The sequence below is a fragment of the Pandoraea pnomenusa genome (assembly GCF_040391475.1).
GTDB classification, from domain to species: domain Bacteria; phylum Pseudomonadota; class Gammaproteobacteria; order Burkholderiales; family Burkholderiaceae; genus Pandoraea; species Pandoraea pnomenusa_C.
The window spans coordinates 1-115,343 of sequence record NZ_JBEBXS010000004.1 but is presented as its reverse complement, the minus strand read 5'-3'; the positions used below and the strand labels follow the sequence as shown (position 1 = coordinate 115,343).

The following is a 115,343-nucleotide window of genomic DNA, read 5'->3' as shown; positions in this document are numbered from 1 at the left end:
AATTTGTGCCTGATCGTGGGTATGCGGGTCCGGAGAATCGGGCAAGTTATCTCGACGGGCGTATGCTGTGCCTTATTGCGGCCGGGAGGCGTTCCCGCCGTTCCCGTCGTTCCCGCCGTTCCGAAGTGAGGACACTTTCATGCATCTGGTCAGGATTCCGCCTCGCGAGGCACTCGAGCGCGATTTTGCCGACGATCCGTCGCAGTCCGCGCGCTTCGAGCTGGTCCGACTGCTCGAAGCGGCCACGCACGGGTTGGAGGGTACGGCGCCCACGGCGGTGGATGGGCTGTTCGTGCATCGCATTTCGCATCCGGGCGGCCCGAAGCCGGCGCTGCAGCAACCGGCGTTCGCGGTTATCGCGCAGGGGGAGAAGCGTCTGCGGATCGGCGACGAGGATTACGCGTACGATCCGATGCACTACATGGTGTCGTCGGTGCACTTGCCCGTGCTGGCGCAGGTGTCGGGGGCAAGCGAGCAGACGCCGTACCTCGGCATGCGGCTCAATCTGGCGGCGGAAGACGTCACCTCGCTCATTGGCGACGAGCACCTGCCGCCGCCGGCCCCTGCGGCCAGCGGACGGGGGTTGTACGTCAACCGGCTGGATGCGGCGTTGCTCGATGCCGTGCTGCGTCTGCTGCGACTTTTGACGTCGCCGCGCGACATTCCGATACTTGCGCCGATGATCAAGCGGGAGATCGTGTACCGCCTGCTGATGAACGGGCAGGGCGTGTTGTTGCGGCAGATGGCGCTTCAGGACAGCCAGATGAATCGCATCGCCCGTGCGGTGCGCTGGTTGCGCGAGCATTATGTGCAGCCGCTGCGCGTGGAGGCGCTGGCGCAGGAGGTGCACATGAGCGTGTCGTCGCTGCATCACCACTTCAAGCTGGTGACGGCGATGAGCCCGGTGCAGTATCAGAAGCAGTTGCGATTGCAGGAGGCGCGGCGGCTGATCTTCGCGGCGGACATCGCCGTCGCGGCCGCGGCGCAGGCAGTGGGATACGAGAGCGCATCGCAATTCAGCCGCGAATATGCCCGCGTGTTCGGCGACGCGCCGTTGCGCGACAAACGTCGTTGGTTACAGGAGGGTGATGTGGGAGGCGCGCGGGGCTGACGACATTCCACCGATATGACCTTCGGTCTCAATCTGCCAACCGTTCCAGCATTTCCTGCGTCACGCGCTGCTGAGCGGCCTTGTCGTAGTCGGCCCACGGATCTTGCTTCAGGGCGGTGAGATGCTCGACCGCGTTGCGTACGTTCCAGGCATCGGCGCTTCGTAAATCGGACAATGCCTCCCAGTCCAGCGGCATCGATACCCCCATCCCTTCCCGGGCGCGCGCGGAGTACGCGCACACGGTCGTCGCGCCCCGGTAGTTGCGCAGATAGTCGACGAAGCACTTCCCCACGCGATGCTTCGCGCCCATCGTCGCCGTGAAGCGATCCGGGAACACGCGCGCCATGTGCTGGGCCACGGATTGCGCAAATCCCTTCGCGACTTCCCAAGTGTGACGCCGCGCCAATGGTGTCACCACATGCAGTCCCTTGCCGCCGCTCGTCTTCACGAATGCCATGAGCCCGAGGGCTTCCAACAGCCCCCGAATCAACTGAGCAGCCTCTGCGATGTGCGCAAAATCCACGCCTTTGCCAGGGTCGAGGTCGAAGATCACGCGATCCGGACGCTCGATCAGATCACTGCGGGCGTTCCACGTGTGGAACTCCACCGATCCCATTTGCACCGCGCCAACGAGCCCTTTCGCGTTGTCGATCTGCATGAGCGGTTCATGATCCGGATCGAGCGACGCATCGAGCACGCGCACGTTCGGCATGGACTTCGCCGCGTGCTTCTGAAAGAACATCTCGCCGCCAATTCCCTCCGGCGCACGCAGCACCGCTACGGGACGCCTGGCCAGATGCGCAAGCATCCACGGACTCACGGCGAAGTAATACGCCGCGAGCTCGGCTTTCGTGACCCCGGAGTGGGTATCCATCACCCGATCGCCGTGTGTGATCTTCACCGGCAGGGTCGCAGCCGCTCCTTTTGATTGCGCATTGCGGGGCATCGACGATATCTCCCTGTGGGTGTTGATGGCAGCGCGACGCACTTCGCGCCGAATGTCTTTCGCCGGCTTGTCGCCGCGCATCGCCAGAAACGAGGCCTGCCGAACATGGCCGTCGCGAGTCCATTCGGCGAAGCGCACTTCGGCCACGTGCGTTGGCTTGAGCCAATGCACGCGTGCTCGGCCGCCCGGCCGCGGCGCGGGGGAGAGTGGGGCGTTTGGCGTTTCGACGGCATCGAGTTGTTTTTTGAGGGCAAGCAGCGCACGTGTGTCGAAGCCGGTGCCGACCTTGCCTGCATAACGCAGTGTCTTGCCGTCGTCATCGTAGTAGCCGAGCAGCAGGGCGCCGAAGCCTTGCCGTGTGCCGGACGGCTCCGTATAGCCGAGCACCACGAATTCCTGACGTTGCGAACACTTGAGCTTGCGCCACGCATCGCTGCGTCCGGTGACGTAGGGCGAATCGTCACGCTTGACCATGATGCCTTCGAGGCCCGCTTCGCACGCGCCGTGCCAAAGCGATTCCAGATCGCCGCTCACGGGCCGGAGCACGCGTACCGCATCGGTTTCGGGTTCCTGGAAGAGCGCCGACAGTTCCGCCTGACGCGCGTGCAAGGGTTCGCGGCACAGATCGCGCCCGTTGTACCACGGCAGGTCGAAGACGTAGATGACGATGGCGTCCTGCGCGTTTTCGTCGAAGGCGCGTTGCAGCGCCTGAAAATCCGGTAGGCCGTGCTCGTTGGTCACGACCGCCTCGCCGTCGAGCCATGCATTGGGCAGGCCGCGCTTGCGCAACGCTTCGACTGCCGGCCGAAAGCGATGCGTCCAGTCTTGCCCCGAGCGCGTGAACACGCGAATGTCGTCGCCGTCGATACGAATGAGCACCCGATAGCCGTCGAGCTTGATTTCCGCATGCCATCCGTCGGAGGGCGGTGCCGCGTCGACCAGCGTGGCGAGCATCGGGCCGAGTTCGGCAGGTGGTTTGACGGACGACTTCTTCGCGGAGGCCGTGCGCTTTCCTGCCGTCGCGTGTCGGCTGTCGTCGCGGCGATGAATCAGCAACCACTGTGGCTGACGTGCGGGCTTGTCCGTGCGGACGAGCGTCCAATGCCCTTGCAGGCGCTCGCCGTGCAATGTGAACGACAGCTTGCCGCTGGCGTAGTCGCGCCGCGCGTCGCCGTCGGGCGTCCACGTGCCGCTGTCCCAGATGTCGACGTGACCGGCCCCGTAGTTGCCTGCCGGAATATCTCCTGCGAAATCGGCGTAGGCCAATGGATGATCTTCGACCTGAACGGCCAGGCGCGGGCGGCTGACGTCGGGGCTCGGCTGCTTGGGCAATGCCCAAGACTTCAACGTGCCGTCCAGCTCCAGTCGGAAGTCGTAATGCAGATGGCTCGCGTCATGGCGCTGGATGACATATCGCAGGCCTTGGCCAGACGCAGCGTGCTTGCCGCGTGGCTCCGGCGTTGCCGAGAAATTGCGTTTCGCAGCGTAATTGGCCAACGGGTCGCGCGATTGCCCGGGCTTTGCACTGCGTGGCGCGCCGTTTGTGGCTTTCCCGACTCTCGGCATGGTTGTCCTCACCCGGCCTTGGTGCGTTTGGACGGCGCCTTCTTCGTTCCAGCCTTTTTCGCCGCCGTCTTCTTTGTCGCGGCTTTCCTGACGGGTTTGTCCTTGGCGGATTTCGCAGAACTGCCGGATGCACCCGCCCTGGTCGTCTTCTTGCTGCGGGCCGGCTTCGTCTCAACGTCCTGCGCCTCGATCGTTACCGTCTCACGTTTGCCCTTCGTCCCGAGACTTTGCCGGAGCAATGCCATCAGATCGGCGGTGCCGCCCGTGTTCGACAACTTTGGCGCACTCGCCTCGATCTGCGCGACTTCACGCGTTTGTCCCGAGGCGATCTTGCGATCGATGAGCGCCTTCAGGTCGTCCTGGAACGTATCGTGATAGTCCTGCGGGCGCCACGGACCCGACATCTCGTCGATCAGCCGGACCGCCATGTCCAGCTCCCGGTCGCCGGGCGCGGCGAGCTTGCCGAGCTTGTCCCTGGTCAGCCCCACTTCGGCGGGGTCGCGCATCTCGTCGTGCCATCGCAGCGTGTCGAGCACGAGCGCGTCCCCCGCCGGCGCGAGCACGGCAAGATGCGCCCGCGTATGCATCACCACTCGCGCGATGCCGAGCTTTCCCGCCTTGATGAGTGCCGCATGCAGCAATGCGTAAGCCTTCGCGCCGCCGCGCTCAGGCACGAGGTAGTACGGGGTGTCGAGATACATGAAAGACATATCCGTGGCGTTGACGAACGCGAGGATGTCGACCGTCTGCGTAGCGGCAGGGTTCGCGGCGCGGATTTCGTCATCGCTGAGCACGACGTAATTTCCCTTCTCGTACTCATACCCATGCACGATCTGGTCGCGCGGCACTTCCTTGCCGTTTTCCTTGTTGACACGCTTGTACCCGACCGGCGACATGGTGCGCTTGTCGAGCCAGTCGAGATCGAGCGTATGGGTGGACGACGCCGGAAACAACGTGACGGGCACGTTGACCAGTCCGAAGCTGATGGCACCTTTCCAGATTGCGCGAGCCATAAGGTCTTCCTGTGCGAAGTTGGCATACGTCATGCTGCAATGGTTGCATCGTGCGGCAATGCACCGTGTGGCGCGACGCGATGCGCGATCCGTGCACCCAGTCCGGCGATTCCGCGCCTCTCGCATCCAGGTCGCTAGCATAGGAGGCATATTGATGCGATCCGGCATGTCCTGCGCCAGTTCCCGCACATTGATTTTCTCAATGCCTCCTTCGGGCCTGTAAGGATTCCTTGATGAAACAAAGCCGACGCCTGCCTATCCCACTGAAATACGCCCTTGGGCGAACCGCGAAAAGCACAAAGGGAGGATAACGATGGCGATGATCGTGGCAGGACGCTTCACCACGTTCGATCAGGCGAACCTGGTGGCGACACGCTTGTACGACCGGGCGTTCCGGCCTGCGGACGTGTCCGTCTTCTTTCTGAATCCGACCGGGCAGCACGCGAAATTCCCGATCGGCGGAGATGTGGACGCCGATGCGGCGGCACGTCCGGCGGGCAGGGGGGCGGCGCAGGGCGTGATCGCGGGCGCGGCATTCGGGCTGGCGCTGGGCGCACTGCTGTTCGTGTTCGCCTGGCGCTTCTGGCTGGTACCGGTGGTCGGCATGATGGGCGGCGCGTATCTCGGTGCGTTTTTCGGCGCATTGCGACGCATGCGAGGCCGGGAGCGCGTGTCGGCGCAGCAGGCCCGCATGCGCGACGCCGGGGTGATGCTGGCCACCCATGTCAGTGAAACCACGGCGGACGCCGCGATCGCGGTATTGCGCGACGCCGGTGCGGAAGCCATCGAACAAGCGAATGGTGTCTGGGAAAACGGAGAATGGCGCGACTTCGATCCACGAGAGCGCATGCACCCTGTCGACGCTCAGGAAGGCACCGCCGAGCCGACCATCGGCGTGGCCGCCAACGACAGACCGCGACAGGCCCCCCGATCCGCCGAACCGCCCAGCGTCCGGCCTGACGATGCTGACGATGCCAAGGCCGACCCGACGCGCGCTGGCCCCCGGCGTACCGATTGGCTATAGAATCATCGACGTCACCCGTTGAACCGTGCGACTACAGGAGGTTCTCCATGCTGTCGATCCACACCGGTTTCGTCGTTTGTCCGACCTGCAAGGCCCGCTTCGCCGTGGCGGCGAGCGAGCCGAGCGTTCAGGCGCTACATGACTACCTTCATTCGGATGCCGAAGTGAAGTGCCCGACCTGCGAGACGGTCTTCACGACCGGCAGCGCCAGGAGCAGCATCGAATTCGAACCCGTCAACGATGGTGTGACACTTTCGGCATCGCCGGAGCGCAGCATCGACGGGTTGGACAATCACTGACAGCGGATCACAGCGGCGTCATGACCGGTTCGCCCGCGAGATAGCGTCGCGTGTTCTCCATGAACATGGCCAGCGTTGCGGCTTCGGCTTCCGGCGAACGTCCGGCCACGTGCGGGCTGAGCACCACGTTCTGCAAGTCGATGAGTGCAGCGGGCGGCGACGGCTCGCCTTCGTAGACATCCAGCCCGGCACCGGCGATGGTGCCATTGCGCAAGGCGTCCGCCAGTGCGGCCGTGTCGACGATGCTGCCGCGTCCGAGATTGACGAGGAAGCCGTGCGCGCCAAGCGCGCGCAGCACCTGCGCATTCACGAGATGATGCGACTCCGGGCCACCGGGCGCGGTTACCACCAGATAGTCGGCCCATTCGGCCAGTGCCAGCGCGCTGTCGAAGTACTGATAATGCGCGGGCACATCGTTGCGACGATTCCGGTTGCGATAACCGATCTGCATGTCGAAGCCCTCGCCGCGCTTGGCGAACTGGCGTCCGACGGCGCCCAGCCCCACGATCCCCAGCTTCTTGCCCGACACACCGGGCTGCATCGGCAGCGCATCGCGCCACACGCCCTTGCGGCACGCCGCGTCGTACTCCGGAATGCGCCGCACGGCGGCGAGCAGCAATGCGAAACCCTGGTCGGCCACCGTCGGCGCGTTGGCACCGGCGCCGTTGACCGCCACGATGTTGCGCGCGCGCATGGCGGCCACATCGAGGTTCTCGTAACCGGCACCCAGGGCGCTGACGAATTCCACGTTCGGCAGATGCGACAGCTCGGCGGCATTCAACCCGCGTGCCCCGTTGGTGAGCACGAAGCGCGCACGCCCGCCCTCGGCGCCCCAGCCCTCCGGCGTCGGGTGATGACTCGGGCGGTAGATCACGTCGAAACGGGATTGCAGTTCAACCAACTGCTCGGGATGCATCGGAATAACGACCAGCAAGGGGGGCAGCGACACCTTCAATCTCCGTGAGGGCAATGTGGATTGGCGGCGACGGGCGTCGTCGTGTGCGACACCTTGCGTTCACCGTCACCCGACACTTTAGCCCTATCTACCGCCCCCTGCCTCGCACGACGCGACAGCCAACCGGGTTCCATCCGACAACGCGAAAAAAAAGAAGCGGGCGCCGTCGCGTGTTGCGACGGGCACCCGCTTGGGGAGAAAGTGTTTCGGTTTACGTCGTTATGTTTGGCGAAACAGTTACGCCGTGGCTTCGACTGCCAGCGCAGCCTGACGGTGACGCAGGCGACCCAGCGTGAGCATCGTCAGCCCTGCGAGCACCGCCGGCACGCCGATGGCGGCGAAGAGGGCGGGCATCGACCAGCCCATCGCGAGCATCGACGCCCCGCCGACCGAGCCGACCACCGAGCCGAGACGGCCCACGCCGTTGGCCCAGCTCACGCCGGTGGCGCGGCAGTCCGTCGGATAGAAGTTGGCCGACAGCGCGTTCGCACCGACCTGACCGCCCGACACGCAGAACCCGGCCCAGAACACGGCGACCGAAGCCAGCACCGGCGAACTCGCCAGCGGACCCACGGCAGCCACGCAGACGCCTGCCAGCACATAAGCCGCCGACAGCACGTAATGCGGATTGAAGCGGTCCATCAGCCAGCCGAGCACGATGGCACCCAGCGTGCCGCCGACCTGGAACATCGCCGTGACGATGGCCGCATTGCGCAGCGTCAGGCCGTTGGTGCGCAACAGCGTCGGCAGCCAGCTCGAGAGCAGGTAGATCACGAGCAGGCTCATGAAGAACGTGACCCAGAAGAGCAGCGTGCCGCGCAGCAGTTCGGGCTTGAACAGATGGCCGACCGGCGACGTCGTCGACGGCTTCGACGCGATGTTGAACGTCGCGCCGCGCAGGTCCTCTTGCGGGGCGATGCGTTGTAGCGAAGCGGCCACGCGCTCGGGCGACTTGCCTGCCATCACGAGGAAGCGCACCGATTCGGGCAGCGCGCGAATCAGGACGGCGCCGAGCACGATCGGCATGATGCCGCCGGCGATCAGTACCGAGCGCCAGCCGAAGGTCTCGATCAGGCCGGCCGACGCCAGACCGCCGAGCGCCGAGCCGAGCGTGAAGCCGCAGAACATCGTCGTCACGAGGAAAGAACGGCGCGAGTCGGGACAGTATTCCGATGTCAGCGTGATGGCGTTGGGCATGGCGCCGCCGAGACCGAGGCCCGTGAGAAAGCGCAGTGCGATCAGGTGCCAGAGGTCCATCGACCACGCCGAGACGAGGCTCGCCACGCCAAAGAACAGCACGGAGAAGATGAGGATGGTCTTGCGGCCGAACTTGTCGGCGAGCGGGCCGAACACGAAGGCGCCGGCCATGAGGCCGGCCAGGCCCGCGCCGAACAGCGGTGCGAGGTGCGCGGGCGTGAGCGACCATTCGGCACGAATGGCGGGGGCGATGAAGCCGATGGCCGCCGTATCGAAGCCGTCGATGGCCACGATCAGGAAGCACAGCACGACGATCATCATCTGGAACGGCGAAATGCGGTGCCGGTCGATGAACGCCGTCACGTTGATGGGGGTGGCTGGCATGGTTGTCTCCTCGAAGGTGCCAGAAGCGATGCAGGCCGATGGGCCGGCCTCGCCGAATGCGTTGCAGTGATTGTTGTTATGGGTACGGCTTGCCACCGGTCGCAATGCGACGCGATAGGGGGTGGCGCGACATCGTCGAGGACATCGCGCCACGGAACTGCGGGACTACGTTAGGGGTATGGCGGTACTGGGGACTGCGGTGAAACGATCAGGCATCAGGCGCCGTTCAGCCACGGCGTCTGCGACAGGCAGTTCTCGGCACGCCAGCCGTGCAGCCATTGCAGCGCGTCGTAGAACTGCGTCTGCGTGCGGCCCTGCCACAGCGAATTGCGCACCCAGCGATCCACGCCCTTGGCGTGATATACGCGGCCCATGTCGCGCGCGCCATACAGCACGCGAGCGGTGCGCGGAATACGGGCGTACTCGTAGCGACGGAAGGCATCGACGAAATCGCCGTTCGCTGCGGCATAAGCGGCGCCGAGCGTGACTGCGTCTTCGAGTGCCTGGCAGGCGCCTTGCGCGATGTATTGCGTCATCGGGTGTGCGGCGTCGCCGAGAATCGTGGCGCGTCCGAAGCTCCACTGCTCGACCGGGTCGCGGTCGGCGGTGGCCCAGCGGCGCCACGAGGTCGGGCGGTCGAGCATCTGGTGCGGCAGCGCATCGATGCCCTCGAAGTACGACAGCACTTCCTCCTTGCTGCCGTCGCGCACGCCCCAGACTTCCTGCTCGCGGCTGTGGAACGTGACCACGAGGTTGTATTGCTTGCCGCCGCGCAGCGGGTAGTGCACGAGGTGGCAGTTCGGTCCGGCCCAGACCACCGGCGCGTTGACCTGCAAGTCCTTGGGCATGTTCTCGACATCGACCACGGCGCGATAGACGACGTGCCCGGTCACGCGCGGTTCGTCGCCGATCAGCGCGGCGCGCACGGCCGACTTCACGCCATCGCAGCCGATCACGGCGTCGGCCGTGTGGCGCTCGCCGTGCTGGTCGACGACCGTCACGCCGTTGTCGTCCTGTTCCAGCGTGACGACACGCGTCGCCGTGCGGAACTGGATCAGCGGATTGCGTTGCACCGCTTCGAGAATCGACAGATGGATGTCGGCGCGGTGAATCACGGCGTACGGATTGCCGAAGCGTTCGCGATACGGGGTGCCGACGTCGACTTCCGCGATCACGCTGCGATCGATGGCGTCACGCAGCGTGATGTGGTCGGTGAACACCGAACGGCCGCGAGCGGCCTCGCCCACGCCGAGGGCGTCGAGCGCGGCGAACGCGTTGGCGGCGAGCTGAATGCCCGCACCGATTTCGCCGATGGTCTCGGCCTGCTCGAGCAGTTCGATGTGCACGCCCTGATTGGCGAGCGCAAGCGCGGCCGAGAGACCGCCGATGCCACCGCCGACGACGAGGGCCTTGGGTTGATGGGTTTGATTCATGGTTGTCTCCTGCGGCCCTTCCAGCCGTTGCGAACGTCGATCAGGCCGAGAAATCCGGCTGACGGTTGGGGGCCGCCGCGAGGAATGCCGGGTGCGTCTGCGCATGGTCGAACACCGCCATCGCGCGCGGATAGGCCGACATGTCACAGCCCATGCGCTGGGCGTTCGCGATCTGCGGAATCAGGCACACGTCGGCCAGCGTCGGCGTATCGCCGAAGCACCACTGACCGTGACCGTACTTGACCAGCAAGCGCTCCACGCCCGCCATGCCTTCGTCGATCCAGTGGCGATACCACGTGTCCTTCTGCTCTGCCGAGAGGCCCATCGGGCCTTGCAGATACTTCAGGATGCGCAGGTTGTTCACCGGATGGATGTCGCAACTGATGAGCATCGAGAGCTCGAGCACGCGTGCGCGGGCCCCGAGCGACTCCGGCACCAGGCGCGCTTGGGGATACTTCGCGTCGAGGTAGTCGAGAATCGCGAGCGACTGCCCGAGCGACATGTCGCCGTCGACCAGCGCCGGCACCGTTGCCGACGGGTTGACCTCGTCGACATACGGGTCGGCGCGATGCTCGCCCACACGGATGTTCACCGCAATGGTGTCGAACGACAGCCCCTTGAGCGCGAGCGCAATGCGCACGCGATACGACGTCGAGCTGTTGAAGAAGCTGTAGAGCTGCATGACCTTGCCTTACACCACGCGAACGGTGATCTCGCCGAGGCCTTCGACGGCCGTGACCATCGTCTCGCCGGCCTTGACCGGACCCACGCCTTCGGGCGTGCCGGTGTAGATCAGATCGCCCGGTTCGAGACGGAAGAACTGCGACAGATACGAGACGGTTTCCGCGACCGACCAGATCAGGTGCGTGATATCGCTCTTCTGCTTTTGCACGCCGTCGACCGTCAGCGAAATGCCGGCCTTCTCGATATGACCGACGCTCGAGACCGGGTGGATCGGGCCGATCGGTGCCGAGGCGTCGAAGGCCTTGCCGATTTCCCACGGACGGCCCATCTCACGCATCTTCATCTGCAGGTCGCGGCGCGTCATGTCCAGGCCCACTGCGTAGCCCCAGACGTGTTCGAGTGCCTGGTCGAGCGGAATGTCGGCACCGGCCTTGCCGATGACGGCGACCAGCTCGGCTTCATAGTGATAGTTGCTCGTCTGTGCCGGGTACTTCAGTTCCAGCGTGTCGCCGTAGGCTACCGGAATCACGGCATCGGATGGCTTGCAGAAGAAGAACGGCGGTTCGCGATCCGGATCGAAGCCCATTTCACGGGCGTGTGCGGCGTAGTTGCGGCCCACGCAGTACACGCGGCGCACGGCGAACTGGTCGTTGCTGCCGACAACGGGAATGGCGACGGTGGCGGGCGGAGCGAAGACAAAGGACATGGTGTTTGACTCGACGAATTTAAGAGAAGTCGGTGACGGCACGCGCCGCGCCAAAGGGGCGAGGCGCGCGACGCCGATGAATCGGGTTGAGGCGGGTTGAGGCGGGTTGACGGAGGCGCTCAGGTGCGCGATTCGCGCAGCAGGTTCAGCGCGGCGAGTACCGGGCGGTCGGAGTAGCTGAACAGCACGGCATCTTCGAGCGCGGCGAGTTGCACCGGTGCCCACGACGGCACGACAAAGTGGTCGCGCGGCTCGAACTGGAACACGTCGTCGCCGATGCGCACGGTGCCGCGGCCTTCCACCACCGAGAAGACGGTGGCGTCGGTGCTGCGGTAGGTCTTGCCCTGGAAGCCGGCGGGCAAGTACTGCATGAACGTCGCCATCGTCGGCATCGGCCAGCCGCCGGTCGCCGGATTGACGTAACGCAGCTTGATGCCGTCCCACGGATCGAGTTCGCCGTTGCGGTACAGCGTGTCGAGCGCTTCACGCGAGCGGGCGTACGGGTAGCTGAAGATCGGCGACGTAGGATCGCTCACCTTGTGGTGTACCGGCAGCATGTTGTAGCCGTAGCGCGCGAAGCTGTCGCCTTCGGGGCGCTGCACAGGTTGTTGCGATTCGGGGTAGTTCTCGGCGAAGCCCGCATCGAAGTACTGCACCAGCGGAATGTCGAGGCCGTCGAGCCACACGACCGGCTCGCCGTCGGCGGGGTTGCCGTGATCGTGCCAGGTCCACGAGGGCGTGATGATGAAGTCGCCCGGGTGCATGGTGGTGCGCTCGCCGTTGACGGCAGTCCAGGCGCCACGGCCTTCCACGATGAAACGCAGGGCCGATTGCGTGTGGCGGTGACTCGGCGCGATCTCGCCCGGCAGAATCAGTTGCAGCCCGGCGTAGAGCGAACCCGTGATGCTCGACGAGCCCGGGGTGCCCGGGTTCTGCAGAATCAGCACACGGCGCACGGCCTCTTCGGCGCTGATCACGCCACCGGCTTCCATCACCAGCGGACGCACTTCGTTGTATTTCCAGATGGCGGGCACCACGCGCGGGCGGGGCTGCGGGGGCACGAGGCTGTGCAGCGACTCCCACAGCGGGGCCATGTGGTTGCGGCCGATGTGTTCGTAATAGGCAGCGCGTTCGGCGCTGGGGGCGCGTTCGGACATGCGTGTCTCCGTGTCGGTAGGGGGCCCGGTGGACCGGCGCCCGACGCGCTTCGTACCGCGCTCGAGACCGGTTTTCGGGTCTATGGATAGCGTTATACTCGGCGAGACATAATCTTTGAAATGAATAAATCATCGGATCCATACGAAAAATCGTATGGCTTTGGCGATTTTGTGGGCGCCTTCCGGGCGCCCCGGAGACTGCGCATGGACTGGACCCATCGCCTGCGTCTGCGCAACCTGCAGATGCTCCTGACCCTTGCGGAGACTGGCAACATGAGCCAATCCGCGACGTTGCTCAACACGACGCAGCCTGGTTTGTCGAAGTGGCTCAAGGACCTGGAGGACGATATCGGGCTACCGCTTTTCGAGCGCCAGGCGCGCGGATTGCGTCCGACCGTGTACGGGGAATCCCTGATCCAGCACGCCCGTCGCATCGAGGCGCAGCTCGATACGGCGCGAGACGATCTCGACGCCATGCGCGAAGGCGGCAGCGGGCTGGTGGCGATCGGCACGTCGGGGGCGTCGTCGGCGGACACCGTGCCGCTCGCGGTGCTGTTGCTCCTGCAGCGCATGCCGCGTGCGCAGGCGCGCGTGATCGAGAACACGATGGACCGGCTGATGAATCAGTTGGCGCACAGCGAGATCGATATCGTGGTGGGACGCTCCGCACCCGAATTGCAGGATCGCAACGTGCGCGCGGAGGCGCTTTATCTGGAGCCGCTGCACTTCGTCGCCCGGGCGAGGCATCCGGTGTTTTCGCTTGCGGAGGTGCAGTGGCCCGACATCCAGCGCTACCGCTGGGTCGTGTGGCCACGCGGCACGCCGATTCGCAACGCGCTGGAGGCGGCGCTCGCCGAAGCCGGTTATCCGCTGCCGAACGACACCGTCGAGTCGAATTCCACGATCCTCAACCTCACCCTGCTCAACAACAGCGACATGATCGGGTTGGCGTCGCACCGCACGGCGAGTCGCTTGCAGGCGCTCGGCGCACTGCGCATCGTGCCGCTACGTCTGGCTGGCTTCGGTGCGATCTCGATGTACTGGCGCGACGACGGCGCGAATCGCGCGGCCGTCGCGGCGGCGCTTGAATGCCTGCGCAGCGCGGCCACGCGCTCGACCGGCGACGCCGTGGCGGGTGTCGGGGGGGAGGGGTAAGGCAGTGACGGGCGCATCGAGTCCGTCCTCCACGGGCGGCCGTTTGCTAAACTTGCCGCCTGTCGAAGTCACTCTCTCGGGGCGTCAATGATTGGCCGCATCTCCGGCACGTTGCTGGAAAAGAATCCGCCCCACATCCTGGTCGATTGCCAGGGTGTGGGCTATGAAATCTCGGTGCCGATGAGCACATTCTTCAACCTGCCGAACATCGGTGAGCGCGTGACGCTGCTCACGCAGTTCATCGTGCGCGAAGACGCCCAGCTGCTGTTCGGCTTCGGCTCGCCCGACGAGCGCAACACGTTCCGCGAACTGCTCAAGATTTCCGGCGTTGGCGCGCGCACGGCGCTGGCGATTCTCTCGGGCATGAGCGTGGCGGATATCGCGCAGGCTGTCACCCTGCAAGAGTCGGGACGCCTGACCAAGATCCCCGGCATCGGCAAGAAGACGGCCGAGCGCCTGCTGCTCGAACTCAAGGGCAAGCTCGGCGCGCAGTTGGGGACCGTGGCCGGTGCCGCAGCGCCGCACGATCACAAGAGCGATGTCGTCAACGCGCTGCTGGCGCTGGGGTATTCGGACAAGGAAGCCCTCGCCGCGGTCAAGACCGTGCCCGAAGGCACGAGCGTTTCCGACGGCATCAAGCACGCGCTCAAGTCGCTTTCCAAGGCCTGAGCGCGTCAGACAGCGAATCCGGATAGCGACGCCACGACGATCGGGTGAGGACACGGCATGCAACTACGATGGCTGGAAGACTTCGTCGAACTTGCACGCACGCGCAGCTTCACGCGCGCGGCGGAGAATCGCTTCGTCACGCACCCCGCCTTCGGGCGGCGCATTCGTGCGCTGGAAGAGTGGGTCGGCACGCGGCTCGTCGAGCGCAGCAAGCCGCTCGAACTGACGGCGGCCGGTACGGTGTTTCTCGATGCCGCGACCAACGCGCTCGACATCCTTCATGGCGCCCGCACGCAGCTGCAGGACGCCGCGCCCACGCTGGAAAACAATCTGAAGATCGCCACCGGCCGCACGCTGGCCGCGACGTTCTTTCCCGATTGGTACGATCAGATGGTCTCGCGCATCGGCTTCTTCACCGCAACGCTGTCGACCAGCGGCGCGGAAGAAGCCATTCTGCGTCTGGCGGCAGGTGAGGTCGATCTGCTGATCGTGTATTCGAGCGCGCACACCCGATTGCTGATCGACCAGGAGCGATTCGACTGGCTGAGTGTGGCGCGAGAAGTGCTGGTGCCCGTCAGCGCGCTCGACGCCAAGGGGCGCGCCAGGTATCGCCTCTCGGGCGGCCCTGCGCCGATCCCCTGGCTCGCGTTCACCCGTACGCTGACGTTGCGCGCCGTGCTGGCTCGCCATCTCGCGGAGATGCCGAATCGTCCGACGCTCAAGCCCGTGTATCAGGCCGACTCCTACGAGGCCATTCTGGCGATGGCGCGCCGTGGCACTGGCATCGCGTGGCTGCCGCAGCGTCTGGTGGCCGACGATGTTTCGCGCGGCACACTGGCCATCGTCGGCGGCAAGGACTGGCAGATCGGGTTCGACATCGCGCTCTACCGGCGGCGTCACCAGCCGCACCATGTGCTCGACGCCATCTGGCAGAGCGCGCGTCAGGCGGCGGGCGACGACGCCTGAATCCCTTGCGACCTCTCGCGACTCGCGTCGATTACTTCGGTGCGTGCCGCTGCATCATGATCCCGATGCCTTGCTTCACGTACTCGAGCAGCGGCGCATCGATCATCGACCCCGCCGTCAATTCCGGTTCGACGCGATACGCTTCGCGAATCTTCGCGTGCGTGACGGGATCGTCTCCCGCGTAGGAGCGGAAGTACGTCATCCACTGCTGAATCAGTCCCTGCACGGCGGGCGCGTCGGGCGGCGTGCCCGCTTCGCATTGTTCGCGCAGTGCGCCGATGAGCGCCGGCCATTCGTCGTTGTACTTCAGGATGTTCGCCGCCATGAAGCGGTACTCGGCATCGTCGAGGTACTTGCGCATGATGCGCAGCTTCGACTGCACGGCGGCTTCCTTCAGATATTGCATCAGGTCTTCAGTGATGCCGGTCTGCGTGCGGAGCGTCGGCTCGCTGTTATGCATGGTGATGAGCTTGGCGAGCAGACGCGCGTCGCCGGCCGTATCGCGCTGGATCATCGCCATCCAGCGGCGCGACACCGCCTGCGCCGCCTCGCCCGTCGACGGCTCGCCGCGCGTCATCAGTGCGCGCACTTCAGCCACGATGGCCGGCCAGTCGGATTCGTGTGCCTGCTTGTTCTGATAGAGGGGAAAGCGGGCGAGTTCTTCCGGCGTGAAGTATTTGTCGTACATGTTCATGAGCTCCAGCGTTGTCAACCATTCGGCCAGTTCCGGGGCTTCGCCCGAGGCGAGCTGCGATTGCAGCCGCACGAGGCGCTCGCGCAGACGGCCCGCGTCGTCGATCTGCTGCGTGAGCATGTCGATCTGGCGCGCAATCAGCGCGTCTAGCGGGACGTCCCGGTTTGCCAGCCATTGACCGATGTCGGAGAGCGACATGCCGAAGCGTCGCAACGCCTGAATCTGATGCAGACGGGCGATGTCGCTGCGATCGTAGAGCCGATATCCGGCATCGGAGCGCGCCGAAGGCGTGAGCAACCCGAGCGTGTCGTAGTGGTGAAGCGTGCGCACCGTCAGGCCGCTACGTCTGGCTAATTCACCGACTTTGAGGTGCATCGGAACTCCCTTGATCTTCTGGCGTGTGACAAGGCTGAAGCCTCACGCAACGTGAGGGTCAAGCGATTTTAAGCGACGACGTCGCTCGCGCTTGAAACCTGACGCGCAGATGCGGGGAGGAGGTGACTTGGGAGGAAGCGAGGCCGTCGCGCGCACACGACAGTGTGTGCGCGCGAGGTAAAGCGGGAGACGCGATGTCCGGCCGGTGACGGGGGGTGTCGGGCACCCCGTCCGGCCGTTGCGATCAGTGTTCGTGATGCAGGTACTTCGCCTGACGCGGCAGTCGCAGGCTCACCAGGAACGCCACCACCATCATGGCCGTGACATACCAGTAGAACGTCGGCTCCATGCCGGCCTTCTTCAGCCCGAGCGCGACATATTCGGCCGAGCCGCCGAAGATCGCGTTGGCGACGGCGTAGGCCAGGCCGACGCCCAGTGCGCGCACTTCGATCGGGAACATCTCGGCCTTCACGATACCGCTGATCGACGTGTAGAAGCTCACGATGGCGAGCGCCACACAGATCAGGACGAACGCGGCGGTCGGGCTCTGCACGGTCTTGAGCGTGGTCAGGATAGGTACCGTGGCAATCGCGCCGAGCGCACCGAACAGCAGCATGTTGTTGCGGCGGCCGATCTTGTCCGAGAGCATGCCGAAAATCGGCTGCATGCACATGTAGACGAAGAGGCAGGCCGTCATGATGTAGCTGGCGGTCTTGATCGGCATGCCCGCAGTGTTCACCAGATACTTCTGCATGTACGTGGTGAACGTGTAGAAGATCAGCGAACCGCCGGCCGTGTAGCCGAGCACCGTGAAGAACGCGGCCTTGTGGTGACGGAACAGACCCGCGAGCGTACCGGCTTCGCTGTTGTTGCGGCTCGCGCTCGTCGACGTTTCATGCAGCGTGCGACGCAGCAGCAGCGCGACGATGGCGGTGATCGCACCGACCACGAACGGAATGCGCCAGCCCCAGGCCTTGAGTTCGGCTTCGGAGAGCAGTTGCTGGAGGATCACGACGACCAACACGGCGAGCAACTGGCCGCCGATGAGCGTGACGTACTGGAACGACGAGAAGAAGCCGCGACGGCCCTTGAGCGCCACTTCACTCATGTACGTGGCGGTCGTGCCGTATTCACCACCGACCGACAGACCTTGCAGCAGACGCGCCAGCAACAGCAGCGCCGGCGCCCAGTTACCGATGGCGGCGTGCGTGGGCAGTGCCGCGATCAGCAGCGAGCCGAAGCACATCATCATCACCGAGATGACCATCGAGTTCTTGCGGCCGTTGCGGTCGGCGATGCGACCGAAGATCCAGCCGCCGATGGGGCGCATCAGGAAGCCGGCGGCGAACACGCCGGCGGTGTTGAGCAACTGCGCCGTGGGGTCCGAGCTGGGGAAGAACGCGGGCGCGAAATAGATCGCGCAGAACGCATAGATGTAAAAGTCGAACCACTCGACGAGGTTCCCTGACGAGGCCGCGACAATCGCGAAAACGCGCTTGCGGACTTCTTCGGGGGTGGGCGGCGTGTCGATTCCGGCGTTGGTGGTAGCTGTGTCTCTCATTTCTACTGACGATCGGGGGATCGCATTGATAACTACGTTTGCAACATGACGCAACGGCGATGACCGTCGCGTCGCGGGGGCGGGGCCACTATAGCGGTTCGGCACGGGGGCAGACAATGCCTGTGCACCGGTTTGATTATTGTGAATATAGCAACAATCATCGGTATTGTTGCGTTGCAGCATGGTGATGATGCCCGTCCGGCGGACGTTTGCCTTGGCGATGCAGCGATCTAGCCGATGAGACTGGCGCCGCTCAAATCGAGAAAAAAATTTCGCGATGGCTGGCCCGGCGTCTGAACGGAACGCCCATGGGTGAGGTGTCGCATGCATTTCTGGGGGATATTCATAAGCTTTTCGATAAGAAATGCTTAGTGGCGAGTTCGGCTGCCCGTAGGATGAAAGACCGCTTTTTTCCTATGGCGCTCGCGAGCGCGCGACGCGCCAATCCCCGAAGTCATGCAAGGCGATACGTTATTGATCAAGTCGGGCGGCGCGGCTGCGCTGACCGAATGGCAGCACCATTTCGCGAGGCTCTTGCCCGGCTTGCGCGTGTACGGCTGGGACGACCCGTTTGTCGACGCGCGCAGTGTGAAGTATGCGCTGGTCTATCAGCCCGATCACGGACGGCTCGCGCATTACCCGCGCTTGCGTCTCATTCTGAGTGCGGCGGCGGGCGTCGACCATATCCTCGCGGACCCGACATTGCCGGTGGGCATACCGATCGTGCGCATGGTGACCGATGAAACGCGAGAGCGCATGAGCGATTTCGTGACGCTCTCGGCGCTGGCGATCGTACGTGATCTGCCGTCACTGGTTGTCGCGCAGCGTGAGGGACGGTGGGCGAACGAACTGACCGGGCGTCTCGCGCGCGATACGCGGGTCAGCGTGCTGGGGTTGGGGGAGTTGGGGCGAGCCGTGGCTGCGCGTCTGCAAGCCAATGGCTTTCAGGTGAGTGGTTGGACGCGTACACCGAAGCCACTCCCGAACCTGCGCGTCTTTGCGGGCGCAGCGCAGCTCGACGCACTGCTTGCCGAGACCGATATCCTCGTCAATCTATTGCCCGACACGCTCGCCACGCGCGGCATTCTCGGGCGCGGGTTGTTTGCGCGTCTGCCGCCGGGCGCGAGTCTCATCCAGGTCGGGCGCGGTGCGCATCTCGACACCCAGGCCATGCTCGATGCGCTCGACAGCGGTCGTTTGCGTTCGGCTGTCGTGGACGTGTTCGATATCGAACCGCTACCGCCCGAAAGTGCGTTGCGACGACATCCGAGAGTGCTCGTCACGCCGCACATCGCGTCGACGGTGTCGTATGCGGCGCGGGCGCGTCAGGTGGTCAGCGTGCTGGATGCGCATCGGCGGGGCGAAGCGCTGCCGTTCGTCTACGACGCCGTGCGCGGGTACTGACGCTTGGTCTGCGTTACCACGCGACATCGCGCGGCGTCATGCCGTGTCATGCCATATCAGGCAGCGCGGGAATCGCTGTCGTCCCCTTCGACAAACAGGAGCGCGACGTGAAACGCGTCGGCGGCGCTCACGAGCAGGGAACCGTCGTCACGTATCGTCCACGGCACACCGTTTTCGCGTAGCGTGGCTTGCGTCTGGTCGAGCGAGCGGGTGCGCAGGACAAGCGCGACGCCGCGCTCGCTGCCGTCCGAAGTCGCCTCGACGGCGCCGAACTGTTGCTCGGCTTGCGTCGGCGTGACGAAATGCACGCGTGCAACGCCCGCTTGGAACGAAAGGCCCGATGTACCGGCCGTGTCCAGAACGCCGGGGCCGAACATCCGGTCGTAGAGCGCGGCGGTGACGGCAGGGTCGGGCGAGGCGATGACGTACCCGACGATGTCGATCACGCCGTTCGGATGATCGCGCCATTCGTCGCGCCAGACATGTTCCGGCGTGAAGTGATGGCAGAAGAAGGTCCGGCCGTTGCGCACCAGTTCATTGGACAGACGCATCGTGCGAAAGCGCGCGTTCTGCGTGGTGCCGTCGGGCAGCGTGACGGGACGGAAGAACTCGGCGGGTGCTTCGGCACCGATGTCGCGCGCCCGGAGGTGGGCGAAGAGGGCGTCGATGTCGGACGTTTTGAACGCGAGACCTGTCAGGCCGAGCGGGGCTTGCATGACGTCCGGGCGAACGGTCGATTTCCCTGCCTCGAAGCCGAGGAGTTCGAGGTAATTCTCCCCGAAGATCGCCAGATGGTTGCTGCTGCCGAGCGAGTGGTGGCCGCGTTCGGTGAGCGAGAAGCCCAGCCGTTGATAGGTAATCACCGAAGCTTCGAGTTCGCCTTTGACATTGATGACGGCGTGATCGAGCACCGGGGCGGAAGTGGATTTCATGCGTGCTTTCCAGAGGATTCGAGACAACTCACGAGCGGATCGGAAAACGCCGTGACCTTCGGCGCCGGATCTCGACGGGAAGCATAGATCAGATAGCGCTCGACTTGTTAGGCAACTGAGGTCGAGGCTTCAATCTGGAGACAATTCGGAGGCCATGCGGGCGAGGATGGGCCACCGCTTCGTGTGTCGCGACTGTGCGGTCGCGAGCGTACAGGACACCAAACGCTGTCGTGCCCCTTTCAAAACCGCCGTTTCACATAAACCGTCGCCCCGATATCGTGTTGCCCGAGCAACGGCACGCGCGCGGTGGCTGACACGGTCCATGAGTCGGTCTTCAGGGAGAGGCCACGCTTTGGATCCGAGCCGAGTTTGTCGTCCATGTTGTTCCATTGAACGAACGACAGTGTGGGCGACGTCGACGGTCCGATAAACAGGTAACGCGGTTTCGATTCCGCAACCGCCGCGCTGCCCGATGGGCCGACCCAGTCCGCCCGATGGTTATCGCTCGGCGCCACGGCACTGTTCACCGCCTCGATCCGGGTATAGAGCAGCGTGTTGTCGTTGGCGAAGTCCGTCACGTCGACGCGGTCGGTCCGGGATACGGCTTCCGAACCTTCGCGGCCGAACGGATACACCGTCACAGGCACCGGCGGGACGACCGCGACGGAGACCGGCGCGGGGGGCGGGGGCACATGGATAGGGAGGGGCGCCGGGCCCACGTTGGCCAACATCATCTGTTCGGATGATGTTCCGTTGGCGCCATCAGCAATCGCCGCGCTGCACAGCGTGGCGACACAAGCGCCGATCATCCATTTGTTCAGGCACGTCATGGACATGCCTCCCGTGAAGGAATGGCAACGCTACGGCTGGCCCCACTTTGACCTCGCACCGCGCGCTTAGTCCGCATCGCCCGCTTCGTATTACGAAACGAACGGCCTGGACGAACCGTCTTGAGCGATTTCCACGCGTCTCGTGCACTTAGGAAGTTTAGTCAGACATTTGCGTCTCGCCACCCCAATTTGCACCGACAGTTTCCCGTGCCTACCCGTCGCGCCCCGCAGAAGCCCGTCGGATATGACTCAACGGACGTGGTCCTTCAGGCGCCTTCGGGTTTATCCCGACGCGCTTGTGCGGCGCAGCCAAGGAAAACGCCGCGCACGAGTCACGTGCGCGGCGCGGGACGGACGTGACTGCCGATCAGGTCCTGGCGGTATCGTGCAGCGTGGCCATGTCGATGACAAAGCGGTAATGGACATCGCCCGCGACGGTCCGGTCGTAGGCTTCGTTCACGTCTTTCATGGCGACCATCTCAATGTCGCAGACGATGTTGTGCCGACCGCAGAAGTCGAGCATCTCCTGCGTCTCGGCGATGCCACCAATCAGCGAGCCGGCCATGCTGCGTCGCTTGAAGATGAAGGGCACGCCATTGGTGTGGGTCAACGGCTCGACGGCCCCGACAATCACCATCGTGCCGTCGCGCTTGAGCAGATTCATGTACGGATCGGTGTCATGCCCCACGGGAATTGTGTTGAGCAGGAAATCGAACGTGCCCGCCGCCTTCTCCATTGCCGCTGCGTCCTTGGAAATCAATACCTCGTCCGCGCCGAGTGCCTTTGCGTGTGTGCCTTTCTCCGGCGACGTCGTGACCATGACGACATGCGCGCCCATCGCGTGGGCGAACTTCACCCCCATGTGCCCGAGGCCGCCCAGTCCGATGACGCCGACGTTTTGACCGGGACTGACCTTCCAGTGACGCAACGGCGAGTAGGTGGTGATCCCCGCGCAAAGTAATGGCGCTGCGGCCGCGGGATCGAGATTCTCGGGAATGCGCAGCACGAAGTGCTGATCGACCGTGATCCGGTCCGCATACCCGCCCAACGTGAATTCATGCGGCGTGCCGCCGATCTTGTCTTCGCTGTCGTAGGTCGCGGTGAATCCATTCTCGCAATACTGTTCCAGACCGTCGTAGCACGACGCGCAGTGGCGGCAGCTATCGACCATGCATCCGACACCGACGAGATCGCCCGCCTTGTACTTCGTGACCTTGCCGCCGACTGCCGATACACGACCGACGATTTCGTGGCCCGGCACAAACGGGTAATGTGTACCGCCCCATTCCTCACGCGCCGTGTGAATGTCGGAGTGACAGATGCCGCAGTAGAGAATTTCGATCACGACATCCTCCGGCCGGGGCTCGCGCCGCTCGAACGGGAACGGGGCGAGTTTGTTGCTGGGGGATGTCGTGGCGTAACCGAATGCCTTCATGGCAGTGCTCCTGGAAAGATAGGGGGCAATCGAGAGATCACTGGGCAATGCGAGATTGCCGGGAAGCCGGCAAGCGTTGACTCGCGGAGTCGGGCGCGCCGGATAAGGGGAGTCTGAAGGGGCTTGATGAAAGATTATGCGCTTATCGCCGGCGGTCTGCTTTTGACCAAAATGGGGTATCGAAAGCGGTGAAATCAGGCGGCGACCTCGTCGAACTCCTAAACTTTTCTCGAATTCGGCCGATAACGTGAGGCAGTCCTCAATTCCCACGGAAAAATCGAGCCATGTTTCTCATCAGAACGATTGTTGGCGGGGCATTCATCGCATCGTTGAGTGCCTGTACGGGGCCGAGTCCCGTGCCGGTCGCCCGAGCCATGGTCTATTACGACCGCGCCGCGTTTGTCGAAACGCTGAAACACGACATGCCTGCGGTCACGGGCGATGTCGTCCAGCACGGCCGTTGCGAGGTCTTCGTCACGACACCGGAAAACAATGTCGGATCGCAAAAGCCCTGCGTCTTCGCATTGACGCGCGATACGGTCTACGTCGCGTCATGGAATGCCTTCGGCACGAAGTACGAAAACCTCATGACGATCCCGCTCAAAGGCGTCGATCAGGTGGCTTATACGGCGTTTGGCGGTATGCGTCAGGTGCAGTTGACGGAGAAGAAGCGTCTGCTTGGTCTTGCCGTCTTCAACGACGAAGCGACCGCCAATCCTGAGAAAGAGACGAAGCAGGCATTCGAATCCATCAAGGATGCGGGCGTCCCGGAGGGGAAGTCGATCCGCGGTGTCATTTTCTCGAACGCCCTCTATTACTCGACGTACTCGCCGATCTACATCAACACCCGAAAATAATCGACGGTGCCGGCCTGATCCTGCGTCATCGCTCGCAGGGTCCGTCGGTGTGCCGCGTGGTGCCTCATGAAAACGAACAGATATTTTGGATGGACCGCCGTTTGCGCACTGGCGCTCGCGGTGACGGGATGTGCCAATGTGCCATCGTCGCCGGAGACGCTGGCCCGATTTTCCGGGTCTTACGAGGTGGTGGCGCAGGCGGGGCCGAAGGCATTCGAGTTCACGCAGATCGACTTGCGATTCAATCGCGACAACAGCGGCATCGCATCGGCAAACGTGAGGCTGACGAACGGCGAGACTTCGGTCGATTACGTTTATCTGAACTGCGGATATCCCGGCGATCGTATTGCCAATAACTTCAGCGCCAGTGAAAAGCCCGGCGACAGCGAGGTCATTCGCTGTCAGCAATCGGTGCCGCGTGGGCCGGTGCTGTTCATGGCAAGAGCCGTCGACGGTCGTCCGCTCAAGTTCATCGGGTATAGCGGTGGCATGATTTCGGCGATGTTGGCGAAAACGGTGGTGTCGGAGACCGGTTGGAAGATCGGACTCAGCTGGGGCCCGGACACCCATAGCGGCTATGCCGTGCGACGCAAACCCGAAAGCTCTGCCGATACCACCGGCGCCTTGCGCACGGTCGAGTAGGCCTCGAGCGGGCCTCGGGTGGGCCTTTAACGGGGCTCCGACATCTCTGCCGGTTTCTTGCGGTAAAACCGGACGGGCGACGCCTTCGCCGGCGCCGGCGTCGTGCATTGGGACGTCGAGCAGCTTGAGCACCCGCTGGCGCATCCCGATGTCGGGGCGCTTTCATTGCGCCAGCGTTGCGGGATCGGGACACCGCATCGCGCCAGCACGTTCAGACACCACCGCGTCACCGCGCGGGTCGGACGTGGCAGCACATGCCGCAGCACGGCCAGCGCGCTCGCGGCGACGATCGCGCCGACGACGACATATTGCGCGGTGTGTGTCATGGCAGACGTCTCCCTATCTCAAAGCAGCCACATCGCCAGGCGATACGTGACGAACGACACGGCGTAAGCCAGGCCGAACATGTAGCCGAACGAGATCAGCACATAGCGCCAGGACCGGGTCTCGCGGCGGATCACCGCGAGCGTGGACATGCATTGCGGTGCAAAGGCGAACCAGGCGAGCAGGGAGAGCGCTGTCGCGACGGAGAAATTCGACGACAACGCACTCGCCAGTCCAGCCGCGTCATCCGCGCCACCCGCCACGGCATAGACCGTTGCCAATGCCGTCACGGCAGTCTCGCGTGCGGCGAACGCCGGGACCAGTGAAATGCTGATCTGCCAGTTGAAGCCCAGCGGCGCGAAGATCACACCGAGCGCACGACCGATATAGCCCGCAAACGAGTAGTCGATGGCAGGCCCCGTTGCGCCCGCAGGTGCCGACGGGAACGTCGAGATGAACCACATGAGCACCGTGAGCGCGAGAATCACGCCGGTGAGCCGGCGCACGAAAATCCAGCCGCGTTCCCAGAGGCCCAGTGCGAGGTTGCGCGCCTTCGGCATGCGATACGACGGCAACTCCATGAGCAATGGCGGCTGGGAGCGCGTACCGCGAATGCGCTTCGAGACCCAGCCGACGGCCATCGCGCCCAGAATCCCGGCGGCGTACATCGCGAACAGCACGAGCCCCGGCAACTTGAAAATCCCCAGCACCGGACGATCCGGAATGAAGGCGCCGATCAGCAGCGCATACACCGGCAGACGCGCCGAGCACGTCATGAGCGGTGCGACGAGAATCGTCGTCAGGCGTTGACGCGGATCGGCAATGCTGCGCGTGCCCATGATGCCGGGAATCGCGCATGCGAAGCTCGAGAGCAGCGGGATAAAGGAGCGTCCGGTCAGGCCGACCTTGACCATCATGCGGTCGAGCAGGAACGCGGCGCGCGGCAGATAGCCCGATTCCTCCAGCACGAGGATGAAGAAGAACAGCACCAGAATTTCGGGCAGGAACCCCAGCACGGTTCCCAGACCGCCGAACAGGCCGTCGACGATCAGGCTTCGCAGTGGGCCATCAGGCAGCCATTCGCCGGCTTGCCCGCCGAGCCAGCCGAAACCGTCGCCGATGGCGTCGGTCATCGGCTTGCCGATGAAGTACACGGCCTGAAAGATGAGGAACATCACGATGCACAGCACGACCATGCCCAGGATCGGATGCAGCGCAATCCGGTCGAGACGCTCGTCGAGGCCATCGGCGGTCGCGGGCAGGCTGACCGAGGCAGCCATGACGTTTCGCACCTCGGCATGGAGATCGCGTCCCGCCAGGTCGAATCCGCGGCCGTTGGCGCCGCTGTGCGCGTGTCCGGCGGGTGAGTCGCCATCGAGCGTTTCGATGAGCGCACGCACGCCATTGCGCGCAATCGCCACCGTCTCGATCACGGGAACGCCCAGCTCGCGCGACAGTGCCGCGACATCGATCTCGATGCCCCGGCGGCGCGCGGCGTCCATCATGTTCAGCGCCAGTACGGTGGGGCGTCCCAGCGAAAGGACTTCGAGCACGAACCGCAGGTGAAGGCGCAGGTTCGTCGCGTCCACCACGCAGACGATCAGTTCGGGCTCCGGTTCGCCCGCGTAGCGGCCGTGGAGCACGTCGTGCGTGACCTTCTCGTCAAGACTGGTGGCGGACAGGCTGTAGGTGCCGGGCAGGTCGAGTACGCGAATCGTCTTGCCGGTCGGCGAGACGAAGGCGCCTTCCTTGCGCTCGACAGTGACACCGGCGTAGTTCGCGACCTTCTGGCGAGCACCGGTCAACCGATTGAAGAGTGCCGTCTTGCCGCAATTCGGGTTGCCGACGAGGGCGATGCGCAGCGTCGTGGATGCCATCGGATTCACCCTTGCCGTACCTGAACGCGTTCGGCTTCGTCGCGCCGCAGCGCGAAGCGGGTGGCCCCCACCTGAACGACCATCGGGTTGCCGCCCCAGGGCGCGAGCGCCACGACCCGCACGGGTTCGCCCGCCACGAAACCCAGTTCGCGCAAACGATGGGCGATCGCATCGGGCTGCGCGCGATCGTCGACAGACACCACGGTGGCGGTGCTGCCCTTCTTCAAGGCCGACAACTGCATGGGAGGTCTAAAACAAGAACAATAATGATTCTCAGTATACGTGGGGTGCGGACGTTTGCCGAATGACCACGGGCTTCGCAAGGGTTCACCCGCGTGCCGTGCGGGACAGGAGGTCCGTCCGAACGGGGCAGTGACGGTGTCATGGTGCCGGGCGCTGCGTCCTTATGTCGCACCGGGCCGGCCGTCGGCGCTGCGGTGCCCGGGCGTTCCCGGCAGCGGCAGTCACCGCCGCCGCGACGGCGTCGGTTGGCTCAACTGCCTGCCAGGGCTTTCGGCACCACATATCGGGTGCCGTCGTAGTCGAGGGTGACGTTCGCGGCCTTCGACGTGATGTCCTTGCTCGCACAGTCGTTGCGCGTCGGTTTGTTGGTGGTCGTCGTGGTTTTCGCGCTGACGATCAGCCTTGCGTAGCCGTCTTTCCCGGCGGCGCCCACGGAGACGGCACGCGATGTGTCGTCGAAGCTGCCGGCACAATTGCCGTCCCATTCTCCGCCGCCCGCCTGCGTGACGAGGTTGTCGAGCACCTTGCGCAGTTTCGTGCCATCGAGCACGTAGAGGCCGAGCGTCGTTTGCGAGAACGGGTTCACGCGCGACGAGCCCTCGAACGTGGTGCGTACACCGAACGCCAGCACCTGCGGCGTGAGGCGCCATGGAGCGGTATCGAGCGCGAGGCCGCGCAGCATGATGGCGTCGGACGTGATGGCCGATTTTTCGAAGCGATGCACGAGGATCTTGCCGCTCTGGCTGTCGGCGACGAGCACTTCCACGTCGTAGACCTTGTCGTCGTCGGTGCCGCCAGCTTGCCTCATCGGCAGGATGGCCAGTGTCTGCGCCGGATTCGCCGGCCAGACCTTGCAGGCCGCGAATTCCGCGTCGACGGTTCGCCCGGGCTGCAGCGCCTTCGTCCACTCGTTGAAACGATCCTTGCAATCGGCATGGGCGAGCAGCGGCAGGCAAAGCAGGGAGGCGGCGATGAGATGGCGCATGGGTTTCGGATGAGCGGCAGGTGGCATGCGCCACTCCGGTGCGGATGGCGCGGGTGCGGCCATTCTACCGGCGGTTGGCCGTCTCGCCCGGTGCGAATCACCCGCTCGGACGGCAACGAGAAATACACCGCAATGCCCAGCGCCTCGCCGCTTATTTCGGCCGGGCCTTGCCCACCGCTCTGCGAATCATGACGGCAAGATACTTCGCCGCGGTGGAGCGTGGCGACCCACGGCGCCACAATAGGCCAGGCGAGCGCATTGGAGTAGGATCCTCCAACGGAATGAACTTGATTCCTTCGCTCGAAGTGTTGGCGCTTTGACCGACGATCGCAGCGATATCGCTGTTCCGCACAATTTCAATCATCGCGGCAATCGAATTGAGTTCCGCGATAACAAGCGGCGAGGCGCCAGACGTGGTGAAGCAATCGTCGAGCAGCTGCCGCGTGGAGAAATGTGAGGGTAGGAGTACCAGCCGCATGCCGTGAAGTTCGACCATGCGAACACGCCGCCGGCCGGCCATGGGATGATTAGGCCCAACGACGAGCATCAACTCTTCTGCATAGAGTTGTTCGAACCATAGATCATGCGATACGTCCGGGAGATATGAGATACCGATGTCCAGTTCGCCCTTGCGCAAACGCTCCAGAATCTCGGCGGCCGGTAGTTCCTCAACCACAACCCGCACCAACGGATATCGCATTAGAAAAGCGGATACGCATTGAGGGACCAATCTCAGATTGAAGCTTTGCGTCGTTCCGACCCGCACTTCCCCCTCAACCGTTTCCTGTCCGCCGCGCATCGCCCGTACAGCCAGGTCAACTTGCTGCAACACGGGCGCTACATGTCGCAGTAGCGTCTCGCCTGCCTCGGTAATCGTCACCCGCTTTCCATTGCGATTGAACAATGGATGGCCCAACTCCTCTTCAAGTTGCCTAATTTGATGCGACAGCGTCGATTGCGTCACGTGCACGCGTTCGGCGGCTTTGGTGAAGTTGAGCGTCTCGGCGACCGCCTCAAAGTAGCGGAGGTGGCGAAGCTCCATGGGACTCGTGCTCAAAGGAAATGGGGGTCGATAGTTGCATAGATTCCATCGGTAGACAATTCCGGCAGACCATAAATCGACGGCCCGATTGAATCGCTTTGCCGAGCATCGCTTGAGGATCCGATGCCTGTCAATCGAGACCACCGCGACTCAGCGAGTACTGCAATGCGGGGCGAAACGAATTTTGCCTGCGGCGCAGGCCGGCAATCGCTCAATTTCCACTGAATAATCGACCGTGTCGATGCAAACCATCGACAGACCAATATGTACGGCCTTCTCGTTGAAGGGTAAGCTGAATCAATAGGTAAGCTGACGCTTCGATCAGTCGGTGCCGACGCCGCGACAATCAAACGATGCGCAGCAATAGCCGGTGCCCTGTTGATCGGGTCCGGCCAAACACAACAAATACCCGCAAGGAGACAACGCAATGAGCCTGGAGAACTGGACGCCCAACGACATCGATCTCGAATGTGCGGCCAAGGTCGCGGAGCAACGGCGTAGTGCCAACCGCGTCAAGATGTTGCATCACCATGCATTTCGATGCCGCGATGCCGCCCAGACGCGCGATTTCTATGAGGGTTTGCTGGGCATGCCGCTGGTTGCTGCTTGTATTGAACCTATCGATCCGCTCACCAACAAGGCCGATCCGTACATGCATCTCTACTTCGAGCTCGCTGACGGTAGCGCGCTCGCGTTTTTCGATTACCCATCGCATTTCCAAGACGGGGACTTCGAAGACGTGGATCAGTTCGGCCACCATATCGCGATGGAGGTCAGTGGCGGTGAACCGACCCTGGATTCATACAAGCAGCGACTGAATGCCGCGGGCCATGATGTGCTGGAAATCGATCACGGGTACTGCAAGTCCCTCTACTTCTACGACCCCAATGGTTTGCGCGTGGAGTTTGCAGCCAACGTGCCCATCACCGAGCGCTTCTTCGCGGACAAATATCAATCGGTGAATGCAGATCTGGACGCCTGGAGCGCGTTGAAGAAGAAGCACTATCACCATGGTTGAGCATACGGCCGTATCGAAGCAAAGCTCGGTAAGCTGGGCGCTGGGCCGGGTTGAGTCATCGGACGGCTGTCCGATCGCCTACGGCACGACAGGCAATGCCAATGGTATTCCGGTGGTGTTTCTGCATGGCTTCGGACTTGATCATCGAATCTGGGAAACCGCGCTGAGCGGCGACTTGCTGCGCGAGTTTCGGGTGTTGGCAATCGATCTGCGCGGCCATGGCGCGTCCGGGCGCCCAGCGACGAGCGCCGCATATGCCGACGGCCGTCTGTGGGCGGACGATCTCGGCGCGGTCGTCGCGCGCGAAGGCGTGAGCCGGTTTGCCGCCGTCGCCTGGTCGTTCGGTGGTCGGATGCTTCTCGATTACGTCGAACACAAGGGTGCTGACCGCATCTTCGCGGCAAACTTGATCTGTGCGGCCAGTCTTTCCGATCCAACGCTGCTAGGTAGCGACCATGGTGTGCTTGCCGAGCTTTGTTCGGTATCCGGGCCTGTGGCACAGCAAGCGGCCGAAAGGTTTCTGCGCGACGTGCTCAGGCTGCGTAGTGGCGACGCGGCCTACCATGCCGCCCACGACGCGCTTTCTTCCGTTAGCGCTGAGCAAAGACAGTGGCTACGGCAGCGCCCGCTTCAATATGATGCTCTGATCGACGACCTTCGCATCCCGGTGCTAGTGAGCCATGGCATGTGCGACAGCGTAGTGCTCCCGGATCATGCACTTCGGCTGAGGAAGCGTTTGCGCAATGTCAGTGTGTCCCGCTATGACGGCGAAGGACATGCGCCATTTCTAGGAGATCCTGCTCGATTCGCACGGGAACTCTCTGCGTTCATACGCCGGCACAAGGATAGTGCACGAGCGACGGATTTGACGCCTTCCTCCGCTGTGAGCGACGGATAAAAGACCGCCTTCGTCTCACCAATTCCAATGTAAATAAAACGAACTGCGGAGCGAAAGCTCGACAGCGGGTAGAGGAGACTTTTGCTGTGAAAAAGATAGAACAAAGCAAACATTTCGCGGGCAAAGCGGTGTTGATAACTACGGTCTGGATAGCGGGGACCATGGGCTCAGCATACGCTCAAGATGGCGTTAGCATCTCGGGGATACTTGACACCGGCCTGCGTTACGTAAGCCATGTGGGCACGCCGAGTGGAAACCCGGGTGTCCTGCAGGCAGCCAGCGGGCAAATCATTCCGTCGTCTTTTCAGTTCAAAGGGACTGAGTCGCTTGGCGGCGCCACGCAAGCCATCTTCCTGTTGCGCGCGCCTTTCCTCGTCAACACGGGGCAGTCGAACGGGCGGGCATTCAACATTTCATATGTAGGTTTGCAGAACGATAAAGCGGGCGCGTTCACGCTGGGGCGACAGGTAGATCTCGGTGCGGATTTTTTCGGAACCATTGCCGCCATGAATGTCTGGTCTGGCATGTCGGGCGCTCACATTGGCGATGCAGACAATCTGTACGCGTCGACCAAGATCAGCAACATGGTCAAATTCAAGAGTGCGTCGTTTGGCGGCTTTTCCGCGGGAGCCACCTACGCATTCAGCCAGACGGCCGGCGCCGCCGATTTGAATCGGCTGTGGAGTGTGGGGGCAAAGTATGCGAGCGGTCCGTTGCAAGTTGCGACGACGTATACGGTGCTCGATTCCCCAGGCGCCACCGCGAACGGGGCGGTAGGCTCGACCGGTGTTGGCGTCAACAATGACTATTCGGGCCTGTTCCGCGCCAGTGCCCGAGGCGCTTCCGTCCAGAAGCAAGAGATTCTTGTCGCGGGCGGCAAATACGATTTCGGTTCTGCGGCAGTCGCCGCCATATATTCGAACGTTCGGTTTCGCTATTTGGATGCCACGAGCACGACGCTCGACAACTATGACGTGAGCGCAACATATCAGCTGAGTGTGCCACTCATGCTCGGGTTGGGATACACGCGAACCTATGCGAGAGATTCACAGACCGCAATCTACAACCAGTTCAACGCCGGACTGACCTACTCCCTGTCGAAACGCACGCTGATCTACCTGCAAGGCATCGCGCAGATCGCGTCGCGCCAAAGCAATGCGCAGATATTCGGAGCACCGACGTCGGGCGACAACCATCAATACATGGGAATTGGCGGTATCGAGCATTTCTTCTGACATCGCGTCGACAACCGGTATTCGATCCGAATTTTCGGCCGAACAGGCCGAGCCCGGTGGTGTTAGCCATCTACCATTAGAGAACGAGGGAAATATGAAGGGGACGAGTGTTGATTTGGGGCGGCTGATGTTGTTGGCGAAGCATACGTCGTGCGTTTTGATGGGGCTTGCGGCGGCATTCGGGGGCGGGCTCGCGTACGCGACACCGCCTGCCACAGCGCCGGCTGCGGGTACGGAACTCATTCTGTTGGGAACGCAAGGCGGCCCGCCGCCAAGTCCCACGCGTTCACAGCCGTCAGACTTGTTGATGGTCAACGGGCGAGGCTATCTGATAGATGTCGGCGACGGGACGTTACGCCAATTGAGCAAGGCGGGTGTGCCGTACCGGAGCATCGATCATATTTTCATCACGCACAATCATGATGACCACAATGCGGGGCTGGGACCGCTATTGGGGGTTGCGTGGACGATGGGAAAAGTCGCACCTACGGAAGTGATTGGACCCCGTGGAACCGCGAAACTGGTGTCTGGCTTGATCGAGGCGTTCAGCGCGAACGAGGACATCCGCATGGCGGAGATGGGAAAGTTTTACAAGGGGGGCTTGGAAGACCTCGTGCATGTGAAGGAAATTGCCGCCGGGTCGCGTATTTATGAGGACGAGAATGTCAAAGTGGATGCGATCCAAAACTGCCATTTCCATTTTCCGGCTGACAGCAAGCTTTCATCGAAAGATCTGAGCTTCGCCTACCGTTTTACTACCGCGCAAAAAACCATCGTTATCAGTGGCGATACGGGGCCGTGTCCGCAGTTGGTCGATTTTGCGCGCGGGGCCGATATCCTCGTACACGAGGTGATTAGCGTAAAGCTGATGGAGCCGTTGCTGCGCTCTGTGAGCGGCGGTTCGGAGGAGCGGCTCCAAGGCATTTTGCGCCACATGCAGGAAGATCACTCAACGCCGGAAGAGGTCGGAAAACTTGCGGCGAAGGCCAATGTCGGAATGGTAGTGCTGACACATCTCGGACCGGGCAATCCGGAAGATCCGGACGAGGCCTACTCCGCGGGCGTAAGAAAATTCTACAAAGGCAAGGTGGTGGTCGGGCGCGATCTGATGCGATTCTGACGCGACGACTCCCCGAGTCGAGTTGACTGTTTAGTTGACTGGAGCGCCGATGGCCGGATGGCTCTGTACAGAGCCATCGCGCAGGTATCGGGGCTTCGGACGGCGGGCATCTCCTTGCATGCTTCTTCTCTGAAGATTATGGACATCTGAGCGGCGGCCATCCACTGCGTTTCGAGACGGGCGGCCCCGCGACGCCAGGCGGCGACGCCCACGAGTTTGAAGGCACTCACGATTGCCGAAGAAGCCATTGTCCGCAGGCCCCTCTTGCATCAGATCGACTTGGCACGGCGATAACGCTGCGCATTCGCCAGCTTCACGTCGCTCAAGCGATATGAGCGCGGCGTGATGTCGCCTGGCGGGCGGATTGACGTTCCGTTCCGGACTTGCGAATACGACTCCCGCTTTGTACCGAAAGCCAATCGCTCACATAAAAACTCAGCTTGAACTATCGGAATAGCTCTCATGAAAATCGGTAAGGAAACAGTACCCAAGACCAGCATTTCGACATCCAACCCCGACACCATCATTGTTCGGGGGAAAGACCTGTCACTCGAGCTCATTGGCAAGATTTCATTCACGGATTATTTCCACCTCCTTGTCACCGGGAAGCAGGCTACGCCTGCGGCGACCGCCGTCTTGAACGCGACGCTGGTCGCAATTGCCGAACACGGTCTCGTGCCGAGTGTCCAGGCTAGCCGTATGACGCTGGCCGCAGCACCCGACGCGCTTCAAGGCGCGGTTGCCGCCGGCATTCTCGGCTGTGGCTCGGTGATTCTGGGAGCTTCGGAGACTGCGGGGCGCCTCTTCGTCGAAGTTCAGGAGCGTGCTGGCGAAAGCGCCGACTTCCTGACTGCCGCAAAGCAACTCGTCCAGGAATACCGCGCACAGAAGAAGGCCATTCCAGGTTATGGACATCCGCTTCACAAGAGCCGCGATGCTCGCGTCGACGCGCTGTTCAAGGTCGCGCGGGAGGCTGACGTCGACCTCACGTATATCCGTATCGCCGAGGCCATAGAACATGCCATTCCGGAGGTCGCAGGAAAAAACCTGATGCTGAATGTCTCTGCGGCCATTCCTGCTGTTCTGCTCGGCATTGGTTTCCCGCTCAAGGCGCTCAAAGGCGTCCCCATTCTCGCGCGGACCGCGGGGCTGATCGGTCATCTAACGGAGGAGTTGGACAGATCGATCGGCTTTGCACTTTCCTACCAGGCGACTCGCGAAGTTGTGTACGACGGCGAAGCTCCGGAGGGTTTCGTTTCCGGCGGCCAATGAGACTTGCATAAGTGCCGACGTGGCCACCATTCAACCTGCTTTGAGTACGCGGTGATGACGTTGGCACGTCGTTGTGCGCTGCGTGGTCGAGCTTTTTCGTCATGCGATTGCCGCCTGGCAAACGCGTCGATCAGATAGCGCGCCAGACCCGAATCGGGGGTGCTCATTGGTGCACGTCGCAATAAATGGCGATGCCGAAGTCTGAGGCATCGAAACAAGTTAAATTCGGAGTGAAAATTATGGCAAAGGTTTTGGACGGTATTCGGGTTCTCGAGCAAGGTACCTTCATTACCGGACCGGCGGCAGGAATGTTGCTCGGCGATCTCGGTGCCGATGTCGTCAAGATCGAGCAGCCCGAGACCGGAGATCCTTTCCGGGCATTCAAAGGTGGCCTCTACAGCCCGCACTACCAGACATACAACCGCAACAAGCGCAGCGTGACGCTGAATACCAAGAACGAACAGGATCTCGAGGTCTTTGACGAGTTGGTGCGCAATGCGGATGTCTATATTCAAAACTTTCGTCCGGGCGCTGCGGAGCGGTTGCATGCCGGCGCGCAGCGGCTCCAGACGATCAATCCGCGCCTGATCTACTGCTCGATTAGCGGCTTCGGCGCGACGGGACCCGCGGCGGGCCGGCCCGCGTATGACTCGGTGGCACAAGCCGCGAGCGGCTTCCTCGGATTGTTGATCAACCCGGAAAATCCCCGAGTGGTTGGGCCCGCTATCGCTGATTCACTGACGGGATTCTATGCTGCCTATGGCATTCTGGGCGCCTTGCACGAGCGAAACATCACCGGCGTTGGCCGTAAAGTGGAAGTGTCCATGCTTGAAGCTATGACGCACTTCAACCTCGATGCCTTTACGCATTACTACGCGGCCGGCGAGGTGATGGGGCCCTATTCACGCCCCAGCGTGTCGCAGTCATATGTCATGAAATGTTCGGACGGGAAGTGGCTCGCCCTTCATATGTCCTCCCCCGAGAAGTTCTGGCAGGGCCTCGCCGAGGCTATCGAGCGTCCGACCCTGTTCCAGGACGCGCGCTTTTCTGACAGATCGGGCCGCATTGTTCATCAAACGGAACTCATCAAGATTTTGTCGGGAATTTTCGCTACGCGCCCGCGTGGCGATTGGTGTGCACGACTCGAAGGTCACGACGTGCCGCACGCACCGATGTATGACGCGAGTGAAGCGCTTGAGGATCCGCAGGCCAAACACCTGGAAATCTTGGTCAGCACCGAGCACAAGACCATGGGGGAATTCCGCACGGTTCGGCCGCCGGTCTCCTTCGACGGCGAGCGCTCGACGCATGTCGTCGCACCACCGACGCTTGGCGAACATAACGACGAGGTGCTCGGTCCCATTCGTGCACGTTTGCAAACCAAAGCGCCGGATGCCACCTGATCGTGCGACTCAGGTGCGGAAACCAGCATCTTGACCGAGGAGTACCCGGATGGGACGTACACTCTACGACAAAATCTTCGACGCGCACCTGGTGCGCTCAGATTCGGACGGCACGGCGTTGCTGTACATCGACAGGCATCTCATCAATGAGGTGACGAGTCCTCAAGCATTTGAATCGCTTCGGCTTGAGCAGCGTGTCCTGTGGCGCCCGCAATCCAACTTGGCGGTGGCGGATCACAATGTTCCGACGACCGGCCGGTCGGAGGGCATCGTTGACCCCACCTCGAAGATTCAGGTGGAAACGCTGGCCGGCAATTGCGCCGCCACATCTGTACGTCACTTTGGCATGACGGATGCAAGACAGGGCATTGTTCACGTGGTCGCGCCGGAAACCGGCGCGACCCTGCCTGGGATGACCATCGTCTGTGGAGACTCGCACACGAGTACGCACGGTGCATTGGGCGCTTTGGCATTTGGTATTGGCACGTCCGAAATCGAGCACGTGCTCGCCACGCAGACCTTATTGACTCGGCGTAGCAAAAGCATGCGCGTCACGTTGACGGGAAGTCTGCCACCTGGCTGCAGTGCAAAAGACGTCGCGCTGTATTTCATCGCGATCATCGGGACGGCGGGTGCGACCGGATACGCAATCGAGTTCGCCGGACCTGTGGTCATGTCGTTCTCGATGGAGGCGCGAATGACGCTGTGCAATATGTCGATAGAGGCGGGTGCTCGTGCTGGTCTCATCGCGGTAGACCAGACGACTCTCGATTATTGCCGTGGTAGAGAGTTTGCACCCCAAGGTGCCACTTGGTCGCAAGCTTGCGACGAGTGGCGATCGCTGTATTCCGATGCGGGCGCGGTTTTCGACAGGGAAGTCACCGTCGACGTCTCAAACCTGTCGCCTCGTGTGAGTTGGGGCACCTCACCGGAAATGGTCGTGGGCGTAGACGGCGTTGTACCGGACCCTCATGAAGTAGAGGATGCGTCGCGTCGTGATGGGTATCTGCGGGCGCTTGAGTATATGGGACTGGCACCCGGGACTCAAATGACCGACATTGCGCTGGACAAGGTGTTCATCGGGTCGTGTACGAATGGGCGTCTCGAGGACTTACGGGAAGCTGCGTCGGTCGTACTGAAGAGCGGTGGCCGCGTTGCCGGGAATGTTACCCAAGCCCTGGTCGTCCCCGGTTCAACGGAGGTCAAGTGGCAGGCGGAGCTCGAAGGCTTGGACCGAGTGTTTCGTGACGCCGGGTTTGAGTGGCGGGATGCGGGATGCTCAATGTGTTTGGGCATGAATCCGGACCGTCTTGAGCCCGGAGAGCGCGTTGCATCAACGTCGAACCGCAACTTCGAGGGACGTCAGGGGGCGGGAGGGCGTTCCCATCTGGTGAGCCCGGCGATGGCCGCGGCGGCGGCCATTGCTGGCCACTTCGTGGACATTCGTCTGTTCTACGCTTCATAAGAGGTTGAAATCGATGCAGTCATTTTCGCGTCACGTCGGGCTGGCGGTGCCGTTGGATCGAGACAATGTCGATACAGATGCCATCATGCCGAAGCAGTTCATGAAGGCGATTGCCCGGACGGGATTTGGGCCGTACGTATTTGATGAATGGCGATTCAAGGACCCGGGTTATTTCGGGAAACCGCCTGAAACACGCGTTCCGAATCCCGAATGCCCCTTGAATTTCCCTCGCTACAAGGGGGCTTCAATTCTGGTCGCCGGCCGGAATTTCGGCTGTGGCAGTTCGCGCGAACACGCGCCGTGGGCGTTGCAGCAGGCCGGGTTCCGTGTGCTGATTGCCAAAAGCTTTGGCGATATCTTTCTGAATAACTGCTACAAGATTGGCCTGTTGCCGGTTGCCCTGCCGGAGGCCGACGTCACCGCACTTCTCTCGACGGTGGCGTCTTCGCCTGGCTGCAAATTGACGGTCGACTTGCCGAGTCAAACGGTCATCGGAGCGAGTGGCGAGACGCTGAAATTTGAAACCGAGGAGACGCAGAAGGCTCGTCTGCTAACGGGTGCCGATGAGGTCGCGATCACGCTGCAGCGTTCGGATGAGGTTGCGCAGTTCGAAACTCGTCACCTGAAAGCACGGCCGTGGATTTAACCATTTAGTCGCCGCTTGAATTCCTCGCGGACGTCTGTGTTGACGCTTCCTGTCAAATGTTGGCTTCTTCTGCAAGGCGCGGAGGGCCCCTGACAACAAGCAAATTTGACCCGCTCGTAGCGTCCAGGCGCACCGTGCGGGTTTCTTTACGTTTATTGGGCCGGCAGGCACGGAATCCTGTTACGAAGTTGATTGTTCCGTGAGGGAATTCATTGTTTTGCATCAGGCCCGCGCCCCGAAATCCCCAATCAGCACTTTTGCGTGCCGAAACGGCACGGAGGCGACTTTTCTGCCGCCTACACTCCGCTTCCTGAGACTGGCAGGTGGTCCGACGGCGTGTCTCGCGCCGACATCGAGACCGCCACACATTTATCTCCAACGCCAGCGATCCAGAGGAGCAGGGCATGACAAGCAACACCAAACCCCACAATCCGTGGCGCGAGATCTGCGCCGCGAGTATCGGCAACGCACTCGAGTTCTACGATCTGCTGATCTATGGCTACTTCGCCATCGTGATCGGCCAGCTGTTCTTCCCCTCGCATGACGCCACCACGTCGCTGCTGCTCTCCGTGGGCACGTTCGGGATCTCGTTCGTCACGCGTCCGCTCGGTTCGATCATTCTCGGCAGCTACGCCGACCGCGCCGGCCGCAAGGCGTCGCTGACCGTGTCCATCGCCCTGATGATGCTGGGCACGGCCATGATCGCGTTTGCACCGACCTACGCACAGATCGGTATCTTCTCGCCGCTGATCATCATCGTCGCCCGCATGCTGCAAGGCTTCTCGACGGGCGGTGAATTCGGTGCCGCCACGGCCTTCATGGTCGAACATGCCGACGCGAAACGTCGCGGCTTCTTCGCCAGCTGGCAGATGTCGACCCAGGGTCTCGCGACGGTGCTCGCCGCCGGCGTGTCGGCCCTGTTGAGCATGCTGCTTACCGCCGACCAACTGAGTGCCTGGGGCTGGCGTATCGCCTTCGCTGTCGGTCTGCTGATCGGCCCGGTCGGTCTGTACATCCGCCGCAACATCGACGAGACGGCCGACTTCAAGAAGCTCGGCGAGAAGCAGCGCGAGAAGTCGCCGCTGCGCGAAGTCTTCGGTCGCGATCGCGCCAACATGCTGCTCGGCGCCGGTGTCGTGGCCGCCGCCACGGCGTTCAACTACGTCCACAAGCTGTACATGCCGACGTACGCCGTGAAGCAACTGCACATTCCCGCCACGTCGTCGTTCATCGGCGCGGTCGTGACCGGCGTGATGCTGATGATCGCCGCACCGGTCGTCGGACACATGTCCGACCGCTTCGGCCGCATCCGCGTGATGCTGTGGGCGCTGATCCTCGTGGGCATTACGACCTACCCGCTGTTCGTGCTGCTCAACAAGTACCCGACATTCCAGACGCTGCTCATGGTGCAGGCGCTCGTGGGGCTGCTCATCGCCGTGAGTCTCGCGCCGCTGCCGGCATTGCTGGCCGACATCTTCCCGACGAGCACGCGCGGCACCGGCCTGGCGCTGTCGTACAACTTCTCGGTGACGCTGTTCGGCGGCTTCGCCCCGCTGATCGTGACCTGGCTGATCGACGCCACGCAAAACAAGCTCGCCCCGAGCTTCTACGTGATGGCGACGGCGGTGCTGAGTATTACGGCCGTGATCTCGCTGGGCCGCCGCGTGCGCGCCGGCAAGATCGCCGGCGTGACGCACGGCACCTCGCGCACCTCGAAGGCCTGAGTGTGGCGGGACGGTCCTGCACCGTCCATCGCGCACCGCCCCCTTCAACGATGTACTGATTTCAGCCGCAACGACGACGTCCGCCGTTCCCCTACGGCGACGTCGTCATCTTTTTCGGCACCCCCTGCGGAGCATTACCCATGACCACGCTCGAAGCGATCCGCGCCGCCCTGCCGGCGTACCCCATCGAAGTTTCGTTCCCCGACATCACCCGCTGGCGCGAAGGCAACACGGGCATCGACTACCTGCACACGTTCGACAGCGGCAAGCCCGGCAAGCACGTGATGATTCTCGCGCTCACGCACGGCAATGAAGTCAGCGGCGCCATCGCCGTCGACACCTTGCTCGCGTCGGGCCTGCGCCCCGTGACGGGACGTCTGTCGCTGGGCTTCGGCAACGTCGGCGCCTATGAACAGTTCAACGCCGAGAACGCCGACGCCACGCGCTTCCTCGACGAAGACATGAACCGTGTGTGGACGGCGTCGACGCTCGACGGCGAACGTCAGAGCCGCGAGCTCACGCGTGCGCGCGCCATGCGTCCGTTCATCGATACCGTCGACCTGCTGCTCGATATTCACTCGATGCACGAAGCATCGGCCCCGCTGATGATGACCGGTCCGCTGGAAAAGGCGATTGCCCTGGCCGCCGAACTCGGCACGCCGGAGCACGTGATCATCGACAAGGGCCACGCGAACGGCACGCGCATGCGCGACTACGGTGGCTTCGGCGATGCCGCCAGCCCGAAGAACGCACTGCTCATCGAAACGGGGCAGCATTTCGCCAAGAGCGCACGCGATGTGGCACTCGACAGCGCCGCGCGCTTCCTGCTGCACGCCGGTGTGGTCGCACAGGCCGAGGTCGCACCGTTCCTGACGCAACCCGCGCCCGTGCGCCAGAAGTTCGTGGAGATTACGCAGCCGGTCGTGGCGCGCTCGATGGACTTCCGCTTCTCGCAGCCGTTCACCGGTCTGGAAGTCATCGAGAAGGCCGGCACCGAAATCGCGCGCGACGGCGACGAGATCATCGTCACGCCTTACGACAACTGCGTGATCGTGCAGCCGTCGATGCGTCACCTCGGGGTGAACGTCACGATGATGCGACTCGGGCGCCTGCTCGATCGCTGATCGCGAAAGCGCAACGGATGGCATCGGCAGCGCCGGTGTCATCGGTCGACCGCATGAAAACGGGCCGGGGATCTTGCGATCTCACGGCCCGTTGGCATTGGTGCGGACGATGTCAGAACGAGCCGACCAGCGACCCGACGACAATGACCGCGACGAGCGCGATCAGCGCACTCACGATGCTCGTCATGACGATATCGAGATAGCTCTCGCGGTGCGTGCTGCCACACACGGCAAGTAACGTGACGACCGCGCCGTTGTGGGGCAGGCTGTCGAGCGTGCCCGATGCGATGACCGCCACGCGATGCATGAGCGCAGGGTCGATGCCGTGCTGCGCGGCAAGGCTGACATAGGCCGGTCCGAGGGCGTCGAGCGCGATGGTCAGTCCGCCGGACGCCGAGCCGGTGATGGCCGCGAGCAGGTTGGCCGAGAGCGCGAGCGACACGAGCGGACCACCGTCGATGGACAACACCCAGTCGCGCACCAGTTCGAAGCCGGGCATGGCGGCGATCACGCCGCCGTACCCGACGAGACTTGCCGTCGCCAGAATCGGCAGCACGGAGGCGTTCGCCCCGGCGTCCATCGTTTTGCGCAAGGCGGGCAGACGCCGCCATTGCAGCGCGATGAGTACGGCGATGGCGCTGCCGAGCGCCACGCACACGCCCCAAACCCCCGCCACGCTCTGCAACGTGATGCCGCCCCATCTCGGTTCGGCAAGGTAGCTGGCGTCCATGCGCGGGAAGACGATTACGTTCATGACGAAGTTGACGCCGATCACGACGAGCAACGGCAGCGCGGCGGTGACGATGCCGGGCAGGGCGTCGTTTCGGTGGCCCTGCTCGATTTCCGCCGGATCGAATTCGCGTGCCACGCTGGCACGCTCGCGCACGACCGTAGGATCGGCCGTCTTGTCCCAGACCTCCTGCTCGGCATAGCCGTGCCCCGCGCGACGCGCCTGCGCTTCTCGCCACGACAGCCACCACAACCCGGCGCCGAGCATGATCGCGGATGCCATCAGCCCCAGACCGGGCGCCGCGAAGGGTGTCGTGCCGAAGAAGGGCATCGGGATGGCGTTCTGGATCGCCGGGGTGCCGGGCATGGCGGACATCGTGAAGGTCGACGTGCCGAGCGCGATTGCGGCGGGCATCAGGCGCACCGGAATGTCGGCTTCGCGAAAGAGGGCATGTGCCATCGGCGCGAGCACGAAGAACGCCACGAAGAGGCTCACCCCGCCGTAGGTGACGAGCGCACCGCCGAGCACCACCGCGAACATCGCGCGTCGCGCGCCCAGCTTGTCGGTGAGAAAGGCCGCAATGGCACGCACGGCCCCGCTGTCTTCCATCAGCTTGCCGAACAGGGCGCCGAGCAGGAACAGCGGGAAGAACTGTGCGACGAAACGCGACGCGTTCTGCATGAAGGTTTGCGTCCAGTGCGCCAGCACCGGCTCACCCGAGAGGGCGGCGGCGAGCATCGCGGCAGCCGGTGCGAGGAGCAGTACGCTCCAGCCCCGATAGGCCAGCCAGACGAGCAGCGCGAGACCGATCAGAATGCCGGCGAGCTCCATTCAGATCGTCTCCCGAAGCGCGCTCAGATCGAACGACGATTGCTGACCGAGGTCGGCGCCGTGGTCCTGCAGGAAGTGCTCGGCGCAGCGGCGGCCTTCGTCGCGAAGCATCACCAGAAAATCCCACTCCGCCGAAAGCTTCGACGAGTAGCCGAGCGTGGTCATCATGTCGCTCGCGATGCGATGCATGCGCATCTGTGCCCAGCGTCTGCCCTCGTCGTTTCCGGCATCCACCACTTCGCGCAGTACCGCGATCATGCGCAGTTCCTTGAGGAGGGTGGCGTTGAACGAGACCTCGTTCACGCGGTTGAGGATCTCGCGCGCCGAGCGTGGCACGTCGGTGCGCTCGACCGGATTGACCTGCACGAGAATCGTGTCGCACGAGGCTGTTTCGCGCACGAGCGGCGTGATGGTCGGGTTGCCCGCGTAGCCGCCGTCCCAATAGGGCTCGCCGTCGATTTCGACGGCGCGGTAGAGCATGGGCAGGCAGGCGGACGCGAGCAGCACGTCGGCGGTCATTTCCGCGTTGCGAAACACGCGTCCGCGCCCGGTACGCACGTTGGTCGCCGTGATGAAGAGCTGGATCGGGCAGGCGGCGATGCCGTCGAAATCGATGTGATCGGCGAGCAGGCGGCGCAGCGGGTTGAACTCGAGCGGCGCGAGGTCATATGGCGAAACCACGCGTGCGGCCAGATCGAAAAACATGAAGAACGGTGAGTTGTCGAGTGACCATCGGCCGAGCACGATGTCGAGCGGCGTGCGGCGCAGCGGGCTGAAGCGACCGGCGTGGGCGACGTCGCGCCAGAACTGCTCCAAGGCGCTGCGGGCGCCGTCCGGACCGCCGCGACCGTAGCCGGTGGCCAGTACGGCGGCATTCATGGCGCCGGCCGAGGTGCCGGAAATGCCTTCGATATGAAATGGCGCGCCGCTGGAGATGGCTTCAAGCAGCCGGTCGAGCACGCCCCAGGTGAAGGCGCCGTGTGCCCCGCCGCCCTGCAAGGCAAGGTCGACGGGTAAGGCGCCAGGGGCGGACTGGCTGGTCGTGGCGCGAGCGCCGGATGCCGACCGGGTGGCGGCGCTGGCGCGTTGGGGGCGTTGAGTGCGTGGCATGATCCCTCGGCGATGCGGCACTGCACCGGAGGGCGCTGGCCACGGGGTTCGTTACGAGAGTACGGTTGCAGGCGGTACGCAGTTTGCGCTGCAACATAACCACTGTCTCAGATTCGGATGAAATCGGCAACCTCGCCGCCGTCATGCGCGGATTCGTCGCACCGCTGGGGTTCCCCGGCCGTGTCGGCTGCGTCGGTAGTGTCTGTGTCGGTCGCCCGGGCGGGCTTTCCGCGGCGAAGACTCAACTGGGCGAGCACGTCGGCATGCTGGTTGCCCCATCGATAAAGCATCTCGATGGGCTCGATGAACAGTTCGCCCAGCGGCGTGAGCGTGTATTCCACCTTGGGCGGCACGACCGGATAGACCTCACGGTGAATCAAGCCGTCGCGCTCAAGCTCGCGAAGCGTCTGCGTGAGCATCTTCTTCGAGATGCCGGGCAGGCGGCGCTGTAATTCGCCAGTGCGCGTGGTGCCGCACTGCAGGGCGTACAGCACCATGCTCGTCCACTTCACGCTGAAGAGTTCGAGCACGCGTCGCGGCACGCAGGTTTCTTCGAAGACGAAGGGTTCGCGCTTGCTCATGGTAACCAAATGGTGACTATCTAACTAAAGGGTGCCTACTGGGGATTCTGGCCCTTCGTCACTATACTTTGTGGCGGTAGTGCGCGTCATCCGGTTGTCGGGTTTTGTCGGCCGATCGGCTCAGACACTGGCGCGTGCAGGTCAATGGAGAACCCCATGAGCAGTTTGTCGAAGACAGCCATCTCGATGCTGGATCTGGTGCCGGTGCGCGCCGGCGGCACGGTGGCCGAAGCCCTGAAGCAATCCACGGAACTGGCACAGCATGTCGAGCGCCTCGGTTTTACGCGCTTCTGGCTGGCCGAACACCACAACATGGATGGCATCGCGAGTTCCGCGACCGCGCTGCTGATCGGCCATATTGCGGACAAGACGTCGCGCATTCGCGTGGGCTCGGGCGGCGTGATGCTCCCGAACCACCCGCCGCTCGTGGTCGCCGAGAACTTCGGCACGCTCGCGGCGTTGTATCCGGGGCGTATCGATCTGGGACTGGGCCGTGCGCCGGGGGCCGATCAGGCGACGATGCGCGCGTTGCGGCGCGATCGCCTGTCGAACGGCGACGACTTCCCGGAGCAGGTCGCTGAGCTGCGCGCCTTGCTTGCCCCTGCGCAGCCCGGGCAGCGGTTGGTCGCCACGCCGGGGGCCGGGAGCGACATTCCCGTCTGGTTGCTCGGTTCGTCGTTGTTCTCTGCGCAACTCGCTGCGCACCTTGGCTTGCCGTACGCATTCGCTTCGCACTTCGCCCCGCGTTTCCTGTTCGACGCGATTCGGTTGTACCGCGATCTGTTCCGTCCGTCCGCAGTACTCGACAAACCTTATGTGATGGTCGGGGCGCCCGTCGTGGCCGCGCCGACCGACGAGGAAGCACGGTTCCTCGCGACGTCGTCGCAGCAGAAGATTCTCGCGCTCATGCGCGGGCAGAGCCTGAAGCTCCAACCGCCTGTGGACGACATGGACGCGCGCTGGGATCCGGCCGAGCAGCACTCGGTGGAGGCGTTCCTCGGCGTGGCGGTCGTGGGTGGGCCCGAGCGCGTGAAGGCGGGGTTGTCAGATCTCGTCGAGCGCACGCAGGCCGACGAGTTGATGCTCGTGACCGATGTCTACGACCCGGCGTTGCGCCTGCGGTCGTGCGACATCGTCGCGGCGGTTTGCAAGGACTGAGGACATCAATCTGTGACGAGACAGCCGCGCGGCTGCCTCGTCATGTGGGTGTCGTCGGTGAACGTCAGCGAAAGCGGCCGACGGAGAACGGAGAAAGGTCGATGGCAGGGCGCCCGCCCGACACCAGAGTCGCGATCGTTCGTCCGGTCGATGCGGCGGCGGTGAGGCCGACGTGGCCATGGCCGAACGCATAGAAGGCGTTCGGAACCTTCGACGCCGCACCCAGCACCGGCAGCGAATCGGGCGTACTGGGGCGGAAGCCTTGCCAGCGTGCGCCGTCGACCGATTGCGTCGGCTTCGTGCCCTGTACCGCGCGAGGAAACATCTTGTGCAACTGGCCGAGCAACAGGTCGGCGCGTCGCCAGTTCGGCGGCGCTTGCAGGCCTGCCAGTTCGACGGTGCCGGCGCCACGCAGTCGACCGTTCATCGGTGTGGCGAACAGTTTGCCCTCGGCCCACATCACTGGACGGGAAGGCATTTCGTCCGGTGACGGAATCTCCACGTGATAGCCGCGTTCCGTATCGAAGACGATGCTGTCGCCCAACTGACGCACGAACGGTGCCGACCATGCGCCGGCGGCGACCACTACCGCGCTTGCGGCTTCGCGTCCCTTTTCCGTGTGAACGGCCACGGCCTGTGCACCATTCGTTTCGATGGCGGTGGCGGCAGCGTCGACCACCCGGCCGCCGCGCGCGACGACCTGTTCGGTCAGGCGAGCCAGTAGCGCGCCAGGGTCCAGCGTATGCCCCGTCTCGCTGATGTAGCGTGCGCCGACGAAATCGTGCGAGAGCGTCGGTTCGAATTCGCGCAGGGCCTGCGCGTCCAGCGTTTCGATGTCGACGCCATTCTCGCGACGCAGCGCCATGCCGCCTTCGTCGCCCGTCATGCCATCCTGGCTGGAATACGCAATGAGATAGCCGCGACGCGTTACGAGATCGTTGGCGTTTGCGTCGTCGAGCAACGGCTGATAGGCGTCGAGCGCGGGGCCCAGCAGCGCGCGCAACGCACGTGCCTGCGCCTTGACGCGCCCGGGCTGACTGGCCGCCACGAAACGGGTCAACCAAGGCACCATGCGCGGCAGATACGACCAACGCAAGACCAGCGGTCCGTCCGGTTGCATCAGCCAGCCCGGCACCTGCCACAACACGCCGGGCATGGCGATGGGCACGACCGACGAACCGTTGATGCAGCCCGCGTTACCCAGCGACGCTGCCTGACGCGCCGACTGCCTGTCGACGATGACCACGGCGTGCCCGGCACGCTGAAGATACGCGGCGGTACACACGCCGACCAAACCGCCCCCGATGACGACGACGGGATGCGAATCGCTCATGAAACCGTCCTGCTGAAAATGCGAAAGCGCCTAGTGTACTGCGTTGCAGGCGCCGCACTGAACGGCTTCAAAATTCGCAAATTCGTTCAGATCATCTCCAGCGGGCGTTTGCGCGACGGTGATTCGAAGTGATGATCGAGCATCGCGAGTTCGTCGGCCGTCAGATCGATATCGTGCGCGGCGCGGTTGGCGCGCACGTGGGCTTCCGTACTTGCCTTGGGGATCGCAATCACGCCCGGACGGCTCAAGACCCAGGCCAGCGCAACCTGCAGCGGTTCGACGTTGCGCGCGCGGGCGATGTCGCCAAGCACGCCGTTCGTCGGCAGCCGCCCCTGCTCGATGGGGGAATACGCCATCATCGGCAAACCGCGCGCCACCAGCCACGGGGCGAGGTCGTACTCGGGACCCCGGCGAGAGAGGTTGTACAGCACCTGATCGGTTGCGCACGCGTCGCCGCCCGGTGCATCGAACAATTCCTCCATGTCATCGGTATCGAGGTTGCTCACGCCCCAATGCCGGATCTTGCCCGCTTCGCGCAGGGCTTCGAAACCCGCGATGGTCTCCTCGAACGGTTCGCCGCCGCGCCAGTGCAGCAGGTAGAGATCGAGCCGGTCGGTGCGCAGCCGCTCGAGACTGCGCTCGCAAGCGGCGATCACACCGCGTCGCGACGCGTTGTGCGGATAGACCTTGCTGACGAGGAATACCTGATCTCGAAGGCCGTCCAGGGCTTCGCCAACCAGGCGCTCGGTCGCGCCTTCGCCGTACATCTCAGCCGTATCGACGAGCGACATGCCGAGCGACACGCCCAGGCGTAACGCGGCAATTTCATCGCGGCGGCGCTCCGGCTTCTCGCCCATCATCCAGGTGCCCTGACCGAGCACAGGCACAGTGTCACCTTGCGGGAAAGCAATAGTTCGCATGATGTGTCCTCCTGAGTCTTTGTCTTTATTATCGGCCCGCATGTCGAGCGCTGACCAGTGTGGTGAGGGCTTCGCGCAACACTTCGCGGTGCCGTCCTATCTTTTGGGACGGATTCGTCCTATCCGTCCATCGGACATCTCCGCTATTGCATTCGTGCGTGCGCTCTCTCGGATAGTTCACAAACCTTCGACGGCATCGCCGCGATAGGCTGATCTCACCGATGCGCAGGGCGAATGTTGCTCCGCAGCGAGACGGCGCGGTGATGCCTTCCGTCTTGTGCATCGGTTTCGCGGCGACGTTGCGCCGCGCCACCGAGGAACCCGTAACAAATGTGACAATTTGCGACCTTTTCGCGTAACGGTACGAAGGCCATAATGGGAAACCCCCCGATAGAAGAGGAGTCCCCCCGAAATGGACAACGCGATCAAATTCCGTTCCCCCGGCCCTTCGCTCTCGCCTTCCGGGCGCTACGCGCCGCCGGCGATCTTCTTTCACTGGGCCGTGGCGCTATTGATCGTGATCGCGTATGCGGCCGTCATCACCAAAGGCTATCTGCCCAAGGGAAGTGCGCCCCGGGCGTTATCGATGACGATTCACGAATGGGCGGGCATTGCCGCGCTGGTGCTGGCCGTGCCGCGGTTGCTGTGGCGGTTGATCAAGGGCTCGCCGGGGGCATTGCCGGGGCAGGGATGGTTCGTGCGCACGTCGTCCGCGTTGGTGCACCTGCTGCTTTACGTGTTCATGTTTGCGCAGCCGGTGTTGGGGTATCTCACACTCAACGCGGGCGGACACGTACTCACGATTCCGGGACTGGATATCGCCTTGCCGCAGTTCATCGGTCAGAACGACGATCTGCGTCGCTCGATCAAGGATATTCACGAGACGATCGGCAATGCGTTCTACTGGGTGATCGGCCTGCACGCGCTGGCGGCGCTGTGGCATCACTACTTCCGTCGCGACGACACCTTGCGCCGGATGCTGTAACCCACGACCGGTGAGACGGCCGTGGGTCACACGATGCGTCTGATGGGAATCAGAATGCGAATCGAACCCCGGCGAAAACGCTGCGGCCATCGCCCGGGTAGAACACCGCAGTATTGGCCGTGCGTGCATCGGTCACGGTGCTGAAGTCCGTCACGTAGCGCTTGTTCGTCAGGTTTCGGGCATCGACGTAGAAGGTCACGCCACGTTGCACGACGTATGACGCCTGCAAGCCAAGCAGCGTGTAGCCGGGTACGCGCATCGTGTTGGCGTAGTCGACCCAGGCGCCCGTCGGTACCCAGTCAAGCGAAGCGGCGATCTGGAAGCGATCCGTCAAGGCGTAGCCGAGGGTCGTGCGCAACACGTTCGTGGGGACACCGGCAATGCGGTTGTTGCCGTACTGCGGGTCGTCGCGGAAGCGGAAGTCGCTGTAGTTCCAGATCTGCGACAGCGTAATGCGATCGCCGGTGGCCACCACGTTCCTGAACAGATCGACCGAAGCGCCGACTTCGAGCCCCTGGAGCACGGTCTTGTTCGCGTTGAAGGTCGCGGCCGGGATATCGGGCGACGTCGTGTATTGCAGCAACTGGTCGCGCACGAGCGAGCGGTACGCGGTGATATCCCACGCCACGCGATCGAGCTTGCCGCGCGTACCCGCCTCGATCGTCCACGCGTGCTGCGACGCGAGCGGCACGAAGCGCGAGGTCGCGCCAAACGTCTGCGACAGATCGGTGAAGTCGGGCACGTCGGCGCTGCGCGTCACATCGATGAAGGCCTGCACGTCCTTGCGCGGCTCCCACAGCAGGCCGATCTTCGGATTGACGCCGGAGTAGGCGGCGCTCGTCGAACGGTAGTTGGGGTCGCCTGCGAGGCCGCCGTAGTCGATGTACTGGCGAACGTCGCGATAGGCCTTTGCGCCGATCATGAGGCCCAGCGTCGGCAGGAAGAACAAACGGTTCTCGAAGTACGCCTCGTAGTTGTAGGCGCTTTGACGGGCGTCGAGCGTTTGCGCGCCGCGGTTACCGTTCACGTTGATGTATTGCTCTGCGCGCGTGTTGCCGCCGAAGAACCGGGCGCCGACGATCAGGTCGTTGCGCATGCCTGCGAGGGTCAGGTTGGCGGTGTAGCGGGGGGCGACGCCGTAAGTCCAGCCGTCCTGATCGATGACCTGGAAGATCGGGTGATACAGGCTCTTGTGGATGACCCACGAGGCGATATCGAGCTGACCGGTATCGAAGCGGATGGTGGTCAGGTTGCCGAGACGCTCGGTGCGTGTGTTGCGCGCCTGATCTCCGGAGACCGCAGATGCCGCCGCCTTCGTCGGGTTGTTCAGCGCGTCGAACAGCGACAGTGAGCCCGGCAGCTTCTGGTCGACGATATATGCGCCGAAGAAGAAGCGCGTTTCCACGCGCGGCGAAAACTTGTAACCGAGGTTGGCGTTGATCTGTGCGTAGTTACCTTTGTCGTGATCGCGGAAGCCGTCGGCGCGATTGAGTGTCACGGTCGCGAGCGCGTCAAGCGGGCCGAAGATGCGCGACATCTGTCCGCTGGCGCGCACTGTGCCGAAACTGCCGCCTTCAATGCGGAACTGATTGGGCGCCTCGGCGGTGTAAGCCGTGGGGGTCACAAAATTCAATGCGCCGCCCAGCGTGGTCGAGCCGTACGCGAGGCCATTGCCGCCCTTGTAGACCTCGGTCGAGCGCAAGCCGAGCGGATCGATCTGGTAATAGTCGCCGCTGCCGTCCGCCGAATTGGTCGGTATGCCGTCCTGAAGCAAGTCGAGGCCGCGCACGTGATAGCCGCGCGCGATGCCCGAGCCGCGAATCGATACCCGCAGCTCCTGCCCGTAGCGGTTCTGGACATAGACCCCGGGGGTGTCCTTGAGCACGTCGCGCAGGTTGAAGGCGTAGGTGTTCTGATAGGAATCGGCGTCGATGAAGCTCACGGCGCCGGCCGTCTGGAACAGATTCGCCTTCTGTTCGTCGACACTCGGCGAGGTCAGCGATTCGGCCGGTGCGGTAACGACGGTGACCGGGAGTGTGGCTTCCGGATTGGCGGTGAGTGCGTGTGCTGCGCTGCCCATCGAGGCGAGGGCGAGCGCGATGGCCGTTTGCAACGGCTTCTGCGTAAATGAGCGCGACATGAGGGTCTCTCTCGCGACCGCGTGGCGGCCGCCTGATAGTCGTGTGGTGCCGGGCGCACCAGTCGCAAAGGGGGCGATAGTGTCATCGCGTCCGATGCGGCAATCGCGGCCATTGCGTCGATCGCGTCGATCGCGTCAATGGCGTGGGGCGTCGTGGGTATTCACGCGGTGTGCGCGAACGCCGACACCCGCCTGCGAGGCGTGGTGCGTCAGGCAGGGGCTACCGGCATCGATTCGACACCAGCGAATCGACCGGCAGTCGGGAGGATCAGACGGCGGAAACGGGAGGTGCGCGAGCGAGCGCGGCAGAGAAGCGGGCGCGCGGGTAATACGGCACCAGTACCCGGGGGGCGGTGTCGATGCCGGTCTGCGCGGCGGGCGGGGGGGTAAGAACGCTGGTGGTGACGAGCGGTTGATGTGCCCAAAGCGCACAGTAGCCGCACTTCTCCCAATGATCGGCCGAGGCGAGCGTGTGGTCGGCGCCGCCGTGGCTGCTGTGCTGGCCGGTGGCTTGCGACGGTGCGGGCGGGGCCTGCGCGTCGTCGTGCCCGGTGTGTCCGTCGTGCGCCTGTGTGCGCTGGGCGTCGACGCGTGGCGTCGTGTTTTTGCCGAGCGCAGCTTGTGTGCCTTGCACCGTGCAGTAGACCGCGAACGGGTCCTGCTGCATGGCGGCACGCCACTGCGCAATCGCCGGCATGAGCGCTGCCAACAGGATCGCCAGCAAGGCGATCCCGATTGCGACGCGATGCTGACGGAGCTTGCGCATGCCTGGGCCGGTTTACGAAATTTGGGATTTCAGGGAACCAGGCATTGTAGGGGGTGTCGCCGCGTGGCGTAAATGCTTTGCGTTCTCATGTAGGGACGACGCGACAATTTGCCGCATCGCGCGACCGGAGCGCGACCTGGGCTGCGCGCACGGCCGCGACAGAGCCGCAAGGCGGGCGCGGGACGGATTCGGGATCGCCCGCGAGTCGCGGGCAACGTGCCGATGTGCCGATGTGCCGACGTGCGTTAGGCAAGCCGATTGACGGGAAAAAAGGAGCGCCACCGCCCCCCAGGGCATCAGTGGCGCTCCACACCGGATATCGATGCTTCGCGAGCGAGTCGTGCGAAATCAGAACTTCATGCCGACACCGACGCCCACGATGAGCGGGTCGATGTGAAGCGTGCCCAGATCGGCACCGGCGAGCGAGGTGTCCGTCTTCATCCAGATCTTCTTGATGTCGAGGTTGAAGAACAGATTCTTTGTCATCTGAATGTCCACGCCTGCCTGCAATGCCGGGCCGACGCTGTGATTCTTGATCGAGATCGGCGTGCCGCCTGCGTTCAGGTTGCTGTTCCAGAAGCGCGTGTAGTTGACGCCCGCGCCGACATACGGACGCACCTTGCCCGCATGGTTGAAGTGGTATTGGAGCAGCAGCGTCGGCGGCAGCACGTTCACGCCGCCGAGATGGCCGAGGCTCGACGTCAACTGATGACGCGACATGCCGAGAATGAGTTCGACGCCAACGTTGTCGAGAATCATGTACGTGAAGTCGAGTTCCGGCACGATCGCGTTGTTCACGGTCACGCCCAGCGTCGGCAGCACGCTGCCGCTCGCGTGCGAGTCCGGCATGATGCCGATGGCACGCACGCGCGCGAGGATGTCGCCGGCATAGATGCCTTGTGAACTGTCCTTGATGAAGCCGAACGTCTTCGGCGCGTCGGCCGTGCGATTTGTGGTCTGGGCGTCGGGTGGTGTGGCCGATTGTGCGTGAGCGGATGCGCTGAAAATGGCGGCACCGGCGAGCAGTGCGGCCGCAGCGGCCGTGGCACCGAGGGAGTGCTTCATGATGTTATCCAAAGTCGTGAGTGAGCACGGACGATGGTAGAAGCAGGTTCCCCGCGTGAACTTGATGCGCATCAAGCGCGGGGGAACACGAGCGCGTCGTGCGACAAACTGTCGCGCGCTCGTGTGGCACGCCGATGCAATCAGTCGCGCGGCAGCAACACGACCGTGAGCGAGCGCACGCCCTGGGCGCCCTGAATCAACACGCCTTCGATGTCAGCCGTCGCCGACGGGCCGGTGACGAGTACGGCATATCGCACCGAGGCGAAGTCTGGCTGGCGGTAGATATCCTGCAGGCCGTCGACGATATCGCGCGGGTCAAGCAGCACGACGAGGTGTTGCACGAGATAACCCAGCGCATTCACGCCGTACTCCAGCTCCGACAGCCAGACGGAGCCTGTCTCGGCAACGCCGTAGCGTGCGCGCACGATGCCGACGTCGACGTCGTGCAGCGACGCGGGCGCTCGCAGTACGTCGAGCGGTGCGGCAGAGCGGGCCTCCGGTGTGGCCGTGACGGGCGTCACGCCGGGGAAGTGCTCGGCAAGCCAGTCGGGCAGCGCCTGCGCATTGTCGAGGGCTGCGAACTTGCCGCCCATCGCCACGAGATTGTTGCCGAAGCGTTCCTGACGGTCGCCGGCCGGGGTGTCGAAGACAGGCAGCTCAGGGAGCGGAAACCGATCGGCGGCGAGATCCGAAGCCCGATCGATCACGCGATGGCGCGCGTCGTCGCCGGCCGCGCGGTCATCATCGCGCAACGCCACCCGCTGGGCCGCCCGCACGCGGACGAGAAATTCTTCGCGGGACGTATTCATTGGACCTCCTTGCGCGCCTTGGCTGACGTGGTCTGAGACGTTCGTGCGGGACGATTGGCGTCGTACCAGTCGCGGAACGTTTGTGCGGGGACGTCCGGAAGATCGCGTCCCTTGCCCCAGGTATTGAGCGGGTTGTACAGCACCATGTTGGGAAGACGATGCAGCGCCGCGTTCATCGATTTGACCGACGCGCGATACAGCACCGGATTGGCCAGCAGCTTGCCCGCGACCTTGATCAGGCTGCGTTTGACGCGTGGCAATTCGCCTTCCTCGGCCACGATCTGGCGCCACTTGTACAACTGCTCGTGAATGTTGATGCGCACCGGACAGACATTGGTGCAACTGCCGTTCATCGTCGAGGCGAACGGCAGTGTGCTGTAGCGCTTGAGGTCGTAAGCGGGGTTGAGGATGGCGCCGATCGGTCCTGCGTAAGTGCTGCCATACGACAAACCGCTGCTGCGCCGGTACACGGGACACGTGTTCATGCAGGCGCCGCAGCGGATGCACTTGAGCGAATACCAGAAGTCGTCCATGGCGAGACGCGCGGAACGGCCGTTGTCGACGATCACGAAGTGCATCTCGGTACCCGGGCGCGGTGCGCGAAAGTGCGACGTGTACTGCGTGATCGGCGAGCCCAGCGCACTGCGCGAAAGCAACCGCACGAAAACGCCCAGGTCGGCCGTGCGCGGAATCAGCTTCTCGATGCCGATGGAGACGATATGGACCGGCGGCACGTTCGCCGAAAGATCCGCGTTGCCTTCATTGGTACACACGACCACCGTGCCGGTCTCGGCCACCGCGAAGTTGCAGCCGGTCATGCCCGCACCCGCTTCGAGAAAGGCCGGGCGCGTCGTCTGACGCTGGCTCTCGGCCAGGTAGTGCACATCGTCGTTATTCGGATCGGTGCCCAGTGTGCGACCGAACAGTTGCGCGACGTCGCCGCGCAGTTTGTGGACTGCAGGCACGACCACGTGCGACGGCGGTTGCTTGTCCAACTGCTGGATTCGCTCACCGAGATCGGTTTCCATCACGTGGATGCCGCGCGGTTCCAGATACTCACGCAGCTCGCACTCGTCGGTGAGCATCGACTTGCTCTTGACGAGTGTCTTGACGTCGTGCGCCGCGAGAATGCCATGCACGATGGCGTTGTGTGCGGCGGCGTCGAGTGCCCAGTGCACTTTCACACCGTTGGCCTCGGCCTGCGAGGCGAACTGTTCGAGGTAGTCGCCGAGTCGCGAGAGCGTGTGCTCCTTGATCTGCGACGCGAGCGTGCGCAGCGTTTCCCACTCGCCGATGGAGGCGGCCTGCGCGTCGCGCTTCATGCGCAGATCCCACAGACGCTTGTCGTGAAACGCCACATGTTCCGTTTTGGCGAGGAAGGCTTCGGCATGCTTCGCGTGATCGACGGGTTTCGACGTGCTCATGCGCTCACCTCCTCGCGAACGGGACTGGCTATCGCAGCCACGTCGACGCCGTTGAGTACCTGCGCGATGTGCAGGAAGCGCGTCGGCGTTTGCGCGCGCGCCGCACATCCCTTCTGGTGCATCAGGCACGACATGTCGGCGGAGACGATGAATTGCGCGCCGGCGTCGAGATGGTCGCGCACTTTGTCCTGTCCCATCTTCACCGAGACGGCCTGTTCGGACACCGAGAACGTGCCGCCGAAGCCGCAGCACTCGTCGGGGCGGCGCGGCGATGCGAACCGGATGCCGCTCACGCCTTCGAGCAGCGTGCGCGCCTTCGACCACGGCTCGCCGGGAATCTCGCTGGCGGACGCCGCATGCAGGTGACGAATGGCGCTGCAACTGTTGTGCAGCCCCACGGTGTGCGGGAAGCGGGCCCAGGGAAACTCGCGAACCTGGAGCACGTCATGCAGGAATTCGGTGAGTTCGTAGGTGTTGGCGCGCACGGCCGCCACACGGGCCGACTCGCCAGCGGCGCCCAGATGCTTGCGCACGTGATGCACACAGCTCGACGACGGTGCCACGACGAAGTCGTAATCGGCGAAGTTGTCGACGAAGAGCGCTTCGGCCCCGACGGCATCGGCCTCGCAGCCGTTGTTGGCCATCGGTTGGCCGCAGCACGTCTGGCGACGCGGGTAATCGACCGTCACGCCGAGTTTCTCGAGCAGTTCCAGCGTGGCGATGCCCACTTCGGGAAACAGTGCATCGATGAAACAGGGAACGAACAGGGCCGCTTTCATGGGGGTTCTCCAACAGGGGGACGGCACACGCGCCGCCGTGCGAACGAAGCGCGGCGGCGGGTGCTACGACAAAGACAGACTTAGTGGACCAGCATCCCCGTGAGCCAGTACGCCTGCACGAGCGTAATGAGGCCGGCGAGCACAACGAACATCAGGCTGTGCCAGACCGTGAAGCGGAACAGGTCCGCTTCCTTGCCGATCAGGCCGGTCGCGGCGCATGCCACGGCAATCGACTGCGGGGAAATCATCTTGCCCGTCACGCCACCGGTCGTGTTTGCTGCCACCAGCAGCGTGTTCGATACGCCGATCTGTTGTGCCGTCGTGCTTTGCAGGCCGGAGAACAGGGCGTTGGACGACGTGTCCGAGCCGGTGAGGAACACGCCCAGCCAGCCGAGCAGCGGCGAGAAGAACGGGAACGCCGCGCCCGTGTGGGCCAGCAGCAGGGCGAGCGTGGTCGACATGCCCGAATAGTTCATGACGAACGCAAACGCCAGCACCAGACCGATCGCCAGCACCGGCTTCTTCAGCTCGGCGACGGTTTCGAAGAAGCTCTTCACGCCGTCGGCGGGTTTCATGCGAAGGAGCGCCATCGAGAGCAGCGCGGCGATGAAAATGGCCGTGCCGGTTGCGGAGAGGGCGTCCCACTTGAAGATGGCGTCCATCGGGGCCGGCGTGGCGACGATAGGAGCCGCCTTCGCCACGAGGCGATCCAGACCGGGAACATGCAGCGCGGGCACCGTCCAGGCAAGCGGGCCGCCCTTGGCGAAGAGCGCCTTGAATGCGGGCAGGCTCCAGATCGTGACCATGCCGGTGAGAATCAGGAATGGCGACCACGCACGCAGGATCTGCGCGCCGCTGTACGGCGAGGGCTCACGGCCACTCGATGCACCGCCAAAGCCGCCCAGGGCCGCTGCGCCGCCGGAGGTCACCACGTTGGCACCGCTACGCGCGGCGGACGTCTTCGGCTGCCAGACCTTGAGGAATCCGGCGAGGCAAACGAGCGAGAACAGCGACGAAATGATGTCCGGCAGTTCCGGCCCGATGTGATTTGACGAGAAGTATTGCGCGACGGCGAAGCTGCCACCGGCCACGAGCGCGGCGGGCCACGTCTCCTTCACGCCACGCTTGCCATCCATGATGAACACGAGCCAGAAGGGCACGAAGGCGGAGAGCAGCGGCAACTGACGGCCGGCCATCGCGCCGATGTGGAACGGGTCGATGCCGCTCACCTGGCCGGCCACGATGATCGGAATGCCCATCGCGCCGAACGCCACCGGCGCAGTATTCGCGATCAGGCACAGCCCGGCAGCATAGAGCGGCTGGAAGCCTAGACCGACGAGCAGGGCGGCGGTAATGGCCACCGGTGCACCGAAGCCCGCTGCGCCTTCGAGAAACGCGCCGAAGGAAAAGCCGATCAGCAGCATCTGCAAACGCTGGTCATCGGTCAGCGAAATGACCGAGCTGCGAATGATGTCGAACTGGCCCGTCTTGACGACGACCCGATAGAGAAACACTGCGGTGACGATGATCCACGCGATGGGCCACAGGCCATACGCGAAGCCATACACGGCCGACATGGCGGCCATCTTTGCAGGCATCCCGAAGTAGGCGACGGCGACCACCAACGCGAGCGCCACGGTCACGGCACCGGCGGTGTGCGCCTTCATGCGCAACCCGGCGAGTGCGACAAAGAAAACGATAATCGGCAGCGCGGCCATCAGCGCCGCGATCCATAGCGTGCCACCCGGCACGTAGTTCTGTACCCACACTTCCACTTACGTCTCCTCGATTTGGTGATCGATGCTTTGATGCCTGTTGTTGATGAGGCTGTTGGCGCGGACGTGGCGTCCGGCTGCCGCGATGATCGACACCCAGGATTTGATCGGGCAAACTGGTCGTACCAGTTGCCGTGGACGATTCGTCACGAGGCAGAATCGCTGGAAATCAAAACCATGCGCCGAGTCCGCACGCTTTGTCGTGACGATGCTCGGGCGTCGCGAATCGTCAGCGCGCTGCCTTCAACGTGCGCGTTGGCACAGTCGCAGGAGACATCACCGTGGGCGGTCCGAATCTGACCGAGCGCATTACGCGCGAACTCGAAACCCGATTGATCGAAGGCGTGTGGGTGCCGGGCGAGCGCATTCCGAGCGAGCGCGCGCTGGCCGAATCACTTGGGGTGGCGCGCTCGACCGTACGCGCGGCGCTGCAGCGTCTCGTCGCGCGCGGCCTGCTCAAGGCGCGACCGGCTTCTGGCATGTACGTCTCGGATCGCCTGCAGACGGGACTCGTGTCGCCGTGGCGTCAGCTGGTGGGCGACCATCCCGAATTGCGCCCTGACATGCTGGAATTCCGGCTGATGCTCGAAGGCACCACGGCCTATCTCGCAGCAGTACGGGCCACGGACGAAGATCTCGCGCGCATGGCCGAATTGGTCGATGGCCTGGTGGCGGCCCATGCCCGCGGCGATACCGTGCTCGAATCGCGGCTGGACGGCGACTTTCATACGGCGCTGGCGAACGCCTCGCACAACGCGATGCTGCGGCACCTGCAGGGCAGCGTGGTCAAGATGCTCAACGAGCACATCACCCTGAATAACGCGGGGCTTTTCGAGCTGCGGGAGCAGGCGTCCGAGAAGATTCTCGAGCAGCACCTCGCCCTCTGGGAGGCCATTCGCACCCGTCAGCCCGATGAGGCGCGGCGCATCATGCGCGAGCACATCGGCTTTGTTTGGCGCAAGCTGGAGCCGGATTCGCCGGTGCCGATGGTTCCCTGAAACGAGTCCGGCTGCCGGAACCTGCGGTTCGGGCCTGCCGGTTTTGGTAGGATGCGGACTTTGCCACGCGTTCTCCCATCGTGAAGCGCCCGCTTTTGTCGATCTTCTCGTCGTTGTTTTCGCTGCTCTCACGCGCTGCCGCCCTTGCGGGGCGGTACGGTCAGCAGCTTTGGCACTTCCTGCAACCGTATGCGGCCCGCGCCTGGCACCACGTGCGCCATCCGACGCGTCGCGGCGTGCTCATCGCCATTGCTGCGCTGCCGTGTCTGCTGATCGCCTACACGCTGATCCTGATTCCGTTCACGCCGAGCATTCGCGACATCCGGCGCGCCAAGATCGACCAGCCGGCGCAAGTCTTGTCCGTCGATGGAAAGCTGCTTGCCGAGTTCCGTCCGTCGAACCGCGAATGGGTGGCGTTGAAAGACGTCTCGCCGAACGTTGTCAACGCTCTGGTCGCCACGGAAGATCACCGCTTCTACGAGCACCACGGGATCGATCTGAAGCGCACGGCAGGCGCCGCGCTGCGCACCTTCTCGGGCGACCGTCAGGGTGGCTCGACGATTACGCAACAGCTCGCACGCAACCTGTATCCCGACGAGATCGGCCGGGCGCCCACGCTGACTCGCAAGCTCAAGGAAGCCATCACCGCGTTCAAGATCGAGGCGCTCTACACCAAGCCCGAGATTCTCGAGACGTATCTGAATACCGTGCCGTTCCTGTACAACGCGTTCGGCATCGAGATGGCGGCGCGCACGTACTTCGACAAGTCGGCCGATCAACTCGACGTCGTGGAAGCGGCCACGCTCGTCGGCATGCTCAAGGGCAACAGCTATTACAACCCGGTGATCAATCCGGAACGGGCGTTGCAACGGCGCAATACGGTGCTCGCGCAGATGGTGAAGTTTGGCGAACTCGACGAGTCGAAGCTCGCCGCGCTGCAAAAGCGTCCGCTGCGCATCAACTTCGAGCGTCAGACCGAGGAGCCCGGTCCCGCCCCACACTTCGCGCAGCAACTGCGAAAATGGCTGATCGGCTGGGCCGATCGCCACGACTACAACATCTACGCCGACGGCCTCGTCGTGCACACGACCATCGATTCGCGTTTGCAGACGATGGCGACACAGGCGCTCACGCGTCAGGCGAACCAGTTGCAGGGCATTGCCGATGCGAACTGGTCGGCACGTGGCGGATGGCGTGACAGCACCGCGCTCGTGCAGTCCTTCGTGCGCGAGTCCGCGGAGTATCGCAACGCGGTGGCCGGCGGTGAAGCGCCCGAAGCGGCGATGAAGCGTTTGCTCGCCGACAAGACATTCATGCAAAACCTGCGCGCGACGAAGACGCGTGTGCAGGCCGGTTTCCTCGCCGTCGATCCGCGCACCGGCGAGATTCGCGCGTGGGTCGGCAGCCGTGACTTCACGACCGATCCGTTCGATCACGTGCAGCAGGCACGTCGTCAGCCAGGCTCGACCTTCAAGCCGTTCGTGTACGGCGCGGCATTCGTCAAGGGACGCAAGCCCGATGACACCATCGTCGATCAGGCCGTGGAGATTCCGCTGCCGGGTGGCGAAATCTGGCGTCCCAGCGACGACTCGGCGCCGACCAACAAACCGATGACGTTGCGCGACGCGCTGGCGCAATCGCGCAACACGGTCACCGCGCAATTGATGCAGGACGTAGGGCCGTCGCGCGTGGTCGGACTGGCGCGGGCGATGGGCGTGCGCGAGAGCAAGCTCGATCCGGTGCCGTCGCTGGCGCTGGGCACGAGTCCGGTGTCGCTCAAGGAGATGGTCGCGGCCTACGGGACGATCGCCGACGGCGGCGAGTATCGCGAGCCGACGATGGTTACCGAGATCACGAACAGCGAGGGCGAAGTGCTTGCGACGTTCTCCCCGGCGCGCCCCGAGCGGGCGATTTCCGAGAGCGACGACTACACGCTGCTCGATACGATGCGCGGTGTCATCAATCGCGGTACCGGTAATGCGATCCGTACCCGCTTCGGCATTCGCGCCGACGTCGCGGGCAAGACGGGAACGACACAGGACAACGCCGACGGCTGGTTCATCCTGATGCAGCCGCAGCTGGTGGCCGGGGCGTGGGTGGGCTTCAACGACAGCCGCGTCACATTGCGCAGCGATTACTGGGGACAGGGGGCGCACAGCGCGCTGCCGATCGTCGGTGATGTGTTCTCGCGGGCGTTGCGCGCGAAGGTGATCGATCCGAACGCAAAGTTCGAAGCGCCGGACAACCATCATTGGTACAGCGACTGGTGGACGAGTGTCTCGGACTGGATGACGGCACGCTTTGCGAGCAAGCCGGCACCGGAACCCAAGCCGAAAGCGCCGGTGAAGCGCGCGCCCGCCCCGGCGCCGGCACCTTCCGTATCGACCCCTGAGGCGGCAAGTGACAGCGGTCCGTTGCCGGTGCCCGTGGCCTCCGCCGTGCTGGCGCAGCCGGAATATGCGTTGCCTGCGAGTGCGCCGGGTACGTCGGGCGTGCCAATCGTTCCGAGCGCGCCGAATGGTCCGAATGGACCGAATACGCCGACACCGACGCCACCGCACGGCAACACGATCCCCGGCGTGCCGGGCGAGTGGAATGGGCCGGGGGGCACGTCGTCGAACGGCAACACCACGGCACCGCCCAACTCGGGCAGCGCCGGAACGCCGATCTTCTCGCTGCCCGGCTCGTCCAATCAGCCTGCACCTGCCTCCGCGCAGTAAGCCAGCCTCCCCGGCACTCCCACCGCCCGGCCGTCCCCGGGCGGAAATGCCATAACAGATATGCGCGATTCTCATGACTGGGCGCTCATGGCCTGCGTTATATTCATGACGATATAGCGCTGGCCAAAACGGCCATTGCGGCATCGTGGGAGGACGCGGGCCATGTTCATCCGGCAGTTGAGTTATCTCGTGGCGTTGTCGCAGGCGCAGCACTTCCGGCGCGCGGCAGAGTTGTGCAACGTGTCGCAGCCGACGCTGTCCGGCGCGATCCGCAGTATCGAGGAAGAGTTCGGCCTGCCCATCGTGCGACGCGGACGCCGCTTCGAAGGCTTCACCCCCGAGGGGGAGCGCGTGCTGGCGTGGGCGCGTCAGGTGCTGGCCGATTGCGAGGGGCTGCGTCAGGAGGCGAGTGCGAGCCGCCGCGAAGTGACCGGGTGCCTGCGCATCGGCGCGATTCCCACGGCGCTGCCGCTCGTGCCGTTGCTCACCGACGCGTGCCTGCGCGAATTCCCCGGCATGCGTCACGAGGTCTACACGCTGTCGGCCACGCAGGCACTGCGTCAGCTTTCCGAACTCGATCTGGATGTCGGCCTGAGCTATCTCGACGATCCACGGCTACGCGAATTCGAAACCATCTCACTGTTTCGCGAGCGCTACGTACTGATCGCGCGCGACGAGACGGCGCTGGCCGGCCGCACATCGCTCTCGTGGCACGAAGCGGCGAAGTTGCCGCTGTGTCTGCTCACGAGCAACATGCAATGCCGTCAGGGCATCGACGCGGCGCTCGCGCGAGCGGGCACGTCGGCATCGCCGCGTGTGGAGACGGACTCCCTCATGGCGCTGTATGCCCACGTGCGATGCGCGGGGCTCTACAGCATCGTGCCGCACAGCGTGCTGTGCCTGGCCGAAATGCGCGACGAACTGCACGCCGTGCCGTTGCAGCCTGCCTTGCATCGCGAGATCGGTTTGATACTGCGCGAACGACAGCCGCGACCGCCACTGCTGGACGCCGCCGTGGCCGCTTTTGGTGCCGTCGATCTGCAAACGCGTCTCGATGCACTGCTGCCCGTATGAGGCGATATCTGCGTGGCTAATGGCGGCATAGAACGCCGTCTATGCATCCTCAAATCCGAAAGAGTCACCCGCCGACATCGACACCATCGAAGCCCTGACTATCGCGCCTTCCTCGACGCCTTCAACGCGGTGGCGTGAAAATCCGCTTGACCTGAAGTCGACTTGAGTTGGCAGACTAAGGTTGTGCGCGATGCCGGACGGATGGCAGGACATCATGGGGATCGAGTGCGATCCGGCCGGCGCGCACTTTCACGAGGTCAGCCAATGACAGAACCCGCCAATCACGATCAGGCCGCGCTGTGGAACGGCCGCTCGGGCAGCGCCTGGGTGGACACCCGCGTCGCACTCGATCAGATGTTCGTCCCGCTCGCGCGGTTTCTCATCGACCGCGCGCACGAGGTACAGCGCGATGTGCCGTCCGGCCGGTTGCTCGATGTCGGATGCGGCACGGGCGGCGCCACGCTCGCTGTCGCTTCGGCATTGCGTGAGCGATGGAAATCCACCGGTGCCGACATTTCTGCGCCGATGATCGAGATTGCCCGCGCGCGTGCGGCGCATGCGCGCGCGCCGGTCGAGTTCCTGTGCGCGGACGCCCAGACGCATGACTTCCCGCCAGCGAGTTTCGATCTCGTCGTGTCTCGCCTGGGCGTGATGTTCTTCGACGACCCGGTCGCGGCATTTGCCAATCTGCGCGCCTCGGCCCGGCCGGGCGCATTTCTGCACGCGCTCGCATGGCGCAGTCCCGCAGAGAATCCATTCATGACGGTGGCCGAACGGGCTGCGATGCCAATGCTCCCGGCGATGCCCGCGCGCGTGCCCGGTGCGCCGGGACAATTCGGCTTCGCCGATCGCGACCGCGTGAAGGGCATTCTTGAAGCCGGCGGCTGGACGGGCATCGCGTTGACACCGGTGCATTTCGATTGCGCATTTGCGTTGTCTGATTTGCGCGAGTATTCGGGCCGTCTCGGCCCGGTCGGGCTCGCATTGGCTCAAATGCCATCGCACGAGCGCGAGCGCGTCATCGACGCCGTGGTCGCCGCCTATGCGCCCTTCGTGAGCGGGAGCGAGGTGCGCTTCACGGCCGCCTGCTGGCACCTGTCGGCAAGGGCCCCGGCGTGATGCCGTTGGCATTCTCGGGTCGTCAGGTCGGCATTCGTCACGCGCGCAAACCATCGCGCGCCGTCTCCCTCTGACTTGATAGGTTTCGCCGATCAACCGATCGGCCGGAACGATTTTCCAAGTGCGCGCGCCGCAACGATCATTGGCCTCAATGCAGCGACGTTGTCATGCGTCGCCCATGCAGACATCTTGCAGATAACCATTCAGGAGCGAGACATCATGGCCAAGATTGTGTGTGTGCTTTACGACGATCCCGTCACCGGCTATCCGAAAACCTACGCCCGCGACGACCTGCCGAAGATCGAGTGCTACCCCGACGGTCAGTCACTGCCGACGCCCAAGGGCATCGACTTCCAGCCGGGCGCGCTGCTCGGCAGCGTGTCGGGCGAACTGGGCCTGCGCAAGTATCTCGAATCGAACGGTCACCAACTCGTGGTGACGTCGAGCAAGGACGGCGACAACAGCGTGCTCGACCGCGAACTGGCCGATGCCGAGATCGTGATCTCGCAACCGTTCTGGCCTGCGTACATGACGGCCGAGCGTATCAAGCGCGCGAAGAAACTGAAGATGATCGTGACAGCCGGTATCGGCTCGGATCACACCGACCTGCAAGCGGCCATGGAGCACGGCATCACCGTCGCGGAAGTCACGTACTGCAACAGCAACAGCGTGGCCGAACACGTGCTCATGACGACGCTCGCCCTCGTGCGCAACTACCTGCCGTCGTATCAATGGGTGCTCAAGGGCGGCTGGAACATCGCCGACTGCGTCTCGCGTTCGTACGATCTCGAAGGCATGCATGTGGGCACGGTCGCTGCCGGCCGTATCGGCCTGCGAGTGCTGCGCCTGATGAAGCCGTTCGGCACGCATCTGCACTACCTCGATCGTCACCGTCTGCCGGAATCGGTCGAGAAGGAACTCAATCTCACGCACCACACGAGTCTGGAAAGCCTCGCCAAGGCGTGCGACGTCGTCACGTTGAACTGCCCGCTGCACCCGGAAACGGAGCACATGATCAACGCCGACAGCCTGAAGCACTTCAAGCGCGGCGCGTACCTGATCAACACCGCTCGCGGCAAGCTGTGCGATCGCGACGCCGTGGCGGCCGCGCTCGAAAGCGGTCAGCTCGCGGGCTACGGCGGCGACGTGTGGTTCCCGCAACCGGCGCCGGCCGATCATCCGTGGCGTCACATGCCGCATCACGGCATGACGCCGCACATCTCGGGCACGAGCCTTTCCGCGCAAACGCGCTATGCCGCGGGGACGCGTGAAATTCTGGAGTGCTATTTCGAGAATCGCCCGATCCGCAACGAGTATCTGATCGTGCAGGGCGGCAAGCTCGCAGGCGTCGGTGCGCACTCGTACAGCGCGGGCAACGCCACGGGCGGTTCGGAGGAAGCCGCCCGCTTCAAGAAGTCGGCCTGACGTCGCTGTCAGGGCATGACTCGCCGGGTCGTCGGTCCGACGTCCGGCGACGCAGTACCTCCTCGTGCAACGTCGCGTTCAAAGGCCGGGCATCGTGTCGATGCACCGGCCTTTTTTTGATGGCTCAGGCCGGACGCTTCGGAATGTCGAGCCCGCGAATCACGGCAGGACGCGCGACGAACGCGGCGAGCGCACGCTGCACATGCTTGAACTGCGCGAATTCGACCAGCTCGCCCGCCTCGTAGAAGCCCACGAGGTTGCGAATCCACGGGAACGTGGCAATGTCGGCGATGGTGTATTCGTCGCCCATGATCCACTGACGGTTCGCCAGGTGCGCGTCGAGCACGGCGAGCAGCCGCTTCGATTCGCTCACGTAACGGTCGCGCGGACGCTTGTCTTCGTACTCCTTGCCGGCGAACTTGTGGAAGAAGCCGAGCTGGCCGAACATCGGCCCCACGCCACCCATCTGGAACATGACCCACTGCAGCGTTTCATAACGGGCAGCCGGATCGAGGGGCAGCAGCTTGCCGGTCTTCTCGGCGAGATACCAGAGAATCGCGCCCGATTCGAACAGCGGCAGCGGCTTGCCGCCGGGGCCGTTCGGGTCGAGGATCGCGGGGATCTTGTTGTTCGGGTTGAGCGACAGGAATTCCGGCGAGAGCTGGTCGTTGGTCTGAAAGTTCACCAGATGGACTTCGTACGGCAGGCCGATCTCTTCGAGCATGATCGACGCCTTCACACCGTTGGGCGTGGGCAGCGAATAGAGCTGCAGACGCTCGGGATGCGCTGCGGGCCATTTCTGCGTGATCGGAAATTGGGACAAATCGTGGGACTGATCGGACATGGGGATCGATGCAATCGGGATGAGCGGCTAAGCACGCCGCGGGACAGCCAATATAACGCCAAGCGTCCGGACGTGCTGGCGGCCGTGCACTCCGTGACAGCCGTGCCACCGGTGCTGTGAATTCAGCTCATGCGAGCATCAAGCAATCTCATCTTGAACGCCGGCTCATCGGGGCCTTAAATAGAAGTCCTTCGCGCCGCGCGCCAAATTGCGCGGCGCGAAGTGTTTTCGGAAGTGCTGTCACCGTGGCTGGCGTATTGCTCGCATTCGTCGTGTTGCGCCACGCCGCTTCTTCCGTCGGGAGGCGGCATGCGGCGCCTTCAAGGCGCCGTTTTCCCGCCGTTTCCCGCCTGTTCCCAGTTCCGGGTGCTTATCGCGCAATGCGCAAGGATCTCACCATGAGTACGTTCAAGACGAAAGACGGCACGTCGATTTTTTACAAGGACTGGGGCACCGGTCGCCCGGTGGTGTTTTCGCACGGTTGGCCGCTGAGCGCCGACGCCTGGGACGCCCAGATGTTGTTCCTGGTGCAACACGGTTTTCGCGTGATCGCGCATGACCGACGCGGCCATGGCCGATCGGACCAGCCGGGTCAGGGCAATGACATGGACACGTATGCCGACGATCTCGCCGCGCTGGTCGAGCATCTCGACCTGCACGACGCCACGTTCGTCGGCCATTCGACCGGTGGCGGCGAAGTCGCGCACTATCTCGGCCGTCACGGCACGAAGCGCGCGGCGCAGGCGGTGCTGATCGGTGCGGTGCCGCCCGTCATGGTCAAGTCGGACAAGAACCCGAACGGCCTGCCGATCAGTGTGTTCGACGAGATTCGCGCGAACGTGGCGGGCAATCGCTCGCAGTTCTATCAGGATCTGGCGGTGCCGTTCTACGGCTACAACCGACCGAACGCGAAGGCCTCGCAGGGCGTCATCGACGCCTTCTGGCTGCAAGGCATGTGGGGCTCGCACCTCGGGCAGTACCTGTGCATCAAGGAATTCTCGGAAGTCGATTACACCGAGGATCTGAAGAAGATCGACGTGCCCACGCTCGTGCTGCACGGCGATGACGATCAGATCGTGCCGATCGACGATTCGGGCAAACTGACGGCGCAGATCGTGAAACAGGCCACGCTGAAGATCTACGCCGGCGGCTCGCACGGCATGTGCACCGTCGAGGCCGACAAGGTGAACGCGGATCTGCTGGCGTTCCTGCGCGAAGCGTCGTAAGCGTCGAAGACGTTGCAAGTGGCGGTCATTGCCACGCGACGCGGCAAGAAAAAAGGGACGGCGTGTGTGCCGTCCCTTTGCTTTTGCGTCAGTCGCCGCGCAACGCTCAGGCGTTGTTCAGCACCTTGGCGATGCTGTCGGCCACCACGGCGACGTTCTTCTCATTGAGCCCGGCCACGCACATGCGGCCCGAGCGGATCAGATAGACGCCATGCTGTTCGCGCAGCACGTCGACCTGTGCTGCCGACAGCCCCGTGTACGTGAACATGCCGCGTTGTTCCAGATAGCGCGAGAGCATGGTGTCGGGCACGTGGCCGCGCAGCCCTTCGTGGATCGCGCCGCGCATGCGCGTGATGCGCTGGCACATGGCCGTGAGTTCGTCTTCCCACGACTTGCGCAGTTCGGGCGTGCTCAACACCTTCGCCACGATCTTGGCGCCATGCGTCGGCGGATTGCTGTAGTTCGAACGCACCGCGCTCGTCAGCTGACCCAGCACGCGATCGGCCGCTTCCGACGATTCGCAGATCACCGACAGGCCGCCGCAACGCTCGCCGTACAGCGAGAAATTCTTCGAGAACGAGTTGGCGACGAAGGCCGGCACGCCCTGACGCGCCAGCTCGCGGATCACGAAGGCGTCGGCGTCGATGCCCGAACCGAAGCCCTGATACGCCATGTCCACGAACGGGAGCAACTCGCGCTTCTTGAGCACGTCGATCAGTTGCACCCATTGCGCGTCGTTCAGATCGACGCCGGTCGGGTTGTGGCAGCACGCGTGCAGCAGCACCACGCTACGCGCGGGCAACTTGTCGATGGCATCGACCATCGCTTCGAACTTCAGGCCACCCGTGGCTTCGTCGTAATACGGGTACGTATTCACCGTGAAACCGGCGCGCTCGAAGATGAAGCGGTGGTTGTCCCATGTCGGGTCGCTCACCCAGACTTGTGCGTCCGCGAAGTAGCGCTTGATGAAGTCGGCGCCGACCTTCAGTGCGCCCGAGCCGCCCAGCGTCTGCACCGTGGCGATGCGGCCCTCGGTGCGTGCGGGGGAGTCGTCACCGAAGACGAGACCTTGCACGACGTCGCGATAGTTGGCGAAGCCGGCCATCGGCAGGTAGGGCTTCGGGCCGACTTCGGCCAGCAGCAGCGCCTCGGCGGCACGCACGGCCTGCATGACCGGCAGACGGCCATCGTCGTCGTAATAGATGCCGATGCTCAGGTTGACCTTGTTGGTACGCGGATCCTTCGCGAAATTCTCGTTCAGCGAGAGGATCGGGTCGCCGGGATAGGCATCGATATGTTCGAACATGGCAGTTCCTGGAAAACGAAAGAAATTCGTGACGGCGTCGTGGGCGCTGGCTCGGGCGAGCCGGACCGCCCAGGTGGCCCAGGCGGCAAACGTCCGATGATACCGCTAGTGCGGTGCCGCCGGGAATTGAGCGACGACCGTCGCCTGAAGGGCGCGTCCCACGAGGCGTTGGGCCATGGTACGGCGGCCGTCGGTGTCGTTCGACACGGGACGGCCGCCCGAGGCTCACATCAGCGGGTCACGCTGGCCGGCGCGGGTGCTGCGCCACGCTTCTGACGCAAGCGGTAGCCAACGCCGAGCGCGACGAGCCACACCGGGATCAGGTAGACCGAGATACGCAGGTCCGGGATCAGATACATCACCACCAGAATGCCGCCGAGGAAGGCGAGGCACAGGTAATTGGTGAGCGGGTAGCCCAGGCTCTTGAACAGGGTGGTCTCGCCGGCGCGCGCCTTGGCACGGCGGAAGACGAGGTGGATCACGCTGATCATCGCCCAGTTGATGATGAGGGCCGAGACGACCAGACCCATCAGCAGCTCGAACGCCTTGCCCGGCATGAAGTAGTTGATCACCACGCACACGGCCGTGGCGGCGGCCGAGACGCCAAGTGCCGCCAGCGGAATGCCGCGGGCGTTGACCTTGAGCAGCGCACGCGGGGCGTTACCCTGACCTGCCAGGCCGTAGAGCATGCGGCTGTTGCAATACACGCCGCTGTTGTACACCGACAGCGCGGCGGTGAGCACCACGGCGTTGAGGATGTTGGCCACGAAGTTGCTGTTGAGCTCGTGGAAGATCAGCACGAACGGGCTGCCGCCGCTCACGACCTTCTCCCACGGGTAGAGCGAGAGCAGCACGCCGAGCGCGCCCACGTAGAAAATCAGGATGCGGTAGATGACCTGATTGGTGGCGCGCGGGATCGTGCGGGACGGGTCGTCGGCTTCCGCTGCGGTAATACCCACGAGTTCGAGACCGCCGAACGAGAACATGATGACGGCCATCGCCATGACGAGGCCCGACACGCCGTTCGGGAAGAAGCCGCCGTGCTGCCACAGGTTGGCGACGCTGGCCTCGGGGCCGGCGTTACCGGAGAAGAGCAGGTAGCCGCCGAAACCGATCATGCCGACGATGGCGGCGACCTTGATGATGGCGAACCAGAACTCCATCTCGCCGTACGACTTCACGCTGGAGAGGTTGATCGCGTTGATGATGCCGAAGCACACCAGCGCCGAGACCCAGGTGGGAATGGCCGGCCACCAGTACTGCACGTAGATGCCGACCGCCGAGAGCTCGGCCATCGAGACGAGCACGTAGAGCACCCAGTAGTTCCAGCCGGACACGAAGCCCGCGAACTGGCCGCAATACTTGTTGGCGAAGTAGCTGAACGATCCGGCGACGGGTTCGTCGACGACCATCTCGCCAAGCTGGCGCATGATGAAAAACGCGACGACGCCGGCAATGGCATAGCCCAGCAGGACTGACGGGCCAGCGGTCTTGATGGTTTGGGCGATGCCGAGAAAGAGGCCGGTGCCGATCGCGCCACCCAGCGCGATCAATTGGATGTGACGATTCTTCAGGCCGCGATGGAGCGAGCCTTCTTGTGCTGCGTTGGCGGACATGTCTGTTCCTTACCCTACCTTCAGTGCAATGCGGCGCGGTGCTCTGTTTTCGCCCTGTACGAACGAACCGGAACCGTTGAGCCGCCACGGCGCGGCGCTTATGGCGCCGTCACCGTGTCCTTTGGGACCACCTTGCGAGAGATGATCGAGAGCCCGGCGGATACACGACGCACCGCCGGGTGTCTCCCCTGGACTCAGACCTTGAGCGTGCCCCGCTCGATCTGGTCGCGCTCGAGCGATTCGAACAGTGCCTTGAAGTTGCCTTCGCCGAAACCGTCGTCGCCTTCGCGCTGGATGAACTCGAAGAACACCGGGCCGAGCAGGGTCTTCGAGAAGATCTGCAACAGCAGGCGTGGCTTGCCGCCTTCGGTCGTGCCGTCGAGCAGAATGCCGCGCGACTTCAGTTCGCCCACGGGCTGGCCGTGACCCGGCAGGCGGGTCTCGAGCGCGTCGTAGTAGAAGTCGTTCGGGGCCGTCATGAGATCGACGCCGGCCATTTGCAGGCTGTCGATGACTTCGATCAGGTTGTCCGTGAGGAACGCAATGTGCTGAATGCCTTCGCCATTGAAGGCCATCAGGAATTCCTCGATCTGGCCGCTGCCCTTGGCGGATTCCTCGTTCAGGGGAATGCGGATTTTACCATCGGGGGCGGTCATGGCCTTGGAAGTCAGGCCGGTGTATTCGCCCGAAATGTCGAAGTAGCGAATCTCGCGGAAGTTGAACAGCTTCTCGTAGAAGTTGGCCCAGTACGCCATGCGGCCGCGATAAACGTTGTGCGTCAGGTGATCGATCAGCTTCAGGCCGTGCCCCACCGGATGACGGTCGACACCTTCGAGGTACTCGAAGTCGATGTCATAGATCGACTTGCCTTCCTCGAAACGATCGATCAGGTACAGCGGCGCGCCGCCAATGCCCTTGATCGCCGGCAGACGCAGTTCCATCGGGCCGGTTTCGATCTCGACCGGCTGGGCGCCGAGCTCCAGCGCACGGGCGTAGGCCTTGTGCGAGTCCTTCACGCGGAAGGCCATGCCGCAGGCGCTCGGGCCGTGCTCGGCGGCAAAGTAGGCGGCCTCGCTGTTCGGCTCGCGGTTCACGATGAAGTTGACGTCGCCCTGACGGTACAGCACCACGTCCTTCGAGCGGTGGCGTGCCACGAGCGTGAAGCCCATCTGCTCGAAAATCGGTTCGAGGACATTCGGCGTGGGCGAAGCGAATTCCACGAATTCGAAGCCCATCAGTTGCATCGGGTTGTCAAAGAGGTCGGCCATGATCGTCTCGGCTTGGTGGGGGTGATTTCTCGGGTCGCGAATTCGTTGGACACGTACGCCCGGTCGGCGTTGTCGTGCGCAAAAGACGATGGCGCCGGAAGATGCAACAAAATTGTGGTTTGTTGACCGTTGGGTCGGGGAATGATGTCCCGACCGTTCCATGCGCTGGAATCCTTGCAATGACAAGCATTTGCCGGACGTTTGCGTATCCTGTACGTCGCTTTACGGCGGTCAGTGTAAGTGCGGTGACGCAAAATAGGATTTCGTAACCGAGGTAGGGAAACCCTAGGTTATGCATTAATATTTCTAAATTCAGTGGTGATGGGAAATTAAAGTGCAGAACATTGAGATCGATCGGATAGACGTCCGGCTGTTGGGGATTCTCCAGTCCCGCGGACGCATTTCGAACCTGGAATTGGCCGAGGCGATCAAGCTCTCGCCTGCGCAGACACTGCGCCGTCATCGTCGGCTCGAGGAGATGGGCGTCATCAAGGGGTATGACACCCGGCTCGATGCGCAACGCCTGGGTTTCAGCGTGGTCGCCTTCGTTCACGTGACGATGGAACGTGGCCATATCCGCGACCTGTCGAACTTCAAGGGATTGGTCGCGGACCTTGCACAGATTCAGGAGTGTTTCTCGGTGACGGGGGATATCGACTACGTGCTCAAGGTCGTCGCCCGGGACCTGAAGGGGCTGTCCGAATTCCTGCTCGATACGCTGATGCGCATTCCCGGGGTGAGCGCCGTGAAGTCGAGCGTTTGCCTCGACGAAATCAAATGTACGTCGGCGGTGCCGCTGACCGTTTGAGCGGCCGTTATCGCAAATGTCGCGCGACGCGAACGCGGCAGCGAGGCGCGCCGTGGATTGTCAGGCCTGCCTGTGAGGGGAAGCTTGCGAGGCGACACATCATGGTTGACAGCGGCCGAAAATCTGTGATCTCATGTAAAACATGATCACCGCGCAATTCTCCCTCTCGCTACGACTACTAGCCCGCTCCACCGGGCTTGGTCCGTTGCTGCGCGCGTGCATCGTCTGAATTCCACACTGAAGCACCGCTGATTTTCCCCAGTTACGCCGACCTTAGCCCCGGTTCATTCAACCGGAGGTCGTAGCTTATCTGCGTCTTTTTGCGTCGTCCGGTTGCCACTTTTGCCGACAATCGAGATAACGCCATGTTGAAGAACCCCGCCACGAAGTACCGCCCGTTCACCCCGGTCAACATTCCGGACCGACAGTGGCCGAGCCGCACCATCACGCGTGCCCCCATCTGGATGAGCACCGATCTGCGCGACGGCAACCAGGCCCTGTTCGAGCCGATGGACGCCCAGCGCAAGATGCGCATGTTCAAGGCGCTCGTGGCCATCGGCTTCAAGGAAATCGAGGTGGCGTTCCCGTCGGCGTCCGATACCGACTTCAACTTCGTGCGTGAATTGATCGAAGGTGGTCACATTCCCGACGACGTCACGATCGAAGTGCTCACCCAGGCCCGCGACGACCTCATCGAGCGCACGTTCGCTGCCTTGAAGGGGGCGCCGCGCGCTATCGTTCACCTCTACAACGCCACCGCCCCCGAGTTCCGCCGTATCGTCTTCAACCTCGATCAGCCGGGCGTGAAGGCACTCGCCGTATCCGCCGCGAAGACGATCAAGCGTTGCGCCGACGCCGCCCCCGAAACGCAATGGACGCTGCAATACAGCCCGGAAACGTTCACCGGTACCGAACTCGAATTCGCCAAGGAAGTATGTGACGCCGTATTCGACGTATGGCAGCCGACGCCCGAGCGCAAGTGCATCGTCAACTGCCCGGCCACGGTCGAAATCGGCACGCCGAACCACTACGCCGATCAGATCGAATGGATGCACCGCAACCTCGCGCGTCGCGATTCATTGATCCTCTCGGTTCACCCGCACAATGATCGCGGCACGGCCGTGGCCGCTGCGGAACTGGCCGTGATGGCCGGTGCCGATCGCATCGAGGGTTGCCTCTTCGGTAACGGTGAGCGCACCGGTAACGTCGACCTCGTCACGCTCGCGTTGAATCTGTACACGCAAGGCGTGGACCCGGGCCTCGATTTCTCGAACATCAACGAGATCGCCCGCACGTCGGAAGAATGCACGCAGTTGCCGGTGCATCCGCGTCATCCGTACGTTGGCGATCTGGTCTTCACCGCGTTCTCCGGCTCGCACCAGGACGCCATCAAGAAGGGCCTCGCCGCCCAGCAGCCGGACGCCGTCTGGGAAGTGCCGTACCTGCCCATCGATCCGAGCGATCTCGGCCGCACGTACGATTCGATCATTCGTGTGAACAGTCAGTCGGGCAAGGGCGGCATCGCGTATCTGCTTGAACAGTCCTACGGCGTGCAGATGCCGCGTCGTCTGCAAGTGGACTTCAGCTCGGCCGTGCAACGCTATACGGACGAGACCGGCGCCGAAGTCACGGCGTCGCAGATCTGGCAACTGTTCCAGAAGGAATACGTGGCAAGCGTCGAGCCGGTGGCGTACATCGGTCATACGCTCTCCGAGCGCGACGGTCGCCAGCACATTGCCGTGACGGTCGACATTCACGGGCAGCGCACCACCGTGTCGGGCGCCGGCAACGGTCCGCTCGACGCCTTGATGAACGCCATGCGCACGCCGGTGCGTGTGCAGCACTACGAAGAGCGCGCCCTTACGCAAGGGGCGGACGCCCGTGCCATCGCCATTGCCGAAATGGCGGGCGAGGCGATCGTGGGCAGCGCGTTTGGGGTGGGCATCGATGCGAATCTGACGACGGCGTCGATCCGAGCGGTCATCAGCGGCATCAACCGGGCTTACGCTCGCTGCGAAGCCGATGCGCAGGCCAAGTTCTTCGACGGTGTGATGCGCGACGTCGCCAAGGCCGTCTGACCGGTCACTGAATTACAGGAAGCGAAGGAAGGAGACATTGGGCAGACAGGCCCCGCGCCGCACCGATCGTGCGGGCGGGGCCCCGGAGCGCGGCAGGGCGGCACTTACCCAGTGCCGCATGCGCACCCCGGCCCGAAAATCATCGGCGGTGGCGTTACACCGCTTCGATGGCGATAGCGATGCCTTGGCCGACCCCAATGCACATCGTACACAGCGCAAAGCGACCACCCGAACGCTGGAGCTGATACATCGCCGTCGTGACCAGACGTGCGCCGCTCATGCCGAGCGGGTGGCCCAGCGCAATGGCGCCGCCATTCGGATTGACGCGCAGGTCGTCATCGGCCACGCCGAGCTGACGCAGTACGGCAAGGCCCTGGCTCGCAAACGCTTCGTTGAGTTCGATGACATCGAACTGATCGAGCGACATACCGAGCCGCGCAAGCAGTTTTTGTGTTGCGGGAGCCGGACCGATGCCCATGATGCGCGGTGCCACCCCTGCCGTCGCCATGCCCAGGATCCGGGCACGCGGCGTCAGGCCAAAGCGCGCCGCACTCGCCTCGTCTGCCAACAGCAGTGCGCAGGCGCCGTCGTTGACGCCAGAAGCGTTACCGGCGGTCACGGTCCCATCAGGGCGTACCACGCCCTTGAGTCTGGCAAGCGCTTCCATGCTTGTCGCACGCGGGTGTTCGTCGCGATCGACGATGATCGCTTCGCCCTTCTTCTGGGCGATGGACACCGGCGTGATTTCCTCGGCCAGCATGCCATTCGCCTGAGCGCGCGCCGCCTTCTCCTGCGAACGCACGGCAAAGCGATCCTGATCCTCGCGGCTGATGCCGAACTCGGTCGCCACGTTCTCGCCCGTCTCGGGCATCGAATCCACACCGTACTGCGCCTTCATCAGCGGGTTGACGAAACGCCAGCCGATGGTCGTGTCGTAGATCTCCGCCTGACGCGAAAAGGCGCTCGCCGCCTTGCCCATCACGAACGGCGCACGGCTCATGCTCTCCACACCGCCGGCAATCATCAGTCCCGCTTCGCCTGCCTTGATGGCGCGCGCGGCGGTGCCGATGGCGTCCATGCCCGAACCGCACAGGCGGTTGAGCGTCGCGCCCGGCACGTCCTGCGGCAGGCCCGCGAGCAGCGACGACATGCGCGCCACGTTGCGGTTGTCTTCGCCGGCCTGGTTGGCACAGCCGAAGATCACGTCGTCGACCTGTGTCCAGTCGACGTTCGCATTGCGCGCGATGAGCGCCTTGAGGGGGATGGCGCCGAGATCGTCGGCACGCACCGAAGACAGCGCGCCGCCGTAGCGGCCGATCGGGGTGCGAATGGCGTCGCAGATAAAGACTTCACTCATGCTTGAACCTCATCGGATAGAAAATCGCCGGGTCGCATCGAATCGATGGCCCGGCGTGGGTGTCATGCGAAGTGTCAGGCAACGGCCGGTGAGGGCAGCAACGCAACACCGGAGATTTGCTGTAGTTCGTCGAACGACAGGCCGTCGACCATGTCGATCACGCGCAGCCCTTCGGGAGTGACGTCGATCACGGCCAGATCGGTATAGATACGCGTGACGCAGCCCACACCGGTGAGCGGGTACGTGCACTTGTCGACGATCTTGCTCTCGCCCTGCTTGGTCTGGTGCTCCATCATCACGAACACCTGCTTGGCGCCGCTCGCAAGATCCATCGCGCCGCCCACGGCGGGGATCGCGTCCGGTGCGCCGGTGTGCCAGTTGGCGAGATCACCCGACGTCGAGACCTGGAACGCGCCGAGCACGCAGAAGTCGAGGTGGCCGCCGCGCATCATGGCGAACGAGTCGGCGTGGTGGAAGAAGGCGCCGCCCGGCTTGAGCGTCACGGGTTGCTTGCCCGCATTGATGAGGTCTTCGTCCTCGTCGCCCTTGGCGGGAGCCGGACCCATGCCGATCACACCGTTCTCGCTCTGGAGAATGATTTCCTTCTCGGCGGGCAGGTGATTGGCGACGGCCGTGGGCAGGCCGATGCCGAGGTTTACATAGGCGCCGTCGGGAATGTCCTGGGCGACGCGGGCGGCCATCTGGTCGCGGGTCAGTCGGTTCACATTGCTCATGGAGTGCTCCGGTTCAGATGGGGATCAGGCGCGCGCGACGGTCGGCACGGCGACCACGCGTTGCACGAAGATGCCGGGCGTGACCACGGCTTCCGGATCGAGGTCGCCCAACTCGACGACTTCACTCACCTGAACGATCGCGCACTTCGCTGCGGTGGCCATGATCGGGCCGAAGTTGCGTGCAGTCTTGCGATACACGAGGTTGCCCCAGCGGTCGCCCTTGAGCGCCTTGATCAGCGCGAAGTCGGCGTGGATCGGCAGTTCGAACACATACGGCTTGCCGTCGATCACGCGCGTTTCCTTGCCGTCGGCGAGCAGCGTGCCGTAGCCGGTCGGCGTGAAGAAACCGCCAATGCCGGCCCCGGCGGCGCGAATGCGCTCGGCCAGGTTGCCCTGCGGCACCAGTTCCAGCTCGATCTTGCCCGCGCGGTAGAGGCCGTCGAAGACCTGCGAATCGGTCTGGCGCGGGAACGAGCAGATGATCTTGCGCACGCGTCCGGCCTTGAGCAGTGCGGCGAGACCCGTCTCGCCGTTGCCGGCGTTGTTGTTGACGATGGTCAGGTCGCGCGCGCCTTGTTCGATGAGCGCGTCGATGAGGGCCGAGGGCATCCCGGCATTGCCGAAGCCGCCAATCATGATCGTTGCGCCGTCATGAACGTCGGCGACCGCGCTGGCCAGCGTTTCGTAAATCTTGTTGATCACACGTGCCTCCTGGGCAGTTCCATCGGGCACACGGACTCACGCCCCGGCCCCGGTTGGTGTCTCCCGGCGATGGCGTCTTGTCAGGCGGCATCGTCTGGTTCACAATGTTCTTATAGCGAACAAATATTCGCTATAAGAACAGCGTAAGCCTTCCGCTGTCGGGCGTCAAGCCGACAACGGCCGGGCGGGTCTGCGCCATCTCCGTGCCATGCTGTGCGACACCGCGCGTGTTGCAAGGTAGAACCGGCGGCCCAAATCCATTACGCTTGCCGTTCACGCGAAAGCCCCGCCGATACTTTGCTCCATGACCCCTGTGCCGACCGATATCACCGAACCGACCGACAAGAAGCCCGGCGACTCCTATGTGCAGTCGTTCGCGCGGGGGCTGGCGGTCGTCAAGGCGTTCAATGCGGCGCGTCCGGCGCAGACGCTTTCGGAAGTGGCGCAGGCATCAGGGCTCACGCGTGCCGGTGCGCGACGCATTCTGCTTACGCTGGAGTCGCTCGGCTACGTGCGAAGCGAAGGGCGGCTGTTTCGGCTCACGCCGCGTATCCTCGACCTCGGCTTTTCCTATCTGACGTCGATGCCGCTGTGGAATCTGGCCGAGCCGTTCATGGAAGCGCTCGTGCAGCAGGTGCAGGAGAGCAGTTCGGCGTCGGTGCTCGACGGTGACGACATCGTCTACGTATTGCGCGTGCCGGTGCGCAAGGTCATGTCGATCAACCTGTCCATCGGCAGCCGTCTGCCGGCGTGGTGCACGTCGATGGGCCGGGTCATGCTCTCGGCGTTGCCCGACGACGAACTCGACGCCGTGCTGCGACGCGCCGACCTGCGACAGCACACACGACGCACCGTGACGGACGTCGACACCTTGCGCGAGCGCATTCTCGGCGTGCGCGCGCAGGGGTGGGCGCTTGTGGATCAGGAACTCGAAGAGGGGCTGATTTCGATTGCCGCGCCGATTCGTAACCGGGCGGGGCAGGTGATCGCGGCAATGAACGTGAGCGGTCAGGCCAACCGCACGTCGGCCGCAGAGATGGAGACGAAATTCCTCGCGCCGTTGCAACAGGCCGCACAGAAGATTTCGCAGATGGTCGTGGTGTAAGGCGACGCGGCCATCGCAACGCCGTTACGCAAGAGTATCGAGCCTATCGAGCGTAACGAGCGTATCGAGCCTATCGAGAGTATCGCGACGCATCAACGACAAAGGGGCCCCCATCGTCTGGGTGCCCCTTTGTCGTATATGACGTTGGCGACGGCGATGTCGCGTAAAGCAGGCGGTCTATGCGGCTCAGTTGGCAGCGCAGTTGCCCAACGCGCCGGCTCGCGCCAGACGAATCGCCGAGAGCAGCGTGTCCTGATCGCCGATCTGGTTCGCGAGCAACAGGATCAGCTGTGCGTTGGCGGCCTGACTCTGGGCGTCGTCGAGGTCGCGGTGCATGTCGATCAGCGCTTCATAGAAGTCGTCGGGACGCGTGAGACGCGGTTGAGTATCGAGTGCCATGGTGTCTCCTTGCAGCAGATTCGGTGTGATCTGAACGTTAGCGAACGCAAATGACAATCGCGGTATCAGGCCGCACATTGCATTGGCGCGACTTCCGGTGCCGTGCGGCCGAGCGCGCGCTCGCGTGCCGCGACGATCGCGGTGGCGTCGATGGCGCGCCACCGGGCGCACACGTGTTGATCCGGACGAATCAGATACACCGTACCCGGCGCCGCATCGTAGCGCTGTGCCGCCAGTCCCTGCACGTCGTGCCAGACGCTGTATTCGGTCTGCGTATCCTGTGCGGCCTGGGCGTCGGACGTCACGAACACGGGCACGACCGGCACGCTGTCGTTCGCGAGCGTGTTCAGCGAAGCGAGCGCGGCGTCATCGAGCGACGCGGGTGTACCGAACACCAGCGCGACGAAGCGGCCACCGAGGCGCGGCAGCAGCCAGCCGTCGTGTCCATGACGGGCGAGCGGCGCGTCGACACACGCTGCGCCCGGCACCATGCGCGGGGCGAAGGCGTCGCGCTCGGCGGTGTTGAGCGTCGATTCGTGCAGCACGGCGGGCACGGACAGGCGTCCGCTGTTGACCAGTTGACGCGCAAACGCATGATCGCGAGCGAGCGTGAGCACGGCGTCGCGGAACACGCGCGAGACAGGGCTCTTGGGCGTGATGAAATCGGTGGAACGGGTGGAGTTGCGGATGTTCTCGTCCGCGGCGTATTCGCGTTCGCGGGCATAGGTGTCGAGCAGCGCATCGGGCGCATGACCGGCGAGCACCATGGCGAGTTTCCACGCCAGATTCTCGGCATCCTGCACGCCGCTGTTGGCGCCACGCGCGCCGAACGGCGAAACACCGTGCGCGGAGTCTCCGGCAAACAGCACATGACCGTGACGGAAGTCGTCCATGCGCAGGCACGAGAACGTGTAGACGCTGACCCACTCCAGCGTGAACTTCGCATCGGGGCCGAGCAGCGCCTGCACGCGCGGGATGACGCGCTCGGGAGCCTTTTCCGCGACGGGATCGGCGTCCCAACCGAGTTGGAAGTCGATGCGCCACACGTCGTCCGGCTGACGATGCAACAACACGGACTGGTTCGGATGGAACGGCGGATCGAACCAGAACCAGCGCTCGGCCGGGAAGTCGGCCGTCATCTTCACGTCGGCGATCAGGAAGCGGTCCTTGAACGTGCGGCCGTGACTGTCCACGCCGATCAGCTTGCGCACCGGGCTGCGCGAGCCGTCGGCGGCGACCACGTAGCGCGCCGTCGTCCGGTACTCGCCGTCGGGCGTCTCGACCGTCAGCGTGACGCTGGCGTCGGGCGTGCCCGACGTGCCTTGCTGCTCGAGTCCGACGACCTTGTTCTTCCAGCGGATCTCGATGTTCGGCAGCTCGCAAGCGCGGTCGAACAGATAGCCTTCAACGTAATACTGCTGAAGATTGATGAACGCCGGACGATGGTGACCCGCCTCGGGCAGCAGATCGAAGTTGTAGACCTCCTGATCGCGCAGGAACACGCGGCCGACGTTCCAGCGAACCCCCTTGTCCACCATGCGATCGCCACAACCCAGGCGGTCGAAGATATCGAGCGTGCGTTTGGCGAAGCAGATCGCGCGCGAGCCGGTCGAGAGCGTGCAATCGTCGTCGAGGACGATCACGCGCACGCCCTGCTGGGCGAGATCGATGGCGGTCGCCAGCCCGATCGGACCTGCGCCGACCACGATGACAGGATGGGTTGCCTGACCGGCCGTATCGTGTTGCTCGGCACACGGCTGATAGTCGAACGTCAGGCGCTGGTAATCGATGCTGCTCATGCAATGTCTCCATCGTCGGCACCGCACCGGCACACAGGCACCGGCGGGTTCCGTTTTTTGCTCTTGCGCTTTGCAACCGGCGCGGCAGGGGGCTACTGCGCCATGACCTTACCGGCGGGACTCAGTCCTGCAGGGCGGCCCACATTTCCTTGTCGCGCTGTGCCGTCCAGATGCGCGGGTGCGTGATGCCACTGGCTTCGTCGAAGGCGCGCGTCACGTCGAACGGCAGGCAGTGTTCGTAGATGAACACGTGGCCGAATTTCGGATCCATCTGGCTGCGCGTGAGGGCCATTGCGCCCTTCAGGTCGAGCTTCTGTTCGACGGCCTGCTTGCCTGCTTCGAACAGCGTCGTCACGAAATCCTTGGTGTAGGCGAGGCCCTTGGTGACGTCTTCGGGCGTGGTCAGCGCGGGGCCACGGCCCGGCACAAGCTTTTCGGCGCCGAGTGCGGCCAGGGCGTCGAGCGTGGCCGGCCATTCGGCGAGTTGCGCGTCACCGGTGTAGCAGGCGGCGTCGTATTCGACGAGGTCGCCCGAGAACAGCACCTTCTGCGACGGCAGCCACACCACGGTGTCGCCCTTCGTGTGACCCGAACCGAGGTGCGCGATCTTCACTTCGAGCTTGCCGAGGAACAGCGTGATTTCGTTCTCGAACACGAGCGTCGGCCACGTCAGGCCCGGCACCGTCTCGACACCGGCGAACAGGCGCGGGAAGCGCTCGATTTCCGACTTCATGTCGGCTTCGCCGCGCTCGACGATCATCTCGTACGTGCCGCGGCTGGCAATGATCTGCTGCGCGCCCTCGGCGAAGTAGGCCGACGCGCCGAGCACACGCACGGCGTGGTAGTGCGAGAGCACCACGTACTTGATCGGCTTGTCGGTGATGGTGCGGATCTTGGCGATCAGGTCCTGTGCCATGGCGGGCGTGGCCGTCGTGTCGACGATCATCACACCGTCGTCGCCGATGATGACGCCCGAGTTCGGGTCGCCTTCGGCGGTGTAGGCCCAGGTGTTTTCCGACAGTTGGGTGAACGTGACCTTCTTGGCTTCCAGGTCGGCTTGCGAGGCGAATGCTTTGGCCATACTTGTCTCTCTCTTTATCTCGTCTGCGGGGAAGGTGCTGCGGGATGAGGCCATCTTACGAAACGCCTCAATTATTTGTCAATGACAAATCTAATTGTTATTTGCTAATGTTGAGGGGTGAGTGATCGATCGCTGCGGCGAATGCCTTCAGGGACGCCGATGGCGCCGGTGGCTTCGGTGTTAACCCTGCGACGTCGTGCCGCCGACGGAGCGTCGGGGCAACGACTTGTTTAAAATCTAGGCCATTTTCCTTGGGGAGCCGGGCTTCCGAGACTGCATGAATCGAATTCCGATGGACGGCACCGCCGACGCAGGCGCTCAGCCTGGCCGCGCGTCGCGCGGGGTACAAAGCGTGGACGTGGCTGCACGCGTGCTGCAGGCGCTCTCAATGGCGCGGCGCCCGCTCGGCCCGGGGGATCTGGCGGCGCTCGCCGGCCTGCCGCCCGCGCAGGCGCATCCGTATCTGGTGAGTCTCACGCGCCTGGGGCTGCTCAAGCGCGACCCGATGTCGGGGGACTACGCGCCGGGGCCCATGACGCTGCGGCTGGCACTGCTGCATCTCGAGAACGATCCGGCCTATCGTGCGGCGGTGCCGCGTGTTGTCGCGCTTGCCCGTGAGACCGGCTTCTGCGTGGCGGTCTGCACGCCTGCGCCGCAGGGGCCGCTTGTCGTGCATTTCGAGCGTGCGGCGTTTCCACTGCATATCAATCTTCACGTCGGCTCGGTCATGTCGCTGAACACGACATCGACCGGCCGCGCGTTCTGCGCGTTCACGCCGCCGTCACGGTGGCCGCAGGCATGGCACGAACAACTGCCTGCCAGTGCTGCCGAGCGTGAACGCTTCGACGCACTGCTCGACGAGACGCGTACCCACGGCATTGCTCGCAGCGTGAATACGCCGAGTCCATCGGTGAGCAGCCTGTGTGCGCCGGTATTCGACGCGAGCGGGCGCTTGCGTCTGGCGCTGACGGCGATTGGTCCGACAGCGGCACTCGACGTCGCATGGGACGGCGTCGCCGCGAATGCCCTGCGTGCGACGGCGCGTGCCATTGCGGCCCACGTCGAAGCGAATGACGGCGACGGGGAGGGCGCATGAGCGCGACGCGAACCCGCTCCGACTCGGGCAACACGACACAACACGTGGCGCAGATAACGAAGGACATGACGGACACCACGGCAAAACCGCAGCGCGGCATTCAGGCGCTGGAGAGCACGGGGGCATTGCTGGAAGCGCTTGTGGCGGCGGGGCGTCCGCTGCCGCTCAACGCGTTGGCGCGCGACGCCGGCATGCCGCCCGCGAAAGCGCATCCGCATCTGGTGAGCTTGCAACGAGCGGGATTGCTCACCCGCGACGCGAACGGCAACTTCGAAGCGGGCGCGCTGAGTCTCGATCTCGGGCTGATGGCATTGCAGCGGCTGTCGCCGACGGGCGAGGCCGAACCGGAGATTCTGGCGCTGGCCCAGGCGACCGGGCTCTCGGCGGCGATGGCCGTGCTGGGGCCGGTCGGGCCGACGGTGGTGCGTCTCGAAGAGGCGATGCGTCCGCAGCACGTGAGCTTGCGCATCGGTACGGTGCTCTCGCTCGTCAACACAGCCATCGGACGCACGTTCGCCGCCTTCCTTCCGGAGGCGGTGCTCGACGGCCTGCTCGCCCAGGAGTCGGTGCGGATGGCGGGATTGGGGGCGGAAGGGCGTGCCGCCGTGCCGCCGTCCGGCTATGCGGGGCATCTGGCTACCGTTCGCGCGCAACACCTCGATACGGCATTGAGCAATCCCGTGCCGGGCATCGACACGGTCGCCGTGCCGGTGTTCGATCACACGGGGGAGGTCACGCTCGTGCTCGCGCTGATGGGGTCGACGGGCAGCTTCGAGACGGCATTCGACGCCGAGCCCGCACAAGCGCTGCTCGCGGCGGCACGTCGGTTGTCGTGGCGCTTCGGCGCCATGGGCCGCCCTGACGGCGCGACGGCCTAGCCCGCAAGACGCGACGCGTCGCCCGCCGGGCGATGCGTTTGCGCCACGACGTCACGTTAGTTTGCGAATCGGGCGGCGACGCACGGTAAGATGGGCAACAGTGCTGCGCTTTATCGCGCATTTCCCCTGTCACCCCGACCTGTCGCCATGACTTCTGCCATGACCCGCGTGATGACTCGTGAGCCTGTCCGTTCCCATGCCACCGCTGAACCCACCGTCGCCGGACGGGCCCGGCAAATAAACGGGCGTGTGCGATGGCAGACGTGCCTGGCCACGCTTGCGACGGTGGGGGTTCTGAGTGCCTGTACGACGGCGACGCCGCCCGCACCAGGGCCGGCCAAACGGTCCGAGTCGGCGGCGCGCATCGACGGCATGCCTGCCGACTGGACGCTCGTCTCCACGGTGATCGTGAGCCGCCATGGCGTGCGCTCGCCGACGCATGCGCATCCCCCGCTCGACAAGTTGAGTCCCGACGCCTGGCCGGGCTGGCCGGTGCCGGCTGGCTATCTGACGGCGCGCGGTGGGTCGCTCGCCGAGCGCATGGGCCGCTACTACGGTGACTGGCTGCGCGCGCGTGGGGTACTGCCGGACAATGCGTGTCCGGCGCCGGGCACGGTCTACGGATGGGCCGACATCGACCAACGCACGCGCGAGACCGGCAATGCCTTGCTGCAAGGCATGGCACCGGGCTGCAACATGGGCACCTCGCATCAAGCCGATCTCACCACCTACGACGCCGTATTCCAGCCGGTCGCGGCCGGTGATTGTCCGCTCGATCCGGGCGCCGCACGTGGCGCAATCGAAGCGAGACTCGCGCCCGACGGCATTTCCGGACTGAACAAGCGCTACGCCGCCACGATCGGCCGCATGGGCGAGGTACTCGACTTCGCGCGCAGTCCGGCGTGCGGGGCGCAAGGCGGATGCAAGCTGGAGGATGTGCCGACCCGGTTGCGAGTCGAGGGCGACGGTAGCGGCGTGGCGCTGCGCGGTGCGTTGGGCAGCGCGGCGACGGCGTCGGAAGTCTTCCTGTTGCAGTACGGCGAGGGTTTCCCGGACAACGATGTCGCCTGGGGACGTATTCGCGACGAACAGGATTGGGCGCGCTTGCTCGAGGCTCACAATGCGCAACGCGATCTGCTCAACCGTACCCCTTATCTCGCGGCGACGAACGGGACACCACTGCTGGCTGTCGTGCTCGATGCGCTCACGCGCGCCCGGATGCAGGCCGGGCCACCGCCGGCAGCGCCAGTGCGCGGCCCGGTGCTGCCGGTGGGAAATCGCGTCTATGTACTGACGGGGCACGACACGAATGTCGCCAATCTCGCGGGCATGCTCAAGCTCGATTGGCAACTGCCGGACCAGCCGGACAACACGCCGCCCGATGGCGCGCTCGTCTTCACGCTATGGCGCAATCCGGCGGGCGAAACTTTCGTGCGCGTGGAGTTCGTGTATCAGTCGATGCATCAGATGCGCCATCTCACGGCGCTTTCGCTCGATGAGCCGGCCAGGCGCACGACGCTTGCCGTGCCGGACTGCACCGACGGTCCGGACGGAAAGAGTTGCCGTTGGCCGGACTTCGCACAACGCGTGAAGTCAGCGCTATCGCCTGCGTGCCTGGAGGCGGTGCGCTGACGGCGGTGCCGTTAGCGATTTGCCCCGCCGGCGGGGCTATTCGCCTTTCGCTGATGCCGCATCGCGGTCGCGCGCAAGCAGGGCCTGAATCCGGAGTTGTACATCGGACCACGTCGCGAATTGCCTGGCTTCGTAATAGAGCTGCCCCTGATGCGGCTTGTCTGCCAGACGTGTGATGCTGGTGCGCTGCACCGCTTGCGTGCCCCAAAAGACATAGTGCAGGAGCATGAAGGGAAAGAGGCCGATCCAGGTGCCGCGCTGCGACGTGTAAAGCAACGTGTACCTGAGGTACTGCATTCGCCGAGACCACGGAATCGGTGTCAGTTGCACCGCGCCGTTCTGGGGCAGTGGTGCCATCACACGGAAAAACGGCTTCGGTCGGGCGTGGGCGTTGTACAGCGAGTACTGATGCACGATGTCCGGCAACCCGGCACGGGCGCATGCGTGAAGCGTCACCGCATGCAGGCAATCGTGATCGGGGTGCCCGCCTTCCCAGGCGGTGACGAAGATCTCCCCGATCGGAGCATGATCCTTCAGCCATGCCTCCAGCCAGTCGCAGGCAACGTCAAGCGATTCGTGGAGATGGAGATCGCTGATCGCGAGCTTCGCGCCCGCGAAGATTACGTCGTCGGCCGGCACGCCCATATCTGCCAACACTGCGAGCGATTCCCTGTCGCGAATCGATGCGTCCGCGCCGCTGCGAACACCCGATGTCATATAGATGCAAACCGCACGACGACCCTGTTCGACAGCCCGATGAATCAACTCGTAAACACCGTACTCGTCATCCTGATGCGCGAACAGAAAGACGCTGATCGGCGCTCCCGTCGGTGTCTGATTAGTAAGCATCGAAATCCATGTACGTGAATTGAATGGCGCCGCGGCTCACCTGGTCACCGTCTTTGGCGAGCGAGCGATAAATCAGGTTTAACGGGGCAGGGCGTAGTCGCGACGGGATAGGCAAATACGTCCGGAACGCGCATGCGCCCTCCGGCACAAGTCCCAGATAGACGCGGCCGGGCGACTGCAGCGCGCGCGCACCGGTATAGATTTGCGGTGTGTCGGACGCGGGCAACTCCGCATAGGCGGAGACCAGACGTCCTGCAGCATCGGATTCGAAACAGCGCCTGCCGCGAGTGCTCCAGGATCGGATGGGATTGGTCGGGTTGGCCTGACGCCAGCCGATCGATTCCGGACGCCAGATCCGTTCGAACTCGGCATCGCGCGCCACAGCGGAAAAATCGATGCCGAGCGAGCCGAAGCCGACGCGCGCTTCGAGCGGCTGGACCAACTGGAAGCCCAGCTTGCGCACGAACCCCGGGGTGCTGTTGGCGTTGGCTACACCGTAGACGCAGTCGAAGCCCAGATCGGCGCCATGACGATACGTCATGTCGGCCAGACGCGAGAACAGCCCCTTTCCCTGAAAGTCCGGATGCGTCGCGGTATTGAGCGACAACAGCGCACGAACGACATTGCCGCGCAGCCGGAGCGACGCCGGGATACAGGCGTAGTGGGCGATCAGGCGTTCACCATCGAAGGCGTCGAAGCCGACGACGTGGCCGTCCGGATTGTCGACATACAACCACGTCAAAAACTCGGGATGCTTGAATTTCTCGACGCCTGGAAAACAGTCGGCGAATAACGCGCGGTACTGTTCGATATTCGCGGCTTCCGCCTTGACCGGCACATAGGTAATGATCGAGGCACCTGACATATCAGTAGGCAATGGGCGGCAGTAGATGACGATTTTTTTGATCGCAGCACCATAACACAACTGCCCCCCTGCTGCGGACGTTCCGGACATGCGTTCAAGCGCTGTGACATGAATTTATTTCGTCAGCGAAATAAATTTGAGAATATACTTCGTATGCGAAATAAGTCGCGGAACCTACCCACCCATTCGCTCGTTCACTGATCGACGCTCAATACCTCCCAAGGCGTGCGAGCGCCGGGGAGCTGTGTCATGGCATCGTTGGCAATCGAGATTTTCGCCGTCGACGGGTATCCGTTGGGCGCGCACGTGTGGTATCCGGAATCGCTTCCGGCGAGGGGCGTCGTGCTGGTGCATCCGGCAACGGGCGTGCCCGAGTACCTCTATTTCGCGTTCGCGCAGTATGTTGCGCAACGCGGTTTGCTGGCGGTGACCTACAGCTATCGCGGGGTCGACAGATCGCGTCCGCCGAGGCTGCGCGGCTTTCGGGCGCGCATGCGCGACTGGGCCGATCTCGACGTCGAAGGCGTGACCCGCTGGGCGCTGGCTGCCTATCCTTCGCTGCCGGTGTACGCCGTCGGCCATAGCTTCGGCGGGCACGCCATCGGGCTGTGCGAAGGCTCGAACCGGCTCGCGGCAGCTGTGCAGGTCGCGTCGCACGCCGGTGCCATGCGCGTGGTGACGAACCGGCGCGAACGCGCGCGCATCACGGCACTGATGCACTGGGTGGCACCGCCGGTCACGCGGTTGGCCAACTACTTTCCCGGCCGCAGACTGGGTTTCGGGGAAGATCTGCCGGCGGGCGTGCTGCTCGAATGGAGTTACTGGACCCGTTTGCCCCATTACTTCTTCGACGACCCGACATTCGATGCCGAAGCACGCTTCGCTCGCGTGCGTACGCCGATTCTGTCGCTAGGGTTCGACGACGATCTGTGGGCCACCCCGGCAGGCATCGAGATGCTGGTCTCCCGGCTGCACAACGCCCGCGTGACACGTCGGACAATTCCCGCAATTCGTTCGGATTCCGGATCGATCGGGCATATGGGATACTTCCGCCAGCGCTCCGGCGCGTTCCTGTGGCCGGAAACCGTCGACTGGCTGCTGTCGACCGGCTCGGTGAATGCCGTAGCAGGATCGGACCGCAAGGGCAGGACGGGAACCCCGGGGCCGGGTGCGTCGTTGACGATTGTCACTGCCGCGCCGTAGGCTACGACGACATAACAACGTGATCAGACAGAATGCCAAAACGTCAATCGTCCGACGCCGCTGCGACCAGCGCGCGTGTTGTGACTGCGAGGAAACCGGGGAACGGGGAAGCCTTGGACCGCAGGCTGTTTTTCCTGCTGACCGTGGGACAGCGGCGCGTGCAGCGATGGATCGACGTGCGGGCCGGGGACAGCGCGAGCGTGAGCGCCGCACAGGCCGGCGTGCTCTTCTACCTGTTGCATCATGAGGACGCCCTCGTGGGCGAAGTCGGTGCAGCTTTGCAGCTATCGCCGTCGTCGATGACCGGACTCGCCAATCGCATGGTCGCGGCCGGACTCCTCACTCGCCTTGCCGACGCGGAGGACGGGCGTGCCACGCGCTTGCGCGTTACGGCCGCCGGGCACAAGGCGATGGCTCGTGCCCGCGACATCCTCTCCGAGCTCAATACCCTGCTCCACGACGACTTCACCGAGGCGGAACTCGAAGTCGTCGCGCGCTGGTTGGGCAATCTGCAGCGCCGGTTTCCAGCCGACATCTAGCCGTCGGCCGACGCCGACCACCCGCTCAGTGAATCGCGAGCGCGTTCGCCTGGGTGTTGGCGGCGCCCGCGGCCACGTTCACGCCGATATTGCCCGACGCGCCCATCAGCGCGCGCTCGCCAAGCGACGCATTCGTCGCCCCGGTGACGCTCGCCGCATTGCGAATCGTCTGACGCGTGTCGACGCTCACATGCGATGCCGTTGCCAGCACGAGCTGATTCGACTGCGCATTGATCGCGCCGGCAGCGACATTCACGCCGAAACTGCCGTGGGCGTTGCGAAGGGCGTCGTTGCCGAGCGAGGCCGCGTGGGCGCCGCTGAAAACGGCGTCGCCGGTGACGACCTGACGGGTGGAGAGTGCGACGACGGTAGCGTCATCAGAGGTGGCCGCGAAGGCCGATGCGCTGGCGGCGGCCAGCACGAGCGTACCAAGCAAAGCGAAGCGTGGCATGTTGGGGTTCCCCAGATCGTCCGTCGGGACGGATATCTGGTTATCGGCGCCTGAGGCGCTCGGGTTGAATGATTTTTCGATATCGCGTGCGCGCCGGGCGATGATGCCGTGCCCCGCACCGGCGTGTTGCGTTACCAAAAAAGCCGCTGTCATTCCCATGACCGTTGCGGCGCGCATTCTCGCATGGCGACGCGCGCTTGCGTCGCCATGTCATCACGTCGGATTTCGACGTCCGAGCCTGCCTTGACGCGCGAGATTACGCCGGTTCTCCCGCGCCGTTCGCGAGTTCCGCCGGGGTGCCGCGTGACTGCGCTGCAGCTTGCTGCTGTACCGATGCCGATTTCTTGTGGTCGATCAGCAACACTGCGATCACGGCGATGACGGCCGGAATCGCGATTGCCATAAAGTTTTGCTGCAAAGGCAATGACATGCTCACGAGCACACCGATGACGATCGGTGCCAGGATTGCACCGCTGCGTCCCACGCCGGAGGCCCAGCCGATGCCCGTGCCACGGGCGGCCATCGGATAGAACTGTCCCGCGTAGGCATAGGTCACGATCTGCGTGCCGATGGTGGAGGCACCTGCCAATCCCACGAGTACGAACAACACGGGCGTCGGCACTTTGACGCCGAGCAACGTGATCGACACGGCTGCCAGCGCGTACATGCCGACCAGCACGTACTTGATGTTGAAACGATCGGCGAGCCAGCCGCCGCCAATGGCCCCGAGCATGGCGCCGAAGTTCAGCACGAGCACGAACGTGAGTGCCGAGCCAAGGCTGTAGCCCGCGCTGGCCATGAGCTTCGCGAGCCACGAGCTGAGCGCATACACCATGAACAGGCACATGAAGAACGCTACCCACAGCATGACGGTGCTGAACCCGCGTCCGTCCTGAAACAGACGCGAGAGCGGCGCGGCCGACTTGCGATCCGCGGTCGGCAACGCGAACTGGTCACCCGACTGCGCGACGTAGGCGGGCGTGAGGCGTGCGAGCACTTGCTTGAGGGTGTCGTGACGTCCCGTGCGAATCAGGAACGGCATCGACTCCGGCAGTGCGCGCATCGCGAACGGCACGAGCAGCGCGGGCAGCCCGGCGGCGAGAAACACCGACTGCCAGCCGTAGGATTCGATCAGCCCCTTGCCGAGCAGTGCGGCGAGCATGCCGCCGATCGAATACCCCGAGAACATCAGCGTGACGAGCGTGCCGCGCAGCTTGCGCGGCGAATACTCGGTCATCTGCGCAACGACGATGGGCATCACGCCACCGATCCCCACGCCCGCAAAAAAGCGCGTGACGGAAAAACTCACCGGCTCATGCGTGAGACCGGCCGCAGCGGTGAATAGCGAGAACATCAACACACAGATGGCGATGGCTTTGCGACGGCCGATGCTGTCGGCCACCATGCCCATCACGATGGCACCGAACATCATGCCGAAGAGCGCCGAGCTGACCATGAAGCCGGCGCTGGTCGCGTCGACGTTCATGGCCTTCATGATCGACGGCAGCGCAATGCCCGCGACCGCGAGGTCGTAGCCGTCGAAGATGATGATGAGTGCGCACCAGAGAAGAATACGGCCGTGGTAGCCGTTGAAGCGCGCTTCGTCGGCCAGGTGATGTACGTCGATGTGTCGCATGCGGAGTCTCCATAACGTATCCGCCCTCCGTCGAAACGCGGAGAGTCTTGAGGATGTCTTGACCGACGCAAGCGGCACCAGGCCGAGCCTCACTGTCAGGGCGGAGGCCCTTGCCAATGAAGCCAACCACCTCTACGGACAACGAAGGGTGGTCTTTTATGCAATATTGTGCATGCAGTAAACGCGAAATGGCCGTCGACTGCAAGCGTAAATTGGCGTTGCTAGGGTTTTACATGAGAAAACAGAAAACGTAAGTGCCTGTTTAATTGAGGGGGAAATCGATCGAGGAGGGCGTGGAATGCCGGAGAAGTGCGGCGGCAGGACGCCGCCGCACGGTCAAGCGATGTGCAACTTATTGCCGGGTGACCGAGTGAGGCGGGAGCTGGTAGCTCCACGTCTCGCTCACGGCCTTGCCGCCGGAGACGAGTGCGGCGCGCAGTTCCGTCACCTTGGCCGGATCCTTGACCATCACCCGCAGGTTCAGTCGCATGCCACGCGTAACGGGGTTGGGCTGCAAGGTCTGTTCGATGATCGTGGCGTTGTCGCTCACGCTCACCTGCGGCGTGACCGACCCGGCGGGTAGCGTGGCGAGCGGCCCGCCGTCGAAGTCCACCAGCAGGCCGGTGCTGCCGTCGAAGTGACGAATCAGGTTGGCCTGCGTGATCTCGCCGGCCGTGCGAAGCGTCTGCTTCACCCAGGCCAGGTTGCGGTCGATGATGCCGCGCTCGTTCATCGTCCATCGGATCGTGTAGTCGGCGACCAGCGGGGTGCCCTTGGGCGGCAACTGGTCCGGTGTCCAGAAGGCACCGATGTTGTCGTTGGTCTCATCGGGCGACGGAAGCTCCACCAGCTCGACGTGTCCCTTGCCCCAGTCGCCCTGCGGCTCGACCCAGGCGCTCGGACGCAGGTCGTAGCGATCCTTGAGGTCTTCGAAGCGTGAGAAGTCGCGTCCGCGCTGGAGCAGTCCGAAGCCGCGCGGATTGGTGACCTCGAATTGACTGATGGCGACATTGCGCGGGTTGTTCAGCGGACGCCAGATCCATTCGCCATTGCCCGCGTGAATCGCCAGACCGTTCGAGTCGTGCAGTGCCGGCCGGAAGTTGTACGGATCGCGCTGCTGGTTCGGCCCGAACAGGAACATGCTCGTGAGCGGGGCGATACCGAGCTTGGTCACCTTGTCACGCATGAATACGCGTGCCTGAACCTTCAGGAGTGAGTCTTCGCCGGGCGTCAGATCGAAGCGATAGGCGCCGGTGGCGCGCTTCGAATCGAGCAGCGCGTAGAACACGAGATGCTTGTCGCCCGCGTTCGGACGCTCGATCCAGAACTCGCGAAACGCCGGGAATTCTTCGGCGATGGGCAACCCGGTGTCGATAGCGAGGCCGCGAGCCGACAGGCCGTAGACCTGCCCTTTGCCGATCACACGGAAATAGCTGGCGCCCAGCACGCTCATGATCTCGTCGAGCCTGCCGGGTTCGTTGATCGGGTAGAGCACGCGAAAGCCCGCATAACCGAGGTTCTGCGTCGCGCTGCGGTCGAGCTTGAGATCGCCGAAGTCGAAGCGGTTGGTGTCGTATTTGATCTCGCTGATCTTCGCGTCGGCACCGGCGCCGACGATCTCGTTGATCCTCACCGGCGTGCTGAACTGCATGCCCTGGTGATAGAAGCCGAGCCGGAACGGCGTGGGCTGATCGTTCCATTCGAAGGCTTCGCGTCGCGGCTGGATCTTGATGTAATCGCCGAACTGCATCTTCGCGAACGCGGGCGTGAGATTGCTTGCCGGTGCGGTGTAGGGCTTGGCGGCAAGCGCCTTCGCGCGGGCAGTGACGTCGTCGAGGGAGAAGGCGTTGGCGTGCGCGGCGCTCAACAGGAGTGCAGCCCCTGCCACGATGGCAGGGGCGAGCGTGCGCGCACGTTGACGCCAGGACACGGCAGGGGGAAACAGAACCACAAATTTCTCCAGAAAAGTGAGGGGCTCGACACGGTTTGTTGCACTTTTGGTGCAGGAATTCCGCAGGCGGTCCCGACGCATTGTGGCAAAGTATCGCATTTCGCGTCGTTCACCCGGCCAATGCCCGGCGTGCTCGGCACCCAATCGACATGACGGCAGGGCCTGTCTGACAAGCACGTCAACACGCCCTGGTCTGCCGTCGCGCCTCATTGGATCGCTATCACATGAGAATGTTCTCCGCGCTGGCCGTTGCTGCCAGCCTTGTCGTTGCTCCCGCCTTTGCCGACGCGCCCGCCGCTTCCGCCGACAGTGCAGCTGCCGTGGCGATGCCGTCGCCGTCGGCGAAACAGGCGTTCATCGACGACCTGATCGCGCGCATGACGCTCGACGAAAAGATCGGCCAGTTGCGCCTGATCAGCATCGGCGCCGACATGCCGGAGCCGCAACTCGTCAAGGAGATCGCCGCCGGTCGCGTGGGCGGCACGTTCAACTCGGTCACGCGCGGGGACAATCGTCCGCTGCAGGACGCCGCCGTCAAGCAAAGCCGTCTGAAGATTCCGATCTTCTTCGCCTACGACATCGTGCATGGCCATCGCACCGTGTTCCCGATCAGTCTCGGCCTGGCGTCGAGCTGGGACATGTCGGTCGTGAAGCAGGCCGCCCGGGTGGCCGCAATCGAAGCGAGCGCGGACGGTCTCGACGCCACGTTCGCGCCGATGGTCGACATCTCGCGCGATCCGCGCTGGGGACGCACCTCCGAAGGCTTCGGCGAAGACCCCTATCTGGTCTCGCAAAGCGCGCGCGCCAGCGTGCAGGGATTCCAGGGCACATCGCCGGCGAACCCCGACAGCCTGATGGCCTTCGTGAAGCACTTCGCCCTGTACGGCGCAGTCGAAGGCGGGCGTGACTACAACGTCGTCGACATGAGCCTGATGCGCATGTATCAGGACTACCTGCCGCCGTATCGCGCCGGCATCGACGCCGGGGCCGGTGGCGTGATGATCGCGCTGAACTCGATCAACGGCACGCCCGCCACGTCGAACAAATGGCTGCTGCGTGACCTGTTGCGTGGCGAATGGGGATTCAAGGGCGTGACGGTGAGCGATCACGGCGCCATCGAGGAGTTGATGCGGCACGGCGTGGCGAAGGACGGCCGCGAGGCCGCGAAGCTCGCCATCGAAGCGGGCGTCGACATGAGCATGGCCGACGTGCAGTACCTCAAGCAGCTGCCCGATCTCGTGAAGTCGGGCGAGGTGCCGATGCGCGACATCGACGGCGCCGTGCGCGAAGTGCTGGGCGCGAAGTACGACATGGGGTTGTTCGCCGACCCGTATCGCCGCATCGGCAATGCCGCGCAAGATCCGAAGGACGTGAACGCGCAAAGCCGTCTGCATCGCAGCGAGGCGCGCGACGCGGCGCGCAAATCGGTTGTCCTGCTGGAGAACCAGCACGACACGCTGCCGCTGAAGAAGGGAGGCAAGGTCGCGGTGATCGGGCCGCTGGCCGACGCGAAGATCGACATCATGGGCAGTTGGTCGGCGGCGGGCAAGTCGACGCAGGCCGTCACGCTGCTGCAGGGCGTGCGCGACGCGCTGGGCGCGCAGGGACAGGTGACGTATGCGCGTGGCGCGAACATCACCGACGATCCGCGCGTGGTCGAGTACCTGAACTTCCTCGACTGGGACAATCCGGAAGTCGTGCAGGACAAGCGCACGCCGCAACAGATGATCGACGAAGCCGTGCAGGCCGCGAAGGGTGTCGACACGCTGATCGTGGCCGTGGGCGAATCGCGCGGCATGTCGCATGAGGCGTCGAGCCGCACGAGCCTGTCGTTGCCGGGCAGCCAGCTGGCGCTGCTGCAGGCGCTCAAGGCGACCGGCAAGCCGCTCGTCGTGGTGCTGATGAACGGCCGCCCGCTGGATCTGAACTGGCCGAAGGCCAACGCCGACGCCATGCTCGAGACCTGGTACACGGGCACCGAAGGCGGCCATGCGATCGCCGACGTGCTGTTCGGCGACTACAACCCGTCGGGCAAACTGCCGATCTCGTTCCCGCGCTCGATCGGCCAGATCCCGACGTACTACAACCAGTTGCGCATCGGCCGTCCGTTCACGCCGGGCAAGCCGCCGAACTACACGTCGCAATATTTCGAAGAAGACTCCGGTCCGCTGTATGCCTTCGGTTATGGCTTGAGCTACACGACGTTCGACGTGTCGAAGGTCGCGCTCTCGGCGAAGACACTCGAAGGCGGCGGCAAGCTCGACGCGAGTGTGACGGTGCATAACACCGGCAAGCGCGAAGGCGAGACGGTCGTGCAGTTGTACCTGCAGGACGTGGCGGCGTCGATCGTGCGTCCGGTCAAGGAGCTCAAGGGCTTCCAGAAGATCAGCCTGAAGCCGGGCGAGTCGCGCACCGTGCACTTCGCCATCGACGAAAGTCTGCTGAAGTTCTACAACGCGAAGCTGCAATTCGTGGCGGAGCCGGGCGATTTCAACGTGCAGATCGGTCTCGATTCGCAGAACGTCCAGCAAGCGACGTTTACGCTGAAATAACCGTAGACGTTCGTCTTATCGCGCCTGCGTCTGGAATTCTCCCGTGAGGAATTCCACGCAGGCGCGCACTTTCGCCGACGACGCCACGCGCGACGGATACACCGCCCAGACATTGGCCGGTTGCGTGACATCCGGCAACACCTGTATCAGCTCGCCTCGCGCGATCAGCGCCCCCACGTCCCACATCGAACGCAGCACGATGCCCTGTCCGTCGAGCGCCCATTGCACGGCGACCTCGCCGTGATTCGTCGACAGCGGCCCCGTCACCTTGAGCGAGACCGCCTCGCCGCGCTGTTGCAGCCGCCACATGCCGAACGGGTGATCGCGTTCCTTGATGACGATGCACGCGTGACCCGCCAGATCGCTCAGCTGCCGGGGTGTGCCATGCGCTTCGAGATAGGCGGCCGATGCACACAATACGCGATGATTGTCGGCGAGCTTGCGCGCGATCAGATGCGGGGCGATGTCGTCTCCGATGCGCACGTCGAGGTCGTAGCCCTCGGCCGCCACGTCGACGATCCGGTCGAACAGGTCGAGCCGCACGTTGAGTTGCGGGTGCAGCGCGCGCAGTCGCGACATCGCCGGGGCCACGACGTGGCGTCCGAAGCCGAAGCTGCTCGACACGCGCAACGTGCCGCGTGGCACCTGTCGGGTGCTGGAGACGTCTTCGATCAGGTGATTCACGTCGTCCAGAATCTTCTCGGCCCACGCGTACACCCGTTCGCCCGCGTCGGTGATGGCCACGCGCCGCGTCGAACGGTGCAGCAAGCGGGTACCGAGATCCGCTTCCAGCATGCCCACACGCTTGCTGACGTAGGCGGGCGACACGCCCAGCGCCTCGGCCGCCGCCGAAAAGCTGGCGCGCCGCGCGACCTGGCAGAACACGCGCAGATCGTCGAGATTCGGATTGACGGGCAGGGGTTTATTCACGATTCGTGGATAGTGGATTAACCAATTGAGGGATTTTATCCGCGTTGGAATGGAATAACCTAGCGGCATCCACTCAACATCAGGAGAGACCGACCATGACCGACACGTCCCAACGCCCCCAGCGTCCGTTCAAGATCGCCGTGATTCCCGGCGACGGCATCGGCAAGGAAGTGATGCCCGAAGGCTTGCGCGTGCTTGACGCGGCGTCCAGGCGCTTTGGCATCCCCATCGAGTACCAGCACATCGAATGGGCGAGCTGCGATTACTACGTCGAGCATGGTCAGATGATGCCGGACGACTGGAAGCAGCAGTTGCAGGGCGTGGACGCGATTCTGTTCGGTGCCGTGGGCTGGCCGGAGACGGTGCCCGACCACATCTCGCTGTGGGGCTCGCTGCTCAAGTTCCGTCGCGAGTTCGACCAGTACATCAACCTGCGTCCGGCTCGCCTGTTCGACGGCGTGCCGTCGCCGCTGGCCGGGCGTCAGGCGGGCGACATCGATTTCCTGATCGTGCGCGAGAACACCGAAGGCGAGTATTCGTCGGTCGGCGGCGTGATGTTCGAGGGCACGGAGCGTGAGTTCGTGGTGCAGGAGTCGGTCTTTACGCGCCACGGCACCGAGCGCGTGCTCAAGTTTGCGTTCGATCTCGCACAGCAGCGCGAGCGCAAGCATGTGACGGTGGCCACCAAGAGCAATGGCATCTCGATCTCGATGCCGTGGTGGGACAAGCGCGCCGCCGAGACGGCTGCAAGGTATCCGGACATCACGTGGGACAAGCAGCACATCGACATTCTTTGTGCGCGCTTCGTCCTCAATCCGGATCGCTTCGATGTGGTGGTCGCCTCCAACCTGTTCGGCGACATCCTGTCCGACCTGGGACCGGCCTGCACGGGCACCATCGGTATCGCGCCGTCGGGCAACCTGAACCCGGAAGGCAAGTTTCCGTCGCTGTTCGAACCGGTCCATGGCTCGGCGCCGGACATCGCGGGCAAGAACATCGCCAACCCGATCGGCATGATCTGGACGGCGGCGATGATGCTGGACTTCCTCGGCAAGGGTGAGGGTCGCGCGCGTGAAGCGCACGACGCCATCCTCGCGGCCATCACGCAAACGATCAAGGACGGTCCGCGCACCGGCGACATGGGCGGGCGGGCGAACACGACCGAAGTCGGTCAGGCGATTGCGGCGGTCGTCGCAGCAGGCTGAAGCGTTTCGTCAGTCTCCACGGTTCCCGCCGCGTCGCGCGGCGGGAAGTACCGGTTGGGCACCGCAGGTACGCCGAGATTCTCGCGGAACGTGCGCCCTTCGTAGCGTGTGCGGAACAGGCCGCGCCGCTGCAACTCCGGCACCACCAGATCAACGAACGACGTGATGCCCACGGGCGCGCTCGGGAACATGATGTTGAAGCCATCGGCCGCGCCTGTCTCGAACCAGTGCTGGAAGTCGTCGGCAATCGACGATGGGGTACCGACCAGCACACGGTGCCCGCCGCCGGTAAAGCGCGTGTAGAGCTGACGCACCGTCGGCTGTGTCTTCCGAATCCAGTCCACCAGCAGTTTCTGACGGCTCTTGTGCGAGTTCGTCTCCGGCACATGCTCGGGCAACGGCACCTTCGCGTCGAACGGCAGGCTGCCGAGATCGATGCCCAGGCTCGCGTAGTTCGTCAGTGCGTTCAGCACGACGGCCGGGTCGCGGTGCGAGAGCAATCCGTCATAGATGTCCTCTGCTTCCGACTGTGTGCGTCCGACGATGGGCGACACGCCGGGCAGAATGAAAATGTGCTCGGGGCGACGACCGTACTTCAGCGCGCGCGCTTTCACGTCGGTATAGAACGCGCGGGCGTCTTCGATGTCCTGCGCGGCGGTGTAGAGCAATTCCCCCGCGCGCGCGGCCAGTTCGCGTCCGGCTTCGCTCGACCCTGCCTGCGCGATGACCGGCCAGCCCTGCACGGGGCGCGGCGCACTGAGCGGCCCGCGCACGCGAAAGTGTTTGCCGCGATGATCGAGCGTGCGAATGCGTGCAGGGTCGGCCCATTGGCCCGTGACCTTGTCGCGCGGGAAGGCGTCGTCGGCGTGGCTGTCCCAGAGGCCTGTCACCACGTCGTAGAACTCGTTGGCACGCTCGTAGCGCGCGGCGTGGTCGACGTGATCGTCGCGATTGAAATTCTCTCCGCCGCCCGTCGACGTCACGAGATTCCAGCCAGCACGCCCGTTGGAGAGATGGTCGAGCGACGCGAAGGCGCGCGCGACGTTGTACGGCTCGCTGTATGTCGTGCTGACCGAGGCGACGAGCCCGATGTGTTGCGTCGCGCCCGCCAGGCCGGCGAGCAGCACGACCGGGTCCCAGCGCGGGGCGCCGGGGCTGTGCGCGAGTGCGATCGGGTCGGTCGACATGAAGAGATTGTCGAAGAAGAACAACGCGTCGAAGCAGCCGCGCTCCAGTTCCTGTGCGTAGTGCCGGTAGCGGGCGAATTGTGAGTACGCGTCGGTGTCCGTATCGGGGTGCCGCCAGCTGTCTCCCTGCACGCCGGAACCCGACATGTAGGCGCCCAGCCGAAGCTTGCGGGCAGGTTGACTCATGAGGTTGCTCTCGTTCGAATTCGTTGGACGATCACGATACGGGAGCGCATCAGGGGTGCACAAACAACGAAATCCGATAAGCAAACCCGCATAAGCAAACCTGGGTCGGGCGCGCTATGGATCGCAGTATTCGATGGTTGGTGCGGCAGGACCGCTTGCCTAGACTGACACGTCCATTCACTTCCGCAGCCGCGCTCCTGCGTGGCGTCACGTCATGACGCATTCCGCTCCTCCTGCCGCTCCGGCGGTGAATCCGGTGATCGACGCTTTCATCGCCGCGTCTGCTATTGCCTTCGGTCTCTATGTGTCCGCACCGTCACGCGCGGCGATGCTGCAAGCTACGCTCGCGCGCCGGGCGAAGCGCGATTTGCGCTCGCGCTTGCGCGAACGCTGGCCGCTGTGGCGACGGCGTGTGCGTCACGGGGTCGCTGTCGCGTTGAGTGTTGCAGCCATCCTGCCATTCGCGAGCAAGGCGGCCGACAAGCCCGTGCTGGTCGTCGGTGACCAGGCGTACAACGCGCAGAGTCTGTTCGAAGCGTCGGGCGCGCTGAGGGACGCGCCGTACACCGTCGCGTGGAAGCAGTTCCCGGCGGGTACGCCGGTCATCGAAGCCGTCAACGCGGGCGCGCTCGACATCGGCCTGCAAGGCGACGGCCCGGTGCTCTTCCTCGCCGCACAAGGCGCGCCGGTCAAGGTCATCGGCATCTATCGCGACAGCCCGGACAGTGTGGTGCTGCTTGCCGGGCCGCACACCCAGATCAAGACCGTGGCCGACCTGAAGGGCAAGACGGTGGCGATCACGCGCGGCGGCTGGTCACAGCAGTTGGTGCAGGCAGCACTCACGTCGGCGGGGCTGCCGCTCGATGCCGTGAAGTATTCGTATCTCGCATCCGTGGATTCGGCGGCGGCGCTTCAGGCTGGCAAAGTCGATGCGACGGCTACGTGGGAGCCGTATGTCACGCGCTTGCGTCAGGCGGGGGCACGCACGGTGGTCACCGCGCGCGGTCTGATTGCGGCGCAGAGCTATCTGTCGACGACGCAAAAGGTCATCGATACCAAACGCGAATTGTTGGGTGACTTCGTGCAGCGTTACCAACGCGCGCGCGAATGGTCGCTGGCGGATCCGCGCCACATCGAACGATATGCCGACGTGTGGGCAGGCAAGTCGCGTGTCGATCCGAAGCTTGCGCACGAATGGTTCAGCACGTCGCGCATTCGCTACGAACCGCTCACGGATGCTGCGATTGCCGAAGCCCAGAAGAGTGTCGACGACTTCGTGAAGACCGGCACGCTTACGAAGGGCTTCGACGTGCGCGGCCTGTTCGATACGTCGTTCAACAAGTTCACGCAGGCGGCGCGGTAACGGTGGCGTACCGCTGCGATTCGTCATCGCGAGTAGTGCTTCCGTAGCGGCTACAATGCACGCCATCCGGCGGGCCGTCGCGTCCGCTTCCCATCGGAATGCGTGCGAGTCTTTGGGGGATTCGCGCTGAACCCGCGGAGTCTCTCGTGTCTGCCCATGCGCCATCTGCCGACGACGCGCGCGTCAGCCGTCATGTCGTCATCGTCGCCTTCGACGGTGTGGAAGTTCTCGATGTGACCGGCCCGGCGAGCGCGTTTGCCAAGGCGTCGCTCGCCGTCCCCGGTGCCTACCGCCTTACCGTCGCGTCGCCACGTGGTGGCGACGTCGGCACGAATGCCGGTCTGGTCATGGCCGGCTCCACGGCGCTACCGGCGCTGGGCGATCCCAGGGACATCGACACGATTATCGTCGCGGGCGGCGAGGAAGCTGCATTGCGTCAGGCCGTATTCGACGATGGCGTCGGTCAATGGCTTGCACTGGCCGCCACCAACACGCGGCGCGTTGCCAGTGTTTGCACCGGCGCGTTCGTGCTGATGGCGGCAGGGTTGCTGGATTCGCGCCGGTCGACCACGCACTGGCGTGCGTGTGACACGCTCGCGTCGATGTGCGCCGCCACCGATGTCCAGCGCGACCGCGTCTTCGTGCGCGATGGCAACGTGTGGACTTCCGGCGGCGTGACCACGGGTATCGATATGGCGCTCGGCATGATCGAGGCCGATCTCGGACGCGCCGTTGCAATGGACGTTGCTCGCGACCTCGCATTGTTCGTGCTGCGCGGTGGCGCGGAGTCGCAAGTGAGCCGGTCGCTGACGTTGCAACAGGGCGCGACGTCGCCGGTGCGTGACGTCATCGCGTGGATCGAGAGTCATCTCGATGCCGATCTCAGTGTGGAAGCACTGGCTGCCGTCGCGCGCATGAGTCCGCGCAACTTTTCCCGGGCGTTTTCGCGAGACACCGGTATCTCGCCGGCGCGGTATGTGTCGCGCGCCCGGGTGCACTTCGCCGCATCGCTGTTAAGGCAGACCGGCTGGACGCAGGAACGCATCGCCGAGCGCAGCGGGTTCGGCAGCGTCGATGCCCTGCAGCGGGCGTATCGCGCAACATTCGGCGAGCCGATGTCGGCACACCGGCAGACGGCCTAGTGCGTGTCGCCGTCGCTCAACGGGATGCGTCGCGGTATTCCAATGCCAGCGTCACGATGTCACGCTCGGCGTCACCGTATCGCCGGGCGATCGCGTCGAGCGTTTGCGTGAAGCGTTCCACTGCGGTGACGCTGGGGGTGAGAGGGACGACGTGGTCGGCGACCGGCGTTCGCCCGTCCTGAGCGATGAGCGTCAACCCGCTCGCCATTCTGACGCGACCCGAAGAGGCGTTCGACGACACAGCGACTGCCTGACTGCGCCAGGTACGTGACCACGCGTCTGTGACCAGCGCTACCGACACGTCGTCCGCGCCATCGATCACGGGGATTGCCACCGTCTCATGGCGCCAGAACGCGGCCCAGTTGCGCGAAATCGTCCAGAGGCGCCTCGCATTGAGCGCGAATCCGGCGCTGAGATGGTGTGCCGTCACATCCGTCACGCCCAGTTCATCCGCGACGTGTTCGGCACGTTCGCGTCCGGCAATGCCTTCGACCAGCGCTAGCGCCAACGGGAGCGATGCACTCACGCCTGTCGTCGTTACGACACCGTTGTCGTGAAGATAGCGAACGTCGGGCACATAGTGGCCGTTGGGGTTCGCGCGCCGCAGGTCGTCGCGGTCGTACCAATGCCCGGTGAAAGCCCGGTGTTTGAGCAGACCCGCCCGACTCAGCACACGCGCGCCGGAACAGATGCCGACGATCAGCGCACCGTTCCCGGCCTGATGCTGCAACCAGCGGATGACGCGAGGATCGTCGTCGGTGTGCATCGCGGGCACGATCACGATGTCGGCGCCGCGCGGGTGACGGGCGTCGAAAGCGGCGAGCGTGGTGTCCGGCACGATGCGCAAGGCGGGCATGAGCGTCACGTCGCCAATGCCGACAGCGACGGCTTCGACGTGTCCGGCCCCTGCTCGTTTCAGGACGCCATAGGGCACGAGAAAGTCGGTCGTCTCGGTGCCTTCGTTCAGCGCGAGCACGGCGATGACCGGATCTCGCGGGCGCTTGCCCAGTGCGTCGAGCAAGTCCTGACGCACCGACAGGGCGATGTCGCCGCCTGCCGGGTCGGGCGCGGCGCTCGACGGCACGCTCTGGATCATCACGAGAGACACAAGCACGAGGGAATGCAGCAGGCGCATGGAGAAGCCGTCGGTACGCGAAAAGAGACAGCGTACCGATTCGCTCCGACAACTCGCAATGACAGGGATGCCGCAGTTTGTGCCAACCCGCGGCTTACCTCGTCATGCGCCCGCGTGCTGCAACACCCGTTCGCCGCCGAACTCGCACGGACGCGGCGCGTCGACACGCTCGCGCAGCAAAGCGACCGCGCGTTGCGCGCGTGCCGAAAGCGGCCATTCCGAGCGATGGATCAGCCACAGCGTATCGACCACGGGCGGGCCGCAGTCCACCACACGGATGGCGTCCTGCGAGGCGAACGCCTGTCGCGCGTATTGCGGGATGATCGTGAAGCCCAGACCTCGTGCCACGTATTCGAGCACGAGGCTGATCTGGTTCGTGCAGCCTTTGCCCGGAAGGCTTCGCACCCCCGCGTTACCCGGGAAACGACGGCTCAGCAAGCGCGTCGACATTGCCTCGCCGTCCGGATGGTCGATGAAACCGATGCGCTTGAGGTCTTCCCAGTCGTGCACATCGCTGCCCGCGGGCACCACGAGTTCGAGCGGTTCCTGCGTGAAGGGCGTGGCCGTGAGCCGTGTGTCTTCCGGGCGAAGTGTCACGAGTCCCAGCTCATAGTGGTTCTGCAATACCCCTTCGAGCACTTCCCGGTCGGGGGCGAAGCGATGCTTCACCACCATCGCCGGATTGGCCTGCTGCATGTCGAGCAGGATCGGACACAGGTACAGGCCGATGCTGCCCGGCGTGATGAGCGTGATCTCGCCACATTCGTGATCGGCGTCGTCCAGCCGCGTGCGCAGATGCCGTGCCGCGCACTCCACCTCCCGGCAGTAAGTCAGCAGGGCCTGCCCGCCGGGCGTCAGCTCGATGGCGCGCGGACGCCGCACCAGCAGCGGCCCGAATTCCTCTTCGAGATGCTTGACGTGCTGACTCACGGCGGCCTGCGTGAGCCCCAGCCGGTCGGCAGTACGCGTGAAGTTGCCAAGCTCCGCGAGCGTGGCGAACGATTTGAGCCACTGAGGGTTGACCATAATGAATTGTTATCGAATCTATAATTGGCAGATGGTTTTCATTATAGCGCTGGGCGGCTAACATGGCATGCGTCGACCTCATCCGGTCGAGGCGCTGTGAAACCTGTCGCGAGGCAGGTCCAGGAGCCGCAGGCTCCGTGCCGTCAGCGCCGCTTTCCCTGACACTTGAGAGATTCACCATGTCTGCCCTGTTTTCCCCCTTCGAACTGAAAAGCGTGAAGTTGCGCAACCGCGTCGCCATTCCGCCGATGTGCCAGTACAGCGCCGTCGACGGCGTGACCAACGACTGGCACCTGGCCCACTACACCGGACTCGCGCGCGGCGGCGCCGGGCTGGTCATCGTCGAGGCGACGGCCGTCTCGCCGGAAGGCCGTATCTCCCCGGGATGCACCGGCCTGTGGAACGACGAACAGGCTGTCGGCATGGCGCGCATCGCGTCGGCCATCAAGGCGCACGGGGCCGTGCCGGGCATTCAGATCGCCCACGCCGGACGCAAGGCGAGCGCCAACCGTCCGTGGGAAGGTGACGACCACATCGCCGAAGACGATCCGCGCGGCTGGCCGACGATTTCGCCCTCGGCCGTGGCATATGGCAAGCACCTCGGCAAGGTGCCCAAGGCCATGACGCTCGACGACATTGCTCGCGTGAAAGCGGATTTCGTGGCGGCAGCCCGCCGTGCACTGGCAGCCGGTTTCGAATGGCTCGAGTTGCACTTTGCGCACGGCTATCTGGCGCAGAGCTTCTTCTCCATGCATGCGAACCATCGTGAAGACGCCTACGGCGGCGACGCCGCAGGACGCGGCCGCTTCCTGCTCGAGACGCTCGCCGCCGTGCGAGAAGTTTGGCCGGAGCATTTGCCGCTGACGGCGCGTTTCGGCGTGATCGAGTACGACGGCCGCGACGAAGAGACGCTGGCCGAAGCCATCGGCCTCACGCGCCAGATGCGCGAAGGCGGTCTCGATCTGCTCAACGTGAGTGTCGGTTTCTCGACGCCGGACGCGAAGATTCCCTGGGGCTCGGCGTTCCTCGCGCCGATCGCCGAGCGCGTGAAGCGTGAAGCCGGCATCGCGGTGGCGTCGTCATGGGGTATCGACGATCCGCACGCCGCCAACCGTGTGGTGGCCGACGGACAGATGGATCTGGTGATGATCGGTCGCGCGTTGCTCGCGAACCCGCATTGGCCGTACTACGCCGCGCGCGAACTCGACGTGGCACGTCCGTCATGGGTGCTGCCGGCACCGTATGCGCATTGGCTTGAACGCTATCAGGTGCAGCGCGCCGCGTAATCTTGCGAAGTCGCCCCGGATTGACGCAATGAAGTGCGACGCCCCCGCAGTCTTCCGACTGACGGGGGCGTTGGCCTTTCAGGGGTGACGAAAGCGGATGGCGTCACCAGTTGATATCGACACACAGCACGTGCAATCCCTGCTTCGCCGGTGAGGCGATGGAGGCGGTCACGCAGAGGTGCGCCTCGTTGATCGACAGGTACGGCGGCGTGAAGTGGACTTCGCCGGGCGCACGCATGGCCTCGATGAAATACGGGCGCCGCGCCCAGTTCGCGCCTTCCGAATGCAACAGGGGGCGGAAGCGCTTGGCGCGCTGCGACGAATGGCTGTGCGGCAGCACGTTGTCGCCGATCTGTCGTCCGGCGGCGTCGAGCAGGAAGCAACGTGCGGCGTCTGGCAGTCCCAGCAGATCGACTGTGGCGTGGCGCAAATCCTGGCCCTGCGCCAGGCGTGCGGCGGCCGCTTCGATTCCCGCAACGTAGGGCGCGAGCCGCGCGTGTTCCGCGCGTTCACGCTCGACCAACTGCGTGCGCAGCGACGACGAAAGCGCGTCCATGCGCTCGGCCGCGACTTTCGACGGCACCGGATCGACATCGGGTGCGGCGAAATACTGGCCCTGCACGAAGTCGACGTTGCACTCCAGCGCGATCAGCGCCTCGCGATCCGTCGTGAGGCCTCCCATCATCACCAGTTGTCCGGACTCATGCAGCAGCGAGACAAGCCCCGGCAGTACCCGGGCCAGATGCGACTGTTCCGTCGCCTGCGCCAGAATCCCCCGGTCGAGCGCCACGATGTCGGGGCGCAGGTCCCACACGCGATCGATGTTCGAATGTTTCGCCCCGAAGCCGCCCAGCGCAATCAGAAAACCCGCCTTGCGCAGACTGCCCACGATAGCGCCGAAGCGCGGCGTGTCGCCCCCGGCCTGCTCGGGCACTTCGAGCACCACGCGCTGCGGAGAGAGGCCAGTGGCCTTGAGGGTGGCGATCAGGGCGTCGCCGTAGACGGTGTCCATCAGCGCGGCGGGATGGAGGTTCAGGAAAAGCCACGCGTCGCGACTGTCGAATTCGTGGAAATTGCCCAGATGCAACGATTCGGCAAGCCGGCCGAGTTCCAGCATGTCGCCATGCCGCGCCGCCATCGTGAAGACTTCGTGCGACGGCACGTGACGTCCCTCGGCGTCGTGCGCGCGAAGCGACGCGTGATAGCCGATGGCACGCCGGTGCGAGACCGAGAACACGGGCTGGAACACGCTGCAGATCGTGAAGTCGCCGTAAATGACGATGCGCCGGCCGTCGTCGGCCGCCGTCATGCGGGGAGGCAGCAAACCGGGGGCGTCGAGATCGATCGTGGTCATGTCAGGGACTGGCGCGGGGCAGCAAAGTTATTTACAGAATAGGTGAGCAAGAAGCGTGCTCAAAGGCGCCCGGCGGCGCCCGCGCTATTGTCCGCGATTTTGCCGCCGTGTTGTGACGCGTCGCACCACGGCGTGGCGATCACGCACCAAAACGGGGCCCGAGCGCGGGCTCGCACGCCGTTGACTGCGTAGCGTCCACGGCCGTCGGGCTCAGGGCGCCAGCAACTGCGCCCGACGGGCCACCCGGGCGAGGGCCAGTGCGCACGCGACGAAGAAGACGTGCAGGCCGCGGGGGCCAAGCAGCGTTACGAAGAGCGACGCGATCACGGGCCCGAGAATGCCGCCGACCGAGAACAGGATGAGCAGCGTGGCACTCACCGCCACGCGCCGTTCGGGCTCCGTGCGGTCGTTCACATGCGAGACGATCAGCCCATACTGGGTGAAATTGGCGGCAGAGAAGAGGAACATCAGCACGAACACGAGCCAATGCGACTGGAACACGATGAGCGGCGCGCAGAACACCGCCGCTGCCAACGCGAGACGCCGGGACAGCGTGCGCCGGTCCATGCGGTCCGAGAGGCGTCCGACGGGCCACTGCATGAGCAATGCGCCGAAGAGCGCGATGCCCATCAATGTCGACAGACTACCGATCGACAGGCCGATGCGCGTGAGGTAGATCGGCATGATGGCGTAGAACGCGCTGTACAGGAACCCGGCCAGAATGCAGCCGGGAATGGCGATCGGCGTGGCGCGCGCCATCTCGGCGATGCTATCGAAGAGGCTGATCGCCGGTTGCCGGACAAGCCGCTCGTCGGCCACTCGCGTGGGCCAGCCTTGCATGAGGGTGATCGGCAGAATGGCCGCGACGAACAGTCCGGCCACGAGTAGCAGCTGTCCCTCGCTGCCCGCCTCGCCGACGTTGAGCAGAAACTGACCGGCGCTCACCGCCAGATAGTTGATCGTCAGATACGAACCGAAGACACGTCCGCGCATGGTGTTCGGCACCGAGCCGTTGAGCCAGCTCTCCACGGTCGTGTACATGCCCATCAGTGCGAAGCCCGTACCCAGACGCAGCACGCCCAGCATGAGCGGCGAATCACTGACGGCGAACCCCATCACGAACAAGGCGGCCAGCGCAGTGAACGCCACGAAGGCGCGATGCTGCCCGATCCGTTCGATGAGCGATCGGTTGTAGAACGCGCCGAGCAGGAAGCCGCCGTAGTAGCACGACTGGATCACACCGATCGTGAATGTCGACGCGCCGAACTTCAGCGCGTGAAACGGTACGGCCGTGACGAACAGCCCGTTGCCGACGACCAGCACCCCGTAGGCCAGCAGAATGCCCATGAGCGCCGGGTACACGCTGATGGGCAGCGGCACGGCGTCCGCCGGTGCGGCGCCGGGCGGCGTGGGCGGCGCACCGAGTAGCGACGCTTCCGAGAGCGGGCCGGGACGGTCGGGTTCGTCCTCGGGCAATGCGGTCGGCGTCTCGAACGTGTCGAGGGTTTCGAAGGAGTCGCCAGGCGACGGATCTCGCTGCATGCTGTCTCGCGGGCCAGAGAATTGGGGGCAAAGGCTTTCGCGCAGCGAAGCGTTGCAATGCTTTGCAGTGCAAAGGAACCATGCGAGCACCTGCCGCGCGAGCGATACCCTGTATCTTCGCACGAGAACGGCCTCACCGGCCTGACCTACGACAAAGGGCGCGTCCCGCGATGGGAGGCGCCCTTCGGTACACCGGGTTATCGTGCCGCCGGACCGTTATGGCATGGTCTGGCGGCGCTCACCGCAAGACACTCATGAATGCTCGGTTGCGCCCGCACCGTGCCACACCTGTGCCCGGCGCTTGCGGCTGCCGATCCACGCGGCGGACAGTGCACTCACCAGACCCGCACACAGGACATAGATGGAGATGAGCCACGGATCGCCACCGTTCTTCTGCAGCAGGTAGGTGGCAATGACCGGCGTCAGGCCGCTCGCGAAGATACCGGAGAACTGGTAGACGAAGGAGATGCCGGTGTAGCGCACCTTGGCGTCGAACAATTCCGAGAACAGCGCGGCTTCCGGGCCATAAACGGAGGCATAGATGACGCCCAGCGGAATCACGATGGACAGCCACACGAGCATCACGTTGCCGCCGCTCGCCTTCATCAGCCAGAACCCGGCAAACGACGACAGACCGGTGGCGAGCGAACCCCAGAAGTAGATGCGCGTGCGCCCGACGCGGTCCGACAGCTTGCCGAAGAACGGAATCGTGAAGATCATGACGAACGCCGCTGCCATCACGCCGGTGAGCGCCTCGGTTTGCGAAAGCTTCAGCGTTTGCGTCAGATAGGCGATCGAGAACACGCCGAACACGTTGAAGAACACGCCGTCGATGAAGCGGGCGCCCATGCCGGCGATCACGTTGCCGGGGCTGCGCGTGAGCACTTCGGCGATCGGGATCTTGACCTCGTTGCCCGCCTTCTTGATTTTCGCGAACTCCGGCGTCTCCATCACGTTCAGGCGAATGTACATGCCGATGGCGACGAGGCCGACCGACAGGAAGAACGCCACGCGCCAGCCCCAGGCGAGGAACTGCGCACTGGTCAGCGTGTACGAGAGCAGGGCCACCACGCCCGATGCCAGGCAAAGGCCGATCGCGAGCCCCACTTGCGGAATGCTCGCGTAGTAGCCGCGCTTCTCCTTCGGCGCATATTCGAACGTCATCAACACGGCGCCACCCCATTCGCCGCCGAGCCCGATGCCTTGCAAAATGCGCAGCAGGAGCAGCAGCACCGGTGCCCATAGCCCGATTTGCGCATACGTCGGCACCAGCCCGATCAGCATGGTGGCAATGCCCATGATCGTGAGCGTCATCACGAGCATGCTCTTGCGGCCCAGCTTGTCGCCGAAGTGCCCGAAGATCACCCCGCCGAGCGGTCGGCTCAGGAAGCCCACGGCGAACGTGCCGTAGGCCAGCATCGTCGAGATGAGCGGATCACCTGCCGGGAAGTACAGCTTGTTGAATACGATGCCGGCGACCACGCCGTAGAGGAAGAAGTCATACCACTCGATGGTGGCGCCGATGAGGCTGGCGACGACGACGCGGCGCATCTGCCGGGCGTCGGTCCTGGTCGATACATTCATGGAAAGTCTCCGAATTTTGTAATGTTCTGACGCTGACGTGCACACCTTGGCTAAATCGCTACCGCCACTTTTGCCGCCTCCGCCGGGGCCTCCTCGCCACTGCGGATTTCCTGCATGCCCGACGCCTGTTGCCTGTCCTCGAGAATCATGTCGGCCGCTTTCTCGGCGATCATGATGGTCGGTGCATTCGTGTTGCCCGATACCAGCTCGGGCATGATCGACGCGTCCACGACGCGCAGCGCCGCGAGACCGTGCACGCGCAGACGGTCGTCCACGACCGCCATCGGGTCGTGTCCCATCTTGCAGGTGCCCGACGGGTGATAGATCGACTGGCTGAACTGGCGCGCGGCGGCGAGCAGTTCGTCATCGCTCCGATAGGCCGCTCCGGGAATGAATTCGCTGGTGATGTGCGGTGCGAGCGACGGTGCCGAAGCGATCCGTCGTGCCACCTTGATGCCGTCGATCACCACGCGGTGGTCGCGCGCATCGGACAGGTAGTTGGCGTGAATCGACGGGTACTGCAGCGGATCGTTCGACTGGATTTCGACACTGCCCCGGCTGTGCGGCCGCAACTGGCAGACGGACGACGTGAACGCCGAGAAGCGGTGCGCGCCCTGTCCGGGCTTGTCGGCCGACAGCGGCTGCATGTGGAACTGGATGTCGGGGCGCGTCACTTCGGGGCGCGAGCGCGTGAAGATCGTCACCTGACTGGCCGCAAGCGTGAGTGGCCCGGTGCGGAACAGCGCGTATTGCAACCCGATGAGCGCCTTGCGCAGCGGATGGTTGACCTCGTCGTTGAGCGTGCGCTCACGGGTCTTGAAGACCAGACGCACCTGCAGGTGATCCTGCAGGTTCTGTCCGACGCCCGGTAATGCGTGACGCAGGGCGACGCCCGCTTTGGCGAGCACCGTGGTCGGTCCCACGCCCGAGTTCTGCAGCAGCTGGGGCGAGCCGATAGCCCCCGCCGCGAGAATCACTTCCACGCGGGCGCGCGCCTTCTTGCGCTGGCCATCCTGGAGGTATTCCACGCCCACGGCGCGTTTGCCCTCGAACAACACGCGGCACGTTTGCGCACGCGTCTCCACGATCAGGTTCCGCCGCTCGCGCGCCGGCTTCAGAAAGCCCTTGGCCGTACTCCAGCGAAGGCCCTTGAATGCCGTCTGCTGGAAGTAACCGACGCCCTCCTGCGTGGCGCCGTTGTAGTCGGCGTTGAACGGAATACCCGTGTCCTTCGCGGCGGCGATGAAGTGTTCCGCAATGGGACGGCGCAGGCGAAGGTCCGACACCTTGAGCGGGCCACCGACGCCGTGATACTCGTTCGCGCCGTGTTCCTGATCTTCCGACTTGCGGAAATACGGCAGCACGTCGGCATAGCGCCAGCCGCGATTGCCCAGCGCGGCCCAGTGATCGTAATCCTCGCGTTGCCCTCGCACATAGAGCAGACCATTGAGCGAGCTGGAGCCACCGAGCACTTTGCCGCGCGGCCAGTCGATCTGACGGCCTGCCACATTGGCGTCGGCTTCGGTCCGGTAACACCAGTCGAGCTCAGGATCGTGCATCGTCTTGAAGTAGCCGACCGGCACGTGAATCCACGGATTGCTATCGGTACCGCCGGCCTCGAGCAGCAGCACCCGGTTCGCGGGATCTGCGCTCAGACGATTGGCGAGCACGCATCCTGCCGAGCCCGCACCGACGATCAGATAGTCGACCTCATGTTCCATACCGCCTGCCTCCTGCGCTACGTCTTCGAATGGGTGAAACGAATCGTTTCGGATTGTTTCGATCCAATGTCGACGAGCCGAATGCAAATGCCAAGGGAAATAAAGCGAACGGAAGCGATTTGAAACGAAATCCGCGCTTGCTGTCTCAGAAAAACGCGATTGTTGCAGCGCATCTGCGGGGTTTTACTAGGGCGTGACGGTCTTGTCGCCGGCGACGTCGTGTCGGCGTCGCGGGAGAGGAAACGGACAGTGCCGGGGTTATCCCGAGGCTGAATGATGATAAAAAATTGGTATATTTTGTTTCTTTTATTGAGTTTGCCGTTTTTCCGTGAGCAGGCGAGGAGGCGCGATGCGCGAGTCGGGCACGCTGGATGAAGGTGAGTTGCGCGCGAGCGAAGCGGCGCGAAATCTGCGCGCGCTGGCCGTCATCGAACGGCTGGCGATGGCCGGACAGCCCTACACGCTGTCGCAACTGGCGACGCGCCTGTCGATCCCGAAGGCCACGCTCATGCGCCTGATCGAAGCCCTCGAACTGTGTGGCTATGTCGCGCACGTGCCGGATTCGCGTGGCTCCGAACGGGGCCTCTCGCTGGGGCCGCGGGCGGCACGGTTGGCGCTGGTGACACTGGCGAACAACAACTTCACGCGCGCGGCGCGCTCGCTGCTGCGTGCGCTGGTCGACCGTGTGGGTGAGACCGTCAATCTGACGGCGCTCGACGGCGACGAAATCCTCTACATCGAACGGGTGGAGACGAGCGAGCCGCTGCGCATGCAGATGCACCCGGGCATGCGCGTGCCGCTGCATTGCACGGCAAGCGGCAAGCTGTTCCTCTCACAGATGCCGCCAGCCGAACGGCGGGCGGTGCTCTCGCGTTTGCCGCTCAAGCGCATGACGCCGCGCACGATCACCGACGTCGGTTTGCTGGAAGCCGAGCTGGACCGGTTGGCGGCGCGGGGTGTCGGTATCGACAACGAGGAGTTCGTGCGCGGCATGGTGGCCGTGGGGGTGCCGGTGCGTGCGCCGGACGACGGGCATGTCCGCGCGGTGCTGGCCGTGCACGGGCCGACGGCGCGCGTCACGCTGGAACAACTGATGGGATTGGTGCCGACGTTGCGCGAGACGGCGACGGCGCTCGCGCCGCTGCTCGACTGGCAGCGGGCAAGCAAGACCGAAGCGTTGGCGAAGCGGCCGGAGGGGGAACGAGAGAAAGAGACGAAGGAGAAGGCCTTGGGGAAGGCCTGGGAGAGGGCCTGACGCGTCAGAACGTCTTCGCCAGTTCCTTCGCCGCTTCCTGAAGGCGCGGCACGAACTCCATCGCTTTCGACAGCGAAGTGCGCGAGACCGGGGCGTGAACGGCGATCGCCGCAATGCACGCGCCGTCTTCCTTGAGCACGGGTGCCGCCACGCAGGCGATACCCAGCACGAATTCCTCGTTGTCGACGGCAATGCCCTTGTGCGCGATGCGATCGAGTTCGCTTTCCAGCAGTTCCGGATCGGTAAGCGTGTTCGGTGTGAAGCGTTGCAGCTTCATCGCACGCAACAGCGCGGCGCGTTGTTCGCGCGGCATCATCGCGAGCATCAGCTTGCCGCTCGCGCTGCTATGTGCGGGCACGTGCGAGCCGGGTTTGAGATCGAGCCGCAGCGGCCACGGCGCTTCCATCCGGTCGAGGTAAAGCACCTCGGTCTCGTGCAGCATCGTGAGATTGCACGTCTCGCCGAGATCGGCCACGAGGCGCCCGAGAATCGCATGGCGCATACGGCGCGCGCCGGCTTGCATCATCACGCCCAGGCTCAATTGCGCGAGACGTGGCCCGATCACGTAGGCGTTCTTCTGTCCCGGTTCGCGAATTACCAGCCCACCCGCTTCGAGCGAGCCGAGCATGCGATGCAGCGACGCCTTCGGCATCTGGATGTCATGCGCCATGTCGGCGAGGGAGACTGGCGCGTCGGCAGCGACGAGATATTCGAGCAGCGCAAACGCCCGCAGGGTCGGGGTATCCGCCTTGTTGTCTGAGGGGGAGTCGTGCTGGGTCGCTGCGTCGGTCATATGCGCCGTTCCGGAAAATGGATCAGCGGTATTGTACCCAAAGGGGTTCTCGAACGACATTGGCAAGGTTCCGATGCGTTTCAGTTCGTTCGAATGTAGACGAGCGAGCCAGGCAGCGTCAATCAGTGTTTTAATTATTCGGAACGAATTGTATCTAAAAATGGTTAACGTTATGATGCCCTGACACGGCTGTGAATCATTGAATCTGCGCTTGAAACAGGAGAGGGACGTGATGGAGACCGCAACGCAACAACCGGATCGCATGGTCGATGCGCGCACCGTATTTGGCATCGAAACCGATCTGCAGGTCCCCGCGTTCAGCGAGCGCGACGATCACGTGCCCGAGATCGACACGGCGTACCGCTTCAATGCCGACGTGACGCTGGCGATTCTGGCCGGCTTCATGAACAACCGGCGCGTGATGGTGCAGGGCATGCATGGCACCGGCAAATCCACGCACATCGAACAAGTTGCCGCGAGGCTCAACTGGCCGTGCGTGCGCGTGAATCTGGACGGCCACATCAGCCGTCTCGATCTGGTGGGCAAGGACACCATCGTCGTGCGCGACGGGCACCAGGTCACCGAGTTCCAGGAGGGCATCGTGCCGTGGGCGTTGCAACGCCCGGTGGCACTGATCTTCGACGAGTACGACGCCGGACGCCCCGACGTGATGTTCGTGATCCAGCGCATTCTGGAGCGCGACGGCAAGTTCACGCTGCTCGACCAGAACCGCGTGATCCATCCGCATCCGGGCTTTCGCATGTTCGCTACGACGAACACGGTCGGGCTGGGCAATCTCAACGGCCTGTATCACGGCACGCAGGTCCTTAATCACGCACAGATCGACCGCTGGAACGTCGTGGCGACACTGAACTATCTGTCGCGCGAAGACGAGGCCGGGATCGTGCTGGCGCGCGTGCCTGCGCTCGACGATGACGCGGGGCGCGCGCTCATCGATTCGATGGTCAGCGTGGCGGAACTCACGCGAAAGGGCTTCGCAACGGGCGATCTGTCCACGCTGATGTCGCCGCGTACGGTCATCAACTGGGCCGAGAATGTCGGCATCTTCCGCGACGCCGGACTGGCCTTCCGCCTCACGTTCCTGAACAAGTGCGACGAGGCGGAGCGTCCGGTCGTTGCCGAGTATTACCAGCGGGCGTTCGGCAAGGAGCTGCCGGGCAACGATGGCGGGCGATCGCTGTTGGCCAATGCGTCATGACGATCTCCGATCGCGAGGCGGCCCGCCGCGCCGCGCGCAGCGAAGCGCTGTGCGCCGCAACGGTGCGGGCGCTCACCGGCGACGCCACGCTGCATTACAGCGGCGCGCGTCTGTGCCGGAACATGCGACCGCTGCCGCTGCATGCGCCGCATCTCCAGACCCTCCCGGAACCGGCCGATCCGTTGGCGACGTTGCGCGGTGCCGCAGACGGCGCCGCCCTGCGCTTGCGGCACAGCGATGCCGCCTTGCATCGCGAACTGCAACCGGAAGCGCCACTGGAACGATTGGTGTTCGAGCTGCTGGAACAGTTGCGCTGCGAGACCTTCATCCCCCCGGGCATGCCCGGCGTCGCTCACAACCTGCGCGAGCGCTTCGAAGCCTGGTCGCGCGCGATGCATGCCACGGGCGTGGCCGACAGCCATGTCGGGTTGCTGCTCTATACCGTCGCACAGATGAGCTGGTCTCGGCTCACGGGCTACCCGGTCATCGAAGACACGGAAGGGCTCATCGAAGCCACGCGCATGGCCATCGCGCCGCGCATTGGCGGCGCGCTCGCCGGTATGCGTCGGACGCGGGGCGATCAGCGCGCGTTCGCGACGTACGCGCGCGAGCTGGCCTCCGACATCGCCGGTTTGATTCGCGCGGCGGGCGGCGAGCAGGCGGACGATGAGCAGAAGGACGACAAAGACGAGAAGGGGGGGCGCAACGCGTTCTCGTTGTTTCTCGATGTCGACGAGCAGGAAGACGATGGCATTACGCTCGCCCACTCGGGCGACAGCCGGGTACTCAAGGCGTCGGATCAGGGCTATCGCGTGTTCACGAATCGTTACGATCGCGAGTCATACGCGGGCACGTTGGTACGTCGCACATTGCTGACCGAGTTTCGCGAACGGCTCGACGAGCGCATCGTGGCGCAGGCCATCAACGTGCCCCGGCTCGCGCGAGCGCTCAAGGCGGCACTCGCCGTGCCGCAACGCGACGGCTGGTCGTTCGGCGAAGAGCAGGGGCGCATCGACGGACGGCGACTCGCACAACTGGTCAGTTCGCCCGCAGAGCGGCGACTGTTCCGACTCGAGAAGCACACGCTGATCGCCGAATCGATGGTCAGTTTCCTGATCGACTGTTCCGGTTCGATGAAGGCGCAGATCGACGCCGTCGCGATGATCGTCGACGTACTCGCGCGAGCGCTCGATGCGGCGGGCGTGACCAACGAGATCCTGGGCTTTACCACCGGTGCCTGGAACGGCGGACGCGCGCGCACCGACTGGCTGGCGCGCGGCAAGCCGCAGTACCCGGGCCGTCTGAATGAAGTCTCGCACCTGATCTTCAAAGACGCCGTCACGAGTTGGCGGCGCGCCAGAACCGATATCGCCTCGCTGTTCAAGGCCGATCTCTTTCGCGAGGGCGTGGATGGCGAGGCCGTCGAGTGGGCGTGCGAGCGCTTGCGCGCACGCAGCGTCAACCGGCGTATTCTGATCGTGATTTCGGACGGCAGCCCGATGGACGCCGCCACGAACCAGGTCAACGACGAGCATTATCTCGACCATCATCTGCGCGAAGTCGTGGCACAGCAACAGGCGCTTGGCGACGTGGAGGTGCTGGGGCTTGGCGTCGGCCTCGATCTCAGCCCGTACTATCGAAGTTCCCTCGCGCTCGATCTCACGTCGGCACCCGACATGACGATGCTTTCACGGCTCGTCGAATGGATCGGCAGCGGCGGGCGTCGCGCGGGCACGTAGCGACCGCAGTTACACCATCTCCAGCACGGCGCTCACCATCAGATGGGCGCCCAGCAGCATCAGCGTGAGGAAGGCGAGTCGTCGCGTCGTGACCCCGGAAAGCGGCGGCGGATGGCGGCGCGCGAACAGCGTGGCGAACGCCACGACCGGCAGCGCAATCGCCGCCTGCCACCACATCGACGCGGGCAACTGACCGGCGAATGCGCTGTAGACAGTGCGAACCGAGGCCGTCACCGCGAACAGCAGAATCAGTGCACAGCGAATCTGCGCGAGCGTAAGCGGTTGCCGGTAGAAGTAGAAGATCAGCGGGGGCCCGGAGATGCCGAACATCCCACTGAGGAGTCCGCCAAAGATACCGCTGAAGAAGAAGCCGGTGTCGCCGGAGCGTTGCGTCTTCGGCGTCGGACGCAACGCCGAGCCGATACCGCCGTAGAGCACCACCGCGCCGAGCAGCAGATGCAGCACGTTCGACGCCGTGCCGTTCAGGTAGTCGAAGAGCAGTACGCCGACGACCACGGACGGCAGAATGCCGAGCGTCGCCGCGCGCACCGCACGCCAGTCGATGTGATGCAACGTGCCCGGCAGGGC

General features: G+C 64.0%; 98 protein-coding genes. 43 read left to right on the top strand and 55 right to left on the bottom strand.

Annotation, left to right across the window (positions count from 1 at the left end; all coding sequences use genetic code 11):
- Positions 1–139 precede the first annotated feature (139 nt).
- On the top strand, positions 140–1,111 hold the full coding sequence (locus ABWO90_RS06215; protein ID WP_353190335.1) for an AraC family transcriptional regulator: 972 nt from the start codon (positions 140–142) through the stop codon (positions 1,109–1,111).
- 28 nt (positions 1,112–1,139) lie between these two features.
- On the opposite strand, the gene ligD is transcribed toward ABWO90_RS06215, so the two are convergent.
- Positions 1,140–3,554: a DNA ligase D gene (ligD, locus tag ABWO90_RS06210; protein ID WP_353190334.1), complete on the bottom strand. Its 2,415-nt coding sequence runs from the start codon at positions 3,552–3,554 to the stop codon at positions 1,140–1,142.
- 77 nt (positions 3,555–3,631) lie between these two features.
- Complete coding sequence (gene ku / locus ABWO90_RS06205; RefSeq protein WP_353190333.1) at positions 3,632–4,636, bottom strand: non-homologous end joining protein Ku; 1,005 nt, start codon at positions 4,634–4,636, stop codon at positions 3,632–3,634.
- Positions 4,637–4,949: 313 nt separating this feature from the next.
- On the opposite strand from ku, the gene ABWO90_RS06200 reads away from it, so the two are divergent.
- Both ABWO90_RS06200 and ABWO90_RS06195 read left to right on the top strand, forming a co-directional pair.
- Complete coding sequence (locus ABWO90_RS06200; protein WP_353190332.1) at positions 4,950–5,660, top strand: hypothetical protein; 711 nt, start codon at positions 4,950–4,952, stop codon at positions 5,658–5,660.
- 47 nt (positions 5,661–5,707) lie between these two features.
- Positions 5,708–5,959 (top strand): MJ0042-type zinc finger domain-containing protein, encoded by a 252-nt coding sequence (locus ABWO90_RS06195; protein WP_353190331.1) that lies wholly within the window; start codon positions 5,708–5,710, stop codon positions 5,957–5,959.
- A gap of 7 nt (positions 5,960–5,966) precedes the next feature.
- Here ABWO90_RS06195 and ABWO90_RS06190 read toward each other — a convergent pair whose 3' ends face one another.
- The 6 genes from ABWO90_RS06190 to gtdA all read right to left on the bottom strand — a co-directional run bounded on the left by ABWO90_RS06190 (position 5,967) and on the right by gtdA (position 12,475).
- Complete coding sequence (locus tag ABWO90_RS06190; protein WP_502922559.1) at positions 5,967–6,875, bottom strand: 2-hydroxyacid dehydrogenase; 909 nt, start codon at positions 6,873–6,875, stop codon at positions 5,967–5,969.
- A gap of 276 nt (positions 6,876–7,151) precedes the next feature.
- Complete coding sequence (locus ABWO90_RS06185) at positions 7,152–8,495, bottom strand: MFS transporter (RefSeq protein WP_353190329.1); 1,344 nt, start codon at positions 8,493–8,495, stop codon at positions 7,152–7,154.
- 215 nt (positions 8,496–8,710) lie between these two features.
- Positions 8,711–9,928 carry a 3-hydroxybenzoate 6-monooxygenase gene (locus tag ABWO90_RS06180; RefSeq protein WP_353190328.1) on the bottom strand — a complete coding sequence of 406 codons (1,218 nt, stop codon included), beginning with the start codon at positions 9,926–9,928 and terminating at the stop codon, positions 8,711–8,713.
- Positions 9,929–9,968: 40 nt separating this feature from the next.
- Complete coding sequence (gene maiA, locus ABWO90_RS06175; protein ID WP_353190327.1) at positions 9,969–10,610, bottom strand: maleylacetoacetate isomerase; 642 nt, start codon at positions 10,608–10,610, stop codon at positions 9,969–9,971.
- Between the two features lie 9 nt (positions 10,611–10,619).
- Positions 10,620–11,318, bottom strand: coding sequence for a fumarylacetoacetate hydrolase family protein (locus ABWO90_RS06170; protein WP_353190326.1), 699 nt, complete (start codon positions 11,316–11,318; stop codon positions 10,620–10,622).
- A 119-nt stretch (positions 11,319–11,437) separates the two neighbouring features.
- Positions 11,438–12,475: a gentisate 1,2-dioxygenase gene (gene gtdA / locus ABWO90_RS06165; RefSeq protein WP_353190325.1), complete on the bottom strand. Its 1,038-nt coding sequence runs from the start codon at positions 12,473–12,475 to the stop codon at positions 11,438–11,440.
- 204 nt (positions 12,476–12,679) lie between these two features.
- Between gtdA and ABWO90_RS06160 the strand changes: the two genes are divergently transcribed.
- The 3 genes from ABWO90_RS06160 (at position 12,680) to ABWO90_RS06150 (ending at position 15,265) form a co-directional block, all read left to right on the top strand.
- Complete coding sequence (locus ABWO90_RS06160) at positions 12,680–13,630, top strand: LysR family transcriptional regulator (RefSeq protein WP_353190324.1); 951 nt, start codon at positions 12,680–12,682, stop codon at positions 13,628–13,630.
- Positions 13,631–13,717: 87 nt separating this feature from the next.
- On the top strand, positions 13,718–14,299 hold the full coding sequence (gene ruvA / locus ABWO90_RS06155) for a Holliday junction branch migration protein RuvA (protein WP_353190323.1): 582 nt from the start codon (positions 13,718–13,720) through the stop codon (positions 14,297–14,299).
- Between the two features lie 57 nt (positions 14,300–14,356).
- Positions 14,357–15,265: a LysR family transcriptional regulator gene (locus ABWO90_RS06150; protein WP_353190322.1), complete on the top strand. Its 909-nt coding sequence runs from the start codon at positions 14,357–14,359 to the stop codon at positions 15,263–15,265.
- 31 nt (positions 15,266–15,296) lie between these two features.
- Here the strand turns inward: ABWO90_RS06150 and ABWO90_RS06145 are convergent, their stop codons facing one another.
- Positions 15,297–16,334 (bottom strand): MerR family transcriptional regulator, encoded by a 1,038-nt coding sequence (locus ABWO90_RS06145; RefSeq protein ID WP_353190321.1) that lies wholly within the window; start codon positions 16,332–16,334, stop codon positions 15,297–15,299.
- Positions 16,335–16,578: 244 nt separating this feature from the next.
- Positions 16,579–17,895 (bottom strand): MFS family transporter, encoded by a 1,317-nt coding sequence (locus tag ABWO90_RS06140; protein ID WP_353190320.1) that lies wholly within the window; start codon positions 17,893–17,895, stop codon positions 16,579–16,581.
- 456 nt (positions 17,896–18,351) lie between these two features.
- Here ABWO90_RS06140 and ABWO90_RS06135 point away from each other — a divergent pair, with 456 nt between their 5' ends.
- Positions 18,352–19,299: a 2-hydroxyacid dehydrogenase gene (locus ABWO90_RS06135; protein WP_353190319.1), complete on the top strand. Its 948-nt coding sequence runs from the start codon at positions 18,352–18,354 to the stop codon at positions 19,297–19,299.
- A 56-nt stretch (positions 19,300–19,355) separates the two neighbouring features.
- On the opposite strand, the gene ABWO90_RS06130 is transcribed toward ABWO90_RS06135, so the two are convergent.
- The 3 genes from ABWO90_RS06130 to ABWO90_RS06120 form a co-directional block, all read right to left on the bottom strand.
- On the bottom strand, positions 19,356–20,231 hold the full coding sequence (locus ABWO90_RS06130) for a VOC family protein (RefSeq protein ID WP_353190318.1): 876 nt from the start codon (positions 20,229–20,231) through the stop codon (positions 19,356–19,358).
- 239 nt (positions 20,232–20,470) lie between these two features.
- The gene (locus tag ABWO90_RS06125) at positions 20,471–21,061 is read right to left on the bottom strand and encodes a hypothetical protein (RefSeq protein WP_353190317.1); all 591 of its coding nucleotides are present in this window, start codon (positions 21,059–21,061) and stop codon (positions 20,471–20,473) included.
- Between the two features lie 367 nt (positions 21,062–21,428).
- The gene (locus ABWO90_RS06120; protein WP_353190316.1) at positions 21,429–22,496 is read right to left on the bottom strand and encodes an NAD(P)-dependent alcohol dehydrogenase; all 1,068 of its coding nucleotides are present in this window, start codon (positions 22,494–22,496) and stop codon (positions 21,429–21,431) included.
- Between the two features lie 284 nt (positions 22,497–22,780).
- Between ABWO90_RS06120 and ABWO90_RS06115 the strand changes: the two genes are divergently transcribed.
- Both ABWO90_RS06115 and ABWO90_RS06110 read left to right on the top strand, forming a co-directional pair.
- Complete coding sequence (locus ABWO90_RS06115) at positions 22,781–23,353, top strand: hypothetical protein (RefSeq protein ID WP_353190315.1); 573 nt, start codon at positions 22,781–22,783, stop codon at positions 23,351–23,353.
- A gap of 66 nt (positions 23,354–23,419) precedes the next feature.
- Positions 23,420–23,995, top strand: coding sequence for a hypothetical protein (locus tag ABWO90_RS06110; protein ID WP_353190314.1), 576 nt, complete (start codon positions 23,420–23,422; stop codon positions 23,993–23,995).
- 26 nt (positions 23,996–24,021) lie between these two features.
- Here ABWO90_RS06110 and ABWO90_RS06105 read toward each other — a convergent pair whose 3' ends face one another.
- From ABWO90_RS06105 to ABWO90_RS06085, 5 genes are all read right to left on the bottom strand, one after another.
- On the bottom strand, positions 24,022–24,321 hold the full coding sequence (locus ABWO90_RS06105) for a DUF6587 family protein (RefSeq protein ID WP_353190313.1): 300 nt from the start codon (positions 24,319–24,321) through the stop codon (positions 24,022–24,024).
- An 18-nt stretch (positions 24,322–24,339) separates the two neighbouring features.
- Complete coding sequence (gene feoB, locus ABWO90_RS06100; RefSeq protein WP_353190312.1) at positions 24,340–26,196, bottom strand: ferrous iron transporter B; 1,857 nt, start codon at positions 26,194–26,196, stop codon at positions 24,340–24,342.
- 5 nt (positions 26,197–26,201) lie between these two features.
- Entirely contained in the window at positions 26,202–26,438 is a 237-nt protein-coding gene (locus tag ABWO90_RS06095) for a FeoA family protein (RefSeq protein WP_353190311.1), read from the bottom strand.
- Positions 26,439–26,689: 251 nt separating this feature from the next.
- On the bottom strand, positions 26,690–27,451 hold the full coding sequence (locus ABWO90_RS06090; RefSeq protein ID WP_353190310.1) for a PA3715 family protein: 762 nt from the start codon (positions 27,449–27,451) through the stop codon (positions 26,690–26,692).
- A 124-nt stretch (positions 27,452–27,575) separates the two neighbouring features.
- Positions 27,576–28,466 (bottom strand): LysR substrate-binding domain-containing protein, encoded by an 891-nt coding sequence (locus ABWO90_RS06085; RefSeq protein WP_353190309.1) that lies wholly within the window; start codon positions 28,464–28,466, stop codon positions 27,576–27,578.
- Positions 28,467–28,893: 427 nt separating this feature from the next.
- Here ABWO90_RS06085 and ABWO90_RS06080 point away from each other — a divergent pair, with 427 nt between their 5' ends.
- The 10 genes from ABWO90_RS06080 (at position 28,894) to ABWO90_RS06035 (ending at position 40,371) form a co-directional block, all read left to right on the top strand.
- On the top strand, positions 28,894–29,484 hold the full coding sequence (locus ABWO90_RS06080) for a VOC family protein (protein WP_353190308.1): 591 nt from the start codon (positions 28,894–28,896) through the stop codon (positions 29,482–29,484).
- Positions 29,477–30,382, top strand: a complete 906-nt coding sequence (locus tag ABWO90_RS06075; RefSeq protein ID WP_353190307.1) for an alpha/beta fold hydrolase — start codon at positions 29,477–29,479, stop codon at positions 30,380–30,382. The genes ABWO90_RS06080 and ABWO90_RS06075 overlap by 8 nt, the downstream gene beginning before the upstream one ends.
- Before the next feature lie 86 nt (positions 30,383–30,468).
- On the top strand, positions 30,469–31,617 hold the full coding sequence (locus ABWO90_RS06070; RefSeq protein WP_353190306.1) for a porin: 1,149 nt from the start codon (positions 30,469–30,471) through the stop codon (positions 31,615–31,617).
- Entirely contained in the window at positions 31,592–32,737 is a 1,146-nt protein-coding gene (locus tag ABWO90_RS06065) for an MBL fold metallo-hydrolase (RefSeq protein WP_353190305.1), read from the top strand. Before ABWO90_RS06070 ends, ABWO90_RS06065 begins: the two co-directional genes overlap by 26 nt.
- A gap of 462 nt (positions 32,738–33,199) precedes the next feature.
- Positions 33,200–34,009: a citryl-CoA lyase gene (locus ABWO90_RS06060; protein WP_353190304.1), complete on the top strand. Its 810-nt coding sequence runs from the start codon at positions 33,200–33,202 to the stop codon at positions 34,007–34,009.
- Positions 34,010–34,248: 239 nt separating this feature from the next.
- Complete coding sequence (locus ABWO90_RS06055) at positions 34,249–35,412, top strand: CaiB/BaiF CoA transferase family protein (protein ID WP_353190303.1); 1,164 nt, start codon at positions 34,249–34,251, stop codon at positions 35,410–35,412.
- Between the two features lie 49 nt (positions 35,413–35,461).
- A complete protein-coding gene (leuC, locus tag ABWO90_RS06050) occupies positions 35,462–36,877 on the top strand; it encodes a 3-isopropylmalate dehydratase large subunit (protein ID WP_353190302.1) in 1,416 nt (471 codons plus the stop codon).
- Between the two features lie 13 nt (positions 36,878–36,890).
- A complete protein-coding gene (leuD, locus tag ABWO90_RS06045) occupies positions 36,891–37,523 on the top strand; it encodes a 3-isopropylmalate dehydratase small subunit (RefSeq protein WP_353190301.1) in 633 nt (210 codons plus the stop codon).
- Between the two features lie 404 nt (positions 37,524–37,927).
- Complete coding sequence (locus ABWO90_RS06040; RefSeq protein ID WP_353190300.1) at positions 37,928–39,247, top strand: MFS transporter; 1,320 nt, start codon at positions 37,928–37,930, stop codon at positions 39,245–39,247.
- A gap of 140 nt (positions 39,248–39,387) precedes the next feature.
- A complete protein-coding gene (locus ABWO90_RS06035) occupies positions 39,388–40,371 on the top strand; it encodes a M14 family metallopeptidase (RefSeq protein ID WP_353190299.1) in 984 nt (327 codons plus the stop codon).
- A 112-nt stretch (positions 40,372–40,483) separates the two neighbouring features.
- Here the strand turns inward: ABWO90_RS06035 and ABWO90_RS06030 are convergent, their stop codons facing one another.
- The 3 genes from ABWO90_RS06030 to ABWO90_RS06020 form a co-directional block, all read right to left on the bottom strand.
- The gene (locus tag ABWO90_RS06030) at positions 40,484–41,932 is read right to left on the bottom strand and encodes a GntP family permease (protein WP_353190298.1); all 1,449 of its coding nucleotides are present in this window, start codon (positions 41,930–41,932) and stop codon (positions 40,484–40,486) included.
- Positions 41,933–42,931, bottom strand: coding sequence for a patatin-like phospholipase family protein (locus ABWO90_RS06025; RefSeq protein ID WP_353190496.1), 999 nt, complete (start codon positions 42,929–42,931; stop codon positions 41,933–41,935).
- Positions 42,932–43,149: 218 nt separating this feature from the next.
- Positions 43,150–43,623: a winged helix-turn-helix transcriptional regulator gene (locus tag ABWO90_RS06020; RefSeq protein WP_353190297.1), complete on the bottom strand. Its 474-nt coding sequence runs from the start codon at positions 43,621–43,623 to the stop codon at positions 43,150–43,152.
- 156 nt (positions 43,624–43,779) lie between these two features.
- Here ABWO90_RS06020 and ABWO90_RS06015 point away from each other — a divergent pair, with 156 nt between their 5' ends.
- Positions 43,780–44,781, top strand: coding sequence for an LLM class flavin-dependent oxidoreductase (locus tag ABWO90_RS06015; protein WP_353190296.1), 1,002 nt, complete (start codon positions 43,780–43,782; stop codon positions 44,779–44,781).
- A gap of 64 nt (positions 44,782–44,845) precedes the next feature.
- Here ABWO90_RS06015 and ABWO90_RS06010 read toward each other — a convergent pair whose 3' ends face one another.
- Both ABWO90_RS06010 and ABWO90_RS06005 read right to left on the bottom strand, forming a co-directional pair.
- Entirely contained in the window at positions 44,846–46,114 is a 1,269-nt protein-coding gene (locus ABWO90_RS06010; RefSeq protein ID WP_353190295.1) for an NAD(P)/FAD-dependent oxidoreductase, read from the bottom strand.
- 86 nt (positions 46,115–46,200) lie between these two features.
- Positions 46,201–47,034 (bottom strand): aldo/keto reductase, encoded by an 834-nt coding sequence (locus ABWO90_RS06005; protein WP_353190294.1) that lies wholly within the window; start codon positions 47,032–47,034, stop codon positions 46,201–46,203.
- 412 nt (positions 47,035–47,446) lie between these two features.
- Between ABWO90_RS06005 and ABWO90_RS06000 the strand changes: the two genes are divergently transcribed.
- On the top strand, positions 47,447–48,019 hold the full coding sequence (locus ABWO90_RS06000; protein ID WP_353190293.1) for a cytochrome b: 573 nt from the start codon (positions 47,447–47,449) through the stop codon (positions 48,017–48,019).
- Positions 48,020–48,068: 49 nt separating this feature from the next.
- On the opposite strand, the gene ABWO90_RS05995 is transcribed toward ABWO90_RS06000, so the two are convergent.
- The 7 genes from ABWO90_RS05995 to ABWO90_RS05965 all read right to left on the bottom strand — a co-directional run bounded on the left by ABWO90_RS05995 (position 48,069) and on the right by ABWO90_RS05965 (position 56,777).
- Positions 48,069–50,159 carry a TonB-dependent receptor family protein gene (locus ABWO90_RS05995; RefSeq protein WP_353190292.1) on the bottom strand — a complete coding sequence of 697 codons (2,091 nt, stop codon included), beginning with the start codon at positions 50,157–50,159 and terminating at the stop codon, positions 48,069–48,071.
- Between the two features lie 268 nt (positions 50,160–50,427).
- On the bottom strand, positions 50,428–50,925 hold the full coding sequence (locus tag ABWO90_RS05990) for a DUF2946 family protein (RefSeq protein ID WP_353190291.1): 498 nt from the start codon (positions 50,923–50,925) through the stop codon (positions 50,428–50,430).
- A gap of 348 nt (positions 50,926–51,273) precedes the next feature.
- Positions 51,274–51,990, bottom strand: a complete 717-nt coding sequence (locus tag ABWO90_RS05985) for an OmpW/AlkL family protein (RefSeq protein ID WP_353190290.1) — start codon at positions 51,988–51,990, stop codon at positions 51,274–51,276.
- Positions 51,991–52,130: 140 nt separating this feature from the next.
- On the bottom strand, positions 52,131–52,799 hold the full coding sequence (locus ABWO90_RS05980; protein ID WP_353190289.1) for a LutC/YkgG family protein: 669 nt from the start codon (positions 52,797–52,799) through the stop codon (positions 52,131–52,133).
- Entirely contained in the window at positions 52,796–54,223 is a 1,428-nt protein-coding gene (locus ABWO90_RS05975; protein WP_353190288.1) for a lactate utilization protein B, read from the bottom strand. Before ABWO90_RS05975 ends, ABWO90_RS05980 begins: the two co-directional genes overlap by 4 nt.
- Complete coding sequence (locus tag ABWO90_RS05970; RefSeq protein ID WP_353190287.1) at positions 54,220–55,002, bottom strand: (Fe-S)-binding protein; 783 nt, start codon at positions 55,000–55,002, stop codon at positions 54,220–54,222. The genes ABWO90_RS05975 and ABWO90_RS05970 overlap by 4 nt, the downstream gene beginning before the upstream one ends.
- 80 nt (positions 55,003–55,082) lie before the next feature.
- Positions 55,083–56,777 carry a lactate permease LctP family transporter gene (locus ABWO90_RS05965; protein WP_353190286.1) on the bottom strand — a complete coding sequence of 565 codons (1,695 nt, stop codon included), beginning with the start codon at positions 56,775–56,777 and terminating at the stop codon, positions 55,083–55,085.
- A gap of 281 nt (positions 56,778–57,058) precedes the next feature.
- Here ABWO90_RS05965 and ABWO90_RS05960 point away from each other — a divergent pair, with 281 nt between their 5' ends.
- The 5 genes from ABWO90_RS05960 to ABWO90_RS05940 all read left to right on the top strand — a co-directional run bounded on the left by ABWO90_RS05960 (position 57,059) and on the right by ABWO90_RS05940 (position 64,113).
- Positions 57,059–57,775, top strand: coding sequence for a FadR/GntR family transcriptional regulator (locus ABWO90_RS05960; RefSeq protein WP_353190285.1), 717 nt, complete (start codon positions 57,059–57,061; stop codon positions 57,773–57,775).
- Between the two features lie 179 nt (positions 57,776–57,954).
- Positions 57,955–60,495 carry a penicillin-binding protein 1A gene (locus ABWO90_RS05955; RefSeq protein WP_353190495.1) on the top strand — a complete coding sequence of 847 codons (2,541 nt, stop codon included), beginning with the start codon at positions 57,955–57,957 and terminating at the stop codon, positions 60,493–60,495.
- Between the two features lie 162 nt (positions 60,496–60,657).
- Positions 60,658–61,569: a LysR family transcriptional regulator gene (locus ABWO90_RS05950; RefSeq protein ID WP_353190284.1), complete on the top strand. Its 912-nt coding sequence runs from the start codon at positions 60,658–60,660 to the stop codon at positions 61,567–61,569.
- A gap of 264 nt (positions 61,570–61,833) precedes the next feature.
- The gene (locus tag ABWO90_RS05945) at positions 61,834–62,688 is read left to right on the top strand and encodes a class I SAM-dependent methyltransferase (protein WP_353190283.1); all 855 of its coding nucleotides are present in this window, start codon (positions 61,834–61,836) and stop codon (positions 62,686–62,688) included.
- 219 nt (positions 62,689–62,907) lie between these two features.
- Positions 62,908–64,113, top strand: coding sequence for an NAD-dependent formate dehydrogenase (locus tag ABWO90_RS05940; protein WP_353190282.1), 1,206 nt, complete (start codon positions 62,908–62,910; stop codon positions 64,111–64,113).
- A 124-nt stretch (positions 64,114–64,237) separates the two neighbouring features.
- On the opposite strand, the gene ABWO90_RS05935 is transcribed toward ABWO90_RS05940, so the two are convergent.
- The gene (locus ABWO90_RS05935) at positions 64,238–64,957 is read right to left on the bottom strand and encodes a glutathione S-transferase N-terminal domain-containing protein (protein WP_353190281.1); all 720 of its coding nucleotides are present in this window, start codon (positions 64,955–64,957) and stop codon (positions 64,238–64,240) included.
- Between the two features lie 398 nt (positions 64,958–65,355).
- Here ABWO90_RS05935 and ABWO90_RS05930 point away from each other — a divergent pair, with 398 nt between their 5' ends.
- A complete protein-coding gene (locus ABWO90_RS05930; RefSeq protein ID WP_353190280.1) occupies positions 65,356–66,183 on the top strand; it encodes an alpha/beta fold hydrolase in 828 nt (275 codons plus the stop codon).
- Positions 66,184–66,289: 106 nt separating this feature from the next.
- Here ABWO90_RS05930 and ABWO90_RS05925 read toward each other — a convergent pair whose 3' ends face one another.
- The 3 genes from ABWO90_RS05925 to hppD all read right to left on the bottom strand — a co-directional run bounded on the left by ABWO90_RS05925 (position 66,290) and on the right by hppD (position 70,373).
- Positions 66,290–67,489 carry an amino acid aminotransferase gene (locus ABWO90_RS05925; RefSeq protein ID WP_353190279.1) on the bottom strand — a complete coding sequence of 400 codons (1,200 nt, stop codon included), beginning with the start codon at positions 67,487–67,489 and terminating at the stop codon, positions 66,290–66,292.
- Between the two features lie 230 nt (positions 67,490–67,719).
- Entirely contained in the window at positions 67,720–69,105 is a 1,386-nt protein-coding gene (locus ABWO90_RS05920) for an amino acid permease (RefSeq protein WP_353190278.1), read from the bottom strand.
- 194 nt (positions 69,106–69,299) lie between these two features.
- Positions 69,300–70,373, bottom strand: coding sequence for a 4-hydroxyphenylpyruvate dioxygenase (gene hppD, locus ABWO90_RS05915; RefSeq protein ID WP_353190277.1), 1,074 nt, complete (start codon positions 70,371–70,373; stop codon positions 69,300–69,302).
- Positions 70,374–70,707: 334 nt separating this feature from the next.
- Here hppD and ABWO90_RS05910 point away from each other — a divergent pair, with 334 nt between their 5' ends.
- Together ABWO90_RS05910 and leuA are read left to right on the top strand one after the other, a co-directional pair.
- Complete coding sequence (locus ABWO90_RS05910) at positions 70,708–71,181, top strand: Lrp/AsnC family transcriptional regulator (RefSeq protein WP_353190276.1); 474 nt, start codon at positions 70,708–70,710, stop codon at positions 71,179–71,181.
- Positions 71,182–71,546: 365 nt separating this feature from the next.
- Positions 71,547–73,259 carry a 2-isopropylmalate synthase gene (leuA, locus tag ABWO90_RS05905; RefSeq protein ID WP_353190275.1) on the top strand — a complete coding sequence of 571 codons (1,713 nt, stop codon included), beginning with the start codon at positions 71,547–71,549 and terminating at the stop codon, positions 73,257–73,259.
- A gap of 154 nt (positions 73,260–73,413) precedes the next feature.
- Here leuA and pcaF read toward each other — a convergent pair whose 3' ends face one another.
- The 3 genes from pcaF to ABWO90_RS05890 form a co-directional block, all read right to left on the bottom strand.
- Positions 73,414–74,616, bottom strand: a complete 1,203-nt coding sequence (pcaF, locus tag ABWO90_RS05900) for a 3-oxoadipyl-CoA thiolase (protein WP_353190274.1) — start codon at positions 74,614–74,616, stop codon at positions 73,414–73,416.
- 74 nt (positions 74,617–74,690) lie between these two features.
- Positions 74,691–75,341 (bottom strand): 3-oxoacid CoA-transferase subunit B, encoded by a 651-nt coding sequence (locus tag ABWO90_RS05895; protein WP_353190494.1) that lies wholly within the window; start codon positions 75,339–75,341, stop codon positions 74,691–74,693.
- A 33-nt stretch (positions 75,342–75,374) separates the two neighbouring features.
- Positions 75,375–76,052, bottom strand: a complete 678-nt coding sequence (locus ABWO90_RS05890; protein ID WP_353190273.1) for a 3-oxoacid CoA-transferase subunit A — start codon at positions 76,050–76,052, stop codon at positions 75,375–75,377.
- A gap of 304 nt (positions 76,053–76,356) precedes the next feature.
- On the opposite strand from ABWO90_RS05890, the gene ABWO90_RS05885 reads away from it, so the two are divergent.
- Entirely contained in the window at positions 76,357–77,157 is an 801-nt protein-coding gene (locus ABWO90_RS05885; RefSeq protein WP_353190272.1) for an IclR family transcriptional regulator, read from the top strand.
- Positions 77,158–77,343: 186 nt separating this feature from the next.
- Here the strand turns inward: ABWO90_RS05885 and ABWO90_RS05880 are convergent, their stop codons facing one another.
- The 3 genes from ABWO90_RS05880 to ABWO90_RS05870 form a co-directional block, all read right to left on the bottom strand.
- A complete protein-coding gene (locus ABWO90_RS05880) occupies positions 77,344–77,556 on the bottom strand; it encodes a DUF2783 domain-containing protein (RefSeq protein WP_353190271.1) in 213 nt (70 codons plus the stop codon).
- Between the two features lie 65 nt (positions 77,557–77,621).
- Positions 77,622–79,355 (bottom strand): FAD-dependent oxidoreductase, encoded by a 1,734-nt coding sequence (locus tag ABWO90_RS05875; RefSeq protein ID WP_353190270.1) that lies wholly within the window; start codon positions 79,353–79,355, stop codon positions 77,622–77,624.
- Positions 79,356–79,476: 121 nt separating this feature from the next.
- Positions 79,477–80,436 carry an MBL fold metallo-hydrolase gene (locus tag ABWO90_RS05870; protein WP_353190269.1) on the bottom strand — a complete coding sequence of 320 codons (960 nt, stop codon included), beginning with the start codon at positions 80,434–80,436 and terminating at the stop codon, positions 79,477–79,479.
- 277 nt (positions 80,437–80,713) lie between these two features.
- On the opposite strand from ABWO90_RS05870, the gene ABWO90_RS05865 reads away from it, so the two are divergent.
- The 3 genes from ABWO90_RS05865 to ABWO90_RS05855 all read left to right on the top strand — a co-directional run bounded on the left by ABWO90_RS05865 (position 80,714) and on the right by ABWO90_RS05855 (position 84,042).
- On the top strand, positions 80,714–81,532 hold the full coding sequence (locus ABWO90_RS05865; RefSeq protein WP_353190268.1) for an IclR family transcriptional regulator: 819 nt from the start codon (positions 80,714–80,716) through the stop codon (positions 81,530–81,532).
- A 65-nt stretch (positions 81,533–81,597) separates the two neighbouring features.
- A complete protein-coding gene (locus ABWO90_RS05860) occupies positions 81,598–82,410 on the top strand; it encodes an IclR family transcriptional regulator (RefSeq protein WP_353190493.1) in 813 nt (270 codons plus the stop codon).
- A 372-nt stretch (positions 82,411–82,782) separates the two neighbouring features.
- Entirely contained in the window at positions 82,783–84,042 is a 1,260-nt protein-coding gene (locus ABWO90_RS05855; protein WP_353190267.1) for a histidine-type phosphatase, read from the top strand.
- A gap of 36 nt (positions 84,043–84,078) precedes the next feature.
- On the opposite strand, the gene ABWO90_RS05850 is transcribed toward ABWO90_RS05855, so the two are convergent.
- Both ABWO90_RS05850 and ABWO90_RS05845 read right to left on the bottom strand, forming a co-directional pair.
- Positions 84,079–84,891 carry a PIG-L deacetylase family protein gene (locus ABWO90_RS05850; RefSeq protein WP_353190266.1) on the bottom strand — a complete coding sequence of 271 codons (813 nt, stop codon included), beginning with the start codon at positions 84,889–84,891 and terminating at the stop codon, positions 84,079–84,081.
- The gene (locus ABWO90_RS05845) at positions 84,881–85,756 is read right to left on the bottom strand and encodes a GNAT family N-acetyltransferase (RefSeq protein WP_353190265.1); all 876 of its coding nucleotides are present in this window, start codon (positions 85,754–85,756) and stop codon (positions 84,881–84,883) included. Before ABWO90_RS05845 ends, ABWO90_RS05850 begins: the two co-directional genes overlap by 11 nt.
- A gap of 249 nt (positions 85,757–86,005) precedes the next feature.
- Here ABWO90_RS05845 and ABWO90_RS05840 point away from each other — a divergent pair, with 249 nt between their 5' ends.
- Positions 86,006–86,959 (top strand): alpha/beta hydrolase family protein, encoded by a 954-nt coding sequence (locus ABWO90_RS05840; RefSeq protein WP_353190264.1) that lies wholly within the window; start codon positions 86,006–86,008, stop codon positions 86,957–86,959.
- Positions 86,960–87,072: 113 nt separating this feature from the next.
- A complete protein-coding gene (locus ABWO90_RS05835) occupies positions 87,073–87,498 on the top strand; it encodes a MarR family winged helix-turn-helix transcriptional regulator (protein WP_353190263.1) in 426 nt (141 codons plus the stop codon).
- 25 nt (positions 87,499–87,523) lie between these two features.
- On the opposite strand, the gene ABWO90_RS05830 is transcribed toward ABWO90_RS05835, so the two are convergent.
- The 3 genes from ABWO90_RS05830 to ABWO90_RS05820 all read right to left on the bottom strand — a co-directional run bounded on the left by ABWO90_RS05830 (position 87,524) and on the right by ABWO90_RS05820 (position 91,536).
- A complete protein-coding gene (locus ABWO90_RS05830; RefSeq protein WP_353190262.1) occupies positions 87,524–87,949 on the bottom strand; it encodes a FapB/FapC family functional amyloid domain-containing protein in 426 nt (141 codons plus the stop codon).
- A 256-nt stretch (positions 87,950–88,205) separates the two neighbouring features.
- Entirely contained in the window at positions 88,206–89,585 is a 1,380-nt protein-coding gene (locus tag ABWO90_RS05825) for an MFS transporter (RefSeq protein WP_353190261.1), read from the bottom strand.
- Between the two features lie 352 nt (positions 89,586–89,937).
- Entirely contained in the window at positions 89,938–91,536 is a 1,599-nt protein-coding gene (locus tag ABWO90_RS05820) for a glucan biosynthesis protein G (RefSeq protein ID WP_502922548.1), read from the bottom strand.
- A 230-nt stretch (positions 91,537–91,766) separates the two neighbouring features.
- Here ABWO90_RS05820 and bglX point away from each other — a divergent pair, with 230 nt between their 5' ends.
- The gene (gene bglX / locus ABWO90_RS05815; protein WP_353190491.1) at positions 91,767–94,088 is read left to right on the top strand and encodes a beta-glucosidase BglX; all 2,322 of its coding nucleotides are present in this window, start codon (positions 91,767–91,769) and stop codon (positions 94,086–94,088) included.
- Between the two features lie 15 nt (positions 94,089–94,103).
- Here the strand turns inward: bglX and ABWO90_RS05810 are convergent, their stop codons facing one another.
- Positions 94,104–95,006: a LysR family transcriptional regulator gene (locus ABWO90_RS05810; protein ID WP_502922558.1), complete on the bottom strand. Its 903-nt coding sequence runs from the start codon at positions 95,004–95,006 to the stop codon at positions 94,104–94,106.
- 107 nt (positions 95,007–95,113) lie between these two features.
- Here ABWO90_RS05810 and ABWO90_RS05805 point away from each other — a divergent pair, with 107 nt between their 5' ends.
- Positions 95,114–96,223, top strand: a complete 1,110-nt coding sequence (locus ABWO90_RS05805) for a tartrate dehydrogenase (protein WP_353190259.1) — start codon at positions 95,114–95,116, stop codon at positions 96,221–96,223.
- Here ABWO90_RS05805 and ABWO90_RS05800 read toward each other — a convergent pair.
- A complete protein-coding gene (locus tag ABWO90_RS05800; RefSeq protein ID WP_353190258.1) occupies positions 96,190–97,596 on the bottom strand; it encodes an LLM class flavin-dependent oxidoreductase in 1,407 nt (468 codons plus the stop codon). The two genes, ABWO90_RS05805 and ABWO90_RS05800, sit on opposite strands and share 34 nt — an antisense overlap.
- 214 nt (positions 97,597–97,810) lie before the next feature.
- Here ABWO90_RS05800 and ABWO90_RS05795 point away from each other — a divergent pair, with 214 nt between their 5' ends.
- Positions 97,811–98,959 carry an ABC transporter substrate-binding protein gene (locus ABWO90_RS05795; RefSeq protein ID WP_353190257.1) on the top strand — a complete coding sequence of 383 codons (1,149 nt, stop codon included), beginning with the start codon at positions 97,811–97,813 and terminating at the stop codon, positions 98,957–98,959.
- A 146-nt stretch (positions 98,960–99,105) separates the two neighbouring features.
- Positions 99,106–100,101: a GlxA family transcriptional regulator gene (locus ABWO90_RS05790; RefSeq protein WP_353190256.1), complete on the top strand. Its 996-nt coding sequence runs from the start codon at positions 99,106–99,108 to the stop codon at positions 100,099–100,101.
- 16 nt (positions 100,102–100,117) lie between these two features.
- Here the strand turns inward: ABWO90_RS05790 and ABWO90_RS05785 are convergent, their stop codons facing one another.
- Complete coding sequence (locus ABWO90_RS05785; protein ID WP_353190255.1) at positions 100,118–101,236, bottom strand: DJ-1/PfpI family protein; 1,119 nt, start codon at positions 101,234–101,236, stop codon at positions 100,118–100,120.
- A gap of 102 nt (positions 101,237–101,338) precedes the next feature.
- Positions 101,339–102,262, bottom strand: a complete 924-nt coding sequence (locus tag ABWO90_RS05780; RefSeq protein WP_353190254.1) for a LysR family transcriptional regulator — start codon at positions 102,260–102,262, stop codon at positions 101,339–101,341.
- A 179-nt stretch (positions 102,263–102,441) separates the two neighbouring features.
- Between ABWO90_RS05780 and ABWO90_RS05775 the strand changes: the two genes are divergently transcribed.
- Positions 102,442–103,548 (top strand): NADH:flavin oxidoreductase/NADH oxidase, encoded by a 1,107-nt coding sequence (locus ABWO90_RS05775; protein WP_353190253.1) that lies wholly within the window; start codon positions 102,442–102,444, stop codon positions 103,546–103,548.
- 103 nt (positions 103,549–103,651) lie between these two features.
- Here the strand turns inward: ABWO90_RS05775 and ABWO90_RS05770 are convergent, their stop codons facing one another.
- The 4 genes from ABWO90_RS05770 to ABWO90_RS05755 all read right to left on the bottom strand — a co-directional run bounded on the left by ABWO90_RS05770 (position 103,652) and on the right by ABWO90_RS05755 (position 109,749).
- Positions 103,652–104,902 (bottom strand): sensor domain-containing phosphodiesterase, encoded by a 1,251-nt coding sequence (locus tag ABWO90_RS05770; RefSeq protein WP_353190252.1) that lies wholly within the window; start codon positions 104,900–104,902, stop codon positions 103,652–103,654.
- 210 nt (positions 104,903–105,112) lie between these two features.
- The gene (locus ABWO90_RS05765; RefSeq protein ID WP_353190251.1) at positions 105,113–106,444 is read right to left on the bottom strand and encodes an MFS transporter; all 1,332 of its coding nucleotides are present in this window, start codon (positions 106,442–106,444) and stop codon (positions 105,113–105,115) included.
- 252 nt (positions 106,445–106,696) lie between these two features.
- Positions 106,697–108,028, bottom strand: coding sequence for an MFS transporter (locus tag ABWO90_RS05760; RefSeq protein WP_353190250.1), 1,332 nt, complete (start codon positions 108,026–108,028; stop codon positions 106,697–106,699).
- A 50-nt stretch (positions 108,029–108,078) separates the two neighbouring features.
- Positions 108,079–109,749, bottom strand: coding sequence for a GMC family oxidoreductase (locus tag ABWO90_RS05755; protein WP_353190249.1), 1,671 nt, complete (start codon positions 109,747–109,749; stop codon positions 108,079–108,081).
- 349 nt (positions 109,750–110,098) lie between these two features.
- Here ABWO90_RS05755 and ABWO90_RS05750 point away from each other — a divergent pair, with 349 nt between their 5' ends.
- On the top strand, positions 110,099–111,004 hold the full coding sequence (locus tag ABWO90_RS05750; RefSeq protein ID WP_353190248.1) for an IclR family transcriptional regulator: 906 nt from the start codon (positions 110,099–110,101) through the stop codon (positions 111,002–111,004).
- Positions 111,005–111,008: 4 nt separating this feature from the next.
- On the opposite strand, the gene ABWO90_RS05745 is transcribed toward ABWO90_RS05750, so the two are convergent.
- A complete protein-coding gene (locus tag ABWO90_RS05745) occupies positions 111,009–111,797 on the bottom strand; it encodes an IclR family transcriptional regulator (protein WP_353190247.1) in 789 nt (262 codons plus the stop codon).
- 232 nt (positions 111,798–112,029) lie between these two features.
- Between ABWO90_RS05745 and ABWO90_RS05740 the strand changes: the two genes are divergently transcribed.
- Positions 112,030–113,016: an AAA family ATPase gene (locus ABWO90_RS05740; RefSeq protein ID WP_353190490.1), complete on the top strand. Its 987-nt coding sequence runs from the start codon at positions 112,030–112,032 to the stop codon at positions 113,014–113,016.
- Positions 113,013–114,755, top strand: coding sequence for a cobaltochelatase CobT-related protein (locus ABWO90_RS05735; protein ID WP_353190246.1), 1,743 nt, complete (start codon positions 113,013–113,015; stop codon positions 114,753–114,755). The genes ABWO90_RS05740 and ABWO90_RS05735 overlap by 4 nt, the downstream gene beginning before the upstream one ends.
- Positions 114,756–114,764: 9 nt before the next feature.
- Here ABWO90_RS05735 and ABWO90_RS05730 read toward each other — a convergent pair.
- The coding region (locus ABWO90_RS05730; RefSeq protein WP_353190245.1) for a TSUP family transporter at positions 114,765–115,343 on the bottom strand (579 nt) is incomplete at its 5' end.

Excerpts from the sequence above, each read along its gene's own strand:
- ABWO90_RS06055 (WP_353190303.1), top strand. The coding sequence starts at position 34,249 with ATGGCAAAGGTTTTGGACGGTATTCGGGTTCTCGAGCAAGGTACCTTC.
- ABWO90_RS05990 (WP_353190291.1), bottom strand. The coding sequence starts at position 50,925 with ATGCGCAAGCTCCGTCAGCATCGCGTCGCAATCGGGATCGCCTTGCTG.
- hppD (WP_353190277.1), bottom strand. The coding sequence starts at position 70,373 with ATGGCCGACCTCTTTGACAACCCGATGCAACTGATGGGCTTCGAATTC.
- ABWO90_RS05930 (WP_353190280.1), top strand. The coding sequence starts at position 65,356 with ATGAGTACGTTCAAGACGAAAGACGGCACGTCGATTTTTTACAAGGAC.
- ABWO90_RS05950 (WP_353190284.1), top strand. The coding sequence starts at position 60,658 with ATGTTCATCCGGCAGTTGAGTTATCTCGTGGCGTTGTCGCAGGCGCAG.
- ABWO90_RS05805 (WP_353190259.1), top strand. The coding sequence starts at position 95,114 with ATGACCGACACGTCCCAACGCCCCCAGCGTCCGTTCAAGATCGCCGTG.
- ABWO90_RS05740 (WP_353190490.1), top strand. The coding sequence starts at position 112,030 with ATGGAGACCGCAACGCAACAACCGGATCGCATGGTCGATGCGCGCACC.
- ABWO90_RS06135 (WP_353190319.1), top strand. The coding sequence starts at position 18,352 with ATGCAAGGCGATACGTTATTGATCAAGTCGGGCGGCGCGGCTGCGCTG.
- ABWO90_RS06125 (WP_353190317.1), bottom strand. The coding sequence starts at position 21,061 with ATGACGTGCCTGAACAAATGGATGATCGGCGCTTGTGTCGCCACGCTG.
- ABWO90_RS06075 (WP_353190307.1), top strand. The coding sequence starts at position 29,477 with ATGGTTGAGCATACGGCCGTATCGAAGCAAAGCTCGGTAAGCTGGGCG.
- ABWO90_RS06140 (WP_353190320.1), bottom strand. The coding sequence starts at position 17,895 with ATGAGAGACACAGCTACCACCAACGCCGGAATCGACACGCCGCCCACC.
- ABWO90_RS05920 (WP_353190278.1), bottom strand. The coding sequence starts at position 69,105 with ATGTCCGCCAACGCAGCACAAGAAGGCTCGCTCCATCGCGGCCTGAAG.
- ABWO90_RS05845 (WP_353190265.1), bottom strand. The coding sequence starts at position 85,756 with ATGTCAGGTGCCTCGATCATTACCTATGTGCCGGTCAAGGCGGAAGCC.
- ABWO90_RS06115 (WP_353190315.1), top strand. The coding sequence starts at position 22,781 with ATGTTTCTCATCAGAACGATTGTTGGCGGGGCATTCATCGCATCGTTG.
- leuD (WP_353190301.1), top strand. The coding sequence starts at position 36,891 with ATGCAGTCATTTTCGCGTCACGTCGGGCTGGCGGTGCCGTTGGATCGA.
- ABWO90_RS05865 (WP_353190268.1), top strand. The coding sequence starts at position 80,714 with ATGAATCGAATTCCGATGGACGGCACCGCCGACGCAGGCGCTCAGCCT.
- ABWO90_RS06110 (WP_353190314.1), top strand. The coding sequence starts at position 23,420 with ATGAAAACGAACAGATATTTTGGATGGACCGCCGTTTGCGCACTGGCG.
- ABWO90_RS05860 (WP_353190493.1), top strand. The coding sequence starts at position 81,598 with ATGACGGACACCACGGCAAAACCGCAGCGCGGCATTCAGGCGCTGGAG.
- ABWO90_RS05855 (WP_353190267.1), top strand. The coding sequence starts at position 82,783 with ATGCCTGCCGACTGGACGCTCGTCTCCACGGTGATCGTGAGCCGCCAT.
- ABWO90_RS05880 (WP_353190271.1), bottom strand. The coding sequence starts at position 77,556 with ATGGCACTCGATACTCAACCGCGTCTCACGCGTCCCGACGACTTCTAT.
- ABWO90_RS05780 (WP_353190254.1), bottom strand. The coding sequence starts at position 102,262 with ATGGTCAACCCTCAGTGGCTCAAATCGTTCGCCACGCTCGCGGAGCTT.
- ABWO90_RS05800 (WP_353190258.1), bottom strand. The coding sequence starts at position 97,596 with ATGAGTCAACCTGCCCGCAAGCTTCGGCTGGGCGCCTACATGTCGGGT.
- ABWO90_RS06060 (WP_353190304.1), top strand. The coding sequence starts at position 33,200 with ATGAAAATCGGTAAGGAAACAGTACCCAAGACCAGCATTTCGACATCC.
- pcaF (WP_353190274.1), bottom strand. The coding sequence starts at position 74,616 with ATGAGTGAAGTCTTTATCTGCGACGCCATTCGCACCCCGATCGGCCGC.
- ABWO90_RS05885 (WP_353190272.1), top strand. The coding sequence starts at position 76,357 with ATGACCCCTGTGCCGACCGATATCACCGAACCGACCGACAAGAAGCCC.
- leuC (WP_353190302.1), top strand. The coding sequence starts at position 35,462 with ATGGGACGTACACTCTACGACAAAATCTTCGACGCGCACCTGGTGCGC.
- ABWO90_RS05925 (WP_353190279.1), bottom strand. The coding sequence starts at position 67,489 with ATGTTCGAACATATCGATGCCTATCCCGGCGACCCGATCCTCTCGCTG.
- ABWO90_RS06000 (WP_353190293.1), top strand. The coding sequence starts at position 47,447 with ATGGACAACGCGATCAAATTCCGTTCCCCCGGCCCTTCGCTCTCGCCT.
- ABWO90_RS05755 (WP_353190249.1), bottom strand. The coding sequence starts at position 109,749 with ATGGAACATGAGGTCGACTATCTGATCGTCGGTGCGGGCTCGGCAGGA.
- ABWO90_RS05850 (WP_353190266.1), bottom strand. The coding sequence starts at position 84,891 with ATGCTTACTAATCAGACACCGACGGGAGCGCCGATCAGCGTCTTTCTG.
- bglX (WP_353190491.1), top strand. The coding sequence starts at position 91,767 with ATGTTCTCCGCGCTGGCCGTTGCTGCCAGCCTTGTCGTTGCTCCCGCC.
- ABWO90_RS05975 (WP_353190288.1), bottom strand. The coding sequence starts at position 54,223 with ATGAGCACGTCGAAACCCGTCGATCACGCGAAGCATGCCGAAGCCTTC.
- ABWO90_RS05745 (WP_353190247.1), bottom strand. The coding sequence starts at position 111,797 with ATGACCGACGCAGCGACCCAGCACGACTCCCCCTCAGACAACAAGGCG.
- ABWO90_RS05940 (WP_353190282.1), top strand. The coding sequence starts at position 62,908 with ATGGCCAAGATTGTGTGTGTGCTTTACGACGATCCCGTCACCGGCTAT.
- ABWO90_RS05750 (WP_353190248.1), top strand. The coding sequence starts at position 110,099 with ATGCGCGAGTCGGGCACGCTGGATGAAGGTGAGTTGCGCGCGAGCGAA.
- ABWO90_RS05795 (WP_353190257.1), top strand. The coding sequence starts at position 97,811 with ATGACGCATTCCGCTCCTCCTGCCGCTCCGGCGGTGAATCCGGTGATC.
- ABWO90_RS05785 (WP_353190255.1), bottom strand. The coding sequence starts at position 101,236 with ATGCGCCTGCTGCATTCCCTCGTGCTTGTGTCTCTCGTGATGATCCAG.
- gtdA (WP_353190325.1), bottom strand. The coding sequence starts at position 12,475 with ATGTCCGAACGCGCCCCCAGCGCCGAACGCGCTGCCTATTACGAACAC.
- ABWO90_RS06030 (WP_353190298.1), bottom strand. The coding sequence starts at position 41,932 with ATGGAGCTCGCCGGCATTCTGATCGGTCTCGCGCTGCTCGTCTGGCTG.
- ABWO90_RS05945 (WP_353190283.1), top strand. The coding sequence starts at position 61,834 with ATGACAGAACCCGCCAATCACGATCAGGCCGCGCTGTGGAACGGCCGC.
- ABWO90_RS05770 (WP_353190252.1), bottom strand. The coding sequence starts at position 104,902 with ATGACCACGATCGATCTCGACGCCCCCGGTTTGCTGCCTCCCCGCATG.
- ABWO90_RS06080 (WP_353190308.1), top strand. The coding sequence starts at position 28,894 with ATGAGCCTGGAGAACTGGACGCCCAACGACATCGATCTCGAATGTGCG.
- ABWO90_RS06200 (WP_353190332.1), top strand. The coding sequence starts at position 4,950 with ATGGCGATGATCGTGGCAGGACGCTTCACCACGTTCGATCAGGCGAAC.
- ABWO90_RS05760 (WP_353190250.1), bottom strand. The coding sequence starts at position 108,028 with ATGAATGTATCGACCAGGACCGACGCCCGGCAGATGCGCCGCGTCGTC.
- ABWO90_RS05870 (WP_353190269.1), bottom strand. The coding sequence starts at position 80,436 with ATGGCCAAAGCATTCGCCTCGCAAGCCGACCTGGAAGCCAAGAAGGTC.
- feoB (WP_353190312.1), bottom strand. The coding sequence starts at position 26,196 with ATGGCATCCACGACGCTGCGCATCGCCCTCGTCGGCAACCCGAATTGC.
- ABWO90_RS05825 (WP_353190261.1), bottom strand. The coding sequence starts at position 89,585 with ATGCGACACATCGACGTACATCACCTGGCCGACGAAGCGCGCTTCAAC.
- ABWO90_RS06180 (WP_353190328.1), bottom strand. The coding sequence starts at position 9,928 with ATGAATCAAACCCATCAACCCAAGGCCCTCGTCGTCGGCGGTGGCATC.
- ABWO90_RS06095 (WP_353190311.1), bottom strand. The coding sequence starts at position 26,438 with ATGCAGTTGTCGGCCTTGAAGAAGGGCAGCACCGCCACCGTGGTGTCT.
- ABWO90_RS06130 (WP_353190318.1), bottom strand. The coding sequence starts at position 20,231 with ATGAAATCCACTTCCGCCCCGGTGCTCGATCACGCCGTCATCAATGTC.
- ABWO90_RS05970 (WP_353190287.1), bottom strand. The coding sequence starts at position 55,002 with ATGAAAGCGGCCCTGTTCGTTCCCTGTTTCATCGATGCACTGTTTCCC.
- ABWO90_RS05980 (WP_353190289.1), bottom strand. The coding sequence starts at position 52,799 with ATGAATACGTCCCGCGAAGAATTTCTCGTCCGCGTGCGGGCGGCCCAG.
- ABWO90_RS06190 (WP_502922559.1), bottom strand. The coding sequence starts at position 6,875 with ATGCATCCCGAGCAGTTGGTTGAACTGCAATCCCGTTTCGACGTGATC.
- ABWO90_RS05735 (WP_353190246.1), top strand. The coding sequence starts at position 113,013 with ATGACGATCTCCGATCGCGAGGCGGCCCGCCGCGCCGCGCGCAGCGAA.
- ABWO90_RS05995 (WP_353190292.1), bottom strand. The coding sequence starts at position 50,159 with ATGTCGCGCTCATTTACGCAGAAGCCGTTGCAAACGGCCATCGCGCTC.
- ABWO90_RS06185 (WP_353190329.1), bottom strand. The coding sequence starts at position 8,495 with ATGCCAGCCACCCCCATCAACGTGACGGCGTTCATCGACCGGCACCGC.
- ABWO90_RS06150 (WP_353190322.1), top strand. The coding sequence starts at position 14,357 with ATGCAACTACGATGGCTGGAAGACTTCGTCGAACTTGCACGCACGCGC.
- ruvA (WP_353190323.1), top strand. The coding sequence starts at position 13,718 with ATGATTGGCCGCATCTCCGGCACGTTGCTGGAAAAGAATCCGCCCCAC.
- ABWO90_RS05840 (WP_353190264.1), top strand. The coding sequence starts at position 86,006 with ATGGCATCGTTGGCAATCGAGATTTTCGCCGTCGACGGGTATCCGTTG.
- ABWO90_RS06145 (WP_353190321.1), bottom strand. The coding sequence starts at position 16,334 with ATGCACCTCAAAGTCGGTGAATTAGCCAGACGTAGCGGCCTGACGGTG.
- ku (WP_353190333.1), bottom strand. The coding sequence starts at position 4,636 with ATGGCTCGCGCAATCTGGAAAGGTGCCATCAGCTTCGGACTGGTCAAC.
- ABWO90_RS06090 (WP_353190310.1), bottom strand. The coding sequence starts at position 27,451 with ATGCCACCTGCCGCTCATCCGAAACCCATGCGCCATCTCATCGCCGCC.
- ABWO90_RS06120 (WP_353190316.1), bottom strand. The coding sequence starts at position 22,496 with ATGAAGGCATTCGGTTACGCCACGACATCCCCCAGCAACAAACTCGCC.
- ABWO90_RS06085 (WP_353190309.1), bottom strand. The coding sequence starts at position 28,466 with ATGGAGCTTCGCCACCTCCGCTACTTTGAGGCGGTCGCCGAGACGCTC.
- ABWO90_RS06040 (WP_353190300.1), top strand. The coding sequence starts at position 37,928 with ATGACAAGCAACACCAAACCCCACAATCCGTGGCGCGAGATCTGCGCC.
- ABWO90_RS05935 (WP_353190281.1), bottom strand. The coding sequence starts at position 64,957 with ATGTCCGATCAGTCCCACGATTTGTCCCAATTTCCGATCACGCAGAAA.
- ABWO90_RS06160 (WP_353190324.1), top strand. The coding sequence starts at position 12,680 with ATGGACTGGACCCATCGCCTGCGTCTGCGCAACCTGCAGATGCTCCTG.
- maiA (WP_353190327.1), bottom strand. The coding sequence starts at position 10,610 with ATGCAGCTCTACAGCTTCTTCAACAGCTCGACGTCGTATCGCGTGCGC.
- ABWO90_RS06170 (WP_353190326.1), bottom strand. The coding sequence starts at position 11,318 with ATGTCCTTTGTCTTCGCTCCGCCCGCCACCGTCGCCATTCCCGTTGTC.
- ABWO90_RS06005 (WP_353190294.1), bottom strand. The coding sequence starts at position 47,034 with ATGCGAACTATTGCTTTCCCGCAAGGTGACACTGTGCCTGTGCTCGGT.
- ABWO90_RS06195 (WP_353190331.1), top strand. The coding sequence starts at position 5,708 with ATGCTGTCGATCCACACCGGTTTCGTCGTTTGTCCGACCTGCAAGGCC.
- ABWO90_RS06015 (WP_353190296.1), top strand. The coding sequence starts at position 43,780 with ATGAGCAGTTTGTCGAAGACAGCCATCTCGATGCTGGATCTGGTGCCG.
- ABWO90_RS06215 (WP_353190335.1), top strand. The coding sequence starts at position 140 with ATGCATCTGGTCAGGATTCCGCCTCGCGAGGCACTCGAGCGCGATTTT.
- ABWO90_RS05830 (WP_353190262.1), bottom strand. The coding sequence starts at position 87,949 with ATGCCACGCTTCGCTTTGCTTGGTACGCTCGTGCTGGCCGCCGCCAGC.
- ABWO90_RS05765 (WP_353190251.1), bottom strand. The coding sequence starts at position 106,444 with ATGCAGCGAGATCCGTCGCCTGGCGACTCCTTCGAAACCCTCGACACG.
- ABWO90_RS05875 (WP_353190270.1), bottom strand. The coding sequence starts at position 79,355 with ATGAGCAGCATCGATTACCAGCGCCTGACGTTCGACTATCAGCCGTGT.
- ABWO90_RS06010 (WP_353190295.1), bottom strand. The coding sequence starts at position 46,114 with ATGAGCGATTCGCATCCCGTCGTCGTCATCGGGGGCGGTTTGGTCGGC.
- ABWO90_RS06020 (WP_353190297.1), bottom strand. The coding sequence starts at position 43,623 with ATGAGCAAGCGCGAACCCTTCGTCTTCGAAGAAACCTGCGTGCCGCGA.
- ABWO90_RS06035 (WP_353190299.1), top strand. The coding sequence starts at position 39,388 with ATGACCACGCTCGAAGCGATCCGCGCCGCCCTGCCGGCGTACCCCATC.
- ABWO90_RS06105 (WP_353190313.1), bottom strand. The coding sequence starts at position 24,321 with ATGACACACACCGCGCAATATGTCGTCGTCGGCGCGATCGTCGCCGCG.
- ABWO90_RS05775 (WP_353190253.1), top strand. The coding sequence starts at position 102,442 with ATGTCTGCCCTGTTTTCCCCCTTCGAACTGAAAAGCGTGAAGTTGCGC.
- ABWO90_RS05985 (WP_353190290.1), bottom strand. The coding sequence starts at position 51,990 with ATGAAGCACTCCCTCGGTGCCACGGCCGCTGCGGCCGCACTGCTCGCC.
- leuA (WP_353190275.1), top strand. The coding sequence starts at position 71,547 with ATGTTGAAGAACCCCGCCACGAAGTACCGCCCGTTCACCCCGGTCAAC.